General features: G+C 57.4%; 103 protein-coding genes and 2 pseudogenes (1 of these 105 running past the window's edge). 43 read left to right on the top strand and 62 right to left on the bottom strand.

Annotation, left to right across the window (positions count from 1 at the left end):
• The 4 genes in view from ACESQ2_RS10225 to narI are tightly spaced (each overlapping or abutting the next) and all read left to right on the top strand, a layout consistent with a single transcriptional unit that may run on beyond the window.
• Nucleotides 1-2,147, top strand: the 3' portion of a protein-coding gene (locus ACESQ2_RS10225; RefSeq protein ID WP_373170348.1) for a nitrate reductase subunit alpha. It extends 1,594 nt beyond the left edge of the window; only the last 2,147 of its 3,741 coding nucleotides appear in the window; the start codon falls outside the window, past its left edge; the stop codon is at nt 2,145-2,147.
• The gene (gene narH / locus ACESQ2_RS10220; RefSeq protein ID WP_004101903.1) at nt 2,144-3,688 is read left to right on the top strand and encodes a nitrate reductase subunit beta; all 1,545 of its coding nucleotides are present in this window, start codon (nt 2,144-2,146) and stop codon (nt 3,686-3,688) included. Before ACESQ2_RS10225 ends, narH begins: the two co-directional genes overlap by 4 nt.
• Nucleotides 3,688-4,383: a nitrate reductase molybdenum cofactor assembly chaperone gene (gene narW, locus ACESQ2_RS10215; protein ID WP_046878386.1), complete on the top strand. Its 696-nt coding sequence runs from the start codon at nt 3,688-3,690 to the stop codon at nt 4,381-4,383. The genes narH and narW overlap by 1 nt, the downstream gene beginning before the upstream one ends.
• On the top strand, nt 4,380-5,060 hold the full coding sequence (narI, locus tag ACESQ2_RS10210; protein ID WP_014838419.1) for a respiratory nitrate reductase subunit gamma: 681 nt from the start codon (nt 4,380-4,382) through the stop codon (nt 5,058-5,060). The genes narW and narI overlap by 4 nt, the downstream gene beginning before the upstream one ends.
• Nucleotides 5,061-5,208: 148 nt before the next feature.
• Here narI and nhoA read toward each other — a convergent pair whose 3' ends face one another.
• The 4 genes from nhoA to ACESQ2_RS10190 form a co-directional block, all read right to left on the bottom strand.
• Entirely contained in the window at nt 5,209-6,054 is an 846-nt protein-coding gene (gene nhoA, locus ACESQ2_RS10205) for an N-hydroxyarylamine O-acetyltransferase (protein WP_014229271.1), read from the bottom strand.
• 76 nt (nt 6,055-6,130) lie between these two features.
• Nucleotides 6,131-7,786: an ABC transporter permease gene (locus ACESQ2_RS10200; protein WP_373170346.1), complete on the bottom strand. Its 1,656-nt coding sequence runs from the start codon at nt 7,784-7,786 to the stop codon at nt 6,131-6,133.
• Nucleotides 7,787-8,068: 282 nt separating this feature from the next.
• The gene (locus ACESQ2_RS10195) at nt 8,069-9,037 is read right to left on the bottom strand and encodes an ABC transporter substrate-binding protein (protein WP_373170345.1); all 969 of its coding nucleotides are present in this window, start codon (nt 9,035-9,037) and stop codon (nt 8,069-8,071) included.
• The gene (locus ACESQ2_RS10190; RefSeq protein WP_373170408.1) at nt 9,034-9,738 is read right to left on the bottom strand and encodes an ABC transporter ATP-binding protein; all 705 of its coding nucleotides are present in this window, start codon (nt 9,736-9,738) and stop codon (nt 9,034-9,036) included. The genes ACESQ2_RS10195 and ACESQ2_RS10190 overlap by 4 nt, the downstream gene beginning before the upstream one ends.
• Before the next feature lie 210 nt (nt 9,739-9,948).
• On the opposite strand from ACESQ2_RS10190, the gene ACESQ2_RS10185 reads away from it, so the two are divergent.
• A complete protein-coding gene (locus tag ACESQ2_RS10185; protein WP_004850682.1) occupies nt 9,949-10,530 on the top strand; it encodes a flavin reductase family protein in 582 nt (193 codons plus the stop codon).
• Nucleotides 10,531-10,676: 146 nt separating this feature from the next.
• Here the strand turns inward: ACESQ2_RS10185 and ACESQ2_RS10180 are convergent, their stop codons facing one another.
• The gene (locus ACESQ2_RS10180; RefSeq protein WP_004850680.1) at nt 10,677-11,498 is read right to left on the bottom strand and encodes a helix-turn-helix domain-containing protein; all 822 of its coding nucleotides are present in this window, start codon (nt 11,496-11,498) and stop codon (nt 10,677-10,679) included.
• A 203-nt stretch (nt 11,499-11,701) separates the two neighbouring features.
• Between ACESQ2_RS10180 and ACESQ2_RS10175 the strand changes: the two genes are divergently transcribed.
• The 3 genes from ACESQ2_RS10175 to ACESQ2_RS10165 are packed head-to-tail and all read left to right on the top strand — an operon-like array spanning nt 11,702 to nt 16,331.
• Complete coding sequence (locus ACESQ2_RS10175; protein WP_373170343.1) at nt 11,702-13,273, top strand: sugar hydrolase; 1,572 nt, start codon at nt 11,702-11,704, stop codon at nt 13,271-13,273.
• A gap of 26 nt (nt 13,274-13,299) precedes the next feature.
• Nucleotides 13,300-14,682 (top strand): glycoside-pentoside-hexuronide (GPH):cation symporter, encoded by a 1,383-nt coding sequence (locus ACESQ2_RS10170; protein ID WP_046877309.1) that lies wholly within the window; start codon nt 13,300-13,302, stop codon nt 14,680-14,682.
• A gap of 44 nt (nt 14,683-14,726) precedes the next feature.
• Nucleotides 14,727-16,331 carry a carbohydrate porin gene (locus tag ACESQ2_RS10165; protein WP_049069860.1) on the top strand — a complete coding sequence of 535 codons (1,605 nt, stop codon included), beginning with the start codon at nt 14,727-14,729 and terminating at the stop codon, nt 16,329-16,331.
• Between the two features lie 248 nt (nt 16,332-16,579).
• Here the strand turns inward: ACESQ2_RS10165 and nadS are convergent, their stop codons facing one another.
• The 5 genes from nadS to ACESQ2_RS10140 all read right to left on the bottom strand — a co-directional run bounded on the left by nadS (nt 16,580) and on the right by ACESQ2_RS10140 (nt 19,563).
• Nucleotides 16,580-16,876, bottom strand: coding sequence for a NadS family protein (gene nadS, locus ACESQ2_RS10160; protein ID WP_004138143.1), 297 nt, complete (start codon nt 16,874-16,876; stop codon nt 16,580-16,582).
• Nucleotides 16,877-16,951: 75 nt separating this feature from the next.
• Nucleotides 16,952-17,269: a type II toxin-antitoxin system RelE/ParE family toxin gene (locus ACESQ2_RS10155; RefSeq protein ID WP_014229262.1), complete on the bottom strand. Its 318-nt coding sequence runs from the start codon at nt 17,267-17,269 to the stop codon at nt 16,952-16,954.
• A gap of 249 nt (nt 17,270-17,518) precedes the next feature.
• Nucleotides 17,519-17,746 carry a tautomerase PptA gene (pptA, locus tag ACESQ2_RS10150; protein ID WP_046877307.1) on the bottom strand — a complete coding sequence of 76 codons (228 nt, stop codon included), beginning with the start codon at nt 17,744-17,746 and terminating at the stop codon, nt 17,519-17,521.
• Nucleotides 17,747-17,815: 69 nt separating this feature from the next.
• Nucleotides 17,816-18,433 carry a glutathione S-transferase family protein gene (locus ACESQ2_RS10145; protein WP_373170342.1) on the bottom strand — a complete coding sequence of 206 codons (618 nt, stop codon included), beginning with the start codon at nt 18,431-18,433 and terminating at the stop codon, nt 17,816-17,818.
• A gap of 125 nt (nt 18,434-18,558) precedes the next feature.
• The gene (locus tag ACESQ2_RS10140) at nt 18,559-19,563 is read right to left on the bottom strand and encodes a LacI family DNA-binding transcriptional regulator (protein WP_014229260.1); all 1,005 of its coding nucleotides are present in this window, start codon (nt 19,561-19,563) and stop codon (nt 18,559-18,561) included.
• 304 nt (nt 19,564-19,867) lie between these two features.
• Here ACESQ2_RS10140 and ACESQ2_RS10135 point away from each other — a divergent pair, with 304 nt between their 5' ends.
• A complete protein-coding gene (locus ACESQ2_RS10135; RefSeq protein ID WP_373170341.1) occupies nt 19,868-21,064 on the top strand; it encodes an L-talarate/galactarate dehydratase in 1,197 nt (398 codons plus the stop codon).
• Nucleotides 21,065-21,189: 125 nt separating this feature from the next.
• Nucleotides 21,190-22,500, top strand: a complete 1,311-nt coding sequence (locus ACESQ2_RS10130) for an MFS transporter (RefSeq protein WP_373170340.1) — start codon at nt 21,190-21,192, stop codon at nt 22,498-22,500.
• Between the two features lie 65 nt (nt 22,501-22,565).
• Here the strand turns inward: ACESQ2_RS10130 and ACESQ2_RS10125 are convergent, their stop codons facing one another.
• The 8 genes and pseudogenes from ACESQ2_RS10125 to ACESQ2_RS10090 form a co-directional block, all read right to left on the bottom strand.
• Nucleotides 22,566-23,459, bottom strand: a complete 894-nt coding sequence (locus tag ACESQ2_RS10125; RefSeq protein WP_373170339.1) for an ABC transporter substrate-binding protein — start codon at nt 23,457-23,459, stop codon at nt 22,566-22,568.
• Nucleotides 23,456-24,235, bottom strand: a complete 780-nt coding sequence (locus ACESQ2_RS10120) for an amino acid ABC transporter ATP-binding protein (protein WP_049069861.1) — start codon at nt 24,233-24,235, stop codon at nt 23,456-23,458. The genes ACESQ2_RS10125 and ACESQ2_RS10120 overlap by 4 nt, the downstream gene beginning before the upstream one ends.
• The gene (locus ACESQ2_RS10115) at nt 24,219-25,145 is read right to left on the bottom strand and encodes an amino acid ABC transporter permease (RefSeq protein ID WP_014229255.1); all 927 of its coding nucleotides are present in this window, start codon (nt 25,143-25,145) and stop codon (nt 24,219-24,221) included. Before ACESQ2_RS10115 ends, ACESQ2_RS10120 begins: the two co-directional genes overlap by 17 nt.
• A 9-nt stretch (nt 25,146-25,154) precedes the next feature.
• Nucleotides 25,155-25,664 (bottom strand): GNAT family N-acetyltransferase, encoded by a 510-nt coding sequence (locus tag ACESQ2_RS10110; RefSeq protein WP_004120729.1) that lies wholly within the window; start codon nt 25,662-25,664, stop codon nt 25,155-25,157.
• An 11-nt stretch (nt 25,665-25,675) separates the two neighbouring features.
• Nucleotides 25,676-27,955 (bottom strand): annotated as a pseudogene (locus ACESQ2_RS10105) (NtaA/DmoA family FMN-dependent monooxygenase).
• Nucleotides 27,956-27,985: 30 nt separating this feature from the next.
• Nucleotides 27,986-29,107 (bottom strand): amidohydrolase, encoded by a 1,122-nt coding sequence (locus ACESQ2_RS10100; RefSeq protein ID WP_046877302.1) that lies wholly within the window; start codon nt 29,105-29,107, stop codon nt 27,986-27,988.
• On the bottom strand, nt 29,104-30,105 hold the full coding sequence (locus ACESQ2_RS10095; protein ID WP_046877301.1) for an MsnO8 family LLM class oxidoreductase: 1,002 nt from the start codon (nt 30,103-30,105) through the stop codon (nt 29,104-29,106). Before ACESQ2_RS10095 ends, ACESQ2_RS10100 begins: the two co-directional genes overlap by 4 nt.
• A 518-nt stretch (nt 30,106-30,623) precedes the next feature.
• A complete protein-coding gene (locus ACESQ2_RS10090; protein WP_046877300.1) occupies nt 30,624-31,163 on the bottom strand; it encodes an AAA family ATPase in 540 nt (179 codons plus the stop codon).
• Between the two features lie 268 nt (nt 31,164-31,431).
• Between ACESQ2_RS10090 and ansP the strand changes: the two genes are divergently transcribed.
• Nucleotides 31,432-32,892: an L-asparagine permease gene (ansP, locus tag ACESQ2_RS10085; RefSeq protein WP_025107878.1), complete on the top strand. Its 1,461-nt coding sequence runs from the start codon at nt 31,432-31,434 to the stop codon at nt 32,890-32,892.
• A 45-nt stretch (nt 32,893-32,937) separates the two neighbouring features.
• Here ansP and ACESQ2_RS10080 read toward each other — a convergent pair whose 3' ends face one another.
• Nucleotides 32,938-33,159, bottom strand: coding sequence for a YgdI/YgdR family lipoprotein (locus ACESQ2_RS10080; RefSeq protein ID WP_009652277.1), 222 nt, complete (start codon nt 33,157-33,159; stop codon nt 32,938-32,940).
• A gap of 232 nt (nt 33,160-33,391) precedes the next feature.
• Complete coding sequence (locus tag ACESQ2_RS10075) at nt 33,392-34,453, bottom strand: YncE family protein (RefSeq protein ID WP_014229249.1); 1,062 nt, start codon at nt 34,451-34,453, stop codon at nt 33,392-33,394.
• A 263-nt stretch (nt 34,454-34,716) separates the two neighbouring features.
• Here ACESQ2_RS10075 and pqqU point away from each other — a divergent pair, with 263 nt between their 5' ends.
• Nucleotides 34,717-36,828 carry a TonB-dependent receptor PqqU gene (gene pqqU / locus ACESQ2_RS10070; protein WP_046877299.1) on the top strand — a complete coding sequence of 704 codons (2,112 nt, stop codon included), beginning with the start codon at nt 34,717-34,719 and terminating at the stop codon, nt 36,826-36,828.
• Between the two features lie 73 nt (nt 36,829-36,901).
• On the opposite strand, the gene ACESQ2_RS10065 is transcribed toward pqqU, so the two are convergent.
• Nucleotides 36,902-37,201, bottom strand: coding sequence for a DUF406 domain-containing protein (locus ACESQ2_RS10065; RefSeq protein ID WP_025107880.1), 300 nt, complete (start codon nt 37,199-37,201; stop codon nt 36,902-36,904).
• A gap of 293 nt (nt 37,202-37,494) precedes the next feature.
• On the opposite strand from ACESQ2_RS10065, the gene rihA reads away from it, so the two are divergent.
• Nucleotides 37,495-38,430: a pyrimidine-specific ribonucleoside hydrolase RihA gene (rihA, locus tag ACESQ2_RS10060; RefSeq protein ID WP_025107881.1), complete on the top strand. Its 936-nt coding sequence runs from the start codon at nt 37,495-37,497 to the stop codon at nt 38,428-38,430.
• A 42-nt stretch (nt 38,431-38,472) separates the two neighbouring features.
• Here rihA and ACESQ2_RS10055 read toward each other — a convergent pair whose 3' ends face one another.
• The 3 genes from ACESQ2_RS10055 to ACESQ2_RS10045 form a co-directional block, all read right to left on the bottom strand.
• Nucleotides 38,473-39,510, bottom strand: coding sequence for an NADP-dependent oxidoreductase (locus ACESQ2_RS10055; RefSeq protein ID WP_049071393.1), 1,038 nt, complete (start codon nt 39,508-39,510; stop codon nt 38,473-38,475).
• Nucleotides 39,511-39,575: 65 nt separating this feature from the next.
• Complete coding sequence (locus tag ACESQ2_RS10050; protein ID WP_025107883.1) at nt 39,576-40,151, bottom strand: XRE family transcriptional regulator; 576 nt, start codon at nt 40,149-40,151, stop codon at nt 39,576-39,578.
• A 162-nt stretch (nt 40,152-40,313) separates the two neighbouring features.
• Entirely contained in the window at nt 40,314-41,609 is a 1,296-nt protein-coding gene (locus ACESQ2_RS10045) for a porin (RefSeq protein ID WP_350082081.1), read from the bottom strand.
• A 493-nt stretch (nt 41,610-42,102) separates the two neighbouring features.
• On the opposite strand from ACESQ2_RS10045, the gene ACESQ2_RS10040 reads away from it, so the two are divergent.
• Together ACESQ2_RS10040 and ACESQ2_RS10035 are read left to right on the top strand one after the other, a co-directional pair.
• Nucleotides 42,103-42,621 (top strand): GNAT family N-acetyltransferase, encoded by a 519-nt coding sequence (locus ACESQ2_RS10040; protein ID WP_014838395.1) that lies wholly within the window; start codon nt 42,103-42,105, stop codon nt 42,619-42,621.
• The gene (locus ACESQ2_RS10035) at nt 42,618-43,067 is read left to right on the top strand and encodes a DMT family transporter (protein ID WP_014229242.1); all 450 of its coding nucleotides are present in this window, start codon (nt 42,618-42,620) and stop codon (nt 43,065-43,067) included. The genes ACESQ2_RS10040 and ACESQ2_RS10035 overlap by 4 nt, the downstream gene beginning before the upstream one ends.
• Before the next feature lie 8 nt (nt 43,068-43,075).
• Here the strand turns inward: ACESQ2_RS10035 and ACESQ2_RS10030 are convergent, their stop codons facing one another.
• Both ACESQ2_RS10030 and ACESQ2_RS10025 read right to left on the bottom strand, forming a co-directional pair.
• Nucleotides 43,076-43,309: a DUF2526 family protein gene (locus ACESQ2_RS10030; protein WP_014229241.1), complete on the bottom strand. Its 234-nt coding sequence runs from the start codon at nt 43,307-43,309 to the stop codon at nt 43,076-43,078.
• A gap of 17 nt (nt 43,310-43,326) precedes the next feature.
• Complete coding sequence (locus tag ACESQ2_RS10025) at nt 43,327-44,925, bottom strand: ABC transporter substrate-binding protein (protein WP_046877296.1); 1,599 nt, start codon at nt 44,923-44,925, stop codon at nt 43,327-43,329.
• 268 nt (nt 44,926-45,193) lie between these two features.
• Between ACESQ2_RS10025 and ACESQ2_RS10020 the strand changes: the two genes are divergently transcribed.
• Nucleotides 45,194-46,627: an aldehyde dehydrogenase gene (locus ACESQ2_RS10020; RefSeq protein ID WP_046877295.1), complete on the top strand. Its 1,434-nt coding sequence runs from the start codon at nt 45,194-45,196 to the stop codon at nt 46,625-46,627.
• Between the two features lie 3 nt (nt 46,628-46,630).
• Here the strand turns inward: ACESQ2_RS10020 and ACESQ2_RS10015 are convergent, their stop codons facing one another.
• The 3 genes from ACESQ2_RS10015 to ACESQ2_RS10005 form a co-directional block, all read right to left on the bottom strand.
• Nucleotides 46,631-47,887: a putative acyl-CoA thioester hydrolase gene (locus ACESQ2_RS10015; RefSeq protein ID WP_046877294.1), complete on the bottom strand. Its 1,257-nt coding sequence runs from the start codon at nt 47,885-47,887 to the stop codon at nt 46,631-46,633.
• An 80-nt stretch (nt 47,888-47,967) separates the two neighbouring features.
• On the bottom strand, nt 47,968-48,738 hold the full coding sequence (locus ACESQ2_RS10010; protein ID WP_046877293.1) for an alpha/beta fold hydrolase: 771 nt from the start codon (nt 48,736-48,738) through the stop codon (nt 47,968-47,970).
• Nucleotides 48,739-48,809: 71 nt separating this feature from the next.
• The gene (locus tag ACESQ2_RS10005) at nt 48,810-48,983 is read right to left on the bottom strand and encodes a GhoT/OrtT family toxin (RefSeq protein ID WP_004850604.1); all 174 of its coding nucleotides are present in this window, start codon (nt 48,981-48,983) and stop codon (nt 48,810-48,812) included.
• A gap of 197 nt (nt 48,984-49,180) precedes the next feature.
• Between ACESQ2_RS10005 and yncL the strand changes: the two genes are divergently transcribed.
• Nucleotides 49,181-49,273: a stress response membrane protein YncL gene (gene yncL, locus ACESQ2_RS10000; protein WP_004101822.1), complete on the top strand. Its 93-nt coding sequence runs from the start codon at nt 49,181-49,183 to the stop codon at nt 49,271-49,273.
• A 52-nt stretch (nt 49,274-49,325) separates the two neighbouring features.
• Here yncL and ACESQ2_RS09995 read toward each other — a convergent pair whose 3' ends face one another.
• Nucleotides 49,326-49,610 (bottom strand): hypothetical protein, encoded by a 285-nt coding sequence (locus tag ACESQ2_RS09995; RefSeq protein ID WP_014229236.1) that lies wholly within the window; start codon nt 49,608-49,610, stop codon nt 49,326-49,328.
• 559 nt (nt 49,611-50,169) lie between these two features.
• On the opposite strand from ACESQ2_RS09995, the gene ACESQ2_RS09990 reads away from it, so the two are divergent.
• Complete coding sequence (locus ACESQ2_RS09990) at nt 50,170-50,292, top strand: small membrane protein (RefSeq protein ID WP_014229235.1); 123 nt, start codon at nt 50,170-50,172, stop codon at nt 50,290-50,292.
• A gap of 356 nt (nt 50,293-50,648) precedes the next feature.
• Here ACESQ2_RS09990 and patD read toward each other — a convergent pair whose 3' ends face one another.
• The 6 genes from patD to ACESQ2_RS09960 all read right to left on the bottom strand — a co-directional run bounded on the left by patD (nt 50,649) and on the right by ACESQ2_RS09960 (nt 57,854).
• Entirely contained in the window at nt 50,649-52,076 is a 1,428-nt protein-coding gene (gene patD / locus ACESQ2_RS09985; RefSeq protein ID WP_032693459.1) for an aminobutyraldehyde dehydrogenase, read from the bottom strand.
• Between the two features lie 22 nt (nt 52,077-52,098).
• The gene (locus ACESQ2_RS09980) at nt 52,099-52,905 is read right to left on the bottom strand and encodes an ABC transporter permease (RefSeq protein ID WP_014229233.1); all 807 of its coding nucleotides are present in this window, start codon (nt 52,903-52,905) and stop codon (nt 52,099-52,101) included.
• On the bottom strand, nt 52,895-53,824 hold the full coding sequence (locus ACESQ2_RS09975; protein WP_042945096.1) for an ABC transporter permease: 930 nt from the start codon (nt 53,822-53,824) through the stop codon (nt 52,895-52,897). The genes ACESQ2_RS09980 and ACESQ2_RS09975 overlap by 11 nt, the downstream gene beginning before the upstream one ends.
• A 1-nt stretch (nt 53,825) precedes the next feature.
• The gene (locus ACESQ2_RS09970) at nt 53,826-54,836 is read right to left on the bottom strand and encodes an ABC transporter ATP-binding protein (protein ID WP_046877292.1); all 1,011 of its coding nucleotides are present in this window, start codon (nt 54,834-54,836) and stop codon (nt 53,826-53,828) included.
• Between the two features lie 19 nt (nt 54,837-54,855).
• A complete protein-coding gene (ydcS, locus tag ACESQ2_RS09965; RefSeq protein ID WP_224260222.1) occupies nt 54,856-56,001 on the bottom strand; it encodes a putative ABC transporter substrate-binding protein YdcS in 1,146 nt (381 codons plus the stop codon).
• A gap of 440 nt (nt 56,002-56,441) precedes the next feature.
• On the bottom strand, nt 56,442-57,854 hold the full coding sequence (locus ACESQ2_RS09960) for a PLP-dependent aminotransferase family protein (protein ID WP_004850592.1): 1,413 nt from the start codon (nt 57,852-57,854) through the stop codon (nt 56,442-56,444).
• Nucleotides 57,855-58,638: 784 nt separating this feature from the next.
• Between ACESQ2_RS09960 and ACESQ2_RS09955 the strand changes: the two genes are divergently transcribed.
• From ACESQ2_RS09955 to ACESQ2_RS09940, 4 genes are all read left to right on the top strand, one after another.
• A complete protein-coding gene (locus ACESQ2_RS09955; protein WP_014229228.1) occupies nt 58,639-60,036 on the top strand; it encodes a cytochrome ubiquinol oxidase subunit I in 1,398 nt (465 codons plus the stop codon).
• A complete protein-coding gene (gene cydB / locus ACESQ2_RS09950) occupies nt 60,036-61,046 on the top strand; it encodes a cytochrome d ubiquinol oxidase subunit II (protein WP_032719024.1) in 1,011 nt (336 codons plus the stop codon). The genes ACESQ2_RS09955 and cydB overlap by 1 nt, the downstream gene beginning before the upstream one ends.
• Nucleotides 61,046-61,171, top strand: coding sequence for a DUF2474 domain-containing protein (locus ACESQ2_RS09945; protein WP_014229226.1), 126 nt, complete (start codon nt 61,046-61,048; stop codon nt 61,169-61,171). The genes cydB and ACESQ2_RS09945 overlap by 1 nt, the downstream gene beginning before the upstream one ends.
• Nucleotides 61,172-61,340: 169 nt before the next feature.
• Nucleotides 61,341-61,574, top strand: coding sequence for a DUF2554 family protein (locus tag ACESQ2_RS09940; protein ID WP_014229225.1), 234 nt, complete (start codon nt 61,341-61,343; stop codon nt 61,572-61,574).
• 11 nt (nt 61,575-61,585) lie between these two features.
• Here the strand turns inward: ACESQ2_RS09940 and ACESQ2_RS09935 are convergent, their stop codons facing one another.
• Together ACESQ2_RS09935 and ACESQ2_RS09930 are read right to left on the bottom strand one after the other, a co-directional pair.
• Complete coding sequence (locus ACESQ2_RS09935) at nt 61,586-63,550, bottom strand: U32 family peptidase (protein WP_032693487.1); 1,965 nt, start codon at nt 63,548-63,550, stop codon at nt 61,586-61,588.
• 166 nt (nt 63,551-63,716) lie between these two features.
• Nucleotides 63,717-64,329 (bottom strand): annotated as a pseudogene (locus ACESQ2_RS09930) (helix-turn-helix domain-containing protein).
• A 178-nt stretch (nt 64,330-64,507) separates the two neighbouring features.
• On the opposite strand from ACESQ2_RS09930, the gene ACESQ2_RS09925 reads away from it, so the two are divergent.
• Nucleotides 64,508-65,674: a benzoate/H(+) symporter BenE family transporter gene (locus ACESQ2_RS09925; protein ID WP_049071374.1), complete on the top strand. Its 1,167-nt coding sequence runs from the start codon at nt 64,508-64,510 to the stop codon at nt 65,672-65,674.
• Here ACESQ2_RS09925 and ACESQ2_RS09920 read toward each other — a convergent pair.
• The gene (locus ACESQ2_RS09920) at nt 65,654-66,520 is read right to left on the bottom strand and encodes an AraC family transcriptional regulator (protein WP_014229221.1); all 867 of its coding nucleotides are present in this window, start codon (nt 66,518-66,520) and stop codon (nt 65,654-65,656) included. The genes ACESQ2_RS09925 and ACESQ2_RS09920 overlap by 21 nt on opposite strands.
• Before the next feature lie 182 nt (nt 66,521-66,702).
• On the opposite strand from ACESQ2_RS09920, the gene ACESQ2_RS09915 reads away from it, so the two are divergent.
• Nucleotides 66,703-67,620, top strand: a complete 918-nt coding sequence (locus ACESQ2_RS09915; protein ID WP_014838374.1) for a DMT family transporter — start codon at nt 66,703-66,705, stop codon at nt 67,618-67,620.
• A gap of 75 nt (nt 67,621-67,695) precedes the next feature.
• Here ACESQ2_RS09915 and ACESQ2_RS09910 read toward each other — a convergent pair whose 3' ends face one another.
• Together ACESQ2_RS09910 and ACESQ2_RS09905 are read right to left on the bottom strand one after the other, a co-directional pair.
• On the bottom strand, nt 67,696-68,364 hold the full coding sequence (locus ACESQ2_RS09910) for a DUF3313 domain-containing protein (RefSeq protein WP_014229219.1): 669 nt from the start codon (nt 68,362-68,364) through the stop codon (nt 67,696-67,698).
• A 139-nt stretch (nt 68,365-68,503) separates the two neighbouring features.
• Nucleotides 68,504-70,096, bottom strand: coding sequence for an ABC transporter substrate-binding protein (locus ACESQ2_RS09905; RefSeq protein ID WP_014229218.1), 1,593 nt, complete (start codon nt 70,094-70,096; stop codon nt 68,504-68,506).
• A 113-nt stretch (nt 70,097-70,209) separates the two neighbouring features.
• On the opposite strand from ACESQ2_RS09905, the gene pepT reads away from it, so the two are divergent.
• Nucleotides 70,210-71,439: a peptidase T gene (gene pepT / locus ACESQ2_RS09900; RefSeq protein WP_046877286.1), complete on the top strand. Its 1,230-nt coding sequence runs from the start codon at nt 70,210-70,212 to the stop codon at nt 71,437-71,439.
• Here the strand turns inward: pepT and tehB are convergent.
• Both tehB and tehA read right to left on the bottom strand, forming a co-directional pair.
• Nucleotides 71,436-72,032, bottom strand: coding sequence for a tellurite resistance methyltransferase TehB (gene tehB, locus ACESQ2_RS09895; RefSeq protein WP_046877285.1), 597 nt, complete (start codon nt 72,030-72,032; stop codon nt 71,436-71,438). The genes pepT and tehB overlap by 4 nt on opposite strands.
• A gap of 2 nt (nt 72,033-72,034) precedes the next feature.
• Nucleotides 72,035-73,033, bottom strand: a complete 999-nt coding sequence (gene tehA / locus ACESQ2_RS09890) for a dicarboxylate transporter/tellurite-resistance protein TehA (protein WP_046877284.1) — start codon at nt 73,031-73,033, stop codon at nt 72,035-72,037.
• A gap of 110 nt (nt 73,034-73,143) precedes the next feature.
• On the opposite strand from tehA, the gene ydcK reads away from it, so the two are divergent.
• Entirely contained in the window at nt 73,144-74,124 is a 981-nt protein-coding gene (gene ydcK / locus ACESQ2_RS09885) for a YdcK family protein (protein ID WP_025107903.1), read from the top strand.
• A gap of 81 nt (nt 74,125-74,205) precedes the next feature.
• On the opposite strand, the gene rimL is transcribed toward ydcK, so the two are convergent.
• The 5 genes from rimL to ACESQ2_RS09860 all read right to left on the bottom strand — a co-directional run bounded on the left by rimL (nt 74,206) and on the right by ACESQ2_RS09860 (nt 80,463).
• On the bottom strand, nt 74,206-74,790 hold the full coding sequence (gene rimL / locus ACESQ2_RS09880; RefSeq protein WP_004850562.1) for a 50S ribosomal protein L7/L12-serine acetyltransferase: 585 nt from the start codon (nt 74,788-74,790) through the stop codon (nt 74,206-74,208).
• Between the two features lie 75 nt (nt 74,791-74,865).
• Nucleotides 74,866-76,521, bottom strand: a complete 1,656-nt coding sequence (locus ACESQ2_RS09875) for a glucan biosynthesis protein D (protein WP_004850560.1) — start codon at nt 76,519-76,521, stop codon at nt 74,866-74,868.
• A gap of 250 nt (nt 76,522-76,771) precedes the next feature.
• On the bottom strand, nt 76,772-77,395 hold the full coding sequence (gene ycaC / locus ACESQ2_RS09870) for an isochorismate family cysteine hydrolase YcaC (protein ID WP_004850558.1): 624 nt from the start codon (nt 77,393-77,395) through the stop codon (nt 76,772-76,774).
• Between the two features lie 173 nt (nt 77,396-77,568).
• On the bottom strand, nt 77,569-79,077 hold the full coding sequence (locus tag ACESQ2_RS09865; protein WP_046877283.1) for a carboxylesterase/lipase family protein: 1,509 nt from the start codon (nt 79,075-79,077) through the stop codon (nt 77,569-77,571).
• A 42-nt stretch (nt 79,078-79,119) separates the two neighbouring features.
• Complete coding sequence (locus ACESQ2_RS09860; RefSeq protein WP_004850554.1) at nt 79,120-80,463, bottom strand: VOC family protein; 1,344 nt, start codon at nt 80,461-80,463, stop codon at nt 79,120-79,122.
• Between the two features lie 239 nt (nt 80,464-80,702).
• Between ACESQ2_RS09860 and pcaH the strand changes: the two genes are divergently transcribed.
• The 5 genes from pcaH (at nt 80,703) to ACESQ2_RS09835 (ending at nt 86,261) form a co-directional block, all read left to right on the top strand.
• Complete coding sequence (gene pcaH / locus ACESQ2_RS09855; RefSeq protein ID WP_004850552.1) at nt 80,703-81,443, top strand: protocatechuate 3,4-dioxygenase subunit beta; 741 nt, start codon at nt 80,703-80,705, stop codon at nt 81,441-81,443.
• Complete coding sequence (gene pcaG / locus ACESQ2_RS09850) at nt 81,440-82,060, top strand: protocatechuate 3,4-dioxygenase subunit alpha (protein WP_004850549.1); 621 nt, start codon at nt 81,440-81,442, stop codon at nt 82,058-82,060. The genes pcaH and pcaG overlap by 4 nt, the downstream gene beginning before the upstream one ends.
• Nucleotides 82,061-82,232: 172 nt before the next feature.
• Nucleotides 82,233-83,156: a LysR substrate-binding domain-containing protein gene (locus ACESQ2_RS09845; protein WP_004850547.1), complete on the top strand. Its 924-nt coding sequence runs from the start codon at nt 82,233-82,235 to the stop codon at nt 83,154-83,156.
• Between the two features lie 292 nt (nt 83,157-83,448).
• Nucleotides 83,449-85,821 (top strand): membrane-bound PQQ-dependent dehydrogenase, glucose/quinate/shikimate family, encoded by a 2,373-nt coding sequence (locus ACESQ2_RS09840; protein ID WP_014229211.1) that lies wholly within the window; start codon nt 83,449-83,451, stop codon nt 85,819-85,821.
• A gap of 164 nt (nt 85,822-85,985) precedes the next feature.
• On the top strand, nt 85,986-86,261 hold the full coding sequence (locus ACESQ2_RS09835) for a hypothetical protein (RefSeq protein WP_014229210.1): 276 nt from the start codon (nt 85,986-85,988) through the stop codon (nt 86,259-86,261).
• 52 nt (nt 86,262-86,313) lie between these two features.
• Here the strand turns inward: ACESQ2_RS09835 and ACESQ2_RS09830 are convergent, their stop codons facing one another.
• The 3 genes from ACESQ2_RS09830 to cybB all read right to left on the bottom strand — a co-directional run bounded on the left by ACESQ2_RS09830 (nt 86,314) and on the right by cybB (nt 88,428).
• Complete coding sequence (locus ACESQ2_RS09830) at nt 86,314-87,432, bottom strand: S-(hydroxymethyl)glutathione dehydrogenase/class III alcohol dehydrogenase (RefSeq protein ID WP_014229209.1); 1,119 nt, start codon at nt 87,430-87,432, stop codon at nt 86,314-86,316.
• A 22-nt stretch (nt 87,433-87,454) separates the two neighbouring features.
• Nucleotides 87,455-87,730 carry a metal/formaldehyde-sensitive transcriptional repressor gene (locus ACESQ2_RS09825; RefSeq protein ID WP_004101746.1) on the bottom strand — a complete coding sequence of 92 codons (276 nt, stop codon included), beginning with the start codon at nt 87,728-87,730 and terminating at the stop codon, nt 87,455-87,457.
• A gap of 170 nt (nt 87,731-87,900) precedes the next feature.
• Nucleotides 87,901-88,428, bottom strand: coding sequence for a cytochrome b561 (gene cybB / locus ACESQ2_RS09820; RefSeq protein WP_025107908.1), 528 nt, complete (start codon nt 88,426-88,428; stop codon nt 87,901-87,903).
• 225 nt (nt 88,429-88,653) lie between these two features.
• Here cybB and ACESQ2_RS09815 point away from each other — a divergent pair, with 225 nt between their 5' ends.
• Together ACESQ2_RS09815 and ACESQ2_RS09810 are read left to right on the top strand one after the other, a co-directional pair.
• Nucleotides 88,654-88,896 (top strand): DinI family protein, encoded by a 243-nt coding sequence (locus ACESQ2_RS09815; protein WP_004101739.1) that lies wholly within the window; start codon nt 88,654-88,656, stop codon nt 88,894-88,896.
• Between the two features lie 21 nt (nt 88,897-88,917).
• Nucleotides 88,918-89,082, top strand: a complete 165-nt coding sequence (locus ACESQ2_RS09810; protein ID WP_004850538.1) for a hypothetical protein — start codon at nt 88,918-88,920, stop codon at nt 89,080-89,082.
• A 120-nt stretch (nt 89,083-89,202) separates the two neighbouring features.
• Here ACESQ2_RS09810 and ACESQ2_RS09805 read toward each other — a convergent pair whose 3' ends face one another.
• Complete coding sequence (locus ACESQ2_RS09805; RefSeq protein WP_014838364.1) at nt 89,203-89,400, bottom strand: hypothetical protein; 198 nt, start codon at nt 89,398-89,400, stop codon at nt 89,203-89,205.
• A 291-nt stretch (nt 89,401-89,691) separates the two neighbouring features.
• Between ACESQ2_RS09805 and ydfZ the strand changes: the two genes are divergently transcribed.
• Entirely contained in the window at nt 89,692-89,895 is a 204-nt protein-coding gene (gene ydfZ / locus ACESQ2_RS09800; RefSeq protein ID WP_004850536.1) for a putative selenium delivery protein YdfZ, read from the top strand.
• Nucleotides 89,896-89,960: 65 nt separating this feature from the next.
• Here the strand turns inward: ydfZ and ACESQ2_RS09795 are convergent, their stop codons facing one another.
• Both ACESQ2_RS09795 and ACESQ2_RS09790 read right to left on the bottom strand, forming a co-directional pair.
• On the bottom strand, nt 89,961-90,932 hold the full coding sequence (locus tag ACESQ2_RS09795) for a diguanylate cyclase (RefSeq protein WP_373170338.1): 972 nt from the start codon (nt 90,930-90,932) through the stop codon (nt 89,961-89,963).
• Nucleotides 90,933-91,064: 132 nt separating this feature from the next.
• Entirely contained in the window at nt 91,065-91,988 is a 924-nt protein-coding gene (locus ACESQ2_RS09790; RefSeq protein ID WP_162097194.1) for a LysR family transcriptional regulator, read from the bottom strand.
• An 89-nt stretch (nt 91,989-92,077) separates the two neighbouring features.
• On the opposite strand from ACESQ2_RS09790, the gene ACESQ2_RS09785 reads away from it, so the two are divergent.
• Both ACESQ2_RS09785 and gap read left to right on the top strand, forming a co-directional pair.
• The gene (locus ACESQ2_RS09785) at nt 92,078-92,572 is read left to right on the top strand and encodes a GNAT family N-acetyltransferase (RefSeq protein WP_088168182.1); all 495 of its coding nucleotides are present in this window, start codon (nt 92,078-92,080) and stop codon (nt 92,570-92,572) included.
• Nucleotides 92,573-92,827: 255 nt separating this feature from the next.
• A complete protein-coding gene (gap, locus tag ACESQ2_RS09780; protein WP_345911209.1) occupies nt 92,828-93,826 on the top strand; it encodes a type I glyceraldehyde-3-phosphate dehydrogenase in 999 nt (332 codons plus the stop codon).
• Between the two features lie 168 nt (nt 93,827-93,994).
• On the opposite strand, the gene aldA is transcribed toward gap, so the two are convergent.
• On the bottom strand, nt 93,995-95,434 hold the full coding sequence (aldA, locus tag ACESQ2_RS09775; protein WP_032693447.1) for an aldehyde dehydrogenase: 1,440 nt from the start codon (nt 95,432-95,434) through the stop codon (nt 93,995-93,997).
• 270 nt (nt 95,435-95,704) lie between these two features.
• Nucleotides 95,705-96,496: a YdcF family protein gene (locus tag ACESQ2_RS09770; RefSeq protein WP_373170337.1), complete on the bottom strand. Its 792-nt coding sequence runs from the start codon at nt 96,494-96,496 to the stop codon at nt 95,705-95,707.
• A 411-nt stretch (nt 96,497-96,907) separates the two neighbouring features.
• On the opposite strand from ACESQ2_RS09770, the gene ACESQ2_RS09765 reads away from it, so the two are divergent.
• The 6 genes from ACESQ2_RS09765 (at nt 96,908) to ACESQ2_RS09740 (ending at nt 103,601) form a co-directional block, all read left to right on the top strand.
• Entirely contained in the window at nt 96,908-98,182 is a 1,275-nt protein-coding gene (locus ACESQ2_RS09765) for a Glu/Leu/Phe/Val dehydrogenase (protein WP_014229200.1), read from the top strand.
• Between the two features lie 176 nt (nt 98,183-98,358).
• On the top strand, nt 98,359-98,790 hold the full coding sequence (locus ACESQ2_RS09760) for a MarR family winged helix-turn-helix transcriptional regulator (protein ID WP_014229199.1): 432 nt from the start codon (nt 98,359-98,361) through the stop codon (nt 98,788-98,790).
• A complete protein-coding gene (locus ACESQ2_RS09755; RefSeq protein WP_014229198.1) occupies nt 98,790-100,442 on the top strand; it encodes an MFS transporter in 1,653 nt (550 codons plus the stop codon). The genes ACESQ2_RS09760 and ACESQ2_RS09755 overlap by 1 nt, the downstream gene beginning before the upstream one ends.
• 22 nt (nt 100,443-100,464) lie before the next feature.
• Nucleotides 100,465-101,550 carry an HlyD family secretion protein gene (locus ACESQ2_RS09750; RefSeq protein ID WP_046877278.1) on the top strand — a complete coding sequence of 362 codons (1,086 nt, stop codon included), beginning with the start codon at nt 100,465-100,467 and terminating at the stop codon, nt 101,548-101,550.
• A complete protein-coding gene (locus tag ACESQ2_RS09745) occupies nt 101,547-102,926 on the top strand; it encodes an efflux transporter outer membrane subunit (RefSeq protein WP_046877277.1) in 1,380 nt (459 codons plus the stop codon). The genes ACESQ2_RS09750 and ACESQ2_RS09745 overlap by 4 nt, the downstream gene beginning before the upstream one ends.
• Nucleotides 102,927-102,941: 15 nt before the next feature.
• The gene (locus tag ACESQ2_RS09740) at nt 102,942-103,601 is read left to right on the top strand and encodes an O-methyltransferase (RefSeq protein ID WP_373170336.1); all 660 of its coding nucleotides are present in this window, start codon (nt 102,942-102,944) and stop codon (nt 103,599-103,601) included.
• Nucleotides 103,602-103,646: 45 nt separating this feature from the next.
• Here ACESQ2_RS09740 and ACESQ2_RS09735 read toward each other — a convergent pair whose 3' ends face one another.
• From ACESQ2_RS09735 to hrpA, 3 genes are read right to left on the bottom strand one after another with little or no spacing between them, the layout of a single operon-like run.
• Nucleotides 103,647-104,624, bottom strand: coding sequence for a hypothetical protein (locus ACESQ2_RS09735; protein WP_373170335.1), 978 nt, complete (start codon nt 104,622-104,624; stop codon nt 103,647-103,649).
• A gap of 2 nt (nt 104,625-104,626) precedes the next feature.
• Nucleotides 104,627-106,030 (bottom strand): AAA family ATPase, encoded by a 1,404-nt coding sequence (locus tag ACESQ2_RS09730; RefSeq protein WP_373170334.1) that lies wholly within the window; start codon nt 106,028-106,030, stop codon nt 104,627-104,629.
• A complete protein-coding gene (gene hrpA / locus ACESQ2_RS09725; protein ID WP_373170333.1) occupies nt 106,015-109,956 on the bottom strand; it encodes an ATP-dependent RNA helicase HrpA in 3,942 nt (1,313 codons plus the stop codon). The genes ACESQ2_RS09730 and hrpA overlap by 16 nt, the downstream gene beginning before the upstream one ends.
• Nucleotides 109,957-110,160: 204 nt before the next feature.
• On the opposite strand from hrpA, the gene azoR reads away from it, so the two are divergent.
• Complete coding sequence (azoR, locus tag ACESQ2_RS09720; RefSeq protein WP_014229193.1) at nt 110,161-110,766, top strand: FMN-dependent NADH-azoreductase; 606 nt, start codon at nt 110,161-110,163, stop codon at nt 110,764-110,766.
• Between the two features lie 37 nt (nt 110,767-110,803).
• Here azoR and ACESQ2_RS09715 read toward each other — a convergent pair whose 3' ends face one another.
• From ACESQ2_RS09715 to paaX, 3 genes are read right to left on the bottom strand one after another with little or no spacing between them, the layout of a single operon-like run.
• The gene (locus ACESQ2_RS09715; protein WP_086074107.1) at nt 110,804-111,214 is read right to left on the bottom strand and encodes a GFA family protein; all 411 of its coding nucleotides are present in this window, start codon (nt 111,212-111,214) and stop codon (nt 110,804-110,806) included.
• A 7-nt stretch (nt 111,215-111,221) separates the two neighbouring features.
• On the bottom strand, nt 111,222-111,818 hold the full coding sequence (gene paaY / locus ACESQ2_RS09710; RefSeq protein WP_014838356.1) for a phenylacetic acid degradation protein PaaY: 597 nt from the start codon (nt 111,816-111,818) through the stop codon (nt 111,222-111,224).
• 9 nt (nt 111,819-111,827) lie between these two features.
• On the bottom strand, nt 111,828-112,754 hold the full coding sequence (gene paaX / locus ACESQ2_RS09705) for a phenylacetic acid degradation operon negative regulatory protein PaaX (RefSeq protein ID WP_014229190.1): 927 nt from the start codon (nt 112,752-112,754) through the stop codon (nt 111,828-111,830).
• Between the last annotated feature and the right edge of the window lie 138 nt (nt 112,755-112,892).

The raw sequence follows: 112,892 nt of genomic DNA, 5'->3' as shown, positions 1-112,892 counted from the left end.
CCCACGGACGGTCGATGATTATCCTCGGCGCCGGCGTCAACCACTGGTACCACATGGATATGAACTACCGGGGGATGATCAATATGCTGGTGTTCTGCGGCTGCGTCGGCCAGAGCGGCGGCGGCTGGTCGCACTATGTCGGCCAGGAGAAGCTGCGTCCGCAAACCGGCTGGCTGCCGCTGGCGTTCGCCCTTGACTGGAATCGTCCGCCGCGCCAGATGAACAGCACCTCCTTTTTTTACAATCACGCCAGCCAGTGGCGCTATGAAAAGCTGACCGCCCGGGAGCTGCTGTCGCCGCTGGCCGATGCCAGCCAATTCAGCGGCCATCTGATCGACTTTAACGTTCGCGCCGAGCGCATGGGCTGGCTGCCCTCCGCGCCGCAGCTGGGCGTCAATCCGCTGACCATCAAGGCGCAGGCCGCCGCGGCCGGACTGACTCCCGCCGACTACACCGCCCGGGCGCTGAAGTCCGGCGAGATCCGCTTCGCCTGCGAACAGCCGGATAACGGCAAAAATCATCCGCGTAATCTGTTTATCTGGCGCTCCAACCTGCTGGGCTCTTCCGGCAAGGGCCACGAGTATATGCTCAAATATCTGCTGGGCACCGACAGCGGTATTCAGGGCGATGAGCTGGGCGCCAGCGATGACGTGAAGCCCGAAGAGGTGGAGTGGCAGACCGCGGCCATCGAAGGCAAGCTCGACCTGCTGGTGACGCTCGATTTCCGCATGTCCAGTACCTGCCTGTTCTCCGATATCGTTCTGCCGACCGCCACGTGGTATGAAAAAGACGATATGAACACCTCGGATATGCATCCGTTTATCCACCCGCTCTCCGCCGCCGTTGACCCGGCCTGGGAGGCGAAAAGCGACTGGGAAATTTACAAAGATATCGCCAAAACCTTCTCCGAGGTCTGCGTCGGCCACCTCGATAAAGAGACCGACGTTGTGCTGGTGCCGCTGCAGCACGACTCCCCGGCGGAGCTGTCGCAGCCCTTCGACGTGCTGGACTGGCGGAAAGGGGAATGCGAGCTGACGCCGGGTAAAACCGCGCCGTCGATTGCCGTCGTTGAGCGCGATTATCCGGCGACGTATGAGCGCTTTACCTCCCTCGGGCCGCTGCTCGACAAACTGGGCAACGGCGGTAAAGGCATCACCTGGAACACCCAGAACGAGGTCGACTTCCTCGGCAAGCTTAACTACGTCAAGCTGGACGGCCCGGCCAAAGGTCGCCCGCGCATCGACAGCGCCATTGACGCCTCGGAAGTGATCCTCGCCCTCGCCCCGGAAACCAATGGCCAGGTGGCGGTCAAAGCCTGGCAAGCGCTCGGCGAGTTTACCGGCCGCGAGCATACGCACCTGGCGCTGAATAAAGAGGATGAAAAAATTCGCTTCCGCGATATTCAGGCCCAGCCGCGCAAAATTATCTCCAGCCCGACCTGGTCCGGCCTCGAGAGCGAGCATGTTTCCTACAACGCCGGCTATACCAACGTCCACGAGCTGATCCCCTGGCGCACCCTCTCCGGCCGCCAGCAGCTATATCAGGATCACCCCTGGATGCGCGCCTTTGGCGAAAGCCTGGTGGTTTATCGTCCGCCCATTGACACCCGCAGCGTCAGCCAGATGAAAGCGATTCCGCCTAACGGCTTCCCGGAAAAAGCGCTCAACTTTCTGACGCCGCACCAGAAATGGGGCATCCACTCCACCTACAGCGAAAACCTGCTGATGCTGACCCTGTCGCGCGGCGGGCCGATCGTGTGGATCAGCGAAACCGACGCTCGCGAGCTGGGTATTGAAGATAACGACTGGATCGAGGCCTTCAACGCCAACGGCGCGCTCACCGCCCGCGCGGTGGTCAGCCAGCGCGTACCGCCGGGGATGACCATGATGTACCACGCGCAGGAGCGCCTGATGAATATTCCGGGCTCGGAAGTCACCGGACGGCGCGGCGGGATCCATAACTCGGTCACCCGCGTGTGCCCGAAACCGACCCATATGATTGGCGGCTACGCCCAGCTGGCTTACGGTTTCAACTACTACGGCACCGTCGGCTCCAACCGCGACGAGTTCATCATGATCCGCAAAATGAAAAATATTGACTGGCTGGATGACGAAGGTCGTGATGGGGTACAGGAGGCGAAAAAATGAAAATACGTTCACAGGTCGGTATGGTTCTCAATCTCGATAAATGCATCGGCTGCCACACCTGTTCCGTCACCTGTAAAAACGTCTGGACCGGACGCGAAGGGATGGAGTACGCCTGGTTTAACAACGTCGAAACCAAACCGGGCATCGGCTATCCGAAAAACTGGGAAGATCAGGAGGTGTGGGAAGGCGGCTGGGTGCGCGATGTTAATGGCAAAATACGCCCGCGTCTGGGCGGCAAAATGGGCGTCATCACCAAAATTTTCGCCAATCCGGTGATACCGCAGATCGACGACTACTATGAACCCTTTACCTTTGATTACCAGCATCTGCACAACGCGCCGGAGGGAAAACACCTGCCCACCGCCCGTCCGCGTTCGCTTATCGACGGCAAGCGGATGGATAAAATCATCTGGGGCCCCAACTGGGAAGAGCTGCTCGGCGGCGAGTTTGAAAAGCGCGCCCGCGACCGTAACTTCGACAAGATTCAGAAGGAGATGTACGGCCAGTTTGAAAATACCTTCATGATGTATCTGCCGCGCCTGTGCGAGCACTGCCTGAACCCGAGCTGCGTCGCCACCTGCCCCAGCGGCGCCATCTACAAGCGTGAAGAAGACGGCATCGTACTGATCGACCAGGACAAATGCCGCGGCTGGCGTCTGTGCATCAGCGGCTGCCCGTACAAGAAAATCTACTTCAACTGGAAAAGCGGCAAATCGGAGAAGTGCATCTTCTGCTACCCGCGTATCGAGTCCGGACAGCCCACCGTCTGCTCAGAAACCTGCGTGGGACGTATCCGCTACCTCGGCGTGCTGTTGTACGACGCCGACCGCATTGAAGAGGCCGCCAGCACCGAGCGCGAAACCGACCTCTACGAGCGGCAGTGCGAGGTGTTCCTCAACCCCCACGACCCGGCGGTGATTGAAGAAGCGCTGAAACAGGGGATTCCACAAAACGTGATTGATGCCGCCCAACGCTCGCCGGTGTACAAAATGGCGATGGACTGGAAGCTGGCGCTGCCGCTGCATCCGGAATACCGCACCCTGCCAATGGTCTGGTACGTGCCGCCGCTGTCGCCGATTCAGTCCTACGCCGACGCCGGCGGTCTGCCGAAAAGCGACGGCGTGCTTCCGGCCATCGAAAGCCTGCGTATTCCGGTGCAGTATCTCGCCAATATGCTCAGCGCGGGCGATACCGGCCCGGTACTGCGCGCGCTGAAGCGCATGATGGCGATGCGTCACTACATGCGCTCGCAAACGGTGGAAGGCGTCACCGATACTCGCGCCATCGAGGAGGTGGGCCTGAGCGTTGAGCAGGTCGAGGAGATGTACCGTTATCTGGCGATCGCCAACTACGAGGACCGCTTCGTGATCCCGACCAGCCACCGCGAAATGGCGCGCGACGCCTTCCCCGAGCGCAACGGCTGCGGCTTTACCTTCGGCGACGGCTGCCACGGCTCCGACACCAAATTCAACCTGTTCAACAGTAGCCGCATTGACGCCATCAACATCACCGAAGTACGCGATAAAGCGGAGGGGGAATAATGCAAATCCTCAAAGCGATCGGCCTGCTGATGGAGTATCCGGATGAGTTTCTTTGGCAGTGCAAGGACGAGGTGCTGAGCATGGTGCATCACGACGCCCCTGTGCTCAACGACTTCGCCGCGGAGGTGCTGAATGCCCCGCTGCTGGACAAGCAGGCCGAATGGTGCGAAGTGTTCGACCGGGGTCGCGCCACGTCGCTGCTGCTGTTTGAACATGTGCACGCCGAGTCCCGCGACCGCGGTCAGGCGATGGTCGACCTGCTCGCTCAGTATGAAAAGGCGGGCCTGGTGCTCAACTGTCGCGAACTTCCCGACCACCTGCCGCTGTATCTGGAATACCTCAGCATCCTGCCGGAAAACGAAGCGCGCGAAGGTCTGCAAAACGTCGCGCCGATTCTGGCGCTGCTGGGCGGGCGGCTGAAGCAGCGCGGTGTCCCCTGGTATCAGCTGTTTGACGCCCTGCTCAGCCTCGGCGGGATCCCGCTATCAAGTGACAGTGTCACGCAGCAGGTCAACAACGAGTCCCGCGATGACACCCGGCAGGCGCTGGATGCGGTCTGGGAAGAAGAACAGGTGAAATTTATCGAAGACAACGCCACGGCCTGTGACAGCTCACCGTTACAGCAATATCAACGACGCTTTAGCCAGGACGTGGCGCCGCAGTACGTCGACGTCAGCGCGGGAGGCCCGAAATGATACAGTATCTGAACGTCTTTTTTTACGACATCTACCCCTACATCTGCGCGACGGTCTTTTTTCTCGGCAGCTGGCTGCGCTATGACTACGGCCAGTACACCTGGCGCGCCTCCTCCAGCCAGATGCTGGATAAACGCGGGATGGTGATCTGGTCGAATCTGTTCCATATCGGCATACTCGGCATTTTCTTTGGTCATCTGTTCGGCATGTTAACGCCGCACTGGATGTATGCCTGGTTTTTACCCATTGCGGTCAAGCAGCAGATGGCGATGGTGCTCGGCGGCGTCTGCGGCGTCCTGACGCTGATTGGCGGCGCCGGTTTGCTCTGGCGTCGTCTGACCAACCAGCGCGTTCGCGCCACCTCGACCGCGCCGGATATCATCATCATGAGCATTCTGTTGATTCAGTGCCTGCTCGGGCTGAGCACCATCCCTTTCTCGGCGCAGTATCCGGACGGCAGTGAAATGATGAAGCTGGTGGGCTGGGCGCAGGGCATCGTCACCTTCCGCGGTGGCTCGTCAGAAATGCTCAGCGGCGTGGCCTTTGTTTTCCGCGTGCATCTGGTGCTGGGGATGACGATTTTCTTGCTGTTCCCGTTCACCCGGCTGGTTCACGTCTGGAGCGCGCCGTTTGAATATTTCACCCGCCGCTACCAGGTGGTACGTTCAAGACGCTGAGCAAAATCCGCAATCATCCCGGGTCGCGGCAAAAACGCCTAACCCGGGCGACAGGCTCGCCCCGTAGCCCGGCTAAGCGTAGCGCAAGCCGGGTAACATCCCCGTTTGACCGTCATCCCCTATCCAGCCAACGGTTCCTGTACGATATTTATTTTCCGGCCTCGGGATGGGTATCAAACGCCGCCATCACCGCCGCCAGCTCCGCTTCGCTAAAGCCGTATTTGGCATCATCCACGCCAAGGCCAAAACGCGTTTGCAGCGCCTCATACAGCGCCGGAACGTCCGCTAAATCGAGCTTTTCGACGACGTGGTTTTTATCCCAATGGGTAAAGTGGAAATTGGTCAGCGTCATTTTGCCGCCGTCCGGCAAGTGGCGGCACATCAGCAGATGATGGCGGAAGTGCGACTGCGGCCAGTGCGCCGACCAGAAGTTGCCCATCACATAGTCGGAAGCGTACTGGCGACCTAAATCAAAATGGTACATCGACTGCCAGTGACCGTGATGGCTGAACTGCAACGCCCACTCTTCTCCTTCGTAAATCAGGCGATATTCGCCGTGCGGGGTGGATTGTTCTATATCCGCCAGCAGCTTAATCGGCGCGGTCAGCGTCTGGCCGCCGAAACCAACGTCGGCAATCCAGCGTTCCCCCTCCACCTCCACCAGCAGCAGCCGATGGGTACGCGGCGGCATATGCGGCGGATTGGCCAGCACCACACGCCCCAGAAGGCTGCGCACGGTAAAGCCGATCTCGCGCAGCGCTCTTTCCAGCAGGCCGTTTTGCTCGAAGCAGTAGCCGCCGCGACGACCGTGAATCAGCTTCTCTTCGAGGGTGCGATCGTCGAGATGTATCTCTCTGGGCAGCAGCACATCCAGATTTTCAAAGGGGATCGCGCCGTTATGGTGAATATGCAGTTCGCGCAGGGTGTGAAGTGAAACGTCCGGGGTGCCCGTCCAGCCCAGACGAGAAAAATAGGCGCTTAAAAAGGGACTCATCAATGCCTCCAGCAATCGGTGTCCGACATTTATAGCCTGTTTTTCCCGCCTGACCAGCTATTTTGTGCGATCGTATTTATCCGCGCGTGCCCCGCTGCATCAGCGCCAGCGCGCAGAGCATCAGCCCCAGACCGGTAAAGAGCGTCAGCGATGCCATTGCCATTCCCTCTCCCGCCGAGCCCTGCTCAAACTGGCGCCAGATAAACACCGAGACGGTTTGCGTCCCGGCCGGCGCAAGCAGCAACGAGGTCACCAGCTCGCGGGAGGCAACGGCGAACACCATCAGCATCGCCGCCAGCAGCGCCGGAAAGACCAGCGGCAGAACGATCAGACGCAGCGCCTGCAGGGCCGTTGCGCCGTGCACCCGCGCCGCGGGTTCGAGATTATTGCCAAGCTGACGCAGCGCGCTGCTGACGTAGCGCACCGGCCAGGGCAGCAGCAGACAGCAGTAGGAAAGCAGCAGCATAAACCAGGTGTTGTAGGGGGACACCGGCCAGAACGGCTGGTTCCACAGCAGAATCAGCCCGACGCCCACCACCACGCCCGGCAGCGCCGCCGGCAGCAGCGATAGCGCATCAACAAAGGCGCTCCCCTTCATTTTTTGCACCACAACCAGCCAGGCGGCGAGCAGCCCCACCAGGCCGACAACCCCTGCCGAAGCCAGCGCCAGCGAAAGACTGGTTGCCAGTGCCGACAGCGCGTCGCCCTGCTGAGCAAACAGCGCGGCAAAATGGCGAAGGGTAACGTTGTCAGCGTGGATACCGCCCGACAGCGTGCTCATCAGGCTGGTCAGCACCATCGACGCGCCCGGCATCACCACCGCCAGCCCCCCGACACCCGCCATCACTAGCACCGCCGGAAGCGTCAGCCAGCCCAACTCCGCCCCGCTATTCTCTCCCGGCTTGCCGGTGACGCTGGTGACCTCTTTATCGCCGGTCAGCCGTTTTTGCAGCCACCAGGCCAGCAGCGCCACCGCGATCAGCAGCAGCGAAAGCAGCGACGCGCCGGGCAGATCGACAGGCCAGTCGGCGAGCTTTCTCTCAATGCCTACGGTCAGCATGACCAGCCCCGCCCGCGCCCCCAGGGCCGCCGGAACGCCGTACTCTTCAATGGCCAGGGTAAACGCCAGCAGCATCCCCGCCGCCAGAGCCGGAGAAAGCATAGGCAGCGTGATGTGCCAGAACGCTCGCCAGGCGCTGGCGCCGTGCACCCGGGCGACAATCGCCAGCCGCTGACCGCTGGCCAACAGGCTGCGCGAGACGGCGAAGTAGACCACCGGAAAGATATTGAGAGTCATCACCAGCACGATCCCGATGCGGCTAAAAAGCAGATCGTTGAGATCCCAGCCGGTCAGTTGCTGGAGATAGCCATGACTTTGCAGCATCAGGATCCACGACAGCGCGGCAATATAGGGCGGCGTCAGAAAGGGGATCAGAAAGAGCAGATCCCACAGCCGCGGCAGCGGGATAGTAAACAATCCCCGCAAGACGCCCAGCGGTAGACCGATGACCACGCTCATCAGCGCCACGCCGCAGGCCACCCACAGGGTACCGCCGAGCATCGTCGGCAGCTGCGGGTCGGCAATCAGCGTTGATACGCCGCTAAATGCGCCGCCCAGCGAACCGGCGCTAAACCGGGGAAAAATTGCCTGGAGGACAATAAACAGCAGCGGCAACGCCACCAGCACCAGCAGCGCCGCCAGCGTGCCCGCTGAAATAAGTCTCTGTTTCACGGTATATTCCTGGATACGATCTTACCCGGCTCGCGCTGCGCTTAGCCGGGCTACGGGGTCACAGCCGTCTGCGGTCCGGTAGCCAGAACAGGCGCGCCAGCGCCGCCTCCGGGGAATGTGCCCGGGCTGATGCCCAGGCGTTGCCTCTTCCCGGCTCGCGCTGCGCTTAGCCGGGCTACGAGGTCACAGCCGTCTGCGGTCCGGTAGCCCCGACAGGCGCGCCAGCGCCGCCTCCGGGGAATGTGCCCGAGCCAACTTTCGAAGCCCGGGGGAAAAGTCGGTTTACTGGGCGAAAAGCGTATTAAAGCGGGAAAGCACCGCGCTACGTTCGCTATTGCCATCGCTGGTGGTCGGCAGAATTTTCAGCTCGTTGAGCAGCGGGCGCTTCGCCGGAACATCGCTGCGGGCGGGCATAAGCCAGGCGTCGGCGACCAGCGCCTGGCCTTCCGGCGACAGCACATAATCAACGAAGGCTTTTGCGTCGTCAGCATGCTGGCTGGTTTTGAGGATCATCATCGGCCGCGGTGCAATGACCGTGCCGCTGGCCGGGAAAATCACCTTTAGCGATTCGCCCTGATGGATATTGCCGTAAGAGACATAATCAACCGCGCCGAATACCGCCGCTTTCGCCCCCTGCATCACCGGCGTTACCGCCTGGGCGTTCGGCCCGCTGACCACCATGCCATTCTTCTTTAACGCATCAAACAGCGCCCAGGCTTTATCGCCCATGCCATTCTGTAACCCGATCAGCAAATCCAGCGACGCGCCGGAAAGTGCCGGGTCCGGCGTCGTCACTTTGTCTTTGAACGCCGCTTCGGTCAGGTCGCGCCACTCTTTCGGCTCCGGAGTGCCGCTTTTGGTATTCCAGACGATCCCCAGGGCCGAAATACCCTGAGCAACGTAATCGGCGGATTTCAGGTTCGCCGGGACCTTATCGGCATTGGCACTCTGATACGGCAGCAGCCAGCCGCGGTGATGCAAATCTTCCGCCGTATCCCACGAGGCGGAAATCAGCACATCCGCCTGCGGGTTAGCCTGCTCGGCCTCGAGACGCGCCATCACCTTACCGGTGGTGGCCTGGAAAATATTTACCTTAACGCCGGTTTTCTTCTCATAGCCGCTGGCAAGGCTTTTCGCCAGCGAGCCCGGCCCGGCGGTGTAGACGGTGAGCGCCTGGGCGCTGGAGATCGTGGTGGCGGACAACATCATCGCGAGCGCGGCTCCTTTGGTAACGGTGATAACGGTTTTCATACGGATTCCCCTGAGGTTGAAGTCACGTCGCGGACGGCGGCAATGCAGCCCGCAGATAAATGAATAATTTTGTCGGCCAGCAGTTCGGCTTCGCGACGGTCGTGGGTGACGTAGACGGCAGTGATGCCCAGTTGGCGCCGCAGGCGGCTCATTTCGAGGCACAGCGACTCGCGCAGCTCGCTGTCGAGATTGGAGAGCGGCTCATCGAACAGCAGCACGCGCGGTTCTGCGACGATGGCGCGGGCCAGCGCAACGCGCTGCTGCTGACCGCCGGAAAGGCCCGACGGTTTGCGGTCGGCGAACCCGCTGAGACCGACCATCGCCAGCGCCTCCTCGACCCGTTGCTGTCGCTGCTGACGCCCGACGCCGCGCATACGCAGCGGGAAAGCCACGTTCTGCGCCGCCGTCATGTGCGGCCACAGGGCGTAATCCTGAAAGACCATGCCGAGATCGCGCTGCTCCGGCGGCAAGCCCCAGCCGGTTTTCGCCACCAGGCGATCGCCAAAGTGAATGCTGCCGCTGGCGGGTACGGTTAATCCGGCGAGCAGGCGCAGCAGCGTGCTTTTACCGCAGCCAGAAGGCCCCAGCAGCGCAACAATGCTGCCCGCATCGATATGCAGATCGATCTGATTAAGCACGGTGTGAGCGCCGAAGGCGAAAGAAACGCCGTCGAGTTTAATGCTGGTAAGCGCGCGCATTATCGCCCTCCCGTTGGGAAAGCGAGACTCTGCCCGCGGTCAACATCCGCCGGCGCGCGCTCACCTGAGACAAATTCAGGGGAGCTAACATATTGTTATCCTCTTTGGGACTTAGTGACGCCGACTATAGGGACCCTCGATGACGTATTGATTACATTTTCATTGCGGATTAACGTGTTGTCTGGCATCAGACCCATTTACCAAGGAACGCATATGAGCCGTTTTCGCCACGTGGAACTTCAGTACGCCAGTCGCCTGCTCAACCATGGCCCAACAATTTTGATAACCAGCTATGACGCCCACTCTCAACGCCGTAACGTCATGGCCGCCGCTTGGTCGATGCCAGTGGAGTTCGCTCCGCCGAGGCTGGCCATCGTGGTAGATAAAAGCGCCTGGACGCGGGAAATTATTGAGCGCAACGGCGCATTTGGCATCGTCGTTCCCGGCGTCGAGGCCGCCAGTTGGACCTACGCGGTCGGCAGCATCAGCGGACGCGATGAGGATAAATTTAACGCTTACGGCATCCCGGTCGTGCAAGGTCCGGAGCTGGGCTTGCCGCTGATTGAAGAGAAGTGTCTTGCATGGATGGAGTGCCGACTGCTGCCGGCAACGGCGGCTCAGGAGCAGTACGATACGCTGTTTGGCGAAGTGGTTTCCGCCGCCGCCGATGAGCGCGCGTTCGTCAGCGGACGCTGGCAGTTCGACGACGATAAGATCAATACCCTCCATCATCTCGGCACCGGCAACTTTGTTGCCAGCGGCCGCCACGTCCGCGCCAATACCCCGGAAGAATAGCCCCCGCTCGCCTCCGGGGCAATTCTTCACCACCCTGCGCGTCTCTCCCGGGGGCGGCGCACAGCGCCTTGCCCGGGCTACCGGACCGCAGACCGCTGAGGACGCGTAGCCCGGACAGATGCGCAGCATCGCCTCCGGGAGGTGAACTAGCGCAGCAAACGCCGCCGATCTTCGCTGGGCGTCAGGCCAAAGACCTTTTTATATAAGGTGGTAAAGTGGTTGCTGTTGGCAAAACCGCATAAATAAGCCACTTCGGTAATCGTCATATCGGTCTCGCGTAATTTGACGCGCGCCGAAACTAAGCGCAGACGCTTTAAATAATTATCCGGCGTCAATCCCGTCGCCTCTTTAATATGGCGAAAAGCGGTCCGCGTGGTCAGGTGGAATTTCTCCGCCAGCTGCGGCCAGTTATGTTCTTCAAAACAGTGCTCCTGTAGCCAGGTCAGCAATTTATGCAGCTTATATTTGGTGGTGCTATATTCGGCTTCGGTTTCCGCATGCAGAATCGTCGTCACCAGCTGGAAAAAGGCGGCTTCGCGCAGGGCAATATTTTGCCCTCGCCGCAGCTCGGCAGAAAATATTTTATCTACCAGTTCCTTGCAGATCTGGCGGGTATCCGGCGCCAGCCAGCCGTAGCAGGAAGCCTTTCGTGCGGAGAACGTCTGCAATAAGGTGTCGAGAGGCTGTAAATAATGAAATTCTACCAGTGGGTTAATTAATACGTTAATTAACTTAAGCGTTCCCAGCTCATCATAATAGTGAACATCGCCCGGCTGAACGTAAAAAACGTCGCCCTGCTGAATATATAATGGCCGGCCATTAATAACGTGTAAGCCGTGCCCTTCTTCAACGATCACCAGTTCAGCAAACTCGTGACTATGTTCATGGCTATTATCTTCCGGATCGCTGGCGTACATTCCCAGCTTATCCTGCGGATGGGTGAAATAATACTCAACGGTTAGCATCATCGATCGGGTCCAAAACGGCATACGGCGCAGGGGCAAGATAATGCATTTAACCGGCCGCCACGAGCAAGATTTATGGAATTGTGATCGGCGACCCGCTCATCTCATTATCAGTGCCATTTTGCCAGATGCATTGGCATTGCCAGAGTGGTTGCCGCGGGCGGCGGCGTCTTATGCTGCGGACAAATCAACACAGAGGACGCAGTATGTCACAGGCAATTCAGCATAATTCTCAGGTCATGATGACCCGCCACCCGAATTTTTTACGTACCGCCGAGGCGCTCCGGCCCGCGCTGAGTCGTCAGGCACACCCGCCGATCGCGGTAGTCGAAGCCCACGCCGACGCCGCGGCGCTCTTCGGCTGGCGCGCCGAGCCGGTGAGCACCCTGGCCGCGCTTTACCAGCGCGAGCTGAGTAGCGGCGATAGCGTCATTATTGATTTTGGCAGCCACTACGTTGGCTACCTGCATTTTCTCTGCCAGAGCGCCGGGAGTCCGCCGGACGCTCCGGCCCATCTGCAGTTGACCTTCGGCGAAACGCTGAGCGAAGTGTGCGAACCGTTCAGCGACTATCAGGGCTGGCTCAGCAGCAGCTGGCTGCAGCAGCAGGATCTGTGGCTTGATGTCCTGCCCGCCGAAATTGACCTGCCGCGCCGCTACTGCTTCCGCTATCTGAAGGTGGAGGTCAAAGCCGTTTCGCGCAAGTTTCGCCTGCAGTTCACGCAGATTGAGGTTAACGCGGTCACCTCGGCCAGCGGCGCATGCCCGGCGGCGACAACCTCCGACCCGCAGCTCCGGGCCATCGATAACGTTGCCGTGCTGACCCTGCAAAACTGCATGCAGGAAGTGTTTGAAGACGGCCCCAAACGCGACCGCCGCCTGTGGCTCGGCGATTTACGTCTGCAGGCGCTGGTCAACGATGTCACCTTCGCACGCCACGATCTGGTGCGCCGCTGCCTGTACCTTTTTGCCGGGCATACTCGCGAGGACGGCATGGTATCGGCCAACGTGTTCGTGCAGCCGGATGTCATTGCGGACGATACCTTTCTTTTTGATTATTCATTGTTTTTTGTCGACGTCCTCTACAACTATCTGCAAAGCGCGGAGGATATGGCCACGGCCCGCGAGCTGTGGCCCACGGCGCGTCGTCAGGTAGAACTGGCGCTGACCCGCTGCGACGCCTCCGGCGTTGTGCGCGATAGCGACGACTGGTGGGTGTTTATCGACTGGCAGGCGTCGCTGAATAAACAGGCGGCGGCGCAGGGGGTACTGATTTACTGCCTGCAGCGCGCTATCTGGCTGGCGGAGCGTTTCGAACCTGAGCTGGCCGCAAGCTATCGCCAGCGTTTACAGCAGCTCAAAGCGGCGGCCCTCGATGCGTTATGGGACCCGCAGCAGGGCTTTTACGTCAGCGGCGCCCGGCGGCAGGTCTCCTGGGCATCGCAAATCTGGCTGGTGCTGGCGGAAGTCGGCACGCCGCAGCAGCGCCGGGAGATCATGCGCAACCTGGAGAAAAATCCCCCCGCGGTCGCCATGAACACACCCTACCTGCGTCATCACTATATCGCAGCCCTTCTGCAGTGCGGGCTGCGCGACGAGGCAGTTGCGCAGATCAAAGCCTACTGGGGAGCCATGGTCGACTACGGCGCCGATACCTTCTGGGAAATCTTCGACCCGGCGCATCCTGATTTTTCCCCTTATGGTAGCAAACTGATAAACAGTTATTGCCATGCGTGGAGCTGCACCCCGGCCTGGTTTATTCGCCAGTACGGACTTTAACAACAACGATAAGCGAGTGTATTTTTATGGCAGAAACAACCTTTACCCTGTGGCGGCAGCGCCTTGGCTATGGCATCGCCGACCTCTCCTGCAATCTCGTGTGGCAGATGATCTCTCTTTATCTGATGTTCTTTTACACCGACGTGATGGGCCTGCCCGCCTATTACGTTGGCCTGATGTTTCTCGTGACGCGTCTGGTGGATGGCGTTGCCGACGTGCTGATGGGGCTGGTTATCGACAATACCGCCACCCGCTGGGGACGCTGTCGTCCGTATCTGCTTATTGGCGCGATCCCCTTCGGATTGCTGTGTATTCTGGCCTTCTACGTGCCGGATTTCGGCACCACCGGTAAGCTGATCTACGCTTTTGTCACCTATCTGTGCCTGTCGTTTCTCTATACCATCGTCAACATTCCGTTCTGCGCCATGCTGCCGTTTCTGACGAACGACTCGCGGGAACGCACCACGCTGTCGGCGGTGCGTATTCTGCTCGGTTCGCTCGGCGCGACCATCGTCGCGGTCGCCACTCTGCCGCTGGTTGGCGCGCTGGGGAAAGGCAATCAGCAGCACGGTTTCTTCTACACGGCGGTGGTTTTCGGCGTTATTGCCACCTTCTTCCTGCTGGTGAGCTTCCGGAACGTTAAGGAAAATATCAGCATTACGCAGGAGCGCATGACCTTAAAACGCGCCTGGGTCAGCCTGCGCGCCAACCGGCCGTGGTTCGTCTTCGCCATCAATATTTTCCTGATGTGGGGCGCGTTTTTCTTCCAGACCGGGGCGCTGGTCTACTTTTTCCATTATTACGTCGGCAATAACGATCTCACGGCGATCGTCGCCGGGATCTCCACCTTCGTGCCTCTGCTGGGTACCCTCACCGTGCCGCTGCTCGCCAGCCGGATGAAAAAGCGCCACGTTTATCTGGTCGCCAGCGCGATCAACCTGGTCGGCATGGGCATGATGATGGCGGCTGGCGTTAACAGCTGGGGCCTGGTTGCCGGTGCGGTGGTGCTATCGCTTGGCGCCGGACAGCGCACGGCAATTTACTTCTCCATGCAGGCCGATCCGGTGGATTACGGGGTGTGGAAAACCGGCATCAATACCGCCGGCATTTTGACCTCTATCAACGGCTTTCTTGGCAAGGTGGCTATGGCGGGCGCGGGCGCTATTACCGGGGTACTGCTCTCATCCGGCGGCTATATCGCCAACCAGGCCCAAAGCGACGGCGCGATGCTGGCGATAAAAGCCTGCTACCTCTATATCCCGGCGCTGCTGATTGTCGCCTCAATGCTGTGGATTGGCCGCTTCTATCGCCTCGACGACCAGTATGAACAGATCCGCGCCGACCTTGATGCCGGACGCCGCGCGCCGCCGGACACGTCGTCAGTCGCCGGAGAAAACCACGCCCTGTAAGGCGCAGCACACCCTTCATACCTCTGAAAAAAATAAGGATTAATATGCGTATCTCTTTGATTAGCATGGCGGTTTGCTGCGCCCTTTTTTCGGCTTACGGCGCAAATGCGGCCCCGCTCACCGTCGAACAACGGCTGGCGCTGCTGGAGGCCCGGCTTAATCATGCGGAGCAGGAGGCCGGAGAGGCTAAACGTCGGGCGCAGCAGGCGGAGCTGCGCACCAGCGCGGCAGAACAGCGTGCGGCGGCGGCGGAAAAACAGGTGCAGACGTTAAGCCAGCGCACCGATGCCACGGAGCAAAAGCAGCAGGCTGCCGACAAACAGCTGGCGAAAACCCGCCTTACCGACGGCTTTGAATTTAACGCCTACGCCCGCTCCGGAATGCTGGTCAACAGCCACGGCAAAGGCGCGCGCGGCGGCCCGGGGATCTCGCCGGCCAGTTCGCTCAACGGTGACGCCCACGTTGGCCGTCTCGGCAATGAGAAAGATAACTACGTGGAGCTTAGCTTCGGCAAAAAAATGACCTTCAGCGACGGGTCGTGGGCGCACTTTAAAACCATGCTTGCCGACGGCGCGACCAACCCGGATCCGTGGGTGCAGGATAACGACAGCCACCATCTGAACGTGCGCCAGCTGTACGTTGAGATGGGTAATTTCGCCGATTTTTCCGGGCCGTTCAGGAGCGCTTCCATCTGGGCGGGCAAGCGTTTCGACCGCGATAACTTCGATATCCACTTTACCGATAGCGATATTATGTTCCTCGGCGGTACCGGCGGCGGGATCAATGACGTCAACTGGAACAGCACGCTGCGCGGCGATTACTCGGTCTATGCGCGCAGCTTTGGCGATCTGGGCAGCGATAACTATCAGGATAACGATATACAAAACCTGATGTTTACCGCCAACCACTTCTGGAACAACTGGCAGCTGATGACCACGGCGATGACCGCCCAGGGTAACGATGACCTGAAAGATACAACGTCGACGACCGGCAGCTACGCCCTGCGCAGCGATAATACGGCGAAAAACGGCTACTACGCGATGCTGGCGTATCACGACAAGCAGCGGTTTTATGGCCTGGCGCCGGGCGTTTCGGAGAGCGCCCTGCAGTACGGCGGCGGGCTGGGCGCCGAAGCGCGGCAGCCGGGCAGCGACGGCGATCTTACCGAAAACGCCAAATCTCTGCGCTTTGCGTCATACGGTATTTTGCCGCTGGGGAAAAACTGGCAGCTTGCGCCATCGGTTATCGCCCAGCATAGCGAAGACCGCTATCGCGACGGGGACCGCTACGATTGGGCAACCTTCAACCTGCGGGTTTCCCAGGGGATCACCCGCAACTTCGCCCTGCTGTACGAGGCGTCCTGGCAATATATGGACCTGAATCCCAACGGCCGAACCTATCGCTACGACAGCGGCGTGCATCAATACCAGGCGGTGAGCGGCGATTTTTACAAGCTGACCTTCGCCCCGACCTTTAAAGTGGGCGATGTATTGGATATTAAAGCGCGGCCGGAGATACGTTTCTTTGTTACGTGGATGAACTGGGATAAAGATCTGGATCGCTACGCGATCAACGATGATTTCGGCAGTAAAGGCTTTACCGCCGGGGGGAACTGGAACTTCGGCGTGCAGACGGAGATTTGGTTTTAATAAAATAGCCCGTCCGGGGTAAACGCCTGGACGGGTTTATTTAAACACTCGCGGTTACTTTGTCACTATGCCAGTACAGTATGAAGTACATTAAACTAATAAAATAAAAACCATAAAATATGAGCGCTGTATTTCTCGACTTCTGTCAAAATAGAATCATTGGTTTCCATACGTAATACTCTCCTTTTTAAAGGCCCTGGTTACGAAATGGGGCAAACTCTGTCATTTTCCTTGCGAAGAATAACGTTTCAAATAACCTTCAACAAGTTGATAATCAATGGATTGCCCTGAAGCAATAAAAGCAGCTTTCTGGATGCACCGGTTGGATGACGTCGTTTCGTTTCCCAGCTTTTAACCAGCTCATAGCTAACGCCAACGGCGGCGGCGAAGTCCTGCTGTTTTAAACCTGTGGCTTCGCGTATCGCTTTCACATCAACTTCGCTGAAGGTATGAACGTGGTGCACCTTCGGCGTTTGTTCACCCTTCTCAATCCTGACCATTTCTTCTGCACTAGCCAGCAGATCGGCAAACAATTCGTCTTTCATACACACCTCAGTTGGCTCTCTGGCGCTATCAATGTATCGATCATTAATAGCTCAGCCTCACTTCATGTTTATTGGCTAGTTTAATAACTCAGCAACCTGCCTTAACATCTTTTTCTGCTCCTGGCTTAACTCATCCTGTTCATTTTTAGGATAGATGAGCGCCAGGTAGATTCTTCCCTTTATCGTTACATTATAGTAAATCACCCGCACGCCGCCGCGCTTTCCCGTTCCGGGACGACTCCAGCGGATTTTACGAAAACCTCCAGTTCCCGAAATGGTGTCACCTGCCTCAGGATCATTGATCAGGATTTCCTGGAAGGCCCGAAATTCATCATCCGGTAACAGCGCCTGGCGTCGTTTACTGAAACCTTGTAGTTCAATAAAAGTAAACATCTCATTCCCTGATGTCCTTACGACTTACCAGACAAAATACATGTACAGGGTACATTAATCAAGGAGTTTTATGTACCCTGTACATGGTGACGCGTTTACCCATGACAAGATGTATCGCTCATGACTTCGCTTCAGTGCCCCTCTCCCGGGGGCGGCGCAGAGCGCCTTGCCCGGGCTACCGGACCGCAGATCACCGGGAACGCGTAGCCCGGACAGATGCGCAGCATCGCCTCCGGGGAAGAAACCGGGTTACATGTTATAGCCCGGTTTCTTAATCAACTGTTCCATCTGCGGGGCGATTTCGCTGTCCCACACCTGCTGCCAGTCGCTCGGCTCAACCTGCTTCAGGGCCACGCTCACTGAACTCTCTTTGCTGTTGAGATGGCGAATCAACACCTCGGTAATATCGGCGGCCAGCGCCGCTTTTTGTTCATCATTCAGGTCGCGGGGAAAACATTTAATATCAACGTGCGGCATAGCAGGCTCCTTTATTGTCTGGACGATAAAACTAGCATAACCCGCGTCATCCGGATCGCTTTTTGTGCTTTAAATCAGCTCGTTGCGGCGCAGAACGGCTTCGAGTTTGGGATGTCGATACACCGCATCCGCCACGGCGACGAATTTTGGCGTCTGCGCCGCAAACCACTCCCGGCGCGGGCCCCAGGCGCACATCGCCGCAATATAGCAGTCCAGCAGGGTTATCTCCGCCCCCAGCGCATACGGCGCGGCGGCAAGCTGCTCCTCCAGCCACAGATAGAGCGATTTGCGATAGCTGATGCAGCTTTCCCGCAGCTGGTTTGGCGCATCGGCGGCCCAGCGCTCCGGGTAATCCGCAAAGGTAAAGGTGGGATAGACGTTCGCCACCAGCCAGATGAGCAGACGCTGAAAGGCATGCCGCTGCGGCGATCCCGGCGCCGGAGCCAGATCCGGTCGAACGTCGAGGATCATCAGGGCAATCGCCGCGGATTCGGTCATCACGCTGCCGTCTGCAAGCGTCAGGGTCGGCACCTGACACAGCGGGTTTATCTTTTTGAGGCGGTCGCGCTGCGGGCCCGGCTGGTCAAAGCCCTCAACGTTAACAAAATGGTACGGGATATCGGCCAGCGTCAGCATCAGTTCGCTAATTGTTGAGCCCCAGCCGGGTACGCCATAGACGGTGATCATATTCTGCGCCCTCGATGAATTTGCCGCTCAGGAACAGAGCGGCGACGGGTTTAGCAATTTTGCAGTATAGATTTGATTACGCCATGCCGCTATTGAGGCCCCCTCGCACATGCGAAACGGCAGAGCTACGCCGACTCGCGCGCCACCAGGTGAAAGCCGATATCAATAATCGCTTCCCGTTCTTCTCCACCTTCTATGCGGTCGGCAAGCAGCGTGGCCGCCTGCTCGCCGATGGCATGCCGGTCGACGCTGACGGTGGTGATGGCCGGACGGTTGCTGGCGGCGAAGTCCAGATCGCCAAAACCGATCACCGCCAGATCCTGCGGCACGCGCAGCCCCCGGCTTTCGGCTTCCATAATCGCCCCCTGGGCAAGGGTATCGGAGCTGCAGACGATAACGTCAAACTCGCCGCCGGCGAGCAGCTCGGCCAGCCCGCGACGCCCCAGCGCCAGCGATGCCGGAAGCGGCACCTCGACCTGCGGCGCATCGTCAATGCCGTTTTTGGCCAGCCGGGCGCGGAGCCCCTGCTTTCGCAACGTCGCGCGCGCATCGCCAGCCCACAGCAGACCCGGGCGGCGGTAGCCTTTTTCCAGTAGGTACTCGCCAATGGTTTCGCCGACTTTTTCATGCGAAAAACCGACCAGCATATCCAGCGGCGTCGGGGTGAGATCCCAGATTTCCACCACCGGCGTGGCGGCGTTGAGGATCGTCTTCTTCAACGCCGGGGCGTGCTGAATGCCGGTCAATACCACGCCATCCGGACGCCGGGAGAGTAAGGTTGCTACCAGCTCGGCTTCGGTCTGTCGGCTGTAGCCCGCCACGCACAGCAGCATATGGTAGCCGCGCGCCGCCAGGGTATCGCTCAGCGCCTGGATGGTATCGACAAACATATTGTTATTGATTTGCGGCACCACCACGGCCACCAGCTTGCTGCGCCTGGAGGCCAGGCCGCCGGCCAGCGCGTTAGGGATATAGCCCGTTGCCTGCACCGCCTGCATCACTTTCTCGACCGTTTTTGGCCTCACCAGCTGCGGCGTATTCAGCGCCCGGCTGACCGTCATCGACGACAATCCGGCGCTACGGGCTACGTCATCCAGCGTCGGCGCGCGCGTCGGTTTTCTGCTTTTCACGACTAAGCCCCTGTGTTGAGTCGTTTTCTGTGGGCATTATTGATGATGGCCCGCGCAATTGCCAGCGCTCACCTCGACATCCTCAATAGAATCAAATACCTGAAACACAAAATGTTATCGCTATCATTTTGATTTGTGATTTTTCACAAACCTTTTTGGATCGTGACCTGAGCTGCATAATTTTACCCTTTATAACCGCTAATTGTGATCGTTTGTACAAATTAAAATCACTGTCGTAGCGCCAGGACAATTTCAGGATTAAAAATGTTAGCGCAAACATTTTACCAATAAAAAGGAACTAACTATGACCTCGAGCGCTAATTCCAAGTCCGTGACCTACGCCAAAGCTTCCGGCGTCAAAACCGCCGCTGAAACCGGCGACCGCATTGAACACGTCAAACTGTCGCTGGCCTTTCTGCCGCTGGCGACCCCCGTTAGCGATGCAAAGGTTCTGACCGGTCGGCAAAAACCGCTTACCGAAGTAGCGATCGTTATCGCGGAAATCCGCTCCCGGGACGGCTTTGAAGGCGTTGGCTTCAGCTATTCCAAGCGTGCGGGCGGCCAGGGCATTTACGCCCACGCCAAAGAGATCGCCGATAATCTGCTCGGCGAAGACCCGAACGATATCGACAAGATCTACACCAAACTGCTGTGGGCCGGCGCATCCGTTGGCCGCAGCGGTATGGCGGTACAGGCCATCTCCCCTCTTGATATTGCGCTGTGGGATATGAAAGCCAAACGCGCCGGACTACCGCTGGCGAAACTGCTCGGCGCGCACCGCGATTCCGTTCAGTGCTACAACACCTCCGGCGGCTTTCTGCATACGCCGCTGGATCAGGTGTTAAAAAACGTGGCTATCTCCCGTGAGAACGGGATTGGCGGGATTAAGCTGAAGGTCGGTCAGCCGAATACCGCCGAAGATATTCGTCGCCTGACGGCGGTGCGTGAGGTGCTGGGCGATGACTTCCCGCTGATGGTGGACGCCAACCAGCAGTGGGATCGCGAAACCGCTATCCGCATGGGGCGCAAAATGGAGCAGTTCAATCTGATCTGGATTGAAGAGCCCCTTGACGCCTACGATGTTGAAGGCCACGCGCAGCTCGCCGCCGCGCTGGATACGCCGATTGCCACCGGCGAGATGCTGACCAGCTTCCGCGAACATGAGCAGCTTATCCTCGGCAACGCCAGCGACTTTGTCCAGCCGGATGCGCCGCGCGTCGGCGGGATCTCCCCGTTCCTGAAGATTATGGATCTGGCGGCGAAGCACGGTCGCAAGCTGGCCCCGCACTTTGCGATGGAGGTACACCTGCATCTCGCCGCCGCCTATCCGCTCGAGCCGTGGCTGGAGCACTTCGAGTGGCTGAACCCGCTGTTTAACGAACAGCTGGAGCTGCGCGACGGACGGATGTGGGTTTCCGAACGCCACGGTCTGGGCTTTACCCTGAGCGAACAGGCCCGCCGCTGGACCCAGCAAAGCTGCGAGTTTGGTAAACGCCCTTAACCGAATTCCCCGGATGGCGGCGTAAGGGCTACCGGTCCGCAGATGACTGAAAACCCGTAGCCCTGCCGGGGAAATACCTCTTATTGACTGTACCCACAATAAACAACCCTGCAAAGGAGTTGAAGATGACTACCCCCTTAAAACGCAGCAACGTGCGTTACGGCATATTACTGTTTTTATTTCTGGCTACCGTATTTAATTATGCCGACCGGGCAACGCTGTCCGTCGTCGCGCCTATTATGAGCAAAGAGTTAGGCTTTGATCCCGAGGCGATGGGGCTGGCCTTTTCAGTTTTTGGTATCTCCTACGTCATTATGCAAATACCCGGCGGCTGGCTGCTGGATAAATATGGTTCGCGGCTGGTCTACGGCTGCGCGCTGATTGGCTGGTCAGTCGTCACCATGTTTCAGGGAACGATCTATCTGTTCGCCAGCCCATTGATCGTACTGGTGATTCTGCGTCTGATGATGGGCGCGATAGAAGCCCCCGCCTTTCCCGCTAACAGTCGTCTGAGCGTACAGTGGTTTCCCAATAAAGAGCGCGGGTTCGTCACCTCGGTCTATCAGGCCGCGCAGTATATTTCCCTGGGAATTATTACGCCGCTAATGACGATTATTCTGCATAATTTAAGCTGGCACTACGTATTTTATTATATTGGCGCTATCGGCGTGGTGCTGGGGATATTCTGGCTGGTAAAAGTAAGAGATCCCTCTTACCATCCAAAAATTAACCAACAGGAGCTCGACTATATTCGCGAAGGCGGCGGCGAGCCGGAATTAGGTACGAAAAAAACGCAGCAGAAATTAACCCTCGCGCAGATTAAAAGCGTCTGCGTTAATCGCATGATGATCGGCGTGTATATCGGCCAGTTCTGCGTAACGTCCATTACCTGGTTCTTCCTGACGTGGTTTCCCACCTATCTCTACCAGGCCAAAGGTATGTCGATCCTCAAGGTCGGTTTTGTCGCCAGTATCCCGGCCATTGCCGGATTTATCGGCGGACTGCTCGGTGGGGTATTCTCAGACTGGCTGCTCAAACGCGGCTACAGCCTGACGACCGCCCGCAAGCTGCCGGTGATCTGCGGCATGCTGCTCTCCTGCGTGATTGTCGTCGCCAACTACACCACCTCGGAAGTGGTGGCGATCGCCGCCATGAGCCTGGCCTTCTTTGCTAAAGGCTTCGGTAACCTCGGCTGGTGCGTGCTGAGCGACACCTCGCCGAAGGAAATGCTGGGAATTGCCGGCGGGGTGTTCAACATGTGCGGCAACCTGGCGAGTATTATCACGCCGCTGGTTATCGGCGTGATCCTCGCTAATACCCACTCCTTTGATTACGCCATCCTGTACGTCGGTTCCATGGGCGTGCTGGGCCTGTTCTCCTATCTGTTTATCGTCGGGCCGCTGGATCGTTTGACGCTGACCCCGCGCGCCGCCTGATTTAAAACCCTGGCGAGCATTCGCCTCCGCTGTTTCGCATCACACTCCTGCGAAACAGCGGTTTTTTAGTAGGTTATCCCCGGCGGATTCACCTCCGATTGCGTCACCTCTTCGCCCTGCTCTCCCCAGCGCGCCAGCACTTTCTGATACTCGCCGCGAGCAATCGCGCCGTTCAGCGCCGCCTGCAGCGCCGGAGCCAGGCCGTTGCCCTTTTTGGTCGTGGTGGCAACGTACGCTTTTTTCGGCCCCAGGCCGACGACTTTGGTTTTGCCGCTGAGCGCCGCTTTATAGGCCGCCACCGACTGCGGCCCAAAGAACACGTCCGCGCGACCGGACTGAATATAGAGGTTACCCGAGGCGTCATCGGTCAGGTAGACCGGCAGCGCGGGTTGCCGCCCGGCGGCTTCGTTTTCGGCGTTCCAGCCGAGCAAAATCCGCTCCTGGTTAGTCCCGGACCCGACGATCACTTTTTTACCCGCGAGATCCGCCGGACCGCTCACGCGGGCGATATCGCTGGTTGATTTCACGGAAAAGGCCAGAGAGTCAACGCGATAGGTTGCAAAATCAAACTTCTCTTTCCGCTGCTCGGTCACCGCAATATTGACCAGCGCGACGTCGTAGCGTCCGGAAGTAATCCCCAGCGGCCAGACCTCCCAGGCGGTGGGCACCAGCTTTAGCTTCAGCCCGAGGCTGCCGGCCAGCAGCCGGGCAATATCCGGGTCGCTGCCGATACGCGTGCGGTTATCGCTGGCCAACAGCGCCAGCGGCGGCGAATTGAGCGCCGAAATCGCCACCGTTAAGGTACCCGGCTCGACGAAGGCGTAATTTGCCGGGATCTTCGCGATCGCCTGCTCATCGCGGGTCACCGGCAGCGGCTGCTCGTTGGCGCGCAGGTCGATAGCCGCCTGCGATGCCGCAGATAAAGAGAGTAGTGTCAGGGCCAAAAGTCCGTTTCTCATGCCGCTAATACCCTCGATAAGAACTGCCGCGTACGCGGATGCTGCGGTTGGTTCAGCACGGCGTCGCTGCTGCCCTGCTCGACTATCTTGCCGTCGACCATAAACACCACCCGGTCCGCCACCTCTTTCGCAAAACCGATTTCATGGGTGACCACCACCAGTGTGGTGCCGGAGCGCGCCAGCTTTTTAATCACGTCCAGCACTTCCCCCACCAGCTCAGGGTCGAGCGCGGAGGTCGGTTCATCGAACAGCATTACCCGCGGGTTAAGCGCCAGCGCCCGGGCAATAGCGATGCGCTGCTGCTGGCCGCCGGACAGGTGCCGCGACCAGGCGTCGGCTTTATTGCGCAGTCCGACCACGTCCAGCAGTTCATACGCCCGCGCGATCGCCTCTTTGCGGGTCGCCTGCTTATGGGCGATGGGGGCCTCAATCAGATTTTCCAGCACCGTCAGATGCGGGAACAGGTTGAAGTTCTGAAATACGTAGCCGACGTTAACCCGCTGGCGGAGGATCTCTCTCTCTTTCAGCTCGTAGAGCTTGTCGCCTTTACGGCGATAGCCGATATAGTCGCCATCGATCTGAATAAAGCCTTCATCCACGCGCTCCAGATGATTAATCGCCCGCAGCAGCGTCGATTTTCCCGAACCGGACGGCCCGAGTATCACCGTCACCGTGCCGGGTTCGATTTCCAGCGAAACGTCATCAAGCGCTTTATGGCGGCCAAAATATTTGCTGACGCCGGTGATGGAGATATGGCCGTTACGAGAGTTGGGCATGGGCGGACTCCTGGGGTTGTGGGCGACGAATGGACTCAACGCGACGGCTGCTGCGGGCGCTATTGACCGCCGAGCGGCGTTCGCTGCGGGCCAGTCCGCGCTCGACCAGATACTGGATCAGCGACAGCACGCTGGTGATCGCCAGATACCAGGCGGCGCCGACCATCAGCAGCGGGATCACTTCCTGGGTGCGGTTATAGATCATCTGGATGGTGTAAAACAGCTCCGGCATCGCCAGCACGTAAACCATCGCCGTCCCCTTGGCGAGGCTGATAATTTCGTTAAAGCCCGCCGGTAAAATGGTGCGCAGCGCCTGCGGCAGAATAATGCGCAGGGTCCGACGGCTGGCCGGAAGCCCCAGCGCCGCCGCCGCTTCATACTGCCCGTGATCGACCCCGAGAAAGCCGCCGCGGATAATTTCGGCGGTGTAGGCGCTTTGCACCAGGGTCAGCCCGACAACGGCGGTAGAAAACTGCCCCAGCACGTTGATGGTCTCAAAGCTGGCCCAGCGAATCGCGGTGAACGGAATGCCTATCGCTAGCGTGTCGTAAAGATAGGAGAAGTTGTAGAGAATAATCAGCACTACGATCAGCGGCAGCGAGCGGAACAGCCAGATATAGCCCCAGGCCAGGCTGCTCAGCAGCCATGAACTGGAGAGCCGTGCCAGCGCCAGCAGGCCGCCGAGAATAACGCTCAGCGCCGTTGCCAGCAGGGTCAGCAGCAGCGTCTGCCCGAGACCTTCAAGGATCACCGGGTCAAAGAACCAGCGGGCAAAGACGCGCCACTCCCAGCGCGGGTTAAAGGCGACCGATTGAATCACCACCGCCAGCACCAGCAGCGCCAGCAGCGCGCCTACCGCCCGCAGCGGATAGCGCGCGGGGACAACCTTAATCGTTTCCTGGGTATGCATATTGGCTCCTTAAGCGCTCTGGCTCAGCGCGCTGACCGCCAGCGCTTTCGTAAAGCGCAGTCGACCATCGAACGGCGGCAGGCTGTACTCTTCCGGATCGCGGCTGAGGTCAAACTGCGCCTCGTAGCCCTGGCTCAGGTAGAGCCGCACCGCTTCCGGCTGCCGAAAACCGGTGGTCAGATAGATATGGCTGTAGCCTGCGAGCAGCGCCCGTCGCTCCAGCTCCTGCACCACTTTCGCCGCCAGCCCCTGCTGGCGCAGACGACGATGGGTCCAGATACGTTTGATTTCTGCCGTATGGGCATCTTTCGGTTTGTACGCGCCGGTGGCGATAATTTCCCCTTCGCGCTCCAGCACGATAAATAGCCCCTGCGGCGCCAGATACCATTCAGTCAGCTCGACTTCGGCATCGCGGGAGAAATAGTCGCCGTAGCGCGCGGCGTACTCGCCGAACAGGCCCTCAATAATCGGCTGCAGCTCCGGCGCTTCCGGGGAGACATCGCGGAATAGATCGCTCATCATGCCTCCTGTTAGTCGCCGAGTCCGGCCGGGTTGATTTCCGATTGCGGAATGCTCTCCACGCCTTCCCCCCAGCGGTTCAGCACCTTCGCGTAGTCGCCGCTGCGGATTGCGCCGTTCAGCGCCGTCTGTACCGGTTCAACCAGACCGCTGCCTTTTTTCACCGTCACGGCAATATGCGCCGCCTTCGGCCAGCCGCCGTCAACGCTGCCTACCAGCTTGGTTTTGCCGGTCAGCGCCGCTTTCCACGCGCCGATCACGTTGGGGCCGAAGAAGGCGTCGGCGCGCCCGGACTGCAGCGCCAGGGTCTGGGCGGCGTCGTCTTTGGTGTAGACCGGCGTAAACGGCTTCAGCCCCTTCTTGAGATTCTCGGCGTTCCACGCCAGCAAAATGGCTTCCTGATTGGTGCCGGAGCCGACGATAATCCGCAGCCCGGCAATATCTTCCGCTTTTTCAATTTTGCTCAGCGGACTGGTGCTCTTGACGTAAAAACCCAGCGAATCTTTGCGGTAGGTGGCGAAATCAAACTTCTCTTTGCGCTCTTTGGTCACGGTGATATTGCTGACCGCCGCATCATATTTGCCGGAAGCGACGCCGAGCGGCCAGTCCTCCCACGAGGTGGGTACCACATTCAGCTCCAGCCCGAGGCTGTCGGCCACCAGGCGGGCGATATCCACCTCGCTGCCGAGCAGGGTTTTGTTATCGTCAGAAAACACGGTCAGCGGCGGTGAGTTCAGCGCGGCGACCGCGACCGTCAGCTTACCCGGCACCGCCAGGTGGAGACCTTTCGGCAGCTGCGCGATAGCCTGCGGGTTTTTCGCCGTATGAATCGGCGTTTTGTTGGCTTCGAGGCTCACGCCGGTGCCGTTGATCGTGACGTTCTGCGCCCAGGATGACGCGCTAACGGCCAGCGCCAGCGCCAGCGCCAGTAATAGCGATTTTTTCTGCGTTTTCTGCATAGCGGGTGTTCTCTATTATTGTTTTTGGAATTGATTCACGGGCTCTGCCAGCCCTAAGCTTTCGCGCAGCGTGGTGCCGGGATATTCCCGGCGGAATAGTCCGCGCTGCTGAAGAATCGGTACCACCTGATCCACAAAGCGCGGGAAGGTATCCGGCGTACCGCCCTGGATAATAAAACCGTCCGTCGCGCGCTGTTCAAACCACTGCTGCAGACCATCCGCCACCTCTTCGGCGGTTCCGGCAAAGCGCGGTCGCGGGCTGGCCGCCTCCAGCGCCACCTGGCGCAGTGTCAGGCCGCGTTCGCGGGCATTGCGTTTTATCTCGTCGGTGGTGCTGCGAAAGCTGTTCTGCCCGAGGTCGCCGATATCCGGAAACGCCTCATCCAGCGGATACTGGGCAAAGTCGTGATGTTCAAAATAGCGGCCGAGATAATTCAGCGCGTCTTCAATCGATACCAGCGCAGCGGTGGTCTGGTATTGCTGCTCCACATCGTCGGCGCTGTCGCCAACGATGACGCTGACGCCCTGGAAGATATGTAGTTCGCTCTCCCGGCGGCCGTGCGCTGCAAGCTGGCTTTTGACGTCGCGATAAAAGGCCTGCGCCTCCGCCAGCGACTCCTGATGGGTAAAAATAGCGTCAGCGTGGCTGGCGGCTAACTTTTTACCGTCATCGGAGGCGCCCGCCTGAAAGATAATGGGTCGGCCCTGCGGCGTGCGGGCAATATTTAGCGGACCGGCTACTTTAAAGAAATCGCCGTGATGATTAAGCGTGTGCAGCTTATTTTTATCAAAGAACTGGCCGCTCTCTTTATTACGAATAAACGCGTCCTGCTCCCAGGAGTCCCACAGGCCTTTGACAACCTGCAGATATTCATCGGCAATACGGTAGCGCAGCGCATGATCGGGATGCTGGGCGCGGGAGAAGTTTTTTGCTGAGCCTTCCAGCGGCGAGGTGACCACGTTCCAGCCCGCGCGGCCGCCGCTCAGATGATCGAGGCTGGCGAACTGGCGGGCGGTGGTAAAGGGTTCGCTGTAGGAGGTCGACAGGGTACCGACCAGGCCTAAACGCGAAGTTACCGCCGCAAGGGTGGATAATACGGTGAGCGGTTCAAAACGATTTAAAAAATGCGGGATCGATTTTTCATTAATATATAAGCCATCGGCAACAAAAATAAAATCGAGCTTGCCCTCTTCCGCTTTTAACGCCGTCTGCTTGACGAACTCAAAGTTAATACTGGCGTCGGCCACCGCGGCCGGATGACGCCAGGCCGACATATTTCCCGATGCGCCGTGTAATATAGTACCAATGCGCAGCTGCCGTTGTTCAGACATCGTTAATCCTTAGTCAATGACCCTGAATAATTAAAGTGCTTTTAATGCCTGCTCTGCCAGATCGGCAAAGTAGTGCGCCGCCGGGGCGATTAAACGCTCATCCGGGTTAAACGCCGGATGGTGAAGACCAAATTCGCTGGCGCTGCCGATGCTGACGAACGCGCCGGGAATATGCTGAAGATAAACGGCAAAATCCTCCCCGCCGAGATGGAGATCCGCATGGTGCGTGCGGTAGCCAGACTTATCGGCCACGTCGCTGGCGAAAGCGGCCCAGCGCTCATCATTAACCAGCGCGGTCGGTCCGGCGTACCAGAAGACATCGATCTGCGCGCCGAAGGCGCTGGCGAAGCCGGCGGCAATCTCGCTTACCCGCGCTTTCACCCGCTGCTGGACTGCGCTGCTGTGGGTGCGCAGCGTACCTTCCAGCTCGACGCTTTCCGGCAGGACGTTCCAGGTATTGCCGCCCTGAATCCGCGTGACGCTAAGCACCACGGAATCAAGGGTATTCACTTCGCGGCTGGCGACGCTTTGCAGCAGGGTCACCAGCTGGCTGGCCAGCAGAATGGCGTCCTTCCCTTCATGAGGCCGGGCGGCGTGAGCGCCTTTGCCGGTCACCTTAAACACAAAGCGATCGACGTTGGCGTAAAACGCGCCGCCTCGGGTGGCGAATTCGCCCACCGGCAGACCCGGTTCATTATGCATACCGAAAATGGCGGAAACGCCCTCCAGCACGCCGGCGCGAATCAGGGTTTTCGCGCCGCCGAAGCTCTCCTCCGCCGGCTGGAACAGAATACGGACGCGTCCCGCCAGCTGCGCTTCGCGTTGTTTCAGCAGTAAGGCCGCGCCAAGGATCACGCTGGTATGAATATCATGCCCGCAAGCGTGCATTACGCCGGCATTCAACGAGCGAAACGGCACGCTGGCCGCCTCTTCGATAGGCAGCGCATCGATATCGGCACGCAGGGCTATCACCTTATCGCCGCTGCCCACTTCGGCAACCGCGCCGGTTTTCAGTTCATAAGGCAGCAGGCTGATGCCGCCGCTCTGCAGCCAGTCGCGAATACGTGCGGTGGTGTCGACCTCCTGCAGCGAGAGCTCGGGGTACTGGTGCAGTTCGCGCCGCCAGCGAATTAACTGTTCGGAAAGGCTCATGGCTGCACCTCCGCGCTCAAATGCGCCCGGGCCAGCAGGCGCAGGGAGTTAAGGCGCGCCGCGCCATCGTTAATGGGCGTGTCGATAATAAATTCGTCGATGTTCCAGGCCGACTGCAGGGCATCCAGCTGCGCTTTCACCTGTTCCGGGGTGCCGAACAGCACCGCCGATTCCCGCCGGGCGATGCGCGTCGGCCTGCTGCCCGCCTGACGGGCAAAGGCGGCCGCCTGCGCTTCGCTGCCGACGGTGACCCGCTGGCCGTTTTCCAGCTCAACGCCCCACGTTTCGACGGATTTTGCCAGCTCCGCCGCCGTCGCGGCCTCTTCGGCCACGATGACCTGGACGGCAATAATCGCGTCTCGACGGCTCAGTTCGCGCCAGCGGATTAACACCTCGCGCAGCAGCTGCTTATCGCCGTTGAGATGGGCGGCGAAGACGAAGTTCCAGTCCAGCTGCGCCGCAAGCTGCGCGCTCTCCAGGCTGGCGCCGAGCAGAAAGCCGTCGGCGCGACGCGGCGGGATCGGCGTTGCGCGGACGCTCTCCTCACCGTCGGTTTCGGTCAGCGACAGCCAGTTGTCGAGCTGCGCCAGCTGGTCGGCAAAACGCCCCTTTTGCTGTGGGTTAAGCCCCTGCTGCAACGCGCGAGTGGAGAGCGGCAGTCCGCCAGGGGCTTTGCCCACGCCCAGATCCACGCGGCCCGGAGCGAGGGAAGCCAGCATATTGAAGTTTTCCGCCACTTTATACGGGCTGTAGTGCTGCAGCATGACGCCGCCGGAGCCAACGCGAATCCTGCGGGTCTGGCCAAGGATCCAGGCAATGGCCAGCTCTGGCGACGGACTGGCGAGCTGGCCAGTATTGTGGTGTTCGGCTATCCAGAAGCGATGATAGCCCCAGGCTTCCGCCTGTTGCGCAAGCGTTAATGTACGCGCCAACGCCTGGGCAGCCGTTTCTCCGGCTGCCAGCGGGCTTTTATCCAGGATACTGATTCGATAAGACATTTCGCAGGCTCATGTGGATTAACATGACTGCATTATTAGAAGCGCCCGCGGCTGGTGAGAAACAATTTATTTACATGTGCTCTGCCGGAAATTAGATATGCGGTGAGGTAACTGCCCCGGAGGCGATGCTGCGCTTAGCCGGGAAGAAGCCGCAGCAATGCCACGTGACGACACATTCCCCGGGTTGCGGCGTAAACGCCTTACCCGGGCTACGGGTTCCCGGCAATCCGCAGCCCGGTAGCCCGGCTAAGCGCAGCGCGAGCCGGGAAGAAGCCGCAGCTATGCCACGTCGCGGCATATTCCCCGGGTTGCGACGTAAACGCCTTACCCGGGCTACGGGTTACCAGCAATCTGCGGTTCGGTAGCCCGGCTAAGCGCAGCGCAAGCCGGGAAGAAGCCGCAGCAATGCCACGTCACGGCATATTCCCCGGGTTGCGGCGTAAACGCCTTACCCGGGCTACGGGTTACCGACAATCTGCGGTCCGGTAGCCCGGCTACGCGCAGCGCGAGCCGGGGGATTATCGGCTATTCTGCCGAAGCTCGCGCACCAGCGCCTCGGTCTGCTGCTGGTCGCGTAAACGAACAAAGCGAATGTGTTGATACTGCGGGTCCTGCATATCCGCCAGGTAACGCCGGCGATTGTTGCGCCAGGTTTTCAGCGTCCAGAGAATAATAGAGTCCCGGCTAAAGAAAGAGCGGCGGAAGGTTTCGCAATTGCCGGTGCCGGGCCACAGCTCCTGCCGTCGGCTTGCGCGTGAAGCCGCGCGACGGACCGCCTGGCGGATCGTGCGCCAGAAGCTGTAGTCCACCCACACCACCAGCTCCACATCGCGCCATTTTACCGGGCGGCTGCGGTTATAGTTGCCGTCCAGCACCCAGCCGGGCGTGGCGAGCGCGGCGGTGAGTTTGGCGTAGAACTCATCGTCCGGCGTCCCTTGCCACTCGGGCAGCCAGTAGAGCACATCCATTTCAATATAAGGCAGTGACAGTTCCTGAGCCAGCCGACGCGCGAGGGTGGATTTGCCGACGCCGCTGGTCCCTACTACGTTGATTTTCATCGTGGTCTCTCGGGCAAAACGCGGGCGGAGAATAATAGCGCAATAACGTTAAAACGATGAGCAAAATTTCCCCATCATGCGCGAACGCCGAAAAGCTTCCGATCTCATTGATATTTAAGCAAGTGCTGTCCGCAAATCTTTTGCGTGCGTCCATTTTCCGATACGTGTAGGATTCTCCGCCATGCTCGCTTATCTCATTCCTCAGAATGATGAGAGAGCCAGCAGCACGAACCACTTCATGGACATTGACAGGAAAATAGCGACATCAATGAATACAAAACACTCTAGCGTGGCGGAGCAGCACGCTGCCAAACGCCACTGGCTGAACTCGCAGGAGTCGGGCTACCACAAGGCGATGGGCAACCGTCAGGTGCAGATGATTGCCATCGGCGGCGCGATTGGTACCGGCCTGTTCCTCGGCGCGGGCGCGCGCCTGCAGATGGCCGGACCGGCCCTGGCGCTGGTTTATCTGGTCTGCGGCCTCTTCTCGTTCTTTATCTTACGCGCGCTTGGCGAGCTGGTGCTTCATCGCCCCTCCAGCGGCAGCTTCGTCTCCTACGCCCGCGAGTTCCTCGGCGAAAAAGCGGCTTACGTTGCGGGCTGGATGTACTTTATCAACTGGGCGATGACCGGGATCGTCGATATCACCGCCGTCGCGCTGTATATGCACTACTGGGGCGCGTTTGGCGACGTTCCGCAGTGGGTCTTCGCCCTCGGCGCGCTGGCGATTGTCGGCACCATGAACATGATCGGCGTGAAATGGTTCGCCGAGATGGAGTTCTGGTTCGCGCTGGTGAAAGTTCTGGCGATCGTCGCGTTTCTGGTGGTCGGGACTATTTTTCTTGGCAGCGGAAAGCCGCTGGATGGCAATGCCACCGGTTTCCACCTGATTACCGATAACGGCGGCCTGTTCCCGCACGGCCTGCTGCCGGCGCTGGTGCTGGTACAGGGGGTGGTGTTCGCCTTCGCCTCTATCGAACTGGTGGGTACCGCCGCTGGCGAGTGTAAAGATCCGCAGACCATGGTGCCGCGCGCCATTAACAGCGTTATCTGGCGTATTGGTCTGTTCTACGTTGGCTCCGTGCTGCTGCTGGTGCTGCTGCTGCCGTGGAATGCCTATCAGGCCGGGCAGAGCCCGTTCGTCACCTTCTTCTCGAAGCTGGGCGTGCCGTATATCGGCAGCGTGATGAATATCGTGGTGTTAACCGCCGCGCTCTCCAGCCTCAATTCCGGCCTCTACTGCACCGGGCGTATTCTGCGCTCCATGTCGATGGGCGGTTCGGCGCCGAAGTTTATGTCGAAAATGAGCCGCCACCACGTGCCCTACGCCGGGATTCTGGCGACGCTGGCGGTGTATGTCGTTGGGGTATTCCTCAACTACCTGGTGCCTTCGCAGGTGTTTGAAATTGTCCTTAACGTCGCGTCGCTGGGGATTATCGCTTCATGGGGCTTTATTGTGGTGTGCCAGATGCGCCTGCGTAAGGCGATCAAGGAAGGCAAAGCGGCGGACGTTAGCTTCAAGATGCCGGGGGCGCCTTTTACCTCCTGGCTGACCCTGCTGTTCCTGCTTAGCGTGCTGGTATTAATGGCTTTCGATTATCCGAATGGGACTTATACCATCGGTTCGCTTCCGCTGATTGCCGTTTTGCTGGTCGCCGGCTGGTTTGGCGTGCGCAAGCGCGTGCATGACATTCATAGCACCGCGCCGAATATTGAAAAACAGCAATAAATCACTTTGCGGTTTGCCTCACCGGGCAAACCGCAACCGCACAACTTAATTATCTTCCACCAGCTGGGCCACATCGCTGCTGTTAATCTGGCGCTTATTGCCCGACTCATCAGTATAGCTGGTCATTCCGGTATCTTTATCCAGCTTCGGCTTGCCCTGCGTTACGATAGTCTGCCCGCTTTTTGTCGTCATGACATAGTTTGAGCTACAGCCCGCCAGAAGAGCCAGCATCGCGCCGGCGCAAACAACCATTAATGATTTTTTCATCTTTTCTCCAGGATTAATGCCACCGTCCCGCTTGCGCAGGAAAGCCGTAAGTTTATAGCCATTACATTTATCAGGCTAATAAGTGTTTGTAACAGAGGGTGATATCTGGATGGGTGCGGTTTTCGGTCAGACAGCAAACAGTGCATTTTGTAGGCCGGGTGAGGCGTAATCCGCCACCCGGCTGCAGTGCGAACACACTGATGGCGGGAGAGGTTGCCCCCTCCCGTCAGGATCACAGCGCGATGCGGATAACGTCATCCGGCTGGGTCGCCTCTTTCTGACGCGTCGACTCCTGCTTCACGCTGACGTACAGCGTTTTACCATCGGCGGAGAGCGTCAGGCTGTTCGGATGAGTCGGCGTTTTGAAGGTCTTGACCACTTTGTAGGTCTTACCATCGATCACGCTCACTTCGCCGGCTTTACGGTGCGTCACGTAGGCTTCATTGCGGGTCGGGTTAAACAGCACGGCCAGGGACTCCGGCGCGGCGATCTTCTCCAGCACTTTGCCATCGCGAATATCGACCACCAGCACTTCCGGCTGTTTACCGTCGGTGATAAAGGCGCGATGTCCGGCGGTATCCAGGCTCAGGTTGAGATAGAAGTGCTCTTTGCCATCATCCTGCAGCTTTTTACGCGACAGGATTTTGTTGCTGGTGCTGTCGATAGTCACCAGTTCCCCGTCGGCATTGGTGGTATAGATACGGTTCGCTTCCGCGTCCAGCGCCAGGCCGGTCGCCATTGCGCCAGTATTGGCGATGGTGTCTTTCAGCGTTAGCTTGTCGCCATCCACCACCCAAATCACGCTCTCTTTACCCAGCCCGGTGATGTAGACGGTGTTGGTTTTCTCGTTGACCGCCAGCTCGCGCGGGGCCAGCGGACGTACGGTTTCGCTGCGCTGGCGGGCGTCAAGCACCAGACGCCCTTTCACTTTCCCGGTTTTAGCATCAATGGCGGTGACGGTGCTGTCGGTGGTGTTGCCAAACCACAGGGTCTGAGTGGCGTTATCGATCGTCGCGCCGAAGGGTTTCAGATCGTTATGAATAATCTGCGTGACTTCGAGAGTCGTCGGATCGAGACGGTAAACGATACCGCCTTTATCCAGCGAACGGCTTTGCGAGGTGGCCACCCACAGCGCATTCTCCTGCTGGCTATAGGCCATTTCGTATGCGCCCTTGCCGACGGCTTTGCGCAGCATTTCTTCCGCCGCGTGGGCGCTAAAGCTCCCCGCCAGCAGTAACGAAGTTAACAACAGTGAACGGCGCAGACGCGGCGCGGACAGATGACGTAATGACATGACGACTCCCTTTGATAAAACAAATATATGCCTGCTCGACAGTGCTTCCGGGGCGCAAAATCATCGCTTTGCGCTCTTCTTTGGAATGCGAATAGTAATCATTATTTATCGCAATGTGGAGCGTTAATTACCCGTAGCGCTCTCGGCATCACGCAATTCTTGCTATTTGTTAACTCAAATTCCGTTAAGTCTTTTCAAAAAATTTACAAAAGAGCTAACATATATACATATGTTCCGTTTGGTTCGTTTTGTGAGTAACTTTGATGAAAATCCTTTCCGTGCGCGCCGCCGCGCTCCCCGCTCTGATTTTGCCGCTGGTCTCCGCAGGGCCAACCGCTCTCGCCGCTGAACAGACTATGGTGGTTACCGCCGCGCCGTCGGCGGTTTCTGAACTCGATACCCCCGCCGCCGTTAGCGTGGTTAACGGCGATGAGATGCGTCAGGCCGCGCCGCGGGTAAACCTCTCCGAGTCGCTGGGCGCGGTACCGGGACTGCAGGTGCAAAACCGCCAGAACTACGCGCAGGATCTGCAGCTTTCGATTCGCGGCTTCGGGTCCCGCTCCACCTACGGCGTGCGCGGGCTGCGTATTTACGTCGACGGTATCCCGGCTACCATGCCCGATGGCCAGGGGCAAACCTCGAATATTGATATTGGCAGCCTCGATTCGCTCGAGGTGCTGCGCGGGCCTTTTTCCGCCCTGTACGGTAACTCCTCCGGCGGGGTGATCAACGCCACCAGCCAGACCGGAAGCCAGCCGCCCACTATCGAAGCCAGCAGCTACTACGGCAGCTTTGGCACCTGGCATTATGGTATGAAAGCGACCGGCGCGGTGGGCGACGGCAGCCACGCGGGCGACGTCGACTACGTGGTTTCCACCAACCGCTTCACCACCCACGGCTCCCGCGACCATAGCGGCGCGCGTAAGAATCTTGCCAACGCGAAGCTCGGCGTGCGCATCAACGACGTCAGTAAGCTGACCCTGCTGTTTAACAGCGTGGATATTAAAGCTAATGACGCGGGCGGCCTGAGCTACGACGAATGGCAAAATAATCCGCGCCAGTCGCCAAGAGGCGATGAGTACAATACCCGCAAAACCATCAAACAGACCCAGGCCGGTTTACGCTACGAGCGACAGCTGAGCGAGCAGGACGATCTGAGCGTGATGATGTACGCCGGCGAACGTGAGACCACCCAGTATCAATCGATTCCTCGCGCGCCGCAGCTCAAACCCACCCATGCTGGCGGCGTTATCGACCTGACGCGTCACTACCAGGGGATTGATACCCGCTGGACCCACCGCGGCGAGCTGCTGGTGCCGGTCACCTTTACCACCGGTCTTGATTACGAAACCATGAGCGAGCGCCGCAAAGGTTACGAAAACTTTGTTATGAGCGACGGCGCGCCGCAGTACGGTGAAAAGGGAGACCTGCGCCGCAACGAGCGTAACCTGATGTGGAACGTCGATCCCTATCTGCAAACCCAGTGGCAGCTCACCGAGAAACTCTCTCTGGACGCGGGCGTGCGCTACAGCTCGGTTTGGTTCGATTCCAACGATTATTACATTACGCCGGGCAACGGCGATGACAGCGGCGAGGCCAGCTATCATAAATGGCTGCCGGCAGGATCGCTGAAATATGCGGTAACCGACGCGTGGAACGTCTACGTCTCCGCCGGCCGCGGTTTCGAAACGCCGACCATCAATGAGCTTTCCTATCGCTCCGGCGACCAGGGCGGGCTGAACTTTGGCCTGCAGCCGTCCACCAACGAAACCGTTGAAATTGGCAGCAAGGCGCGTATCGGCAACGGCCTGTTGACCGCCGCGCTGTTCCAGACCGACACCGACAATGAGATTGTCGTCGACGCCAGCAGCGGCGGGCGTACAAGCTACAAAAACGCCGGGAAAACCCGTCGCCAGGGGATGGAGCTGGGGCTGGATCAGCAGTTCGGCGAGAGCTGGCGTTTAAAAGCGGCCTGGACCTGGCTGGATGCGACCTATCGTACCAACGTCTGTGATGATGCCAGCTGTAAAGGCAATCGCATTCCGGGGATCGCCCGCAACATGGGCTATGCCTCCTTTGGCTACCAGCCCGAAAAAGGCTGGTACGCGGGCAGCGATATTCGCTATATGAGCGATATTATGGCTAACGATGAGAATACCGCCAAAGCCCCATCCTGGACGGTGGTCGGCCTGACGACCGGCTATAAATGGAGCTACGGCAAAATGGATATGGATCTGTTTGGCCGCGTCGATAACCTGTTCGACCGCAGCTACGCGGGCTCGGTTATCGTTAACGAATCCAACGGCCGCTACTACGAACCGGCGCCGGGCCGTAATTACGGTATCGGTCTAAATCTGGCATGGCGGTTTGAGTAACGCTTAATTGCGGGACCTCAACGGGATCGCCCGCAGGATCCTGTTGAGGGTTAGCCGTGGATGCTCGATGGCGTTAAATCACGTTTCTTAACGACAATTCGAAAATGATCTTTTCCGCCTGGCAGGAGAAGGCAATCGAAGCCTCAAGCTTTGCCTCATCGCCGGCGGCCACGATGGTATAGTCGACCTGCGGCGGCTCGCTGGCGGGCGCGGCGGCCAGGGCACGTTCGCGGACGGCCGCGATGGTGGACTCGGCCTCTTCGCGGCTGGCGAAGTTTTTCTCTACCCGCCAGACGCAGTCCTCATTATCAATAATCGAGCCCACGTCAATGGCGCAGCCTTTGGTACTGCATTTATCTACAACATCTTTCATTGCGGTTACCTCTTGAAGTTTTCTTTAGAATAAGAATCCGTTGGCGGAAAGCAAACCATGAATATTTGTATGGTTGAGTCGTTTTATCATTATAGGCCTCCGCGAGAAGCGACTTTTTGCGCCACCGCATGGCTACCCCCTGATTGCGCAAGGATCAGGCAGATAGATTGGCAAGGCGTCGCGCGATATCGGCGCTCAATCGTGCACGTCATCACACTATCCTGCGCTAAGCCTCGTCTATACCGCTTTACGGCGTTACCCTTGTCACAAAATAACGCCAACAAGGAGCTGCTATGGCACTGCCAGTGATTATCGATTGCGATCCGGGTCATGATGACGCGATTGCCCTCGTTCTTGCCCTCGCCTCACCCGAACTCAATGTTAAAGCCGTCACCTCTTCCGCGGGAAATCAGACCCCGGACAAAACCCTGCGCAACGTCCTGCGGATGCTCACCCTGCTTAAGCGCCCGGATATTCCGGTAGCCGGCGGCGCGCTCAAGCCGTTGATGCGGGAGCTGATTATCGCCGATAACGTGCATGGCGAGAGCGGTCTTGACGGTCCGGCGCTGCCGGAACCGGGCTTTGCCGCCCAGACGTGCACCGCCGTCGAGCTGATGGCCAAAACCCTGCGCGACAGCGCCGAGCCGGTCACCATCGTCGCAACCGGCCCGCAAACCAACGTCGCCCTGCTGCTCAACAGCCACCCTGAACTGCATGCCAAAATTGCCCGCATCGTGATAATGGGCGGTGCGATGGTGCTGGGTAACTGGCAGCCGGCGGTCGAGTTTAATATCTACGTCGACCCGGAAGCGGCGGAGATCGTTTTCCAGTCCGGCATTCCGGTGGTGATGGCCGGGTTAGACGTCACCCATAAAGCGCAAATTCACGTTGAGGATATTGAGCGCTTCCGCCGCATTGGCAACCCGATATCCACCATCGTCGCCGAACTGCTCGACTTCTTCCTTGAGTACCATAAGGATGAGAAATGGGGCTTTGTCGGCGCGCCGCTGCACGACCCGTGCACCATTGCCTGGCTGCTGAAGCCGGAGATGTTTACCACCGTTGAACGCTGGGTCGGCGTGGAAACGCAGGGGAAATATACCCAGGGAATGACCGTGGTCGATTTCTACAATCTGACCGGCAGGAAGCCGAACGCAACGGTGATGCTCGATGTCGATCGCCAGGCGTTTGTTGACCTGCTGGCGGAGCGGCTGGCGTTTTACGCGTAAATCATCATAAAACCGGCAGGCGCGATGCCTGCCGGGAAAAAGCTACTCGTCAGGAGAGACGCGAACCACCACTTTACCGAAGTTCTCGCCCTTCAGCAGACCGATAAGCGCCTGCGGCGCGTTCTCCAGGCCGTCAACCACCTGCTCGCGGTATTTGATTTTCCCTGCCTGCACCCAGCGCCCCATCTCCTGCTGGAACTCGGCAATCCGGTGCCCGTAATCCTGGCCGATAATAAAGCCCTGCATACGGATGCGTTTTTTGAGGATTGTCGCCATCAGCAGCGGTAAACGATCCGGGCCGTCGGGCAGCGAGGTGGCATTGTAGCCGCTGACCAGGCCGCAAACCGGCACGCGGGCCGAGGTGTTCAGCAGCGGCAGTACTTCATCAAACACTTTCCCACCGACGTTCTCATAGTAGATATCGATCCCCTGCGGGCAGGCTTCAAGCAGTTTGACGGCGAAATCGGGCGCGCGGTGATCGATGCAGGCGTCGAAGCCGAGGGTTTCTACCGCATAGCGGCACTTCTCGCTGCCGCCCGCGATGCCCACCGTACGGCAGCCTTTCAGCTTCGCAATCTGTCCGACCGTTGCGCCAACCGGCCCGGTGGCGGCGGCGACCACCAGCGTTTCGCCCGCTTTCGGCTGACCAATATCCAGCAGCCCCATATAGGCCGTAAAGCCCGGCATGCCGAGGATCCCCAACGCCCAGGAAGGGTGTTCCGGGCTCTCGCCTAACTTCACCAGCCCGCTGCCGTCGGAGAGTTCATAATCCTGCCAGCCGCCGTAGCCCAGCACCCAGTCGCCGGGCTGATAATCATCATGGTTCGATGTCACGACGCGGCTCACGGTGCCGCCCACCATCACCGCGCCAACGGCGACCGGCGGCGAATAGGAAGGAGCGTCGCTCATCCGCCCGCGCATATAGGGATCTAAAGACAGAAAGACGGTGCGCAGCAGTAGCTGTCCCGGCCCGGGAGAAGCGACCTCACCCTCTTCCAGGCGGAAGTTTTCCCCGGTCGGCTCGCCGTGCGGACGGGATGCCAGCAGCCAGCGGCGGTGGCGTTGCGGATTGAAAGCCATAACAAACTCCTCTTTTGACAAGTCTGTATTGAGGCTAGCTGCTTTCCCGGCAACGCGCATTGACATTATGAGGCAGATTGATTGAGCCGGACCACCAGATAGATGCAGGGCTGCGTGGTTTCATTAATAAAGCGGCAGTCGTTCGGCGGCCCGAGCTCCAGGCAATCCCCCGCCTGCATTTCGTGGCGCGCGTTGCCTTCGAGAAAGACCAGTTCGCCCTGCTGTAGCCAGATGAGCTGCCGGGCCAGCGCATAGGATGACGCGGGCATAGGAACGTCGCTGCCAGCCGGAAGTTCCACCTGCACCAGATCGATAGGCAGGTCGCTACGCGGGGAAACGTGACGCCGAAGATAGTGGCTCTGCGGATCGTGCCACACCGGCTGATGAGCAAAACGCAGCAGCTTGCCTTCCTGCATCTCCGCCCTGGCGATCAGCGTCGACATGCTAATGCCGAAGGCGCCGGAAAGTCGTCCAAGCATCGACGCCGTCGGGCTGCTTTCGCCGCGCTCGATCTTGTGGATCATCGCCCGCGACGCCCCAGCCCGCTCGGCGAGTTCGCTGAGCGACCAGCCGCGGGATTCCCGCTCGATTCGGATGCGTGCGCTGATGCGCTGGTTGAGGTTGTCTTCTATAGTATTCATAACGTGACACTATAGTGTAGCCCTACTGTTTCTACAACCAGACGCCGATAGCGGCGATTATCGTGAAAAGGCCCGACGTAATACACCGCCGGGCAAGGCAGAAAAGGATGCAATCCGTTAACTAAAGCACCCTCAAGACCATAAATGAAAAGAAAATGCCCGTCAGATAAAGACGCGCAGCCCCACTGCGCCGAGATTGTCGTCAATATTCCACGCTTCATTATCGTTGCCCCAGGCTTTTTCGTAGCCGTATTCAAGATAAGTCACCGCGTTTTTCCCCAGCCAGTAATCGGTGCCTAATACCGTCGACTGGAAGTGCTGTCCCTCCATCGCATCGCCGCCCTGCGACCAGTTAAAATCAACGTACACGCCCCAGGCCGGGGTGATTTTAAATTGCGAGTCATATTCCAGACCGAGAACCGTTTCCTGGTCATCCCCCTGCTGGTTATTATGTTCGTAATGGCCGCTGGTCGCCGCTGTAACATCATTCACTTTATTGAGGTAATAAGTCACTTCCGCGCCGTTATACCAGGCATGATCGCCAACGCTTGTCGTATATTTCGCGTTCATGCCCATGCTATAAGTATTGCCGTCATAGGCATCGCCGTTATTATCGGTGTAATTAAAACAGTGGCCATTCGGGCCAAAATTCTGGCAGCCGCTGACTGACCCGCTATTTACCGTGTAATTGTTATACGCCACCGCGCTGGAGACGGAGAAGCCGTTATCCCACCGGTACTGCGCGGCAACCGCGGCGCCGCCGTGAACGGTGGCTGAACCATCGCGGTAAGCATCATGCAGGTTCGGCCCATCGCCGTAGGCCGCAAAGCCGATGCTGTCGACGTTGTCATTGCCTTGCCCCATGACGCCAATCGTCATATTTTTATCATTGTAATAATAGATTGCCGCGGAATTAATAATATCCGTCGACATTCCGGCGGTATCATGTTTCGCTTTACCGCCCCAGGCATAAGTCGTATCAATACCCAGCCCCCAGTCCGTGGGAGCATACTGTTTACCGAAGGTCACCACGCCATAGCGGTCATTGCCAATACCGGCATAAGCCTGCCGCGTATAAACATCATTGCCCTGGTCATCGGTGGCGGAATCTAAACCATGAACGCCGGTCTCATAATAACCGACGGCATAATTACTCAGGCCGTTCAGGTCAAAATTATGCCGCACGGCAACCCCCAGCCGCGAGTCATTATTCTGTATATTATGTTCCTGAGTATGATTAGAGTCCGTTTTGGCCATTAAACGTACGGATCCTAAAATACCAATTGCCGTATCGTCATTGCTCCACAGCGTCTCCCCTTTAGTCTGCGTCGCGGTATAAGCCGGTGCCGCCTGTAGCATATTGGTTTCAGCCGCCATGGTGGTATTGACTAATACGTCACCAATAATAATTGCCAGTATCGAAGGCACTACTACTCTCATATTTTTCCTACGCGCCATTGCTTCGCCCTTATTAGCAAAATGAATCCCTGCGTACAAATACGCATAATGGTATGAATGGAATATCGTTATAAAACCCACAAGAGTTATGCCGTATATTTTTCCATACGCACTCTGATTAATGACAATATATCCGCCGGGGTTAAGCTATTTCTATTGCGTAAAAATCAAAAAGGGAATGCTATCACAATGATTTGTATCATCTTCAATACAATCATGAAGTTATCGTGGCCACAACTTCATTGCTAAATGTCATCAAAATATAAAACCGGTAAATAAAAATTGAAAATATGACTGCCGGGTAATAGTGATACGTTTAATCAATTGTAAAACAGGAAGTATTGATTTGAACGATGAGACAGGAGAGCCCTGGACAGACAACTGACGGATTCGGCAAGCCTGAGGAAAAATTTATGCCTAAACCAGGTGACAGCCTTGCGTACATTATTGTAATAATACTGTACTACTATAGTGTACAAGCTTTGAGGACACCATGAGCATCCGCCATGCCAGCAAAGACGATTGCGCGGCAATCGCTGAAATCTACAACCATGCGGTCGTCCATACCGCCGCCATCTGGAATGACAAAACCGTCGATACCGACAACCGTATTGCCTGGTTCGAAGCCCGGCAGATAGCCGGTTATCCCGTGCTGGTGAGTGAAGAAAACGGCGTGATTACCGGTTACTCCTCCTTCGGCGACTGGCGCGCCTTTGACGGCTTTCGCCACACCGTCGAACATTCCGTCTATGTCCACCCCGATCATCAGGGGAAAGGGCTGGGCCGCAGCCTGCTCGTCGCCCTCATCGCCGAGGCGAAACGGCTGAATAAGCACGTCATGGTCGCCGGCATTGAAGCGCAAAATGAGGCTTCATTGCATCTGCATGAAACGCTGGGCTTTATCACCACCGGGCAGATGCCGCAGGTCGGCACGAAATTTGGCCGCTGGCTGGATCTGACCTTTATGCAGCTGCAGCTTGACGATCGCCGCGATCCGGACGGCAGCGCATGAATCAAACGCTGACCCTGGCCTGTTTAATCGCCGCTGGCGTCGGGCTGGTGCTGCAAAACACGCTGATGGTGCGCATTACCCAGTCCGCATCGACTATCCTGATCGCCATGCTGCTTAACTCGCTGGTCGGCATCGTGATTTTCGTGACAATACTGCTGCTTAAGCACGGCGCGGCGGGGTTTCAGGAGCTGGCGGTCAGCGTAAAGTGGTGGACGCTTATTCCCGGTCTGCTGGGCTCGTTCTTTGTCTTTGCCAGCATCAGCGGCTATCAGAACGTCGGGGCGGCAACCACGATTGCGGTATTGATTGCCAGCCAGCTGGTTGGGGGCTTAGTGCTAGATCTGATTCGCGCGCACCACGTCCCGCTACGCGCGCTGGTTGGCCCGCTCTGCGGGGCGGTGATGCTGGTTATCGGCGCCTGGCTGGTGGCCAGACGCCAGTTCTAGCGGCGTAACTAGTGAATCTCGCCGCCGCGGGTCAGCTGCTCCCGGCGAGCTTCCTGCTCCTCGTGCTGCTGGCGGCCGTGGTGGGCGATGGCGTTACGCAAACGCTGCTGCTGAACGTAGCGCTCTTCCCGCCCCAGCCCCGCGTCATCGCTCAGCGCGATCAGCAGTTCATTCATATGGCTAATAACGCTTTCGGCAATCGCGGCGTCCACGCGCGCGACGACCTCATCCAGATGCGACATGCTTCTCTCCTTCCGGCTTAATTGAGTTTAACTTTGGAAAAATCGCTGCCCATCAGGCTCACGCTGTAGCCGCTCACGTTGCTGCGCGTCGCGTAGAAGGTGTTACCGGTCGCCAGGGTGATCCAGGGGGCCTGCTGCTGAAAAATCTCCTGCGCCTGGGCGTAGAGTCCGGCGCGCGCCTGCGGGTCGCTGACCAGGATAGCCTTTTTCACCAGCGCATCGTAGGACTTATCGCACCAGCGGGCAACGTTAGAGCCGGTTTTAATGTTATCGCAGCTTAACAGGGTGCCGGCGAAGTTATCCGGATCGCCATTATCAGACATCCAGCCAAACAGCGCGCTGTCGTGCTCGCCTTTGCGCATGCCGGCGAGGTACTCACCCCATTCATAAGTAACGATTTTGGCTTTGATCCCAACCTTGCTCCAGTCATTTTGAATCATCTCGGCAATACGTCGGGAATTGGGGTTATACGGCCGCTGCACCGGCATCGACCACAGGGTGACTTCGGCTCCTTTTTCCAGCCCAGCCTGCTTGAGGAGATCTTTTGCTTTTTGCGGATCGTAGTCGTAATCAGGCAGATCTTTCTTATAGCCCAGCATATTGGCGGGGATCGGCGATTTAGCGACGCTGCCGGAGTCCAGGAAGACCGCTTTCACGATTGCCTGCTTGTCGGTAGCGTAGTTCAGCGCCTGGCGCACCAGTACGCTATCAAACGGCTTTTTCTCGGTATTAAAGGCCAGATAGCCAACGTTGAGTGCCTCAACCGCATACAGCGCCAGATCTTTATTGCCCTTAATCACCGGGAACTGTACCGGCGACGGCGCGGGAATAATCTGGCATTCATTGGTTTGCAGCTTCGCCAGCCGCGTCTCAACGTTCGGTGTGATCGAGAAAATCAGGTGTTTGGTCGGCACGTCACCGTCCCAGTAGTGCGGGTTGGCGACATAGCGGATCAGCGAATCCGCTTTATATTGCTGCAGCGCGTAGGGGCCGGTGCCAATAGGCCAGGTATCGACATACTCCGGGGTGCCTTTTTTCAGCATCGCATCTGCATATTCGGCAGACAGAATCGACGCAAAATCCATTCCCCAGTCGGCGAGGAACGCCGCGTTCGGCTCGTTCAGCACAAACTGCACGTGATAATCATCGATTTTTTTGACGTCTTTAATCAGCTTATCCAGCCCAACGTCGTGGAAGTATTCGTAATGTCCCTGGGAAACATTATGGTACGGATGGCTGGCATCTTTCTGCCGCAGCACCGAGAACAGCACGTCATCGGCGTTGAAATCACGGGTCGGCTTGAAGTATTTGTTGCTGTTGAACTGCACGCCCTTACGCAGGGTGAAAGTCCAGGTTTTACCGTCCGGGGAGACGCGCCATTCGGTGGCCAGCGAGGGAATCGGCGTATTTTTGACCGGGTCAAAGTTTATCAGGCGGTTATAAAGCACCTGAGAACTGGCGACAAAAGACGGGCCCGAGCTGGCAATCTGCGGGTTGAAAGATTCCGGCGAAGCTTCCGAACAATAGACCAGCGTATCGTTGCCCGCCGCCCAGGCGCCTGCCGCCGGCAGTAGCGCGCTCAACGCCAGCGCAAGAAACGTTTTCCCTGTAGACATGGTTATAAGCCTTATGAATTTGTTATAAGTCCTTTAATAACAGCACAGGAGAATTCAACCGGCAAATAATCAATTGCTATCAGGTTATGCTAAAAACCGCGTTTTCGCCGATAAATTCAACATCCTCTCAATTGGCGTCAACGAACTTCTTCATAAATGTGAACCCTGCGCAAAGTTACGAAAAAAGCGGGCGATAACCGCCCGACCGCCACCGCGCGGCGGCGCAACCCGATACACTCGGCAAATCGTAACGCCAGGAGAAGCCATAATGACAATAACCTGCAATCTGTACACCAACGGCCAGTGGCATGATGCTGAAGGTCATGCCACCTTTAACCGCGATAATCCGCTCACGCGCGAACGCGCCTCCGTTGCCAGCGCCGCCAGCCTGGCGGACGCCCGCCGCTGCGCCGCTGCCGCCGGCGCGGCGTTCCCGCAGTGGCGCGATACCGTACCCGCCGAGCGCCGACGCCTCCTGCTGGAGGCCGCGGAAGAGATGCTGCGCCGTGAGGCGAAATTTATCGCCGCGATGGCGGCGGAAACGGGAGCCACCGCGCACTGGGCCGGTTTTAACGTTCATCTGGCCGCCGATATCCTGCGCGAAGCCGCTGCCCTGACCACGCAAATTGAGGGCCAGGTGATCCCTTCCAACGTGCCGGGAAACCTGGCGTTAGGTATCCGCCAGGGCGCAGGCGTGGTGCTTGGCATGGCGCCGTGGAACGCGCCATTAATCCTCGCGACCCGCGCTATCGCCACGCCGCTGGCCTGTGGAAATACGGTTATCCTCAAAGGCGCGGAGCTTTCACCGGCGACGCAGGGGCTGATTATCGATGCCCTGGCGGCGGCAGGCTTTCCCGCGGGCGTGGTCAATTATCTGACCTGCGCCCCCGCCGACGCGCCTGCGCTGGTGGAGTTACTGATTGCCCACCCCGCCGTACGCCGCATCAATTTCACCGGCTCCACGCCGGTGGGACGGATAATCGCCCGCACCTGCGGCGAACATCTGAAACCCGCGGTGCTGGAGCTCGGCGGCAAAGCGCCGCTGCTGGTGCTGGATGACGCCGATCTCGAACAGGCCGCCGCAGGCGCAATTTTTGGCGCATTCGCCAACGCCGGACAAATCTGTATGTCCACCGAGCGCATCATCGTTGACGCGACCGTCGCGGAAGCGTTTGTGGCGCAGCTGGCCAGACGCGCCGCCGCCCTGCCCGCCAGCCTGCTCGGCCCGGTGGTGGACATGAAGACCGTCACCCGCTGCAATGCCTTGATAGAGGACGCGCTGGCGAAGGGCGCGCGCCTGCTGGCCGGCGGCCTATCCGATTCGACGCAAATGCGCGCCACCCTGCTTGATGGCGTTACCCGGGAAATGCGCATCTGGCATGAGGAATCGTTCGGTCCGGTGAAATCGATTATTCGCGTTAAGGACGAAGCCGAAGCGCTGGCCGTCGCCAATGAAAGCGAATATGGCCTCTCGTCGGCGATATACAGCCGGGACAGCGCCAGGGCGTGGAACCTGGCGCAAAATCTGCAAACCGGCATTTGCCACATCAACGGCCCCACCGTACATGACGAAGCGCAAATGCCGTTTGGAGGCTGCAAATCGTCTGGCTACGGCCGCTTTGGCGGACGCGCGGGAATTGCCGAGTTTACCGAGCTACGCTGGATAACGCTGCAAACGGCCCCGCGCGAGCTCCCGTTTTAAGCCTCAGGGCTGCCAGCGGTTATTGAATTCCCACAGGCGATTGAAGGCAACATCATCAAGCTGCCGTTCTGCGGCGGTATTACCGCGGAACGGCCGGGCGGTGGTGGCCGCAGCGCCCCAGGGGGAAAGCCGATCGTAGCTTTGATCGATAGTACTGTTGGCAATAAGCACCTGCCCGTTAGCGGTTTTACCCGCTAAATAACCGGTCTTCCCCGCCCCCTGATCCCAGGCGCGGCCCAGCTTCGCCTTGAAGCTGCCCTGATAGCCGCCGTCGCCGGTAAAGCGGCTATTCTTCACCAGAAAGCCGTATGGATTATCCGGCAACGTATTTGGCGCAAGCACGTACGCCTCGGGCGAGCGGCGCGTTGAGACGGTGTGAAAATGGACGTTATCAAAAACGGCGTTCGCCCGGCCAAATACATAGTCTACATCCCCTTCGACGTAGCTGTCTTTCACGTATACCCGGCTGATACGGTCGGTTACCGCCTCATTGCGCCGATTGCTGGTATTTACGTAGAGCGTGTCCTGACGTCCGAGCAGGCGGACGTTCTCCAGCTGCACGCGATCGCCGTCCGTCCGCAGCGCCACGCCCTGATGCGTCCCACCGTCGACGGTATCCAGCAGGCTATTGGCTACGCTGAGATTCAGCAGCTGAAAATCCGCGCTTTGCGACCAGACCACCGCCGCGCAGTTGGTGCCTATCGTCTTGCTGGTTCGCCCGGCGCACAGCGCATACTGATACCATGCCGGATCGCCTTCGCGGTATTGCTGTTGGCTATTTACCCGCTGGCGATAGCGCGCTACCGAGAACTGCGAGTCTATTGCCAGCTCAATTCTCACCTCTTCAGGACTATCTCCGGCGCCGTAGAGGGTTATCGGCGGTGCGCCTTCGGGGATATAGACCGTCTCCCGATAGATGCCCGGTTCGATGCGGATATAGATGCGCGCCTCCTGCGCCCCATGCTGATCTATTGCCGCGTTAACCGCCTGCTGAATGCGGGTGAACGGCGCTCCCGAGGGTGCCACGCGCCACGCTCTCTCGGTTTGCGGGAGGTGAACTGGCGATGGCGACCAGGGGCCATCGGGGGCACTTAACGCGCCGCCTTGCGCAAAATAGCGCTCAATGGTGAAGGTTGCCGCTTCTGCCGCCGTAAGCTGCGGACGGGAGGTCGTCCCGCGCGGAGTTTGCGTCGCGCACCCTTGCAGAAGCAGCGGTGTAAAGAGTAAAGCCGAGATACCCAGGATAGTGATTTTTCGCATTTCACGCTCGTCATGAATAAAAGAAACTACATATCAAAATAAATGAAATATGGTTTCTTTTTATATGCGGCGATCACGAATCAGGCTTCTGCCTCCATGGTGGAGTAAAAATCGGCCAGCGTACGGGCCAGCGCCGATGGGTTTTCCCACGCCATTGAGTGCCCGGCCTGGGGTATCACCAGCAGCGGGATCCCGGCGGCTTCGCTATCCGTCGCTTCCTGGGCCGGTAGCGAATCTTCACCGTAAATCAGGGCTTTAGGACAGGATAAGTGGATAAAGCGGCTAAACCAGGAGGGATTAACGCCCTTCACCAGGCTGGTCGCGCCGCGCCACACCGCCCAGGGGGCGCTGTTTTGCAGACAGCCGGCCCAGGGCGAAGCGTCGGCGGACAGCATGTCGGCGTAGCCGCGAGCAATAAAGCGTTCTTCAGTTTGTTCGGCGATACGTCTGCTGTACATGCCGCCCCCGGGATAGAGATTAGGCTCGGCCACCAGCAGCGCCCGCACCCGTCCGGCGAGCCGCTCGGCCGCTTCAATCACGACGCTGCCCCCCATGCTGTGGCCATATAGATAGCAGCGCTCAAGCCCTAAGCGGTCCAGCAGCTCAACCACCACCCCGGCCTGATCGCCAATACGGTAGCCGAAGGATTCGGGTTTATCGCTGTAGCCGAAACCGGGTAAATCGACAAGAATCATTCGCCGCCCGGCCAGCGCCGGGTCGGCGGCAACTCGCGGATAGTCATAGGTAGAAGCGCAGCCCAGGCCGTGGATAAAAACAACAGGGTCGCCGCGACCGGGCAGGTCGAGCCAGCGCACTATAGCGCCAGCCTGTGAAGAGTAAAAACTAAGCATCGAAAAGGCTCCGTGAGTGATGACTGTTTTTTTATACAGTCATAACCAAGAGTGAGCCATCAATTTTTCCTTCAAAACAGGGAGACCAGCAGCGCCATGGGAAAACTGAACGGCCATGTCGCACCAATCAACAGCGCCGCCAGCAGGCGGATCCAGCGGCTCTCTTTCGTTAAGAACCAGCTGATTACCGCGCAGATGAAGCCCATAACTCCGTAAAAAATCAGCATTTTCTGGTATAACGTCATTTTTCTTCTTCCTTCCCTGACAAGCATTTTCGCCGATCGCGATGCCTTTTCGCACCCCCAGAGTGCGTCAGAGATTATGGTATTTTAAAACAGGTAACAGGGTTAATTTCAGAAAAACGCCCGATTCGTCTTTGTCCGATAGCGCAAACTTTGAGCTCGTACTATAAATGTAGAGGCTTATTTATAAAGGTGGCGTTATGGATGTTTCCAGCAAAACCGTTCTTCTGATAAATGTCGGCGCGGCACTTGCGCTTATCGGCCTGTTATCCGTTCGTTTTGGTTGGTTTTAGCGATTTTACTCAGCAATGAAACCTAAAAAAGCAGCCCATGAAGGCTGCTTTTTTACGATTTGAAAGACCCCGGCTCCGCAGCAGACAGGGTCTTTTGCGCGGTAATCAGCTTCTGGACGTCGGGATTCCAGGCCGGCAAAAGATCGACTTTTTCACTATCCCATGCGGCCGCCATGCAGACCGGTTCCGCGACGCCCTGCTCTTCACAGCCCATAATCTGTTTGGCCGGAAAATTCCCGTAAAGCATCGCCGTGGCGCAGGCCACAAAAAGGAAACACGCTATTTTTTTCAAAACAATATCAACTTCGAAGCAACAAATTGCGCCGAATGTTCGCATGAGCGGCTATAGAAAGTCAAACCTGCGTCCTTTCTCTTATCAACGTCCTGGATATGCGTAATATTTAACATAAATATTACAATTACGCAGAATCTAAAGATTATCGCGCGCGAATAAATATCACCGGATTTATATTACCGATCGCAGGCATAATAATTTCATCTGCCGCGTCCAATAACATGATTATTAATAGGGTTAATGCCGGGCCTCAATATCATCCCGGCACGACCACCAGCGCTTAACGGTAGAGTTAAAAACAAAGGCGCTTTTCATACCGGTGGGGAATTGTTTACTGTTCTTTATACTCGCCTGGACGCGATGCCGGTATGCGATCATCATTATTAGCAGGTTCCAGGGCAGCCAGGATTGCAGTAGAATGACCCCATAATTAGAAATTATTTATACAACAATAGATTACAACGGCAGCAGACAACCAGACATCCCCGCCAGGTTTTAAATGATAAGAAATATCATTTGCGTTATTTAGCACAAAATCATACATTCATAATCACAAGTTATGCGAAGCTTGTTTTTTACTCATTTATTTTTGAGGTGGTACATGTCAGGAATCGCCCTTCTCATTGTGGCGCTTATTTTACTCATTGCTGCAATTTATAATCTTTTTTCCTATGTTCGCGAACGTCGCCAGGCGAATTTACCGAGCAAAAAAACAAAACGTTAGTCTGATAATCGTTTTCGAAAAACCAGATGACCTGATACGTAATAAATTGATGACGCTATGATATCAGGCGCACTAGCAGTAACAAACCCGCAGCGACCGTACAACAAAAAGCCCCTGCATATCATGCAGGGGCTTACGAATCATTATCAATCGTTGCAGTGTCCCGTTAAGGGTGCATCCTGCACCCTGAGGGGTACCAGCCCCATCCGGCGCTTATCTCCGGCACTCATCATGGCTTAGCTCTTGAAGGGGCATGAGAATATTCTCATAAAGCAGCGCTTCCGTTTTAGCTTTTTTTGCTATAACTAACTATTAGCAGGGTAATCAGTCCGATTCGCGATTATCACGAACGCGTCCTATCCGTGCTTAATCATGACGTGCCGGATCGTGGTGTAATCCTCCAGACCGTACATCGACATATCCTTGCCGTAGCCCGAAAGCTTCTGCCCGCCGTGCGGCATTTCGCTCACCAGCATGAAATGGGTGTTAACCCAGGTGCAGCCATACTGCAGACGCGCGCTCAGGCGATGCGCCCTGCCGACGTCCCTGGTCCAGACCGACGAAGCCAGACCATACTGCGAATCGTTGGCCCAGCTCAGCGCCTGCTCTTCGTCATGAAATGAGGTAATACTGACAACCGGGCCGAAGACCTCGCGCTGGACAATCGCATCTTCCTGCTTCGCTCCCGCCAGCAGCGTCGGCTGATAGTAGTAACCGTTGCCTGGCGCTTTGCTGCCGCCGGTGACCACCTGAATATGCGGTAGCGCGCGGGCGGCATCGACGGCGGCGCAGACTCTGTCCAGATGCGCCTGCGAGCTCAGCGGCCCCAGCTCGGTCGTTTCGTCTTCCGGCGGGCCCATCTTCAGGCTGGCGACCGCGGCGCCGAGTTTTTCCACCAGCTGGTCATAAACTCCGGCCTGGGCGTAAATCCGGCAGGCGGCGGTACAGTCCTGGCCTGCGTTATAGAATCCAAAGGTCCGTACGCCCTCCACCACCGCGTCGATATCCGCGTCATCAAAGACGATAACCGGCGCTTTCCCGCCCAGTTCCATATGCGTACGTTTAATCGACGATGCGGTATGGCCGATGATATGCGCGCCGGTGGCGATCGAACCGGTCAACGACACCATGCGGACCTTCGCGTGAGCGGTCAGCGGATCGCCGACCGTTGCGCCGCGGCCAAACAGCACGTTAAGCACCCCGGCCGGGAAAACGTCTTTTGCCAGCTCACCCAGTTTGAGTGCCGTTAAAGGGGTGATCTCCGAGGGTTTGATCACCACGCAGTTGCCTGCCGCCAGCGCCGGGGCCAGCTTCCATGCCGCCATCATCAGCGGGTAGTTCCAGGGCGCGATGGAGGCCACCACGCCAACCGGGTCGCGGCGAATCATGGAGGTGTGGCCTTCGAGATACTCACCCGCCGCCATGCCCGGCAGACAGCGGGCCGCGCCGGCAAAGAAGCGGAAGACATCGGCGACCGCCGGTAGCTCATCGTTGACCACGCAGTGCAGCGGCTTACCGCAGTTGAGCGATTCAAGCTCAGCCAGCGCCTGCGCATGTTCAGTAATCACGTCCGCCAGCGACAACAGACATTCGGCGCGGAACTTCGGCGTGGTCTGACTCCAGCTAACAAAGGCCCGATCCGCGGCCTCAACCGCAGCGTCTACCTGCGCCGCCGTGGCCTCAGCAATCGACAGGATCTCGTCACCGGTGGCGGGATTAAACACCGGCACGGTCTCGCCTTCTCCAGCCACTAACTTACCGTTAATTAAAAGGTTATTTTGCATAGCATTATCCTGTATCGATATTTTATTTTCCGTTTTCAGCGCTGACGTCGCCGTCACGGGTGAGCCACCAGGCCCCCAGAATCGGCATCATCGTCACCAGCATCACCAGCAGCGCAACCACGTTGGTCACCGGAACATCGCGCGGGCGTCCGAGCTGATTGAGCAGCCAGAGCGGCAGCGTGCGCTCGTGCCCGGCGGTGAACGTGGTGACGATAATTTCGTCAAACGACAGGGCAAACGCCAGCATGCCTCCCGCCAGCAGCGCCGACCCCAAATTGGGCAACACCACATAGCGAAAGGTTTGCCAGCCCGTAGCGCCTAAGTCCATCGACGCCTCTACCAGGCTCCAGGAGGTCCGGCGAAAGCGGGCAATGACGTTGTTAAACACCACAACGACGCAGAACGTCGCATGCCCCACGACGATCGTCAGCAACCCGGGTTCCAGATTGACGGCCTTGAAGGCAGTGAGCAGCGCCAGTCCGGTGATAATACCGGGTAGTGCTATCGGCAACAGCAGCAGTAGCGAGACGGCGTTCTTGCCAAAAAACGTGCTGCGCCATAGCGCACCTGCAGCCAGCGTGCCAAGTAGCAGAGCGATAGCGGTGGAGAGCGCGGCGATTTTAAGTGACAACGTCACGGAATCGATAATATCCCCGCGCCCCGCTGCTTCGCTAAACCAGCGTAGCGTCAGGCCCTGTGGCGGAAAGCTGAAGGCGGCATCTTCTGTATTAAACGCATAGAGCGCGATAATCAGCAGCGGGAAATGGAGAAAGATCACCCCTCCCCAGGTTGCCACTTTCAGGAGCAGCGGTGCGCGTTCAGAGTGCATCAAACGCTCCCAGACGTTTCACAAACGCCAGATAAAGGGCAATCAGCACGATGGGCACCAGGGTAAACGCCGCCGCCATGGGCATATTGCCAATCGCCCCCTGCTGGGAATAGACCATATTGCCGATAAAGAACCCCGGCGGCCCCACCAGCTGCGGAACGATAAAATCGCCGAGCGTCAGGGAGAAGGTAAAAATCGAACCTGCGGCAATGCCGGGAATCGCCAGCGGCAGCACCACGTAGCGGAAGGTCTGGCGCGGACGAGCGCCCAGATCGGCGGAGGCCTGAAGCAATGATGGCGGCAGGCGTTCCAGCGCGGCCTGCACCGGCAGGATCATAAACGGCAGCCAGATATAGACGAACACCAGGAAGCGCCCCAGTCCGGACGTCGATAACGTATTGCCGCCGACCGCCGGGATCGTCAGCACCATGCTCAGTACGCTTTCCAGGCCAAGATGGCGCAGAAACCACTGCGCAACGCCATCTTTCGCCAACAGCAGCGTCCATGCATAGGCTTTGACGATATAGCTTGCCCACATCGGCAGCATCACGGCGATGTAGAAAAACGCCTTCATCTTGCCCCGGGTATAGCGGGCCATGTACCAGGCCATAGGCAAGGCCAGAATCGCGCTGGCGACGGTCACCGACAGCGCCATCGTCAGGGTACGGATAATGATGTCGTAGTTCGCCGGGTTAAACAGCGCCTGCAGATTGGCCAGCGTCAGGTCGTGAGTGACCGACATGGTGAAATCGTCGAAGGTGTAGAAGCTTTGCCATAGCAGGGTCAGCAACGATCCCAGATAGACAATGCCAAACCACATGAGCGGGCCAAGCAGAAGCAAAAACAGGGCCAGCGAGGGTTTACGCCAGAACAGCGCGGATACGCGCCCGGTGGTGGCGGACGGAATCGCCATCGTCATATCAGCCTCCGCTCTCCAGCGGCACCATCGCCGCTCGCGACCACGAAGCCAGCACCGTTTGCCCTACCGGCGGCGCGTTTAGCGCGGCATGACCATCACTATTCGCCTGGCTCACCAAGAGCTTCTCGCCGTTCGCCAGCTTGAGTTCGACGCGGGTCGCGGCCCCCTGATACTGCACCGCCTGCACAACGCCCTCCGTCTGGATCTCCCCGGCAACGTTCAGCCGGATATGTTCCGGGCGCAGCGACCACGTTCCCGCCATCGCGCACAGCTTGTGCGCCTGCTCGCTGCTGAATACGTTGGCGGTGCCGACAAAGCCGGCCACAAACGCCGTTTTAGGCCGCAAATAGAGGTCCTGGGGCGCATCAACCTGTTCGATTCGCCCATTATTAAACACCGCCACGCGATCGGACATCGACAGGGCTTCGCCCTGATCGTGGGTCACAAAAATAAAGGTAATGCCCAGCGCCTGCTGCAGTTTCTTTAGCTCCAGCTGCATCTGTTCACGCAGTTTTAAATCCAGCGCCCCGAGCGGCTCATCCAGCAGCAGGACGCGCGGCTGATTCACCAGCGCGCGGGCGATCGCCACCCGCTGGCGCTGGCCGCCGGAAAGCTGCGATGGCCTGCGCGTGTGGACAAACGCGAGCGCGACCTTCTCCAGCGCCTCCAGCGCGCGGGCATGCCGCGCTTTCTTACCGACGCCTTTGACCATCAGCCCGTAGGCGACGTTATCGAGGACCGACATATGAGGAAACAGCGCGTAATCCTGGAACACCGTATTCACGTCGCGCTGCCACGGCGGCAGTTCGCTGGCCGCTTTACCAAAAATGCGAATGGCGCCGCCCGAAAGCTGTTCAAACCCGGCAATCAGGCGCAGGCAGGTGGTTTTGCCGGAGCCGGAGGGCCCCAGCATGGAGAAAAATTCGCCATCGCGAATGGCGATGCTGACGCCGTCCACCGCCCGCACGTCGCCGTACAGCCGCGAAACATTATCGAACTCTACCGCGTGCATGTTCTTCGCCTCCGGCGACTTAACGACCGCCCATAATCGCAATGTAATCCTGGGTCCAGCGGCTATAGGGAACAAATTTCCCGCCTTCCGCTACCGGCGTTTTCCAGAACGCGATTTTGGCAAATTCGTTGTAACCATTGGTCTCGCAGCCTTTGTCCCCCAGCAGCGCACTGGCTTTGCACCCCTCAGGTACCACCGGTAGCGAACCAAACCAGGCCGCGACATCCCCCTGCACTTTCGGCGTCAGCGACCAGTTCATCCATTTATAGGCGCAGACCGGGTGTTTCGCGTCGCTATGCAGCATGGTGGTATCCGCCCAGCCGGTGACGCCCTCTTTCGGGAAAACGGTCGCAATCGGCTGACCTTCCGCCTTCAGACCGTTGGCCTGATAGGGCCAGGCGCTGGAGGCCACGACGCCTTCGTTTTTAAAATCGCTCATCTGTACGGTGGTATCGTGCCAGTAGCGATGAATCAGGGCGTGCTGATCGCGCAGCACCTTGAGTACCGCCTGATATTGCGCTTCGGTAAGCTGATAGGGATCACTGATGCCCAGCTGCGGCTGGGTGGCTTTGACGAACAGCGCGGCATCGGCAATATAAATCGGCCCGTCATAGGCCTGCACGCGGCCCAGGTTGGTTTTACCATCCGGCAGGTTTTGTTTGACGAACACCACGCTCCAGCTGTCCGGCGGCGTCGGGAAGGTTTTCGTGTTGTACATTAGCAGGTTCGGCCCCCACTGGTAGGGAGTGCCGTAAACCTTACCGTTGACGTTGAACCACGCGCCATTTTCCACGCGCGGGTCGAGGGATTTCCAGTTAGCGATCAGTGCGGTGTCAATCGGCTGCACGCGCTTGCCCATAATCAGGCGCAGCGAGGCGTCGCCGGACGCGGTGACCAGGTCATAACCGCCTTTCGCCATCAGGCTGACCATCTCGTCGGACGTGGCGGCGGTTTTGACGTTGACCTGACAGCCGGATTCTTTTTCAAACTGAGTTACCCAGTCGTAGCTTTTATCGGTCTGTCCCCGTTCGATATATCCCGGCCAGGCGATAATATCGAGACGGCCTTCGCCTTTATCGAGAGATGTCGGCGACTCGGCGGCCTGCGCCGTCAGGCATACCATACCCAGCACGCAAAGGCTGCCACGGGCAATTTTTTTGCTCATCAGGTCTTACTCCTGTCACAAGAAAATGAGCGGCAGCCATGCCGTAAAAATATCTCCCTTAATAACAGTAGACGGCGCGCTATGGCCTCCCGGGGAAATTTATTCAGGTTGTGACAAGGGGCGCATTACGCACAAAACGTGCGACACGGGCTAACTTTGCGGATTATAGACAAGCGGTTAGCGAGTTAATATGACTATGCAAATTTCATATGGTTTACCGCGGAACAATAATAACGGGCATGATATTCAGCCTGCGTCAGCGGCATATTTTTAAGGAAAGGGATAACCGCTGGATATAAAAAAACCGGATAAATGAAAAAACCGTTTTCTCTGCCGCCGCGGTTTTTTGCCGGGTGGCGGCCGGACCGGTCAGGGATATTCTGCGCTTGCCCGGGCGCCAATAAACTTCCCCTGCCCGGGCACGCGGACCGCCATCCCAGCTACGCCAGCATCTCGCGAATCAGTTCGCCCAGCCGCTTAACCCCCTGCTCCTCTCTTTCGCCCCAGCCCCACGCGGTATTAAAGCGAAAAAATGCGGTCCAGCTGGCGGAGGTGGAGAACATTTTCCCCGGCGCAATGCTGATATTATACGCCAGCGCGCGGGCGCTCAGCTCCCCCGCGTCGCTCCCGGCGGGGAGCTCGAGCCAGAGAAAATAGCCGCTGTCGCTATGATGAATTTTCACCTCCGCGGGCAGATGGCGCAGCAGCGCCTGCCAGGCCAGCTGCTTGCGCTCGGCAAGCTGGCGGCGCAAACGCCGCAAATGGGCGTCATAGCGCTTGGTCGAAAGGTAATCCACCAGCGCCAGCTGCATGGGTGAACTGGTTGAGAGCGTGCTCATCAGCTGTAGCTGCTGAATGCGTCGGGCGTGCCTGCCCGCCGCCACCCAGCCAATGCGGAACCCGGGGACCAGGCACTTGGAAAAAGAGCTGCAGTGCAGCGTCATATCGTCGCGATCCCAGTACTTTGCCGGCAGCGGTTTCTCGCGGCCGAAATAGAGCTCGCTGTAAACATCATCTTCAATCAGCATCACCTTGTAGCGCGCCAGCAGCGCGACCAGCTGCGTTTTTTTCTCCGCGCTGAGGGTAAAGCCGAGCGGGTTTTGCCCGTTGGTCATCAGCCAGCAGGCTTTAACCGGGTAATTCTGCAACGCCTGCTCCAGCGCGTCGAGGTCAATGCCCTCTTTGACATCGGTCGCCACCGACAGCGCCTTCAGGCGCAGCCTCTCCAGCGCCTGCAGCGCCCCGTAGAAGCAGGGGTTTTCCACAACGACCCAATCGCCCGGTTCAGTAACGGCCTGCAGGCTAAGGTTCAACGCCTCCAGCGCTCCGGCGGTGATGACGATTTCATCCGGCGAGATATTCATTCCCTGCAGCGCGTAGCGGCGGGCAATGGCATGGCGGAGTTCATCATTCCCCGGCGGCAGGTTTTCAATCACGCTCATGGCGGTGGCGGTTTTGCTGACCTGCGCCAGAGAGCGGTTAAGCTGCGGCAGTGGAAACAGGCGCGGATCGGGAAAAGCGGAGGCAAAGGGCAGCATGGACGCCTGACGGCTGGCCTGCAGCACCTCGAAAATGTAGGTGTTGATATCAACGGACTCATCGCGCGTCACCTGGGCGGGCGGCTCAGGCTGGCGCTGTTTGATCGGCTGCGGCGCGACATAATAGCCGGACTGCGGGCGGGCAATGATCCGGCCCTGGCTTTCCAGCAGCTGGTAGGCGTGACTGACGGTCATGAAACTCATCCCGCTGCTGACCACCTGTTCCCGCAGTGAGGGCAGCCGGTCGCCGGGTAACCACACCCCAAGGCCAATCTGTTCGGTAATCTGCTGCGCCAGCTGCTGGTACTTTTTCATATAACAATCCGCAAGAAAATGTCAGCACAATTGTATATCAGTTTATAAAATAGGCCAGTATTTATATACTGACCTATTTACAAAGATTGGCATTGGCGATAGCACGAATTACTTACAGCTAAGCCATTCGTTTATTGCTCATATATCCACCTGATGCAGAATAAACTCAGGTGATTAAACGATAAGCTATTATTTAAAATAGCATAACCATCCCACTAACAACCAGTATCCAGAAAAAAGTCATAATTAACAAAACAGTACACAAGCTACGAAGTCCATTAGTCGACACAATCACATCCTCTGTAAAATATAATCAATAAATACACTATCCAATAACAACCCATAAGATTACGGGTATGTATTAAACATATCCTTAACTCAGCGCTCAAATCACGCTGAGTTAAAATCCCAGATTAAAATCCACAGCACACGAAACCAGCGTTAATGAAGGCGTACGTGCGCGCGGTAAAAACGGTCAATTATTTTATTATAGGATTGATACACAACTTATGAATTATTCAGGATATTTATACTTAAATTTAAAATATAAATATCGCTTACCCAAAGGAACGTTTAATTACTGGCTTGCAGCGCTAACGTCAAATTAAAATAACATACTATCTGCGGGTGTGAAATAGCTTGATTTTAGAAAAATAGGATTTATCACAAAAAACAGAAGCTCAAATCGACAACTGTTATAGATAAAAACAGGGTTTCTGTTCCTGCTATCCGCCATGGTGGAGGCCTAGAATTGCGCTGAATCAATTTTATTGCGGAGTTTTGCATGTTCGGTCTTGATGCATTCCACCTGGCGCGGATCCAGTTCGCCTTCACCGTGTCATTTCATATCATCTTCCCCGCCATCACCATCGGGTTAGCCAGCTACCTGGCGGTTCTCGAAGGCTTATGGTTAAAAACGAAAAACCCGACCTGGCGCTCGCTCTACCACTTCTGGTCGAAAATCTTCGCCGTCAACTTCGGCATGGGGGTGGTCTCAGGTCTGGTCATGGCCTACCAGTTTGGTACCAACTGGAGCGGATTCTCCGAGTTTGCCGGGAGCATAACCGGCCCGCTGCTGACCTACGAAGTTCTGACCGCCTTCTTCCTTGAAGCCGGATTCCTCGGCGTCATGCTGTTCGGCTGGAACCGCGTCGGGCCGGGCCTGCACTTCTTCGCCACCTGCATGGTGGCGCTGGGGACGATAATCTCCACCTTCTGGATCCTCGCGTCCAATAGCTGGATGCAAACGCCGCAGGGGTTTGAGATCGTCAATGGCCAGGTGGTGCCGGTGGACTGGTTCGCGGTTATCTTTAACCCGTCGTTTCCCTACCGTCTGCTGCATATGTCGGTGGCAGCCTTTCTCAGCAGCGCGCTGTTCGTCGGCGCATCGGCAGCCTGGCACCTGCTGCGCGGCAACAACACGCCCGCCGTTCGCGCGATGTTCTCCATGGCCCTGTGGATGACGCTGATTGTCGCCCCGGTTCAGGCCATGATTGGCGATATGCACGGTCTGAATACGCTCAAGCACCAGCCGGCGAAAATTGCCGCTATCGAGGGTCACTGGGAGAATATCCCCGGAGAACCCACCCCGCTGCTGCTGTTCGGCTGGCCGGATATGCAGCAGGAACGGACGCGCTATGGTCTGGAAATCCCGGCCCTCGGCAGCCTGATCCTCACCCACAGCCTGGATAAACAGGTTCCCGCGCTGAAAGAGTTCGCGGCGGAAGATCGCCCTAACGCCACCATCGTGTTCTGGTCCTTCCGTCTGATGGCCGGTCTCGGCATGCTGATGATCCTGCTCGGCGCGCTGGCCCTGTGGCTGCGCTATCGCGGTCGCCTCTATCACTCCCGACCCTTTTTACGCTTTGCGCTATGGATGGGGCCATCAGGGCTTATCGCTATCCTCGCGGGCTGGGTGACCACCGAGGTGGGCCGCCAGCCGTGGGTCGTCTACGGCGTACAGCGTACCGCAGATGCCGTCTCCGCTCACGGTGACCTGCATATGTCCATCAGTCTGCTGACGTTTATCGTCGTCTACGCTTCGGTATTCGGCGTCGGTTATAGCTATATGCTGCGTCTGATTCGCAAAGGGCCGCAGGACGCTCAGCCGCCTGGCGCCGGTACGCCTGCCCGCCCGCTTTCCGCCGCAACGGACCATGTACAGCAGAAGGAGTCCTGGTAATGGGTATCGATTTATCGGTTATTTGGTTTGTCATCATCGTCTTCGCCACCCTGATGTATATCGTGATGGACGGCTTCGACCTGGGCATTGGCATTTTATTCAGTACCACGCGGGACGCGGCGGATCGCGACGTCATGGTGAACAGCGTCGCGCCGGTCTGGGATGGCAATGAGACCTGGCTGGTACTCGGCGGCGCGGGCCTGTTTGGCGCTTTTCCGCTGGCCTATGCGGTAATTATCGACGCGCTGGCGATCCCCCTTACCCTGATGCTGATCGGGCTTATTTTCCGCGGCGTAGCTTTTGAATTCCGCTTTAACGCGACGCCATCGCACCGCCCGTTCTGGGATCGCGCCTTTATGGGCGGTTCGATTCTGGCCACCTTCACCCAGGGGATGGTCGTCGGCGCGGTGATCAACGGCTTCGCGGTCAGCGGCCGCAGCTTCAGCGGCGGGGTGTTTGACTGGTTTACGCCGTTTACCCTGTTCTGCGGCCTGGGACTGTGCATTGCGTATGCGCTGCTGGGCGCCAGCTGGCTGGTGATGAAGAGCGAGAATGCGCTCCACCGCAATATGCGCGTAACCGCGCGCGGTTTGCTGCTGGCGCTGCTGGCGGTAATTGTCGCCATCAGCATCTGGACCCCGCTGGCGCAGACGGCCATCGCCGAGCGCTGGTTTAGCTTGCCAAATCTCTTCTTCCTGCTGCCGGTACCGCTGCTGGTCGCGGCGATAAGCGCCTGGCTGTGGCGAGCGCTGCGCAACAGCGCCAGCCACCTGCTGCCGTTTGTCCTCACGCTGGGGCTGATCTTTCTCGGCTTTAGCGGGCTGGGAATCAGTATCTGGCCGTATATTATTCCACCGGGTATCACCCTCTGGCAGGCCGCCGCGCCGCCGCAAAGCCAGGGCTTTATGCTGGTTGGCGCGCTGCTTATTCTGCCGGTGATCCTCGGCTACACCTTCTGGAGCTACTACGTTTTTCGCGGCAAAGTTCAACACGGCGAGGGGTATCACTGATGCAACGAGTATGGCTTAAGCGCACGTTATGGATGATGGTCCTGTGGGGAGGCAGCGTGCTGGCGCTGGCGGCGGTAAGCATGGGATTTCGGCTGCTGATGACGGCCGCCGGGCTGAAGGCCTGATCCGCCCGTCACGTTATGTTATTCGGCCCGATGGCGACACCATCGGGCTTTTTTTCGCCATCCGTCAGGCGATGTTGACAAAGCCTTTTCTCTTCTTTGACAACCGACGTAATAAGCTCACCCAGCCCCTGGCATAGTAGCCTCATTCGCCGATAGCATGGAAAAAGAGATGTTCAGAAGAAGCATTTCAACATTACTGCTGGCGTGCGCCCTGTTTTCCGGGCACGTGCTGGCCCGCCAGCACGGACACGATTTCTTCCCGGTACAGAGTCTCGAACAGCAGTTACAGCACGAAGCCGATAGCGACGAGCTGCGCAGCCAGGCGGAAGACGCCGCCTCCGACCTGCGCGAGCAGCACCACTGGCAGAATGCGCGGAAACCAAAAATGCATCACTACCAGTAGCGATTTCGTTATCAGGCGCCCTTGCGTTTCGGCAGGGTTTTCATCAGCTCATCGGGACTCACGGACGCCACGATGCTGCCCGGCAGCGGCATTTTCAGGATATGGTTTTTTATCTTACCGACCACGTGCATTTCGCATGGGCGGCAGTCAAATTTCAGCGTCAGCACTTCATCGCCGTGGATCAGCTGCATTGGCGTCGCTTTCCAGCTTTTAATCGAACCTTTGGCCTGTTTCGGACACAGGTTGAAGGCAAAGCGCAGGCAGTGCTTGGTAATCATGACCGGCACGTCGCCCTTCTCTTCATGAGCTTCATAGGCGGCGTCGATCAGCTGCACGCCGTAGCGTTGATAAAACTCGCGCGCTTTGTGGTTGTAGACGTTAGCCAGAAACGACAGATGCGTTTCCGGATAGACCGGCGGCGGCACCGAAACCGGCTTGCGGCTGCCGCGCACCACGGCCTTCAGACGCGCATCATCAAGCATTTCCGCCGTTTCACGGCGCAGCTGGTTCAGCAGACTGTTTGGCACGAACAGCGCGCCGGGCAGGTTAATCTCAACGTTGCGCGAATAGTAAAGGGTCTGGCCGAGCTTCGCCACGCCATCGCGAAGGTTCGCCAGCGCTTTCTCCGCCTGGGTCGCCTCGGCAAACTCGCCGTCCAGCGTGTGGGTGACGCTCACGCCCTCTTCGCTGGTCATCGTCAGGACCAGCTGCTCCTGCCAGCCGCTCAGTTCGATATCGACGGCGATGCGGCGCTCGCTGGAGGTTTTCAGCAGCGCCTGCTGCCAGTTATGATCGAGGTTACGGTTTAACGGCTGGTGCGGACGCACTTTGTGTAAATCCGCGGGCATCTCGTTCGGCCATACGCGATAGCGGTTTTCGCCGGTTTTCTCCACCGTGTTGGCGCGAAAGCCGACGATTTCACGTTTGATCATCACGTTCAGGCCGTCGCCGTTGGTCAGCGTTTCGCTCACCTCAACGTCGAGAAAATCTTTACCGACTTTCAGGACTTCCCCCACCGGCAGACCAATAAACTTTGGCGAGTCAAACGCGCCAATATCGCCTTTGCGCGCGTTGACAAAATAGTCGGTGCTGCCGCGATGGAAGGTCTTATCCGTTGACGGAACAAAGAAGTGTTCGGTACGCCCCGCTGAGGCGCGGGCCAGGTCGCCGCGATCGTCAATAATGGCGTCGAGCATCTGGCGATAGTGCGCGGTGATGTTCTTCACATAGCTCATATCTTTGTAGCGGCCTTCAATCTTGAAGGAACGAACCCCGGCATCGATCAGCGCGGCCAGGTTGGCGGTCTGATCGTTGTCTTTCATCGACAGCAGGTGCTTTTCATACGCCACCACGCGGCCCTGGTCATCTTTCAGGGTATAGGGCAGACGGCAGGCCTGCGAGCAGTCGCCGCGGTTGGCGCTGCGCCCGGTCTGAGCATGGGAAATATTGCACTGGCCGGAATAGGCCACGCACAGCGCGCCGTGGATGAAGAACTCAATGGTCGCGTCGGTGTTATCGTAAATCGCTTTGATCTGCTGAAGATTCAGCTCGCGGGCGAGCACGATTTGGCTGAAGCCGACGTCGGAGAGAAATTTCGCTTTCTCAACGCTGCGGATATCGCACTGGGTGCTGGCGTGCAGCTCAATCGGCGGAATATCCAGCTCCATGACCCCCATATCCTGGACAATCAGCGCGTCGACGCCGGTTTCATACAGGTCGGTTATCAGGCGCTGCGCCGGTTCCAGCTCATCATCATGAAGAATGGTGTTCAGGGTCACGAACACTTTCGCGCCGTAGCGATGGGCAAACGGTACCAGACCGGCGATATCGCTCAGGCTGTTGCTGGCGTTGTGGCGCGCGCCAAAGCCCGGCCCGCCGATGTAGACCGCATCCGCGCCGTGTAAAATCGCTTCACGGGCGATCCCGGCATCGCGGGCAGGACTCAGTAGTTCAAGATGATGGTTTTGCAGGCGCATACGCTCGTCGTTATCCATTATAGGGGGTCGAAATGGCGGCTATTGTAGTCAGAACCTGGCGCAGACCAAAACATTTTCCATCGCCGCCGCGGAAGGAATTTGCAGTTTTTAGCAAAGCATTGAAGGAAAAGATATTTCCCAGAAAAAGTGCCTAAGGATAGAGTCATCACGTATTCCGGATTTTCCTCGTCACGTTGTGATTTGTTGTCTCAGTCATTTGCCTGGCCGCGAGTTTACTCGCGGCTTTTTTATTTCGGGTAGTGGATCAGCGAATGAAAATGGGCAGTCTGCCCACCGCTATTGCGATAGGCGTGCGCTAAATCGCCGGCGAAACGCCGCCCTTCCCCTGGCTGCAGCGATTGCCAGCTGTCCTGCAGGCAAAGATCCAGCACGCCGCTAATCACCACCACATGTTCGATAACCCCTTGCTCATGCGGCGTTGACTCACTCAGCGCGCCCGGGGCCAGGGTGATGGAGAAGTGATCGAAGCGCAGCACCGGGTCCCAAGGGAATAGCGGCGTGACCACCATGGCCTGCTGCTGGGGATCAAATGCCGTCGGTTCACCGGCCTCATCGGCAACGATAAAGGCGGAAAACGGCACGTTAAGCCCGGTGGCGATTTTCCATAACGTCGCTACCGTCGGGCTGGATTCGTTGCGTTCAATCTGGCCCAGCATGGCCTTCGACACGCCGGTCTCTTCCGCCAGGCGCGACAGGCTCCAGCCGCGCTGCTGGCGCAGCGTTTTTAACGTTGCCGACAGGTGTTGCGCAATATCCATTCAACCTCCCAATAATATCTGAAGGAATTATACGCACATTCACCTGATTCTACAGGGAATTGACGTATAGCGCTCGCCCGGGCTCCGCTATCCGCTCTGGCGTTGCCGAAAAGCCAATTGTGCGCTATAACGCACAATGCTACATTATACCGACCGTTATAACGCACAAGGCACTCACATGCGCTCTTTCACTCTCCCTTTTCCGACTCTGCTCGCCGGCTTCGTCGCCGTGCTGGTCGGCTATGCCAGCTCTGCCGCCATTATCTGGCAGGCAGCGGCGGCGGCAGGCGCCGATGCTGCGCAAATCGCCGGCTGGATGACCGCCTTAGGTCTGGGAATGGGCATCAGCACCCTGGCCCTCACCGTATGGCGAAAGGTGCCCATCCTGACGGCCTGGTCAACGCCCGGCGCGGCGCTGCTGGTCAGCGGCCTGCAGGGGGTCACGCTCTCCCAGGCGGTTGGCGTCTTTATTTTTGCCAATGCCTTAATCGTGCTTTGCGGCATCACTGGCATATTTGCCCGGCTGATGAAGATTATTCCCCATTCGCTGGCGGCGGCGATGCTGGCCGGCATATTGCTGCGCTTTGGCATGCAGGCTTTCGCCAGCCTGCAGGCTAATCTGCTGTTATGCGGCAGTATGTTAGCCGTATGGTTACTGTGCAAAGCCTGGCTTCCCCGCTTCGCGGTTGTCGCCGCCCTGCTGACAGGAAGCGCGGTGGCCGGATTGAGCGGAGAGGTGACAACGTCACAAATAAGCTTCAGCGTTGTCGCCCCTTCCTGGATCGCCCCTGAATTTACGCCAGCGCTGTTGATCAGCGTCGGTATACCGTTTTTCCTCGTCACCATGGCGTCGCAAAACGCCCCCGGCTTCGCCACCCTCCAGGCCTCGGGCTATCGGGTCCCCGCTTCAACGCTTATTGTCGCCACCGGCGGCCTGGCGCTGCTGCTGTCGCCTTTCGGGGTCTACTCGATCTGCATCGCCGCCATTACGGCCGCGATTTGCCAGAGCCCGGAAGCCCATCCGGACCCGCAAAAACGCTGGCTCGCGGCGGCGGCGGCGGGCGTGTTTTATCTGCTGGCGGGGATATTTGGCGGCTCAATCACCTCGTTGATGTCGGCGCTGCCGATAGCGTGGGTCCAGATGCTTGCCGGGCTGGCGCTGCTCGGTACCATCGGCGGCAGCCTGTTTCAGGCATTGAATCATGAGAGTGAGCGCGATGCGGCGGTAGTAACGTTTCTGGTCACCGCCAGCGGCGTGACGCTGGCCGGTATCGGCTCAGCGTTTTGGGGGCTGGTTCTCGGCGGCGTCAGCTACGTTTTGCTGTCAACGCTGCGCCGCGCGTAGCTGCGAGGGCGTCAGACCGGTGGCACTTTTCACCCGGTTGCTGAAGTGGCTGGCGCTGCTAAAACCGCAGGCCATGGCGATATCGGTTAACGGCAGCCGACTCTGGCTAATCAGCGCCTGCGCTTTAACCATCCGGCGCTGCATAACGTACTGATGCGGCGCCATCTTCATCGACTGGCGAAACATCCGCGCAAAATGGTATTCGCTTAACGCCGCTTCCTGCGCCAGATCGGCAAGAGTGAGCGGCTGGTCGAGGTTCTCCTCAATCCATGCCAGCAGATTGCGCAAGACGTGCGGCGCCAGCCCGCCGGTCACGGTCGGTAAACGCCACTGAACGTTCGAATAGTGCTGAATCAGGTGGGTGAGCAGCAGCGTGCTGGCCGAACTCAACGTCAGCTGATTCGCCTGCTGCTGCCAGTCGTTGTCGAGGAGAAACTGGCGGTAGACGGCGGTGATTTTGTCATCGCTGGAAAACGTTTTCTCCTGCAGCGTGAACGAGGCCGGGCTGCGGTCCCAAATCTGCTCGCCTACCCGGCGCAGGTGTTCATCGGTGCAGTAAAGATGCACAAAAGAGAGGTCGCCGCGGATATCCCAGGTGCTCTCATCGCCTTTCGGCATCAGGCAAAAACGATCCGGCCCGCCGCCGTTTTTCCAGCCGTGGGGGGTTTTTTGGTAGCTTTCGTAGCCATCGGCAATATAGAGGCTCAGGGTATGGTGGTCGCTTTGTACCGTGATGGTATCAAGATTGTTATACCACGCCGCCAGCTGAATACCGGAGTTGAGGTTCACCGTCCCCCGCAGCACGGCATTTTTTTGACGCAATGTTTCGAAAGTCCCGTAAGCCATAGCCTTCACAGTTCAGATTCCGCAGATCGCTAGTCTAAGAAGAGTCGCCGGCAGATACCAGCATTCCCCCGCCGCTAATGAAAAATAAGCGCAAGAATTTGCAAGTCGGCGACAAGCTGATGACAGCGCCGAATTCGCCCGGGCCGCAAAATGACCGGTACAACACTCACAGGAGAGACATTTTGAACGCATTACTCTACGGGTTGGTCGTGGTTATCTGGGGCACCACCTGGATTGCTATCTTTTTGCAGCAGGGGCCGGTTGCCGCGCCGGTGTCTATTTTCTGGCGCTTCGCCGTCGCCAGCGTCGCGATGTTGACCATTCTGCTGGTTACCCGCCGCCTGCGCCCGCTTGCCGCGCGCGACCATCTCTTTTGCCTGCTACAGGGCTGCTGCGTTTTCTGCTTTAATTTCTGGTGTTTCTATACCGCCGCCGCGTATATCAATACCGGGCTGGAGTCGGTGATCTTCTCCATGGCGGTGTTGTTTAACGCGATCAATAGCTTTCTCTTCTATCGCCAGCAGCCTCCGGGCCGTTTCTGGCTGGCCGCCGCGCTGGGGCTGGCGGGGATCGTGACGCTATTCTGGGATGATTTATGGGCCAGCGGCCTGAACGCCTCGCTCCTGCTGGGTATTGCCCTCAGCGCATTGGGCACCTATGGGTTTTCGCTCGGCAATATGCTCAGCATCCGCCACCAGCGCCGCGGTCTGGAGACGTTGACCACCAACAGCTGGGCCATGCTTTACGGCACCCTGGTCATGGGCGCGATCGCGCTGGTTCGCGGTGATAATTTCGCGCCGCAGTGGACCCTCAGCTATATGGGCGCGCTACTGTATCTCGCCGTGTTTGGCTCGGTGATTGCCTTTGGCGCCTATTTTACGCTGGTGGGGCGAATCGGCGCGGGTAAAGCGGCATACAGCACCCTGCTGTTTCCACTCGTCGCGCTGACCATTTCGACTTTTTATGAAGGTTACGTCTGGCACAGCAGCGCCGTGGCCGGACTGGCGCTGATCCTGGTCGGAAATCTGGTGATGTTCGCTCGCCCGGAGCAGTGGCTGCTGCGGCGCAGGCTGGCCTGGGTTCGCTCGGATCGCTGCTGACGCTCGCGCTACCGTCGAGGGGAAATGAAAAAGGCGCTATCAACCACTAGCGCCTTGATTAACAGATACGCCTGATTAACGGTTATTGGGGTCGAATTTCACCGCGTCAATCGCCATATCATCAATGACCTGCTTCAGGGTCTCGACGGTGAGCGGCGTATTTTCGTTGGACAGGTTTTTACCTTCGCCCTTACGGACCACTTTGATAACCGGCTTTTTGGTCGCCGCATCAATCAGCTCCCCTTCAAAAAACAGGTTTGTGTCCATGGTACGGTGGCCCGTTGCCGCCTGCGTACCGGCAATAATCATCGCGACCGGAATCACTTCGTAGAACTGCAGCCCTTCTTTGCTGGAATCCACGCCGGTGATGGCGCCGCGGAAGATCAGGCTGCGCTTGCCCGGGGTGGTTGCCAGCGGTTTACGCTCGGAAATAGCCTGTTTCATCTCTTTATTGGTGTAATTCAGGATATCCCTGAGCGCCTTCTCGCCCACCTGGGTGGTGGGTTTTGGTACCGGGTAATAGGTGATCGGGTTATAGACGATATTGTCATAGTTGCTCGGATTGTAATCCGGCGAAATCCAGCGCAGTTCCGGTTTGCCGGACGCCGAGGTGGTTTCTTTTAAGTTAGAGTAATCTTTTAAAAATCCCGAATATTGTTCCGGCTTAGCGATTTTGGATGAGCAACCGGCCAAAGCTAACAGGCCAGCAAGCGCAGCGACTTTAAAAAATAACGGAGTACGCATATAAGTTAATCCCTGTGAATACCATTTATCGGCAAGAGTTATAGCAAATAACAGGGGTAAGTTTTGTGGCAAAAGCGGTGCTACGTCAAGTAGCTGGAAAAAATAAACCCGCCGTTACCGGCGGGCCGTGATTGGCTGTTTATCTGATATCAACCTGATAAAAAATATGCTTGCCAAAAGGGTCTATTTCGTAGCCTGACACGTTTTTACGCACCGGTTCAAATATTGTCGAGTGGGCAATCATGACTGCCGGCATCTGGTCATGCATCATCTGCTGCGCCTGGCGATAGAGCGCTTCGCGTTTTTGGCGATCGGTTATCGATTTTGCCTCGGCGATAATTTTATCAAACGGCTGATAGCACCATTTTGCAGAGTTTGACCCGCCGTTCGCCGACTGGCAGGTAAAGAGTGGGCCGAAGAAGTTATCCGGGTCGCCGGTCGCGGTCGTCCAGCCCATCAGCGCCGCCTGATGTTCGCCATCCTTCACCCGCTTTAAGTATTCACCCCACTCATAGGTTGTGATTTTCGTTTGCACGCCAATTTTCGCCCAGTCGGCCTGGATCATTTCGGCCATGCGTTTGGCGTTCGGGTTATAGGGTCGCTGCACCGGCATCGCCCACAGATCGATGGTAATTGGCCCCGCAACGCCCGATTCCGCCAGCAGCGCTTTGGCTTTCTGAGGGTCGTAGTCATAATCCTTCAGCTGGCTATCCGCGCTCCATACGCCCGGCGGCAGCAGGTTTTTCGCCGCCGTACCGGTACCGTGGAACACCGCTTCAATGATCGCCGGTTTATTGATCGCCATCGCCAGGGCCTGACGCACCTTAACGTTGTCCAGCGGCGCTTTTTGGGTGTTAAACGCCAGGAAACCGGTGTTAAGGCCCGCTTTGCTCATCAGGTTGATCGCGTTGTTCTCTTTCATTCGCGGCAGGTCGGCCGGATTGGGGAACGGCATCACCTGACACTCGTTTTTCTCCAGCTTGGCGTAGCGCACCGAGGCGTCCGGCGTGATACTAAAAATGAGACGATCGATATGCGCCTTCCCCTGCCAGTATTCCGGGAACGCGGTGAAAAGAATTCGGGAATCTTTTTGATATTGCGCGAGTTTGAAAGGTCCGGTACCAATCGGGTCCATATCCACGCGCTCAGGCGTGCCGGCTTTTAGCATCGCATCGGCATATTCCGCCGATAAAATAGAAGCGAAATACCAGGCAAGATCGGCCACAAAGGGCGCTTCGGCATGGGCCAGCGTGAAACGCACCGTATATTCATCAGGCTTATCAATCGCGGTAATTAACTGGCCAAATTCCAGGCTTTCAAAATTGGAGTAATTGCCGCTGGAGATATTATGATAAGGATGGTGAGGATCTTTTTGCCGCATAAACGAAAAAATAACGTCGTCGGCATTAAAATCGCGGCTGGGTTTAAAATATTTATTACTCTGGAATTTAACGCCTTTGCGTAAATGAAAAGTATAAACTTTCCCATCTTCGCTGACTTCCCAGCTTTCGGCGAGGCTCGGCACCAGTTCTGTGGTGCCGGCTTTGAAATCGACCAGTCGGTTATAGACCGGCACCGCGCTGGCGTCCACGCTGGTCCCGGAGGTGTAGAGCTGCGGGTTAAAGTTTTCCGGCGATCCTTCTGAACAGTAGACCAGCGTTTTTGCGCTAATGGCCGAGCTGGCCGTCAGGGCCGCTAACGCCAGAGCAAGCGTCGTGAATCTGCGTTGCATAGGTTTTCCTTTTTAATTTGTCAGCTAATGAATAGCTTGTTGTTTTCCCTTCCATACATAACACTAAAGCCTGATTGCAAACACCTGAAAACTCGAATAAAGAAGGAATCACTATGTCATCAGCCCTGGCCAGTCAATTAACCCAACGCTTCTTTCGCTACCTGGCGATAACCAGCCAAAGCGACCCGCGAGCCACGACGCTGCCTACCACCGCCGGGCAACAGGCGATGGCGCAGGCCCTTGCGGATGAGCTACGCCAACTGGGGCTGGATGAGATTGTGATTGACGAGCGCGCCACCGTCACGGCGGTGAAAAAAGGCAACGTCGCAGGCGCGCCGCGGATTGGCTTTATTACCCACATCGATACCGTTGACGTCGGTTTGTCGCCGGATATTCATCCACAAATTCTGCGTTTTACTGGTGAAGATCTCTGTTTGAACAGGGATAAAGATATCTGGCTGCGCGTTGCGGAACATCCGGAAATCCTCGCTTATCCCAATGAAGAGATTATTTTCAGTGACGGCACCAGCGTGCTCGGGGCGGATAACAAGTCCGCCGTTACGGTGGTGATGACGGTGCTGGAAAACCTGACGGCGGAACACCGCCACGGCGACATCGTGGTCGCGTTTGTGCCGGATGAAGAAGTGGGCCTGCGCGGCGCGAAGGCGCTGGATCTCGCGCGCTTTGCCGTCGATTTTGCCTGGACCATCGACTGCTGCGAGCTCGGCGAAATCGTCTATGAAAACTTTAACGCCGCCGCGGCGGAGATTCGCTTTACCGGCGTGACCGCTCACCCTATGTCGTCAAAGGGCGTGCTGGTGAACCCGCTGCTGATGGCCAAGGATTACATGAGCCATTTCGATCGCCAGCAAACGCCGGAGCATACCGCCGGACGCGAGGGCTACGTTTGGTTCAACGGTATCCAGGGCGATCAGAACAGCACCCTGCTGCAGGCCAGCATTCGTGATTTCGACCTCGAAAGTTTTCATCGCCGTAAGCAGCAAATTAGCGAGGTAGCGCAGAAAATCGCCGCGCAGTATCCGACCGGTAAGGTGGAATTTCACATCAGCGATACCTATAGCAACATCAGCAATGCCATCGGCGAAGACCGCCGCGCCGTTGATCTGATGTTCGAAGCGATGGAAAGCTTAGGCATTACGCCGAAACCGACGCCGATGCGCGGCGGCACCGACGGCGCGGCCCTGTCGGCAAAAGGCGTATTAACGCCCAACTTCTTTACCGGCGCGCACAACTTCCACTCGAAATTTGAGTTTCTGCCGCTGCGCGCCTTTGAGGCCTCTTATCAGACCGCGTTACAGCTCTGCCTGTTAGCGGCGCGTTAAGCCGGTTTGCGCGCCAGCATCGTGGCGAAACGCAGCTTAATCCGGTTCCCGCTGGCGTCGGTGCGGTGGAGTTCACCGACGTCTTCGTTATATTTGAGTAACGTCCAGCCTTCATAATAATTGCGCAGCTCTCCCGGTTTAAACGCGAACGGGAAGCCGACGCTGCACGGATAATCGTCGGTATCCATAGCCGCAACAATCAGATTGTAGCCGCCGGGTCTGGTGCAGCGCTGCATGTTAGCAATCAGACCCGGGATGGTCTTCGCGTCGAGGAACATCATCACCACGGTCGAAAGAATAAAGTCATACTCGCCGTCAAAGCTGAGGGCGTTAAGGTCCTTAATCGCCGTCCGCAGATTCTCCAGCCCTTCCGCCTGACGAATGCGCTCAAGATTTCCGATGCTGGCCGGATTTTTATCCCACGCGGTGACATCAAACCCGTTGGCCGCCAGATAGAGGCTATTGCGCCCGTTGCCGCAGCCCAGATCCAGCGCCTTGCCCGGCGCGATCAGGGTGGCGGCGTGCAGCACCTCGGAGTGGGTGCGGGTCATCCCGTATTTATCGGTGAAGTAATTTTCGTCACGAAGCGTCATGGTTAATCCTTATTTTTTAATAATGTGTCGCGCTCAACGCGAATCAGCAGTTTACCGCGCATCAGCAGCAGAAAGGTACGAATCAGCAGCAGCCCGACGATCAGATTGGTGAAGAGAAACAGCGGGAGCGCGAGGGTATGGAAAAAGCCGTCCGGATGCTGATGACCGAGATGCAGGCCGGTGGTCGCCAGCGCGGAAATGCCGAACGAGAAGCTCCAGAACGAGGCGTTAAACGGCTGGCGCAGATACCACGGCATCAGGCGCAGCATAAACAGCAGTTGCAGCAGACCATAGCCGAACAGCAGCTTAGCGAAGGTATCCGCCTCGCCGCCGTTCACGCTCAGCCAGGCGCTGCACGCCACCAGCGCCGGCGCCAGCTGAATGCCGAGGGCGGTGCGCATGGCCATCGGCAGTTCGCCGTCGCTGCGCAGGCGCTGCAGAATCACCGGTTCAAGGCTAAGCCAGGAGAATAAGCCGGCGCCCAGAAACACCAGTCCGGCGTCGGTAAAGCCCAGCGCGCCGCAGGCCATGGCGCTGATAAAGTTATTCGCCACCGTCGGCAGATAGAGACCCGGGGTGGTCGCCTCATTGGGATGCTTCCCCCGCCATAGCCCGGCGCTCTGCCAGGCCGCATAGCTTAGCTGCAGTACTACGCCAATCGCGAATAACACCAGCGAGAGCGGCCGCAGCCATGGAACAAAGCCGATGGCCACCAGCATGGTCGTCGCCGGAAACAGGCTGACAAAACTGCTGGCCACCGGATGGCGCATCTCCTGCAGTACGCTGTGCGGGAAACGGACCGCCCGGCTGATAAACGCCAGCGCCAGCAGCGCCCAGATGACCGTCGCCGTGACCACCAGACCGTCGCCGACGATCCGGCTCACCGGCCAGATGGTGCTGGCGTAGCGCCAGGCGAAGCCCATGCCGATAATGCCCAGAACCATACCAAAATAGCCCGCCGGGAGATTCAGCACCCGGCTTGTGCCCAGTTTTTTATTCATTTTGTTTAAATTTTCAATTTATCTTAAGTTGCATTCTAAAGGAACCTTCAAAAACGCGCTACGGCGTTTTTTGCTATGTTTATGTTAACCATACGTAATGAGAAAGGCAGATGCGCAAATATTACCTCAGCGAGAAGGTTCGCCAGTTTCACTATGACGCCGACGGAAACAAACATAGCGTCAATCTGCGGCAAATTGTCGCCTTACGCGATTTCGCTGACGTGAAGCGCGGCGATGAAGGCGGCTGGCTGGACAATGAAGCAGCCCTGAGCCACGAAGGCGAGTGCTGGATTTATGACCCGAATAGCGCGGTGTTTGCCGGTGCGAAAATCGAGGGCAATGCCCGCTTAACCGGCGAGTGCATTATCAGCCATGGCGCCATCGTCAGCGATAACGCGCGACTGGACAGCGTGCAGGCAAGCCACTGCGCGCGAATAAGTGACAACGTCACTGTTTCGCATTCGCAGATTCGGGGTTATTGTCACCTGGCCGACAATGCGCAGATCCTCCCCCACTCGCTTATTATCGCCGCCCAGGGTCTGACCGCCGACAGCGACAAAATCCTGCGCATTTATCAGCGGGCAACGGTCAGCGCTTCGCGCATCGTTCACCAGGCGCAAGTTTACGGCGACGCGTTTGTCGAACACGCGTTTGTTGAGCATCGGGCGGAAATCTTCGATTGCGCGCGGCTGGAGGGTAACGACGAAAACGACGTCTGGGTCTGCGATAACGCGCGAGTTTATGGCCACGCGAGGATTATCGCCGGGCGGGAAGAGGACGCCATCCCCACCCTGCGCTACAGCTCGCAGGTGGCGGAGCACGCGGTGGTCGAAGGCAACTGCCTGCTGAAGCATCGGGTGATGGTCGGCGGGCATGCGCACCTGCGCGGCGGGCCGATTCTGCTGGACGATAGCGTGTTAATTGAAGGGCATGCGGTGATTTGCGGCGATGTGGTGATTGAACATCAGGTGACGATCGGCGACAGGGCGCGAATTGAAGCCAGCGCGGGCGACGCCATTTCTATCAGAGGGGAGAAAGTGATAAACGGCGACGAACTTTTTACCCGCACGCCCATTGTCGGCTTTCTATAACCTTTGCTCCCGACCGCGTGGTTTATCAGCTTCAGGCCCCTGCGCGCTGTTCCCCGGGCTACATCTCAGCGCGGCCCGTAGTCAGCCGCGAGCCGGGAATTGCCCGGTGTCACAATCAATAATGCGCCCGTAGATATTCTGGTCATCGTACGAACCGTTCAGATACTCGGCCTGCTTCAGGCACCCTTCGAGGGTGAAACCGTTACGCAGGGCGACCTGATTGCTTCTCTGGTTTGCTACCCGACATTTAATCACGAAGCGGCGAACCGTCCCGCTGCGGGCAAAAGCGTCCATCAGCGCCTGCAGCGCCTGAGAAAGCAGCCCCTGCCCCTGGTGGCTTTCATCAATCCAGTAGCCGATGTATGCGGTCTTATTGATCGGCTCAATCTGGTTAAACGACAGCACGCCGACGATCTCTTCGCGCAGAAAGAGCAAAAACATTTTGGCGTAACCACGCTGATGCAGCATCACGTTGCCCTGCACGTGGCGGCGAGTTTCGTCTTCGTGACTGACGTCAGCGGGCCAGCTCAGCGATTGCTGGAGCCAGCGCTGGTTCTTGATCACCAGCTGATGCAGCTCAGCGACGTGGCTTTCATCCACAGCGCGCAGAGAAAGCGACTCGGTGACGGGGATAGTTTCTCTCGCAGGCGCGTTTTCGTCAGTCATAATGGACTCTGATTAATAGTCTGATTAAAAAACAAACGCCCGCTAAGTTACCTTAACGGGCGGAATAAAGGGCAATTATTTCATTACCCGATCGTCAACATAGTTACGCTTGTCTGGCGCTGGCGGGAAGTACTGATAGAGCCAGGTTTCGCTGATCGCTTCCCCCTGGCAGCGCAGGAACATGCGCATTTCGACCGGGTCGGTCGAATCCGAGGTCGGGTACCAGTCAAACTGGATGCGATAGCCATCAAACGGTTCCACGTAGAGAATTTCTATCTGCTTCGCTTCGCCGCTCGACAGGGTAATCACCGGCTCAATGCCTCTTGGCGCCGCGGCCTTCAGGTCGCCGCCGACAAAATCGATAGCAAAACGACGGGTCCATTTATCCGGGTAGTGCTCACCCGGCGCCCAGCCTTCCGGGAAACCGCCCATTCCGGTACGCGTGGCCAATACCCGCGCCAGCGGCGAACGGACCGGCGGCTGCGCGCTCCAGTAGAGTCGATAGCGGAAGTCCAGCTCATCCCCGGCTTTCACCGGCTTCTCGGGCTGCCAGAAGCAAACGATATTGTCCAGCGTTTCACCGGTCGTCGGGATCTCCATCAGGTTGACGGCCCCTTTACCCCACTGGTTGCGTGGCTCCACCCACAGGCTCGGGCGCTTGTTGTACCAGCCCATGATGTCCTGATAGTGGGAGAAGTCGCGATCCAGCTGCAGCAGGCCAAAACCGCGCGGATTTTTATCCTGGAAAGCGTTGAACTGCAGCTTCTGCGGGTTGTTCAGCGGGCGGCACACCCACTCGCCGTTGCCCAGCCACATCGACAGGCGGTCGGAGTCGTGGATCTGCGGATGGATAGTGTCGCACATCCGCCGTTCGTTATTGCCGCAGCTGAACATACTGGTCATCGGCGCGATGCCCAGCTGTTTGATGTCTTTACGCGCGTAGATGTGGTTTTCCACATCCATAATCACCTGCGTCTCCTGACAGTTAACCACGAACTTATAGGCGCCGGTGACGCTTGGGCTGTCGAGCAGCGCATAGACGGTAAATACCGTAGCCCCCGGTTTCACGGTCTCAAACCAGAAAGAGGTGAAGTCCGGGAACTCTTCCGGCGTATCGGTAAAGGTATCGATCGCCAGGCCGCGGGCGGACAGTCCGTATTGATAAGTGCTGTCTACCGCGCGGAAGTAGCTCGCGCCGAGGAAGGCGACGATATCGCGGCGCGCCAGCTCCGGCGCCTTAAACACGCGGAACCCGGCAAAGCCGAGATCGCTCTGGCCTTCCAGCTGTTTGGTGTCGACGCCGGCGTCATTATATTTAAACAGCTCGGGACGGAAGTGAATTTCCCGCGCCTGCTGGGTTTGTGAATCCAGGGAGAACATCCGTACGCGGCGGCGGAACCCCATCCCGACGTGGAAGAACTGAATATCCAGCTTGCGCTCTTCGATATTACTCCACAGGGAGTGCGCAGCATCGTACTGAATGCTGTTGTAGGCCTGCGGGGTCAGGTTTGCCAGGGTTGGCGGCAGATCGCGCGGCGCGCCGCCCCAGGGCTGACGCGCAAGATCGTGGGCCATCGACTGAAGTACGGAATAGTCAAAGCGACGGGTCTGGCCGTCGGCAATTCCCGAGTCCTCGGCGAAGGCCGCTTTCGAGAATAGAGAGGCAACTCCTGACGTTCCGCATACGGCGGCAACAGCCATGGAAGATTTGAGAAAACGTCTGCGGTTCATGCCTGAGAGAGCATCCTTCTTCATATGTGAATTGAGACGCGACGTAACAAACCCATGCGTCGTGAATGTCGCTCACTCTAGACAAAAATGATTGATAATCCAATTGTTGACGGCAGAAATGCGTGAAAAAAATATGTCCACCGGACCAGACCGAATTACCGATATCCGGGGGGCGGCGATGATTTCGCCAACCGGCGGCGTTTCATGCTGAATCAGGAAGCGGCCAGACGAACGCTGGCCGCGCAGGCGATTATTTTTGCTGCAGAAGGTTAAAACTGGTCATCAGGTTGCGATAATCCGGAATATGGTTGGAGAACAGCGTTCCCAGCCCTTCGATATCATTACGCCAGTCGCGGTGTAGTTCGCAGGCAACGCCAAACCACGACATCAGCTGTACCCCGGCCTGCGACATACGATCCCAGGCGGCATCGCGGGTAATCGGGTTAAAGGTACCGGAAGCGTCGGTCACCACAAACACCTCAAACCCCTCTTCAATGGCGGAAAGCGCCGGAAAGGCCACGCAAACTTCCGTCACCACCCCGGCAATAATCAGCTGCTTTTTGCCCGTCGCTTTGACTGCCTTAACAAAATCTTCGTTATCCCAGGCGTTAATATTACCCGGGCGCGCGATATAGGGCGCATCGGGGAATTGCGCTTTCAGCTCCGGCACCAGCGGGCCATTGGGGCCGTTCTCAAAGCTGGTGGTTAAGATAGTCGGCAGACCGAAGTACTTCGCCAGGTCGCCAAGGGCAAGGACGTTGTTCTTGAATTTATCGGGATCGATATCGCGTACCAGAGAGAGTAATCCGGTCTGGTGATCGACCAGCAGCACGGCGGCATCACTTTTATCCAGACGAACATACGGTTTGGCCATGGTTTCTTCCTCATTTTAACGTCAGATCTTCCGTCAGAACGCAGGTTCTGCGGATGCAGGGTTAACAGAACCGATCTTAGTGTAATCGCTGACTGAGGATTAGCCGCCTAAAGTGGGACGCATTGTTCCATTTGCAGAACGTACCGCGGCAAACGGAGATCTTCCGGACAGCGTTAATCCAGCGTCACATGGTGCTTCATCACCCGCCGAAACAGCGCCAGACGCGCGCGCATAAAACGGTTTTCCACTTTAAAACCGGCCCGCTTGTGCAAACCGATGCGCAACAGACGGTCCCGTCCGCGCACGCTGGCGGGCCAGCGCACCGGCCCGGAGAGCTCGTGGCAGCCGTTACCCGCAACACGGGCAAAGCTAGCCCAATAGTCGGCAACCCGGGCGGCAAAGGTCCGGTCGCGCTCGTTCGCATACTGTCGTACCGGCTCGGCAAGGTCGAGGTTGTCAAAAACGTACGCCACTTCATTACCGTGCCACGCGCCGTGCGGATAGGTTTGGTGTTCCGCCTCGGCAACGTAGTCAAACCAGTAGCGCCAGCACGGTTGCCCTACCCGCTGCTGCGCCTGCATCACCACGTAACCCAGGGTGGTAAAGGCCATATCGCGGCAGACTTCACGCCCTAATGCCTCATCGCCCTTGACGCCGGGATAGAGCAGCTTAATCAAACCGAGACCAAAACGGCGTTCGCGGCGAAGCTTCTGGATCTGCCCGGCGATATCGACGCCAAACACCGCCATGACGCTGGCCTCATCGCTGTTCGAGCCGATCATCACCGGCAGCGGGTGCTGACGCCCGCTAAAAAAAGTCTCCAGCATCGGCTGCGGCAGTACAGCATCGCCAACAATGGGCGCCGGGCCGATGGTAAGCGGCGCGGTCAGCGACCAGAACGCGTCCGCCGGAATCGCCCGCAGCTGTTCGGCGCTGGCCTGCGGTAAAGAGAAGTGCTCCGCGATGAGCTGCCCTTTGGCCAGCGCCTTTTCCCGCGGCAGATCCGGCAAGGTATAGCCGCTCTGAATAATCGCCTTATGGAACAGCCCTCTGGATTTTGGCGAAACCATGAGCGACAGCACGCTGCGCGCCCCGGCGGACTCGCCGAACAGCGTCACGTTGGCCGCATCGCCGCCGAAGGCGTGAATGTTCTCCTGAACCCACTGCAGGGCGGCGATCTGATCGAGCAGCGCGAAATTATAGATGCGCTCCCCCTCTTCTTCCTCCAGCGCCGGATGGGCAAAAAAGCCCAGATGCCCCAGCCGGTAGTTAACCGTGACTACCACCACGTCACGGGACGCTAAGGCTTTACCGTCATAGGGCGGTAAGCTTCCCGCGCCGATGGTATAGCCGCCGCCGTGTAGCCAGACCATCACCGGCAGCGGCTGCGCGCGCGAAGCGGGTGACCAGACGTTAAGGTACAGGCAATCCTCGGAAAAGCGGCCGGGATCGCCGCCGCCGAGCTCACGACAGTACTCAATATCCTGCCAGCTGGAGGCCGAGAAATTCTCCGCCCTGCGCACGCCCTGCCAGCGGGCGGCAGGCTGCGGCGCGCGCCAGCGGAGATCGCCGACGGGCGGCGCGGCATAGGGTATACCGCGCCAGATATGCATGTTCTCTTCAGCGGTGCCGGATAGGGTGCCCTGCCGGGTTTTCACCAGCGGGGTAGACGGATTCTGCATGACCTGCTTCCTTTAACGACTCATGCCAGCAGAGTACTGATTTTACAGCAGACCGCAACGTCGTTTACTGCGCTCTTCCGCCTGTTGATAAAGGGCAAACTCATCATAGACCGGACAGCCCAGCGCCTCCTCAAAGGCCTGGCGGCTGGCGTTGCCGTGGCTGCGGGTCTGTATCTCGTTGCCCAGGTTAGACTGAAAAATCCCGGCGGCGCTGACCGGCAAAAAGTCTTCATAAATAATCGGTTGTGCGATGACCCAGCCGCGTTCAATCAGCGGCTGCGGATCGTCGCCCGGACGAAACGCCTGACGGTGCGCTTCGCCGGCGGGCGTCAGGCGATAGCGAAAGTACGCCAGCCCCTGCTGACGCAGCAGGAATTCGCTGTCCGGGAACGGGCTAAACACCTCCTGCAGATGACGCTGATGGGTGAGATTATCTTTGCCCACCCCCGCCTCGCCAAGCAGTCGGTCGTACAGGGCGCGGCCCTTCGGCGTTAAGGCGATACCGCGCTGCTCGATTTCGCCAAAGCGAGCCGTATGCGTGCCTCTATGCTCTCCGGCAAACATCACCGGTTCCTCAAGGGCCTTAAAGCTGGTCTGGCGCAGTAAAATGGGCACATCGCGGCGCGGCGGCCCTTCTATCAACGCTTTTGGCGCGATACCGCACTCGGGCATTAACGCCTGTACCCGGTCAATATCCAGGGTGCGCGGCGTCAGATGATTAATGTGGCAGCCGGGGAAACAGACCACATCGGCAATCAGCCGGTGCTCTTCATGCAGCGCGTGATAGGTTTCCTCATCGACGGTGGCGTGTCGATGCCAGCGAAAGGTTTCCAGCGCCTGTTGCACAAACTCGCGCGCCTCTGCGGCGGTAAACTCCCCTTTCTGTTCATGTAACGCGATCAGTTCACGACAGCGCGGCGTGAAGATATCGCGTCGGGAAAGGATATCCGCCGCCCGCTGACGCAAAGCTTCATTGGCGATAAGTTCAAGTCGCAGAAGCGAGGTAAAAACGCGAAACGGATTGCGCGCCAGCGCGGCGTCATCAATGGGGCGAAACGCGGTGGAGTGAACCGGTACGCCGGCCTGCGACAGATCGTAATAGCTGACGGGATACATTCCCATAATGGCAAACATGCGACGCAAGGTCGCCAGTTCCTCCGCCGTACCGACGCGGATCGCGCCGTGGCGTTCAACGTTCAGCCGCGCCAGTTCATCGGCGTTGGCCAGTTGTTCGTGCAGCGTCGGGTTATTCTCCAGTATGGCCAGGTTAACGTCGGCCACCAGCTCCAGTAGCGTCCCGTACTGCGGAACTTCCTGCTGGTACATCGCCGACATCGCCTGCGAAAAGCTTTCCCGAATCTCATCAGCCGTGATGGTGTTCGCCATGATGTCTTACCTCCAGTGAATTCTCCCTGGAGTGTAGGAAAGCTCTCTGCAGACGGCGGGAAGAATTTACAAACTGTGATGCCGGTAGCTGGCCGGTTTATTTTCACCCGCTCACTTCATAACCGCCGGTTATGTTAAACACCCTTTAATTTCACTTTAAATTAACAAAACATTTACACACACTGCGAGTGGCGACATTACAACAACATGCCTCTCTACCGATAATATGGAGTACCCTCATGAACGACAAATGGTCACCGCGCGAGGTCCTGCACCGCGACTACAGCAGCCATCCTCCCGCTTACGCCCCGGGCTATAAAACCAGCGTGCTGCGCTCGCCGCGCAATGCGCTCATTTCCCTACAGAATTCCCTTTCTGAAATCACCGGACCGGTGTTCAGCAGCGACGATCTCGGCGCGCTCGATAACGACCTGATCCTCAACTACGCCAAAGACGGCCTGCCGATTGGCGAAAGGATAATCGTCCACGGCTACGTTCGCGATGGATTTGGCCGACCAATGAAAAATACGCTGGTCGAAGTCTGGCAGGCCAACGCGGGCGGACGCTACCGGCATAAGAAAGATCAATACCTGGCGCCTATCGACCCGAACTTTGGCGGCTGCGGACGGGTGCTGACCGACGAAAACGGCTACTATTGTTTCCGCACCATCAAGCCCGGCCCCTATCCGTGGCGCAACCAGGTAAGCGACTGGCGTCCGGCGCATATTCACTTTTCGCTCTCCGGCGACGCCTGGGCACAGCGTCTGATCACGCAGATGTATTTCGAAGGCGATCCGCTGATTAAACAGTGTCCTATTGTCAAAACCATCAATAACGATGATGCCATCAGGACATTAATCGCCGAGCTGGATACCCATGCCGCCGTACCGCTGGACTCTCTGGCTTACCGTTTTGATCTCGTATTGCGCGGCCATCGCGCAACGCTGTTTGAAAACCGCACGCAGGGGGCCGCCCGATGAAAGATTATTTACCTGAAACCGCGTCACAAACCGCCGGCCCTTATGTGCATATCGGCCTCGCGCCGGACGCCGCCGGTTTCCATATCTTTGAGAAAAATTTTGGCCCGACGCTGACCACGGCAGACACCGAGGGCGAACGCATTACTATCGAAGGCAGAGTCATCGATGGCTCCGGCACGCCGGTGCGCGATGTGCTGCTGGAAATCTGGCAGGCCAACGCCGCCGGGCGCTATAACCATCCCGACGACCGACAGCAGGGCAAGAAGCTGGATGCGGCGTTTCGCGGCTGGGGACGCAGCTGCTCGGACTTCACCAGCGGCGTCTGGCGCTTCGAAACCATTAAACCCGGGGCCGTGGTAGGTCGCGATGGGCGCACCATGGCGCCGCACGTTAATCTGTGGGTGGTCGCCCGCGGGATTAATATTGGCCTCAACACCCGGATGTACTTTTCCGACGAGCAGGATGCCAACCAGGTCGACCCGGTGCTGAATCTGATTGAGTGGGAAGTGCGTCGCCAGACCCTCATCGCGCAGCGCGAGGTCCGCGGCGCGGAGATCGTATATCGCTTCGATATTCACCTGCAGGGCGAAAACGAAACCGTCTTCTTCGATATCTGAGTTTTTTCTTCCTTTTTCCGCCCCTGCCGGTCAGGGGCGACGCTATATGGCAAACTCAATAAAATCAACTTGTAAAATAATAATATAAAATGTTAATAATATTTTGCTATGAAGTTAACAATTTTAATCGCCCTTACTTGTCACTGGGACGCCTCTGTTTTTAACATTGATTATGCAAAAAAATGGTCTTTTCAGTCAGCGCATTCGCTTGCGCCATCTACATACTTTCGTGGCCGTCGCTCAACAGGGAACTCTTGGGCGTGCGGCTGAAACCTTAAATCTGAGTCAACCGGCTTTATCTAAAACGCTAAACGAACTGGAGCAGCTGACCGGTACCCGGCTGTTTGAGCGTGGACGCCTCGGCGCGCAGCTCACGCTGGTCGGCGAACAGTTTCTCACCCACGCGGTTAAAGTGCTCGACGCGCTCAATACCGCGGGACAGGCGCTAAACCGTAAAGAAGGCCTCAACAGCGATATCGTGCGCATCGGGGCGCTCCCCACCGCCGCGCTGGGGATCCTGCCCTCGGTGATCGGCCAGTTCCATCAGCAGCAAAAAGATATCACCCTGCAGGTGGCGACCATGAATAACACCATGCTGCTGGCCGGACTCAAATCGGGAGAAATCGATATCGGTATCGGACGGATGTCCGATCCGGAGTTGATGAGCGGGTTGAACTATGAACTGCTGTTTCTCGAATCCCTGAAGCTGGTGGTTCGTCCGGGGCATCCGCTGCTGCAGGAAACGGTTACGCTGAGTCGGGTCATGGAGTGGCCGGTGGTGGTTTCGCCCAAAGGTACGCTGCCGCGACAGAACGCCGAAACCCTGCTGCAAAGCCAGGGCTGCAAAATTCCGTCTGGCTGCATCGAGACGCTGTCGGCTTCCCTGTCGCGCCAGCTCACCGTCGATTACGACTACGTCTGGTTTGTCCCCTCCGGCGCGGTCAAAGACGACCTGCGCCGTGGGCTGCTGGCCGCGCTGCCGGTGCCCACCCAGGGCGCGGGCGAACCGATAGGTATTCTCACCCGAGTGGACGCCACGCTCACCGCGGGAACACAAACCCTGCTGAGCGCCATTCGTAAATCGATGCCCGTCTGATCGCCCTCTCCCCGACAGTTACCCGCGTCGGGGAGATCTGACCGCCTGATTTCCTTTTCGCACCCACCATATTCACCACAATAATCAATTAGTGCGAAATCATTCATTAACAATTGCGTAAATTTCTTTAACAGATCTATCATAGCCACGATTTCACCAAATGGTTCACTCGAAATCAATAACAGTAAAAAACCTGCTTTTATGAAGGTCAACATCGCTTCATTCAAAAGCCTTTACTTGAGAAATTGATTCATCTGGTTCACGCCTGTTCAGGGGTGGTTAAGGAGAAAAAATGGCAACTGGCAACGCGCCGCGAGGATTCCCCCGGGTCCTGCAGTGGCTTCTCGCCGGGCTGATGCTGATCATCGGCCTGGCTATCGGTATTCTTGGTGCAAAGCTCGCCTCCGTTGGCGGGACCTTCTATTTTGCGATTATGGGCCTGGTGATGGTTATCGCCGCGGTGCTCATTTTCCGCAGCCGTCGCGGCGGTATCATACTGTACGCGATAGCGTTTATCGCCTCGATCGTCTGGGCCATTAGCGATGCCGGCTGGACCTACTGGCCGCTGTTCTCGCGCCTGTTCGCGCTCGGCGTACTGGCCTTCCTTGCCGCGCTGGTCTGGCCGTTTCTGTCCCGGGAGCCGGCGAAAAAAGGGCCGGCGTTTGGCCTGGCAGCGGTGCTGGCGGTGGTACTGTTGGTCAGTTTCGGCTGGATGTTTAAATCCCAGCCGCTGGTCAGCGCCAGCGAGGCGGTGCCGGTTAAACCGGTCGCCGCGGGCGAGCAGCAGAAAAACTGGGCGCACTGGGGCAACACCACCCACGGCGACCGTTTCGCCGCCCTCGACCAGATTAACAAACAGAACGTTGACCAGCTGCAGGTTGCCTGGGTCGCCCACACCGGGGATATCCCGCAGAGCAACGGCTCCGGCGCGGAAGACCAGAATACGCCGCTGCAAATTGGCGATACGCTTTACGTCTGTACGCCCTACAGCAAGGTGCTGGCGCTGGATGTCGATAGCGGTAAAGAGAAATGGCGCTATGATTCAAAAGCCACCGCGCCGAACTGGCAGCGCTGCCGCGGCTTAGGCTATTACGAAGAGAGCCAGGCCCAGGCTTCCCCTGCCGCCGACGCGCAGCCGGCCGCCTGCTCCCGCCGCCTGTTCCTGCCAACCACCGACGCCCGTCTGATCGCTATTGATGCAGATAACGGTAAACTGTGCGACGCCTTCGGCGACCACGGTATTGTGGACCTGAGCGTTGGCATGGGGGAAATCAAAGCGGGTTACTACCAGCAGACCTCCACGCCGCTGGTGGCGGGTAACGTGGTCGTGGTTGGCGGTCGCGTGGCGGATAACTTCTCCACCGGCGAGCCCCCGGGCGTCGTTCGCGCCTATGATGTTCATACCGGCAAACTGGCGTGGGCATGGGATCCGGGCAACCCGAACCTGACCGGCGAACCGCCGGCCGGACAGACCTACACCCGCGGTACGCCGAACGTCTGGTCGGCCATGTCCTATGACGCGAAGCTGAATCTGATTTATCTGCCGACCGGTAACGCAACGCCGGACTTCTTTGGCGGCGAACGTACCGCGCTGGACGATAAATACAGTTCCTCCATCGTGGCCGTTGACGCCACGACCGGCCAGGTACGCTGGCATTATCAGACCACCCATCACGATCTCTGGGATTTCGACCTGCCTTCCCAGCCGCTGCTGTACGATCTGCCTGACGGTAAAGGCGGCACCACGCCGGTGCTGGTGCAAACCAGCAAGCAGGGCATGATCTTTATGCTGAACCGCGCCACCGGTGAACCGGTCGCCAAGGTTGAGGAACGTCCAGTCCCGGCGGGCAACGTCAAGGGCGAGCGCTACTCGCCGACCCAGCCCTACTCCGTCGGCATGCCAATGATCGGCAACGAGACGCTGACCGAGTCGGATATGTGGGGCGCGACGCCTGTCGACCTGCTGCTGTGCCGCATCCAGTTTAAAGAGATGCGTCACCAGGGCGTCTTCACCCCGCCGGGCGAGGATCGTTCGCTGCAGTATCCCGGCTCGCTGGGCGGGATGAACTGGGGCAGCGTGTCGGTTGACCCGAACAACAGCCTGATGTTCGTCAATGATATGCGCCTTGGCCTCGCCAACTATATGGTGCCGCGCGCCAAAGTGGCGAAGGACGCCAGCGGTATCGAAATGGGGATTGTGCCGATGGAGGGCACGCCGTTCGGCGCCATGCGCGAACGTTTCCTGTCGCCGCTGGGCATTCCGTGCCAGAAACCACCGTTCGGCACTATGTCAGCGGTTGATTTGAAAACCGGCAAACTGGTGTGGCAGGTTCCGGTGGGCACCGTTGAGGACACCGGCCCGCTGGGGATCCGCATGCATATGCCAATCCCTATCGGTATGCCGACGCTGGGCGCCTCGTTATCAACCCAGTCCGGCCTGCTGTTCTTCGCGGGCACCCAGGACTTCTACCTGCGCGCGTTTGATACCGCCAACGGGAAAGAGATCTGGAAATCGCGTCTGCCGGTCGGCAGTCAGTCCGGCCCGATGACCTACGTATCGCCGAAAACCGGCAAGCAGTACATCATCATCAACGCGGGCGGCGCTCGCCAGTCGCCGGACCGCGGCGATTATATTATCGCCTACGCGCTTCCGCAGCAGAAGTAACCGCCAGGGCCCCAAACGGGGCCCTTTTTGCGGCCCGGGAACCGCCCGGTGGCGGCTGGCGCGAAAGCAAAATCATCTTCAGCCCCCCTAAGCAATCCATTTTCATTCAGCTATGTTACTATTGCGAATGGTTATCAATAATAACAACTGAACAAGGATAATGGATGAAAAGTTCACCCTGCCGCCTGCTCGCAGGCACCTTTATGTTAGCCGCCGCCTCGGCTCAGGCGTTAAAAGCCCCGGAAGTGGACCTGCGCGATCCGACGATTTGGGAAGAGAAAGCGGCGTCTCCGCTCACCGCCAACCCACAGCCCTGCGAGGTGTTCAGCGGGCCGCACTGCGCGGTGTGGGAAGATGAGAAATCGGATATTCAACGTGAACGGGAGCGGCGGGAACAGCGGCGATGGCAGAATGGTTATGAAAACCTGCGGCGGGAGTAATCCCTCTTAAATGATAACCCGGGCATGCCCGGGTTATTTTTCACCAGGAAAATCAATTCTCGCCGAAATGAATGACGGTACGAATGGATTTACCTTCATGCATCAGATCAAACGCTTCGTTGATTTGATCCAGCGGCATACGGTGGGTAATAAACGGATCGAGGCGAATTTTCCCCGCCATCGCCTCTTCAACCATTCCCGGCAACTGGGTACGCCCTTTCACGCCGCCGAACGCGGAGCCGCGCCAGACGCGCCCGGTGACCAGCTGGAATGGGCGGGTTTTAATCTCCTGGCCCGCGCCGGCAACGCCGATGATGACGCTTTCGCCCCAGCCTTTGTGGCAGCACTCCAGCGCCGCGCGCATCACGTTGACGTTACCGATACACTCGAAGCTAAAGTCGACGCCGCCGTCGGTGAGTTCAACAATCACATCCTGAACCGGCTTATCGTAATCATTCGGGTTGATAAAGTCGGTCGCGCCCATCTCTTTCGCGAGAGTGAATTTTTCCGGGTTGGTATCCACCGCCAGAATGCGCCCGGCTTTCGCCTGTACCGCGCCCTGGATCACCGCCAGGCCGATCCCGCCGAGGCCGAAGACGGCGACGGTATCGCCCTCTTTTACTTTCGCCGTATTGTGCACCGCGCCGATACCGGTAGTGACGCCGCAGCCCAGCAGGCAGACTTTATCCAGCGGCGCCTGCGGGTTAACTTTTGCCAGCGAAATTTCGGCCACTACGGTGTATTCGCTGAAGGTGCTGGTCCCCATATAGTGATAAATCGGTTCACCGTTGTAGGAGAAACGGGTGGTGCCGTCCGGCATCAGGCCTTTACCCTGAGTGGCGCGCACCGCCTGGCAGAGGTTAGTTTTGCCGGATTTACAGAACTTACACTCGCGGCATTCGGCGGTATATAGAGGAATAACGTGGTCGCCCGGCTGCAGGCTGGTCACGCCTTCCCCCACTTCGACGACAATCCCGCCGCCTTCATGGCCCAGTACCGCCGGGAAAACGCCTTCCGGATCGTCGCCTGAGAGGGTAAAGGCATCGGTGTGGCATACGCCGGTATGGGTGATTTTGACCAGCACTTCGCCTTTTTTCGGCGGCGCGACGTCAATCTCAACGATTGAAAGCGGCTGGCCTGGGCCAAACGCGACGGCTGCACGTGATTTCATATCTCTCTTCCTCGTGGTGATTTTATTTTAAATAGGACCGTAGCAGATGCCCGACTTCCGCCATTCTGGCGGCGCGCTGGTCTGGCGTCGTTTCGCCGCTGACCAGTTCATCCTGCAGATGAATTTCAACCATCTCTCCCATCAGGCCGTTGGCGGCGCCGCGAATTGAGGCGATTTGTTGCAGAATGGTCATACAGGGTTCGCCGGATTCCAGCGCCCGCTCGAGCGCTTCAACCTGGCCACGGATGCGCCTTACCCGACTGAGGGCACGCTTTTTATCTTCAGGTGAATGTGGCATGGTGACGCCCTCCATATCATATAGGGGGGTATACTATATTTATTGTTGCCATGAGGCAAATGGCTTCGCTGCTTTAACCGTAGCATAGCGGCGAGAATTTGCGCTTAGCGGAAGTTGAGGCCCCCCGAAGAATGAGACAAAAAAACCCGCCGAAGCGGGTTTATCGAGGTTTAGCGCCTGCGCGGCATCATCCTCAGCAGCGTGTTATCTTTCCAGAAGTAGTGGTGCAACAGCGCCGCCAGCGCGTGCAGGCCAATGATAAAGTAGCCGGTATTGGCCAGCAGCTCGTGCCACGCTTTCAGGGTATCCACCAGCTCAAAATTGCTTTCCGCCGCGTGCGGCATGGTCAGGCCAAACGCGAACCACGGGTTACCGCGGTAGTACATCATGACCATGCCGATGGCCGGCAGCGCGATAAACAGCAGATAGATAACCAGATGCCCCAGATGCGCGAAGCCGGTCATCATCGGCGACGGCTTAGGCACAATTGGCGGCGCCGGGGATTTGAGACGCACCAACAGGCGCACCACCATCAGAACAAAAATAGAAATCCCGCAGGAGACGTGAATCATATTGATGACGGGCCGCGCGCTGCGGGGAAAAAAGCCCCGCAGCTCCATCGCCGCGTAAGCGCCTATCACTAAAAGAAACACCAGCCAGTGGATACCAATTTGCAGGCCAGAATATTTATCGCGCATGAGAAACCCTTAATAAAACGGTGATATCGCCAACATAAACACCTTTTATTAAAAATTCATTAACTTTTACGTACTTATAAAAAAACAATTGTCGGTTTCACGCATTTAATGCAAAAGCGGCGAGTTATCCCCGGCGCAGGAATACGGGGAACGTATACCTCGGCCTTGACGCTGTATATAATCACAGTACAATACTTCCTGCTATTATCATCAACGGGATAAAAAATGTTCGTAGAGCTGATTTATGACAAGAGAAATTTCGAAGGATTGGCCGGCGCTAAAGAGATCATTCTTAATGAACTGACGAAGCGAGTGCATCGCATTTTTCCCGATGCCGACGTCCGCGTTAAGCCGATGATGACCCTGGCTTCCATCAATACTGACGCCAGCAAGCACGAGAAGGAGCAGATCAGCCGCGCCGTGCAGGAGATGTTCGAAGAAGCCGATATGTGGATGCAGGAAGATTAACGGGCGAGTGTTGAGGAAACGATGAACACTTTCAGCATAATAGCCATCCCCCTCTTTGCCGCAGCGGTGGTAATGTTGACGTTGGGGGCGACCCGGAAAAACCGTGCGTGCGCTATCGTCGGCGGCGTTTTGATGGCCGCGACCGTGGTTAACGCGGTGACCGGCATGGCGCTACAGGGCGGGTAACAGAATGAGCTTTGTCTGGTACATGGCGCTGATATGCATTGTGATAGCGTATCTTATGATGACCTTCCTCCCCGTTTAATCCCGGGTTTTCGCCTACCCGGGCTTCTTCAACCGGCGGGATCATACCCCCTTGCGCACCAGCGTTGCCGCCTGCATAAAAATCTCGTCCTCGATGCCATCCCCCTTCTGTCTACCCAGTCTCACCAGTTCTTCAACAATGCTTTCCCGGTTAATTGGCTTCTGGCCAGAGACCAGGCCAATAACCGCCGCGCCAATGGCAAGACCAATCAGCCCCGTTTGCTCTTCTTTGTTCTTCATCGTTCCGCTCCGTTATGCCCGAAAAAAGTTTAGCAGCCGCATCAGCGACTGCAACCCGGGCCTCCACGGGGGTTGATACCCGCGGAATCGTCTTCAAAAGCAGTACGGATTCCGGGTCAGGCAAAGCCTGTCCCCGGCTCGTTTGCCCGTTGAGGAACGCTAAAAAGTGTGAAGTTGATCAAAAACAACAAAATGACGGGCCGAGAGGCGTATTGGTATTACGTCCGCGCCGGGGGCAGCCCGGCGCGAGAAGCGATTGTTACCACCCGATGATTAAAAGGAGAAATCAGCATGATCACTTACGATCGTAACCGCAATCCTATTACTAACGGCAGCCAGGTGATGATTAACGGGACGGGTAAAACCGGTAAAATTATCGCTATCCACGCGACGGGCTTAACGCCAGCCCAGCTGCGCCGTAATAAGACAGTCGAAGTGGAAGGGACGGAAGGTAAGTTCGAGCCCGTTGAACTGATCCGCCTTGGTCTCCACTAAGGAAGCGCAAGCCGCCGCGGCATCAGCCAGACGCCGAATATCGGCTGGCGACGCCGGGCGGTTCCCTACCGGCGCTCGGCGCCATGGCTGGTCTTCGCCTGATACATGCGCCGGTCCGCCACCGCAACGATCTCATTGAGGCTATGATGCGTTGCAGGGGCGTATTCAACGCAGCCCCAGGAAAAGGCCAGCTGCCACGGATTGCCCGCCTGTTGATTATACTCAGCAACGTTATTGCTTAGCTGCGCCATCGCGATGCCCGCCGCCTGCTGGGCAGTATTAGCAAGCAGGATAATAAACTCATCTCCGCCCTGCCTGGCAATGATATCCGACTCCCGGAAGGTGGCTTTCATCAAATCAGCCATCGCCGTCAGGGCTTTATCCCCCTGTTCATGACCCCAGGTATCGTTAATCAGCTTAAAGCGATCGAGATCGATAAATACGAGGCTCGCCGGTTCATTGCGCCGCCTGGCCGTCAGCAGCGCGTACTCCGCTAACGACATAAAACCCCGGCGGTTGAACAGCCCCGTCAGCTCATCGGCGGTCGCCGCGTCGAGCACCTTGAATTCATCTTCAACGATGGCGGCCAGGTCGCTTAATATTTGTATCTCATGCACGGAAAAGGCGCGCGGCTTGTGGTCCATCAGGCAGAACGCGCCGACCGTCGCGCCGTCAGGCAGCTGTACCGGGTATCCGGCATAAAAGCGGATAAAAGGCGCTTCCGTGACCAGCGGGTTATCGTGAAAGCGCAGATCCTGCTGCAGGTCATTAACGATTAAAGGGTCGGTCTGCAGAATAGTATGCGCGCAGAACGTGATATCCCTCGGCAGGGTATCGACTTCAAGTCCGGCGCAGGATTTAACATGCAGGGTATTTTCTCCCACGAGGCTAACCGACGCCACCGGCAGATCGTAGAGCGTACGCGCAAGCCGGGTCAGGCGATCGAAACGCTCTTCTTTTCCGCTATTAAGTAATCCGGATGCCCGCAGCGATTGCAGGCGACGCAGTTCATCGGGATGGAGTCCGGCTAATTTCAATTTTTCTCTCTTACGTTATCAGGATAGATGACGCTGCGCTTACCATTGAAGCGCACATCAGGCTGTTAACAGACGATTCACATTTGTTGTCTCATGAGTTAAGCATATATCGCTGACTCGTCAAACGAGACATCAGGTTCGTTCCGTCGCGGCCCACTCCCTCAGCCTCTCTTTCAGCCACTGGCTCGCGCCGCGCTGCCCGCTCCGCTTGTGGGAATAGATTTTCACTTCAAACGGCGGAACCTCAAACGGTAATTCAAAGACCTTCAGCGTCGCCGCGTCAGTCATTTTTGCCGCGGCAGAGCGCGGTATCGCCATAAGCAGTTCACTTTGCGCAATAATAGCTGGCGCGCTCAGCATAGAGGGGGTTTTGATGGTGATATGCCGCGAGAAGCCCATTTTCGCAAGCTGCACGTCGAGAACGCCCTGGCTTTCATTCCACGGGGTGACTACCAGATGCCGTGCTGCCAGGTAGTCCGCCAGCGTGAGCCGGGATCGCCTGGCGCTGCTTATCGCAACATAATCATCTTTCAGCCAGCAAATCTCATCCAGCTCCGGATGCTCTGCTTCATCCAGCGCGCTAAATCCCAGCGCTAAATCCACCTCGCCGGCCAGCAGTTCCGTCAGCGCCGGGCTGTGCGGCAGATAGCGCAGTTCGAAACGCAGGCCTGGCGCCTGCTGCTGTAGCCTGGGCATCAGCGTCGGGAAAACGCACTGCGCGGTGAAGTCCGTGATCGCTATCTGTAGGCAGTCGGTACTGGCTGAGGCCACAAACTTCGGCTGCGGAGTAAGCTCCTGATCTAAAAACTTGAGCGCCGAAGCGATGGAAGGCGCGAGCTGGGTGGCGTAAACGCTGGGGCACATACGATGACCTTCGCGATAGAAAAGCGGGTCGTTGAGCGCGGCGCGCAGTCTGGATAGCGCGTGGCTTAACGCTGATGTGCTCATCGCCAGCTCTTCCGCCGCCAGGCGGACCGAACGATAGCGGTAGACCGCCTCAAATACCGGCAGCAGATTCAAATCAAGACGGCGAAGCGCAGGATGCATAATATTCATCATTGGGTGATTTCATTGCACTTAATTCTTCTAACCTTAACGTTTATGCTTGGCGGTATCAAACTCACGATGGCACAACAGGTACTCCAATGAATATGACCATTCGTCAGGCCCGCCCGGCGGACGCAAAAGCAATTTATGACATGATTTACGAGCTTGCGGTTTATGAAAAAGCGCCGGAGCAGGTGGTCACCACGGTAGATGAAATCCAGGCATCGCTTTTCGCCCGCGACAGCAAAACGGAAGCGCTAATCTGCGAGATTGACAATAAGGTTGCCGGGTACGCGGTGTTCTTCACCAGCTATTCCACCTGGCTCGGTCGAAACGGCATCTATATGGAAGATCTGTACGTCACTCCCGAATTTCGCGGCCGCGGCGCTGGAAAAGCGCTATTGCGAACCATCGCTCAGCTGGCGGTAAAAAGAGAGTGCGGTCGCCTGGAGTGGAGCGTGCTCGACTGGAACCAGCCGGCCATTGATTTTTATCTGAGCATTGGCGCCGTTGCGCAAAGTGAGTGGGTTCGCTATCGCCTTGACGGCGCCGCGCTTGCCGCTTTTGCTGAACGGGGCGGGAACGCCGAATAATCGGCCACCCGGCGGGCCCTTCCAGGGCCCACCTTTTCAATCCCTTGCCAATATGCCCGCGGCGTATAAAGCTGAAACAAAAAATTATTAACCCTTAACGCCCCGCCCACAACCCGCCGAATTTATTCACTTTTCCGTACGCGTTTTTATCAGCATTTAACGGTGCCGGAAAAATCGTTGGTTGCCCTATTCCGCCAGCTGAACTAAGCCTGGAGAAGTTTTCACCTGACAGTTCAACTGACCTGGAGATTCTTCATGAGTAAACTCGGGATTAATGGATTTGGGCGTATTGGACGTTTAGTACTGCGCCGATTACTGGAGGTTAATAGTCCTTTAGAGGTCGTCGCCATCAACGACCTCACCTCCCCTAAGGTACTGGCCTACCTGCTTAAGCATGATTCTAACTACGGACCTTTCCCGTGGAGCGTCGATTTTACTGAAGATGCGCTTATCGTTGACGGCAAAAAAATTACCGTTTATGCCGAAAAAGAGGCTCAGCATATTCCGTGGAAAGCAGTCGGTGCCGAGCTGATTGTCGAGTGTACGGGTTTTTATACCTCCGCGGAAAAAGCGCAAGCTCATCTGATCGCCGGCGCTAAAAAAGTGCTTATCTCCGCGCCCGCTGGCGATATGAAAACCATTGTCTATAACGTTAACGACGACACGCTGGAGGCAAGCGATACGATTATTTCCGTGGCCTCCTGCACCACCAACTGCCTGGCGCCGATGGCGAAAGTGCTGAATGACGCCTTTGGTATTAAGGTGGGGACCATGACCACGATTCACGCCTATACCGGTACGCAATCGCTGGTTGACGGCCCCCGCGGCAAAGATCTACGCGCTTCCCGCGCGGCGGCGGAAAATATCATTCCGCATACAACCGGGGCGGCGAAAGCCATCGGGCTGGTTATTCCAGCGCTTAGCGGCAAGCTGAAGGGCCACGCCCAGCGCGTACCGACGAAAACCGGGTCGGTGACTGAGCTGGTGTCGGTGCTGGAGAAAAAGGTCTCCGCTGAAGAAGTCAATCAGGCGATGAAAAACGCGGCGACGAACAACGAATCATTCGGTTACACCGAAGAGGAGATCGTCTCGTCGGACGTGATTGGCAGCCATTTCGGTTCCATTTATGACGCCACGCAGCTGGAGATTGCCGAGGTTGGCGATCTCCAGCTGGTGAAAACCGTCTCCTGGTACGATAACGAGTATGGCTTCGTTACCCAGCTTATCCGCGTGCTGGATAAGTTCGCCAAATAAACCCCGGGGGCGGCGCAACGCGCCTTGCCCGGGCTACAGGTACGTGCGGCCTGCGTTTGGGTAGCCCGGGTAAGGCGTCAGCCGCGACCCGGGAGGCGGTCTGCGGGCTGGGTAGCCCGGACAGATGCGCAGCATCGCCTCCGGGAAGCCCACCGGTTCTCTGCTGACTCAGGCCTGCAGATAGACCACCTGGGTTTGCAGATACTCATTCAGACCATGACGCCCGTCGGCGCCGCCGATGCCCGATTTACGCCATCCGGCATGGAAACCCTGCATCGCTTCGAAATTCTCGCGGTTAATATAGGTTTCACCAAACTTCAACCCTTTGATCGCCTTCATCGCGACGTTCAAATCGCGGGTATAGATTGACGACGTCAGCCCGTAATCGCTGTCGTTGGCCATCGCCAGCGCTTCTTCAAGGGTATCAAACGCCACCACCGGCAGCACCGGGCCGAACGTCTCTTCATGCACGATATCCATCTCCTGGCGCACGTCCAGCAGCAGCGTCGGCGGATAGAAATAGCCCTTACCCGTCACCGCTTTCCCACCCAGGACGACGCGCGCGCCCTGGGCCACCGCTTTCGCCACCTTCTGCTCCACGCGCTCCAGCGCGGCGGCGTTAATCAACGGTCCCATTGCGATATCGTCGCGAGACGCCGGATCGCCAAACTGCACCGCCTTCAGCGCTTCACCCAGACGGTTAACGAAGCGATCGTAAATGCCCTTTTGCACATAGACGCGCTCAACGCAGTTACACACCTGCCCGCTATTAATGACGCGAGAATCCACCACTGCCTTAACCGCCAGCTCAAGATCCGCATCGTCCATCACGATAGCGGGCGCTTTACCGCCCAGCTCCAGACACACTTTGGTGATGTTTTTCGCCGCCGCGGCCATAATCTTCTCGCCCGCGGCGACGCTGCCGGTCATGCTGACCATCGCCACTTTCGGATTGCTCGCCAGCTCCTGGCCCACGGTTTCGCCGCGCCCCAGCACCAGGTTAAAGACCCCTTTCGGCAGGCCGATATCATGGACGATTTGCGCAAAAGCGATGGCGTTATTCGGCGTAAATTCACTCGGTTTAATCACGATGGTATTACCGGTAATGAGCGCCGGCGCCAGCTTGCGGGCAATCAGGAAGAACGGAAAATTCCACGGCAGAATGCCGGTGGTCACGCCCAGCGCGCGCTTGAATACCAGAATATTTTCCCCCGGCCGGTCGCTCTGTACAATTTCACCTTCATAACGGCGCGCCCATTCGGCCATATAATCCAGATAATCGGCGGTAAAGGAGACCTCCACCGCGGCCAGCTGCTGTATTTTTCCGCCCTCGGCGACGATCAGCGCGGCGATCTCCTCGGCCCGCTCGCGGATACCGGCAGCGATTTTGCGCAGCCACCCCGCTCGCTCAATCGCCGGCAGGGCTTCCCAGCCCGGCTGCGCGCGCTCAGCGGCCAGAATCGCGCGCCGGGCATCTTCCGCGCTGCCGTCGGGAATACGCGAAAGCAGCGCTTCCGTCGCCGGATTGATCACATCAATCCATGCATCACCGCGGCCGGGTTCAAACTGGCCGTCAATATACATAGGGTGTTGAACGGGTGCTGTCATGGTCTGCTCCTCAGGATTATTGTTTTTAACAGGTGAACTAGATGTTAAAAATTATCGTCCATCAGGCAAAGGGACAGCATGAGCGCTTGTTTTTGTGAGATATTTCATAAAAACAGAGCAACCCGGGGCGTAAAAATCACAATTCAATAACAGATGATGCCCGTTTGCGATATCGCCAACGCAAACGGGCAAGATGAGAGTTACCGGCTAATAGGTCCTGCGTTCGAAGGGGAAACGCGGGCTGGCTATCATGGCATGCCGCGCCATCTTCTAAGCCAGCTGACGCGCGCTTAGCGCATCGGAGAGCAGGCGGTCGTCGCGCAGCGTCTGCCACGCCTGAGCGATGTACGGCGGAATATCCACATGAGCGATAAATCCCTTACCCTGGGGGCCGTAGCCCTGCGGGTTATCCGCCAGCCGCGGCAGTTCACCGAGGATCAGCGCCAGATAGCGCCCCACCGGCCACAGACCCGCCTCTTTCCCGCTGAACGTGACGCCGTCACGCCCGTTACACAACACCGGTGAACAGCCCGGCGCGCTGTACCACGTCGGCGCACGCGGGTCGTCTTGCCAGACGCGGGCAAATGTCGCCATCGTTCGCCGCTGCATGGTCGGATCCTGAACCACCACCCCCGCACGGTGCGCAATGCCGTTGTGCTCCAGCATCTGCCGGGTAAAGCGCGCGTTCTCGCCGCAGTTGGTGGAGCGGTCTTCCACCACGATTCGTTGGCGCGGAATCGCCCAGAACTGATGGGCAATGTCGGCCAGAATATGCGCCTCGGCGCGATCGTCTACCGGAATGGTGCGATAGCGCGGGTCATTCAGCACCGACTGGTATAAAAACGAGGTGGAGTGGCCGATACCGCCGCTGATCAGCAGAGGAACGGCGTGATGCGCCGCCAGCCGGCAGGCGAAATCAATGGTCGGGATCACCGCATTGCCTGCCAGCACCACCAGCTCTATTTGCGGATCCTGCGGTAAATCATCCTGCGCCAGCCAGGCCCCCAGCTGGTTCGCCGCGGCCAGTACCGCCTCCGGCAGCGATGGAAAATGCTCTGACATGTTCTCTCCTTTTAGCGTTCTTAGCCTGACATTACCGGCCACCATCTTAGACGGTACAGCGTACTTTGGGGTAATAAAGTGCGAACAGAACACCCACGCCTGTTAAGCAACAAAGTCAACACATATACATAGCGTTTTATTCACTTTTTGAAGAGGGTCAAGATTCTGATAAATAGAGATAAAGGGTCACAACTACGGCTTTAATGCACAAAGATGCATATTCATCCATTGATGACCTTGTTTTCCGTTTTTTTATTCATAAAAAGCCGAACCCCAGCCGCAACGACAGCATATTCTGCATTTTTGCCAAATACCGTCCCATTAAATTGGTGATAACATTCTCGTTACAGAGTTTATAGCTGTACCTTTCCACGGTTAACAAAATAATTATCACTGCGAAACAGGACTCTTATGGAAAAGTTATCTTACGCTTCTGAAAGTAGTACATCTCCATGGACCACCTACCTGCGTCAAATCGATCGCGTTGCGCCCTATCTCGGCGATCTCGCCTACTGGATCGAAACCCTGCGCCATCCGAAACGCGCGCTGATCGTTGATATTCCGGTACAAATGGATGATGGCACTATCCGCCACTTCGAAGGCTACCGCGTCCAGCACAACCTCTCGCGTGGACCGGGTAAAGGCGGCGTGCGCTACCATCCGGATGTCGATTTGAATGAAGTGATGGCGCTTTCAGCCTGGATGACCATCAAGTGTGCGGCAGTCAATATTCCCTACGGCGGCGCCAAGGGCGGTATCCGCGTCGACCCGTTCTCACTATCAGAGGGTGAACTGGAACGTTTGACCCGTCGTTATACCAGCGAGATCGGCATTATCATCGGGCCGCAAAAAGATATTCCGGCGCCGGACGTTGGTACCAACGGTAAAGTGATGGCCTGGATGATGGATACTTACTCCATGAACCACGGCACCACCATCACCGGCGTGGTTACCGGCAAGCCTATTCACCTCGGCGGTTCGCTGGGCCGTGAAAAAGCCACCGGCCGCGGCGTATTCGTCACCGGTCGCGAAGTGGCTCGCCGCAGCGGTATCGAAATCGAGGGTGCCAAAGTCGCGCTGCAGGGTTTTGGTAACGTGGGCAGCGAAGCGGCCCGCCTGTTCGCAGGCGTCGGCGCGCGGATTGTGGTGATTCAGGACCACACCGCCACGCTGTATAACGAGGGCGGCATTGATATGGCCGCGCTGACCGCATGGCAGGCGGAGAACAAGCAAATTGCCGGCTTCCCGGGCGCCCGCGAAATTGACAAAGAAGCGTTCTGGACGACGCCGATGGATATTCTGATCCCGGCGGCGCTGGAAGGTCAGATTACGCGCGAGCGCGCGGAAACCCTCAGCTGCAAACTGGTGCTTGAAGGCGCTAACGGCCCGACCTATCCGGAAGCGGACGACGTGCTGGCCGAGCGCGGCATCGTGGTGGTGCCGGACGTTATTTGTAATGCCGGCGGCGTCACCGTGAGCTACTTCGAATGGGTGCAGGATATGGCCAGCTTCTTCTGGAGCGAAGAAGAGATCAACGCCAAAATGGACCGTATCATGACCGATGCGATCGTTCACGTTTACGAAAAAGCGGTGGAAAAAGCGTGCTCTTTGCGTACCGCCGCCTATATCGTGGCCTGTGAGCGAATTCTGATGGCGCGTAAAGATCGCGGTATTTATCCGGGATAAAATCCCCCTTCTCAGCCCGGTTAATGCCGGGCTGAGACCAGAACTCTCTTCCCCCTCCCAAAGCTTCTTCCACAATAAACGCACATACCGTTAACCTGTTTTTATCAATCAGGCTTGAATTCTCGTTCTGGTCAGGCAAAAATCATTAGAGCTCTAACGATATTGCAGACTGACCTATGGATAACCGACAGCTTAACTTTTCCCATCTTTTATATCTGACCGCCCACCACTGGCGCCTGGCGGTCAACCGTCGGCTCAAGGACCTTGGCATGAGCCAGGCCAGCTGGGTCGCCGTTTCCGCCATCGCGCGTAACGAAAAGCCGCTATCGCAAAGCGAGCTGGCCCAGGAGCTCGGCGTCGAAAGCGCAACCCTCGTACCGCTGCTCAACCGGCTGGTCGATCTCGGTCTGGTCGAGCGGGTGAAAACCGAACGCGACAAGCGTAAACGACTGCTGATCGCTACCGCCAAAGGCCTTGAGGTGTATCAGCAGGTGAAAACGGTGGCCGATGATTTGCGGGAGGAGATCCTTACCGCCATTACCCCCGAAGAGCAGCGGCAGACGCAGCGGGTACTGGAGAAGCTGCTGCGCGAGGTTGAGAAAAAATAATGCCGCGTCGTCACGCTAATCCCTATGTTCCTCACGACTGGGCCCCGCACGAAAAACCGGCGATCCTCGGCTCGCCGTCGACCCCCATCCACAGTACGCCAAAACGTATTGCCTACGGGATCGTCGGGCTGCTGGTCTGCCTGACGGGCGCGCTCGGCAACGCGGTGGTGACCGCCAATCTTCAGCTGTTGCAGGGTACCTTTGCCGCCTGGTCAACCGAGATTGCCTGGCTCCCGGCGGTCTACGTGATGACCAACGTCTCCATCAACCTGCTGCTGGTGAAGTTTCGCCAGCAGTTCGGCCTGCGCGCTTTTACCGAGGGTTTTCTCGTTCTCTACGTGCTGGTGACCTTTTTCCACCTGTTCGTCAACGACCTCAGTTCAGCGCTGATGGTGCGCGCCGCCCACGGCATGGTAGCCGCAGCGCTAAGCTCGCTGGGGATTTATTATCAGGTACAGGCCTGGCCCGCCCGCCATCGGCTCAAAGCGCTGACCATCGGCATCACCGGTTCATCTCTGGCGATCCCGCTGGCGCGCCTGTTCTCAACCGAGCTGCTGCAAATCGACGAGTGGCGCGGGCTGTACTTCTTTGAGCTGGGGCTGGCGCTGGTGTCGCTGGCCTGCGTGATCGCCCTCAAGCTGCCGCCAAGCGATCGTAAAAAGGTGTTTGAGAAGAAAGACTTCATCACCTTCTTCCTGCTGGCGCCGGGGATGGCGCTGGTCACCGCGGTGCTGTCGCTGGGACGGCTGGACTGGTGGTTTGAAGCGCCGTGGATCGGCTGGGCGCTGGCGGGCGCGGTGGTGCTGATTGTCTCCGCGATTGCCTTTGAGCATAACCGCAGCAACCCGCTGCTCAATATCAAATGGCTCTCCAGCGGCAGTATTCTGCGCCTCGGGCTGATTATGCTGCTGATCCGCATCGTGCTGGCGGAGCAGAATACCGGCGTTATCGGCTGGCTGCAGTACGTGGGTTTGCAGAATGAACAGATGACCAACCTGGCATGGTCGATTTTCGCCGGGATCGTCTGCGGCATCGTCGCCAGCTGCCTGACGCTCAACCCGCAGCGCCTCTACTGGCCCACCGCCACGGCGCTGGCGTTGATTATGGTTGCCTCGCTGCTCGACAGCCAGTCGACGATCCTCACGCGACCGGAGCAGCTGATGTTCAGCCAGTTTCTGCTGGGCTTCGGCAGCGCCTTTTTCCTCGCCCCGGCGATGCTGGCGGGGATTGGCGGCGTCATTGCCGACCAGCGCAACCTGGTGAGCTTCTCGGTGCTGTTCGGCATGAGCCAGAATATCGGCGGCCTGCTGGGTTCCGCTATTCTCGGCACCTTTCAGACCTGGCGGGAGAAGTTTCACTCCAGCCAGCTCGCCGACCAGCTTACCACGCTCAATCCGCTGATTACCGAGCGTTTGCAGCAGTACAGCCAGATGTATCAAAGCCAGATTGGCGACAGCACGTTGCTCAACGTTCAGGCCACCACGCTGCTGCAAAACGCCGCCACCCTGCAGGCCAATATTCTCGCTTACAATGATACCTATCTGCTGACGGCGGCGATTTCAGCCGCCACGCTGGTATGGGTTTTCTGGCGCTTAATAAGATTACGTATTACCGCTCGTATCGCGCTGAAGCGCGCGACGGGAAGCAAATAAAAATTTTCACTCTGGAGTTATTATGAGTCAGCAGGATGCGGCCAAACAGCAGGCCAATACCCGAAATAATATTCGCATCGTCTCTATTTTTACCGCCGCCGCCATTGGCATCGTTGGCGTACTGGTTATTCTCTACGCCTGGCAGCTGCCGCCGTTTACCCGAGAAAGCCAGTTTACCGATAACGCCTACGTTCGCGGGCAAACCACGTTTATCAGCCCGCAGGTCAACGGTTATATCACCGAGGTTAAGGTCCAGGATTTTAATCAGGTAAAAGCCGGCGACGTGCTGTTTCAAATCGACGACCGCATCTATAAGCAGCGCGTCCATCAGGCGGAAGCTCAGCTGGCGATGAAAGAGGCGGCGCTGAAAAACAATCAGCAGCAGCGTAAAAGCGCCGAAGCGGTCATCACGCGTAACGAAGCGGCGCTGCAAAACGCCCGCGCGCAGAATCTGAAAACTCAGGCGGATTTAAAACGCGTTCAGGAGCTGACCGCCGACGGCTCGCTATCGATTCGCGAACGCGATTCCGCCCGCGCCAGCGCGGCGCAGGGCACCGCGGATATCGAGCAGGCCAAAGCAACGCTGGAGATGTCGCGCCAGGATTTGCAATCAACCATCGTTAATCGTGACTCGCTGCTCGCCGACGTCGCCAATGCGAAAGCCGCGCTGGAGCTGGCGCAGATAGACCTGCAAAACACCCGTATTATCGCGCCGACGGACGGTCAGCTTGGGCAAATCTCCGTTCGCCTTGGCGCATACGTGACCGCCGGGACGCATTTGACCTCGCTGGTGCCGCCGCAGCACTGGCTGATCGCTAACCTGAAAGAGACCCAGCTGGCCCAGGTGCGCGTCGGACAGCCGGTGACCTTTACCGTGGATGCGCTGAACAGCGAGAAATTCACCGGTACGGTGCAGAGCATCTCCCCGGCGACCGGCGTGGAGTTCAGCGCTATTTCGCCGGATAACGCCACCGGTAACTTTGTCAAAATCGCCCAGCGCATTCCGGTACGCATCGCCGTTGATGAGGGGCAGCAAAACGGCCAGCGCCTGCGGCCGGGCATGTCGGTGCAGGTTACCATCGATACCCGCGCGGAGGAGCAGCAATGATCCGTCCGCTCGCTCTCGCCGTTATGCTTGCGCTGGCCGGCTGCCAGTCCGCCGACGTTCAACGGGCCGCGCCCGGGCTGCAGATCCCCGCCGCCTGGCGGGCGGATGTCGGCCCCTCCAGCCCGGTTGAGGGCGTGTGGTGGCGCAACTTCCACGACAGTACGCTCAATCTCTACGTTGACCAGGCGCTGCGCTACAACAGCGACGTGCTGATAGCCCGCGAACGGGTCAACGAGTACCAGGCGCGGGCTTACGCCGCCGATAGCAGCCTGTTTCCCTCCCTTGACGCCGGATTGACCGGCACCCGCGCGCGGTCCCAGTCGGCCGCTACCGGCCTGCCTGTCCACAGTACGGTGTATAAAGGCGCGCTAACCGCCAGCTACGATGTTGATCTCTGGGGCGCAAACCGCAGCGCCGCCAGCGCGGCGCAAGCCAGCCTGGAGGCGCAAAAGGCGGCTGCCGCAGCGGCGAATCTGACCGTCGCCTCTTCGGTGGCGGCCGGCTATATCACCCTGCTCTCGCTGGATGAACAGCTGCGGGTGACGCAGCAAACGTTAAAATCGCGCGAAGATGCCTTCAAACTGGCGAAGCGCCAGTTTGAGACGGGCTATACCTCACGCCTGGAGCTGATGCAGGCGGACTCCGAACTGCGCTCCACGCGCGCGCAAATTCCGCCGCTGCGCCACCAAATCGCCCAGCAGGAAAATGCGCTCAGCCTTCTGCTCGGCGCCAATCCGGACGCCGTTAAGCGCAACGCGTTCGCGCAGCTGTCGCCGCTATCGCTACCTTCCCAGCTACCGTCAACCCTGCTCAACCGCCGACCGGATATCGTTCAGGCCCAGCGTCAGCTGGTGGCCGCCGACGCCACCCTGGCCTCATCACAGGCGCAGCTGCTGCCGTCCATTAACCTTACCGCCACCGGCAGCCTGCAGGATCGCACCCTGCCCGACCTGCTGGATAATCCGCTACGCTTATGGAGCCTCGGCGGCAGCATTCTGGCGCCGCTGCTCAACCGCCAGGCGCTGAATGCCCAGGTGGACGTTTCGATGGCCCAGCGCAATCAGGCGCTGTTTAGCTATGAGAAAACGGTACGCGGCGCGTTTAAAGAGGTGAATGACAGTCTCGATGCCATCGGCCGCTACGGCGAGCAGCTGGCGGAGCTGCAGGCGCAGGAGAAGGTGGCCCAGGAGACGCTGCGCATCGCGCAAAACCGCTATCGCAACGGCTACTCCTCCTATCTGGACGTGCTGGACGCCCAGCGCACGCTGTTTTCCACCCAGCTCAGCGTAGTACAGGTGAAAAACAACCTGCTGCTGGCGCAAGTTGATTTGTACCGGTCGCTGGGAGGCGGCTGGTCTGATTCATCAGGGATGTAATACGGGAAATCTGACATGCAACAACAGTGGTCGGCAGTAGATAATTATCTCGTGACAGCGTTAATCCCCACCGATCCGCTACTCAGCCAGGTTCTGGAGAATAACCAGCGCGCCGGGCTTCCGGCTATCGACGTTGCCGCTAATCAGGGGCAGTTTCTGGCCCTGCTGGTGCGCATGACGGGCGCCAGACGCATCCTCGAGATTGGCACGCTCGGCGGCTACAGCACCATCTGGATGGCCCGAGAATTGCCCGCCGATGGCGAATTACTTACCCTGGAGGCCGACGCACACCATGCCGCCGTCGCCCGCGAGAACCTGCGCCTGGCGGGCGTGGACGATCGCGTTGCGGTGCTGGAAGGCCCGGCGCTGACCAGCCTCGAAACGCTGGGAGAGCACCCGCCGTTCGATCTCATTTTTATCGATGCGGATAAGCCCAATAATCCCCACTATCTGCGCTGGGCGTTACGCTATTCCCGTCCGGGGACAGTGATTGTGGGCGATAACGTGGTGCGCGATGGCGAAGTGACGAATCCGGAGAGCGCAGATGATCGGGTGCAGGGTGTCAGAGCGTTTATCGACATGATGGGCAGCGACCCGCGACTGACGGTCACGGCCCTGCAAACCGTGGGCAGCAAAGGCTGGGATGGGTTCACCCTCGCGTGGGTGAACATATAATAGTTATACAATGATAGATGCAATTCCCTTTGCATCTATCAAAGATTAAAACACCCACAAACGTTTTTTCATTAATGCTTGCAACGCATGATTGAAGGTGGAGCCTGCAACATTTCTGCTCATAGTAATTGAGGTTGCTACTTGCGGATAAGGTGAAAATATTTTCATACCTCTATCAACCTTATATACAAAAGACTCAAAACATATATATCTTTCATGGGAGTTATCTCTAAATACCGCGTCATCACAAGATGATATACTTAATGATGCCACTATTTTTTTAATAGCTGCCTTTTGTAATAAACGTCTTGAATAATTCTCTATTTCCAGATGCATTTGCGAGTCCTTAACATCCCCAGCAGTAATAATATTAATATTGAATTTTTTATTTGCAATAGACAAAAGGTCAATGAATTTGTGTAAGCAAGTTAATTTTGACGCATTTTGATTTTGTATATCCTCGCATAAATTCTTACCGAAATACCTATCTATTATCGTTATTTTTTTTGAGTGTTTTGCGACTTTTAAAAATTGATCTCTCCATACATCTTCAATATTTTCACCGGGAAGAATCCCTTTATTAAGTAGGGATTTATTACGTTGAACAATTGGAGTTGATAAAAATGAGCTCACCTTTGCAATATCAATTACATTACTAATAAAGTCGACGCTTGCATTGATTCCAAATTTACCAAAACCGTTTGAAACAAGAACCAAATCAATTCCATTATCCAAGCATGATTTTTTTAATGCGGAAAACTCATCATGTTCATTAATTATCTTATAACCAGTTAACATATCACTAGTTAAATTTACCGTGAACGCTGCCTGCCATTTCTGAATATATTTCGGATGAATATACTGAATCCACTCTTTGTAATTCACAAGATTGGAATAAGGATAAACAAAACATCCTCTTTCAAACCAAAACTCTAAAAATGATATATTCAGAGCATGTGATACTTCGGATGTTATTTCATCACTTGATAAAAGCTCTTCATCAAAATGGAACTCAGTCAACATTTTTAAGCTCCAAAAATATCATTAAGCCTTTCATCAAAAAAGCCTTCTGGCCAATGGACGGTAAAATCTCCATCACTGTCTAGAGGCAACTCCATTATCTGAGAACCATCGCAATCCGGAATTACATAAAATACCTTAACCATACGATAATCAATCTTTTTTTCACGAATTCTTTTTTGTATTCTGAGCATTAAAGATTCACTATGGGTCTCTATAATCCACTGATTATTTTTACCATTAGGGTTCACTGAGTCGATAAATAAATCCGCAAGATGGGCTTGCAATCTTGGGTGCAAATGTATTTCAGGTTGTTCAACACATATTGTTGTATTTTTAGATGCAATAGCTTCTGTTATAATAGGCATAACCTGACCAATGCCAAATCCGACATCAGCAGGAGTTACCAAAGTATTTGATCTTTTGTCATTTAAAATGACAGAGATTACATCTCCTGTTGTTTCATTACCAAGGTTTTCAACATTTATATCATATGATATTTCAAAAGAATCTAACCACTTATTAATTTCAGTAATTACCTCTTCACCCGCTTCAAACAACTCCCCCCCTAAATTGGTTTCACCTTTAGTCTTAGAAACAATATCTTTTCCTGCTTGATAAAATCTTTTAGGATGCGTTCGCAAAGGGCCTAAGTATTTAACTTGATTAAATTCATATTTTATTTCCTCTGAAATGCGCTGAAGATAGCCATTAGGGATATTAACCATTACATTGCCACTTAGCATCAATGGAATAGCTATATCCTTCCTTACCTTATATACACCAGTCTCTAATGCCTCATATATAACTCTATTAATTGGCTCCAAATCCTTTCCAATGGCCTTATTATTCACCCTTGTAATAAACGAATAGAAAGACTTAAAAGTTTCATGATCGCCATAATATGTCTCATCTAGTGTTTTTGTGTAACCTGAAACTCCTTTTTTGATATTTAACTCTATTTTTTTATGCCTAGTCCCCGGGGTCTGCACAAAATAAGAAAATTTATTAAGGAAACTATCTCTAGTGCCAAAATCTTTAGAATAGCTATAACTCAGACCTACATTGCGTATATCTGTAACAGCAAAAACAGGATATTCTAAAAATTCATCATTATATTCTTTTGACGGCAGATTATTAACAAAAGAGAACTCTAATTGAATCTCTTTTGCTGGATCGTGCGAGTTAACAGCTGATAAATACCCCCCCAAATCTATGCAAGTACCACATGTAATGAGGCTAGCATTACTAGTAGAATTCAATAAAGTTTGTTTTAAAGCCAGAATTGATTGAATAATAGAACTTTTACCTGATGAATTCTGCCCAAATATCAAAGTTATTGGAGCAAACTCTATTTCTTGCTTACATGAGAATGCTTTAAAATTTTCAATCTTCAATTGTGTGAACATATTTGAATCCTTATTTTACTAATATAATCATTAATCTGCTCCATTGCCTGCAGTACCCGCTTGTCGGAAATCGGATACGGCGTGCCGAGCTGCTGGGCGAACAGGCTGACGCGCAGCTCTTCAATCATCCAGCGGATCTCCTGCACGTCGTCATCCTGACGGCGCTGAGGCGGCAGCTTATTCAGCCACTGCTGCCACGCCTGCTGGATGCTCTCCACTTTAAGCATCTGCGCGCGGTCGCGGTGCGGATCGATGGCCATTTTCTCCAGCCGTTTTTCAATCGCCTGCAGATAGCGCAGCGTGTCTCCAAGGCGGCGGAAGCCGTTACCGGTGACGAAACCGCGATACACCAGCCCGCTCATCTGCGATTTGATATCCGACAGCCCCAGCGCCATGGTCATATCCACGCGCCCTTTCAGGCGTTTGTTGACGTTAAAGACCGCGGTCAGGATCTGCTCGACCTGTTTGGCAATGTCCACTACCGTCTCGTTCAGCTCGGCGCGCACCTTTTCATGCAGCGCGGCAAAGCCCTCTTCGCTCCATACCGGGCCGCCCGCTTCGTCAATCAGCTTATCCACGCCGCAGGCGATGCAGTCATCGATCAGATCCAGCACTTTACCGTAGGGGTTGAAATAGAGCCCCAGCTTGGCTTTATTCGGCAGCTTTTCGTGCAGATACTTTATCGGCGACGGGATATTCAGCAGCAGCAGGCGGCGCAGGCCGCGCCACATCTCCTGCTGCTGCTCCAGCGGATTATCAAACAGCTTGATGGCCACGCTGTCGCGTTCGTCCACCAGCGCCGGCCAGGCCTTAACTTTGTAGTTGCCGCGCTTCTGCTCGTAGCTCTCCGGAAGCTGGCCAAAGCTCCAGATATGCAGCCCGCTCTGCTCGATACCGTCATCGGCGACCGCGGACAGCGTCTCCTGCACCTTACCTTTCAGCGCATCTTTCAGATCCTGCAGCGAACGCCCTTCCTGCAGCTTCTTGTTTTTCTCGTCCACCACCCGGAAAGTGATTTTCAGGTGATCGGGCACCTGATCCCATTGCCAGGCCTCGCGGTCGATAGTCACGCCGGTCATCCGCCGCAGCTCGCGCTCCAGTGAATCCAGCAGCGGCAGCTCCAGCGGCGTCGCGCGGCCGAGAAACGCTTCCGCGTAGTTTGGCGCCGGGACAAAATTGCGGCGCACCGGCTTCGGCAGCGATTTAATCAGGGCGATAACCAGCTCCCGGCGCAGCCCCGGGATCTGCCACTCAAACCCGGCCTCTTCCACCTGGTTGAGCAGCGGCAGCGGAATATGCACCGTCACGCCGTCGGCGTCGGCGCCCGGCTCGAACTGATAGGTCAGACGCAGCTTGAGGTTGCCCTGATGCCAGAAGTTCGGATAGTCGAGCTTGCTGACCTGCTCCGCGCCTTCCTTAATCAGCATGCTCTTTTCAAAGTTGAGCAGATCCGGCGTCTCGCGGCTGGCCTGCTTCCACCATTTATCAAAGTGGCGCGCGGAGATGACGTCATGGCTGATGCGCTGGTCGTAGAACTCAAACAGCGTTTCGTCATCGACGAGAATGTCGCGACGGCGCGATTTATGCTCCAGCTCTTCAATTTCGTTGCGCAGCTTCAGGTTTTCGCGGAAGAAAGCGTGGCGAGTCTGCCAGTCGCCCTCCACCAGCGCGTGACGAATAAACAGCTCGCGGCATAGCGCCGGGTCAATCTGGCTGTAGTTGACCTTGCGGGCAGCGACAATCGGCAGACCGTAAACGGTCACCTTCTCCGTCGCCATCACCGCGCCCTGCCCACGCTCCCAGTGGGGTTCGCTGTACGAGCGTTTGATCAGATGCTGCGCCACCGGCTCGACCCACTCCGGCTCAATGCGCGCGGCGATGCGCCCCCACAGGCGGCTGGTTTCCACCAGTTCGGCGACCATCGTCCATTTCGGCGGCTTTTTAAACAGCCCCGATCCGGGGAAGATGGAGAAGCGGGCGTTGCGCGCGCCGGTAAACTCCTGCTTGTCGGCGTCTTTCATACCGATGTGCGACAGCAGACCGGTCAGCAGCGCGGTATGAATTTCGCGATACTCCGCCGGCTCGCTATTGACCGGCAGGCCGAGCTCTTTGACCACCTGACGCAGCTGGGTGTAGATATCCTGCCACTCGCGCACGCGCAGGTAGTTGAGAAAATCAACCCGGCACTGGCGGCGGAACTGATTCGAGGAGAGCGCTTTTTGCTGCTCGCCCAGGTAGTTCCACAGGTTGACGAACGCCAGGAAGTCGGACTCTTTGTCGTGGAAGCGGCGGTGTTTCTCGTCGGACGCCTGCTGCTTGTCCATTGGCCGCTCGCGCGGATCCTGAATAGAGAGCGCCGAGGTGATAATCATCGCCTCGCGCACGCAGCCGTGTTTTTGCGCTTCCAGTACCATGCGCGCCAGACGCGGGTCCACCGGTAGCTGGCTCAGCTGGCGGCCCATCGGCGTCAGCTTATAGGCGGTCTGCTGTTCGTCAGTAGTAATCGCTCCCAGCTCTTCCAGCAGGCGCACGCCGTCCTGAATATTGCGTTTGTCCGGCGCTTCAACGAACGGGAACGCGGCAATATCGCCGAGCCCGAGCGCGGTCATTTGCAGAATAACCGACGCCAGGTTGGTGCGCAGAATCTCCGGGTCGGTAAACTCCGGACGCGACAGGAAGTCGTCTTCAGAATAAAGACGAATACAGATCCCTTCGGAGACGCGGCCGCAGCGGCCCTTACGCTGGTTAGCCGACGCCTGGGAAACCGGCTCAATCGGCAGGCGCTGTACTTTGGTCCGGAAGCTGTAGCGGCTGATACGCGCGGTACCTGGATCGATAACGTACTTGATGCCCGGCACGGTCAGCGAGGTTTCCGCGACGTTGGTGGCCAGCACGATCCGCCGCCCGCTGTGGGCCTGGAACACGCGATTCTGTTCGCTGTTGGACAGTCGCGCATACAGCGGCAGCACTTCGGTATGGCGCAGATTCAGCTTATTGAGCGCATCGGCGGTATCGCGAATTTCGCGCTCGCCGCTCATAAAAATGAGGATATCGCCGGGGCTTTCACGCCCGAGCTCATCAACGGCGTCGAAAATCGCCTGCAGCTGATCGCGCTCGGTGTCGTCGGCGTCTTCAACGATGGGTCGATAGCGCACTTCTACCGGGTAGGTGCGCCCGGACACTTCGATAATCGGCGCGTTGTTAAAGTGGCGCGAGAAGCGTTCCGGATCGATGGTCGCCGAGGTGATAATAATTTTCAGATCCGGGCGACGGGGCAGCAGTTCCCGCAAATAACCCAGCAGGAAGTCGATATTGAGGCTGCGTTCGTGCGCTTCATCGATGATGATGGTGTCATACTGCATCAGCAGCCGGTCCTGCTGGATTTCCGCCAGCAGAATACCGTCGGTCATCAGCTTAACCATGGTGTTATCGCTGACGTGGTCGCTAAAGCGAACTTTATAGCCGATGCAGCCGCCCGGCTCCGTTTGCAGCTCTTCGGCGATGCGGTTGGCGACGGTACGCGCGGCCAGGCGACGCGGCTGCGTATGGCCAATTAAGCCTTTAACGCCGCGCCCCAGCTCCATACAAATTTTTGGCAGCTGGGTGGTTTTCCCCGACCCGGTTTCCCCCGCCACAATCACCACCTGGTGATCGCGAACGGCTTCGAGAATCTCCTGTTTTTTCTGGCTAACCGGCAGGTTTTCCGGATAGGAAATCGCTGGCCGCGCGGCATCGCGCAGCAGGACTCTCCCTGCCGCCTGTTCAATTTCTTGCGCCATCTCCTGAAGAATGGCCTGTTGGGCATCAGGATTTTTAACCTTCTTCACGCCGTGCAGGCGACGGGCGAAGCGCGACCTATCGCGCAGCATCAGGCCATCAAGCCGTTCAAAGAGCGATGAGAAGGTTATTTTTTGTTGTTCTGTCATAGCGTTATCGGGCAGCGCACTGCCGGGAAAAATCTCTTTTGAAGTATTGCGTTAGAGTACCACATCCGCGCATTTCGTGCCTTGTTCAAAAAAACTGAATACAGAGTTCGATTTATTGCGCTTTCTCTGTGGCATGATTGTGAATAGAGTGTCAACAAGCACCAGGGCATCGGCCCGTCAATCACATTAAAAAAGGAAACACCCATGAGCAAAGTATTAGTTCTGAAATCCAGTATTCTGGCAGGGTACTCGCAATCTGGTCAGCTGTCCGACTATTTTGTTGAACAATGGCGTGAAAAGCACGCGGAAGACGTTATCACCGTGCGCGACCTGGCTGCAAACCCAATTCCGGTACTGGACGGCGAGCTGGTTGGCGCTCTGCGTCCGAGCGACGCGCCGCTGACGCCGCGTCAGCAGGAAGCGCTGGCGCTTTCTGACGAACTGATCGCTGAACTGCAGGCGAACGATGTGATTGTTATCGCGGCGCCGATGTACAACTTCAACATCCCGACCCAGCTGAAAAACTACTTCGACCTGGTGGCGCGCGCTGGCGTGACCTTCCGCTACACCGAGAAAGGGCCGGAAGGTCTGGTGAAAGGTAAACGTGCGGTTGTCGTCACCAGCCGCGGCGGTATCCATAAAGATACCCCGACCGATCTGGTGACCCCTTACCTCTCCACCTTCCTCGGCTTTATCGGCATTACCGATGTGAACTTCGTGTTTGCTGAAGGCATCGCCTACGGCCCGGAAGTCGCAGCGAAAGCGCAGTCTGATGCGAAAGCCGCTATCGACAGCGTTGTAGCCGCATAAGAGTTGACTCCTCCCGCTTCCCGGCGGGAGGAGAGTTTCACTTTTTCTCGTAGCGCAAATACCCCACCACGCCACCACCGCCATCTTTCGGATGATTCACGCCGTCGTTGACCTCCACGCAGGGAAAATCGAAGGGCGACACGCCGTCAATGCAGGCCACATTCACGCCGTACTGCTGCGGGTTTGAACGCCGCTGATGAAAAGTGTAAATCCCGCATACCGAGCAGAAAAAGTGCACGGCTTGACCGGTATTAAAACGATACTCCGTGAGCTTATCCCGTCCGCGCACCACCTCTATTCCTGAAAGCGGCGCGGAGACCGCAACCGCCCCACGCATCCGGCAATATGAACAGTTACAGCGGCGAACGGTGTTGAAGCCATCGCTAAGCTCAACGGTAAACGCCACCGCGCCGCAGTGGCACTGAGCGGATAATTTCTCTGCCATGATTTTCCCCTCAGGATGATGATTTCGGCCGCAAATTCTCGTCAAAGATCAGCCGCTTTCTGTCCGACTCTGCTTCTTTGAGCGGTTCCACCTGATGCAGCGTCTGTTTGCAGCGCTCCACCAGCACCTGATACTCCCGCGTCCCCTGCTTCTTCCAGGCCAGCTCCTGTTCACTTAATGTACGAATGGCTTTTGCCGGACTGCCGACAATCAGATGGTTGGCGGGCATTTCAGCGTTGGCTTTCACAAAGGCCGAAGCGCCGACGATGCTGTTTTCCCCAATCCTGGCCCCGTCAATAATCACCGCGCTCATCCCCACCAGCGCGTTGCGGCCGATGGTGCAGCCGTGCAGAATCGCGCCGTGGCCGATATGTCCCTCTTCTTCCACCACCGTGTCCTGGCCGGGAAAGCCGTGCATCACGCAGTTATCCTGGATGTTAGCGCCATCTTTCACCACGATACGGCCAAAATCGCCGCGCAGGCTGGCGTTAGGGCCGACGTAGACCCCTTTGCCGAGGATCACGTCGCCAATCAGCACTGCGGTGGGATGAACATAGCTTTCGTCCGGTACAACCGGCGTCATACCGTCAATCTGATAAATGGGCATGGTGCCTCCTTATACGCCCGACAGCCCGCCGAAGCGCTGGAAATAGAGCGGCCCCGGCGCGGGAAGTTCCCCCACCGAGCTTTCGCCCTTCTCGCCGACAAACGCCAGCGCGCCGGGCGCAACGCGTTGATAAATATTGATGCACAGCTGGCGCGCGGTTTGTCCGGCCCAGTGCGCGGGGAGCAGTTCTTCGGGCAGCAGCGGATCTTTCAGCACCACCCGGCGATAGAAGTGAATCAGCAGGAGCTGAATTTGAAAGCAGCGTTCAGGCGTCAGCTCCGCGGGCTCGCAGTCGCGAAGCAGCGGCAGCAGCGGTCGAAACAGGGAGATAAACGCGTCATACATCGCGTTCTGCTCGGTGAGATGCCAACACTCTTCAACGCGAGCGCGCAGCGCCGCCCGGGAGAGCGCCAGCGGGGAATGCGCTTCGAAGCAGATAACATTCTCCGCTACGCCCGCTTCGTGCAGCAGAGATTGCACGTCCGCCAGCTTCTGCGATGGCGAAGCCAGCAGACTCGGCGCCAGCGCGCCAAATCCCTGCCACAGCAGCTGTTTTTTGACTTCCGCCAGAGTGCTCTTCTCCAGCCCTTCCGACAGCAGCAGCAGCCAGGTACCGTCCCACTCCGGGGCGCTGGCGCGATAGATTTTATGCTCCGCCCGGCGGGTCAGGCGCAGGCCTTTGTCGCTGAGGCGGTAGAAGCTGCGGCGGCCAATGCGCACCACATCGAGCCACTCTTCTTTATTCAGGCGGAACAGCGCGGTACGCACGAATCGTTCGCCGAATCCCAGCCCTTCCAGCAGCGCCGCCACGCTGCCGAGCCAGACCTCTCCGCCGCGCTGGAGCAAGGCGTCGCCGTATAAAGAAGCAATAAGCGAGGTCCCGCTGATGGGCATCGCGGCGACGGCCTGTTGAATAAAGGTGTCGAGTTTACTCATCTGATTCATTCTGTTGTGATTTTTGTCCTTTTTGAATCATAGCACAGGAAATCCCGGAGGCGGTGCTGCGCACCTGTCCGGGCTACCGGCCCGCAGACGATGGAGAATACGTAGCCCGGCTAAGCGCAGCGCGAGCCG

This window comes from Klebsiella sp. Q11 (genome assembly GCF_964241505.1).
GTDB classification, from domain to species: Bacteria; Pseudomonadota; Gammaproteobacteria; order Enterobacterales; family Enterobacteriaceae; genus Klebsiella; species Klebsiella michiganensis.
Note: the sequence above shows the minus strand (reverse complement) of the source record. Positions and strands in the feature narration are given on the sequence as shown.

Excerpts from the sequence above, each read along its gene's own strand:
- tehA (WP_046877284.1), bottom strand. The coding sequence starts at position 73,033 with ATGAATAAAAAACTGGGCACAAGCCGGGTGCTGAATCTCCCGGCGGGC.
- pptA (WP_046877307.1), bottom strand. The coding sequence starts at position 17,746 with ATGCCGCACGTTGATATTAAATGTTTTCCCCGCGACCTGAATGATGAA.
- ACESQ2_RS09835 (WP_014229210.1), top strand. The coding sequence starts at position 85,986 with ATGAAAAGTTCACCCTGCCGCCTGCTCGCAGGCACCTTTATGTTAGCC.
- ACESQ2_RS10110 (WP_004120729.1), bottom strand. The coding sequence starts at position 25,664 with ATGAGCGATCTATTCCGCGATGTCTCCCCGGAAGCGCCGGAGCTGCAG.
- ACESQ2_RS09940 (WP_014229225.1), top strand. The coding sequence starts at position 61,341 with ATGTTCAGAAGAAGCATTTCAACATTACTGCTGGCGTGCGCCCTGTTT.
- cydB (WP_032719024.1), top strand. The coding sequence starts at position 60,036 with ATGGGTATCGATTTATCGGTTATTTGGTTTGTCATCATCGTCTTCGCC.
- ACESQ2_RS09910 (WP_014229219.1), bottom strand. The coding sequence starts at position 68,364 with ATGCGTACTCCGTTATTTTTTAAAGTCGCTGCGCTTGCTGGCCTGTTA.
- ACESQ2_RS10115 (WP_014229255.1), bottom strand. The coding sequence starts at position 25,145 with ATGCATACCCAGGAAACGATTAAGGTTGTCCCCGCGCGCTATCCGCTG.
- nhoA (WP_014229271.1), bottom strand. The coding sequence starts at position 6,054 with ATGAGTCCCTTTTTAAGCGCCTATTTTTCTCGTCTGGGCTGGACGGGC.
- ACESQ2_RS09945 (WP_014229226.1), top strand. The coding sequence starts at position 61,046 with ATGCAACGAGTATGGCTTAAGCGCACGTTATGGATGATGGTCCTGTGG.
- ACESQ2_RS10050 (WP_025107883.1), bottom strand. The coding sequence starts at position 40,151 with ATGAATACTATAGAAGACAACCTCAACCAGCGCATCAGCGCACGCATC.
- pepT (WP_046877286.1), top strand. The coding sequence starts at position 70,210 with ATGTCATCAGCCCTGGCCAGTCAATTAACCCAACGCTTCTTTCGCTAC.
- ACESQ2_RS10045 (WP_350082081.1), bottom strand. The coding sequence starts at position 41,609 with ATGGCGCGTAGGAAAAATATGAGAGTAGTAGTGCCTTCGATACTGGCA.
- ACESQ2_RS09970 (WP_046877292.1), bottom strand. The coding sequence starts at position 54,836 with ATGCACGCGGTAGAGTTCGATAATGTTTCGCGGCTGTACGGCGACGTG.
- ACESQ2_RS09975 (WP_042945096.1), bottom strand. The coding sequence starts at position 53,824 with ATGACGATGGCGATTCCGTCCGCCACCACCGGGCGCGTATCCGCGCTG.
- ACESQ2_RS10015 (WP_046877294.1), bottom strand. The coding sequence starts at position 47,887 with ATGCGAAAAATCACTATCCTGGGTATCTCGGCTTTACTCTTTACACCG.
- ACESQ2_RS09840 (WP_014229211.1), top strand. The coding sequence starts at position 83,449 with ATGGCAACTGGCAACGCGCCGCGAGGATTCCCCCGGGTCCTGCAGTGG.
- ACESQ2_RS09925 (WP_049071374.1), top strand. The coding sequence starts at position 64,508 with ATGCGCTCTTTCACTCTCCCTTTTCCGACTCTGCTCGCCGGCTTCGTC.
- ACESQ2_RS09995 (WP_014229236.1), bottom strand. The coding sequence starts at position 49,610 with ATGCGAACATTCGGCGCAATTTGTTGCTTCGAAGTTGATATTGTTTTG.
- ACESQ2_RS10010 (WP_046877293.1), bottom strand. The coding sequence starts at position 48,738 with ATGCTTAGTTTTTACTCTTCACAGGCTGGCGCTATAGTGCGCTGGCTC.
- hrpA (WP_373170333.1), bottom strand. The coding sequence starts at position 109,956 with ATGACAGAACAACAAAAAATAACCTTCTCATCGCTCTTTGAACGGCTT.
- ACESQ2_RS09785 (WP_088168182.1), top strand. The coding sequence starts at position 92,078 with ATGAATATGACCATTCGTCAGGCCCGCCCGGCGGACGCAAAAGCAATT.
- ACESQ2_RS10155 (WP_014229262.1), bottom strand. The coding sequence starts at position 17,269 with ATGTTTACTTTTATTGAACTACAAGGTTTCAGTAAACGACGCCAGGCG.
- cybB (WP_025107908.1), bottom strand. The coding sequence starts at position 88,428 with ATGCGCGATAAATATTCTGGCCTGCAAATTGGTATCCACTGGCTGGTG.
- ACESQ2_RS10065 (WP_025107880.1), bottom strand. The coding sequence starts at position 37,201 with ATGAAAGATGTTGTAGATAAATGCAGTACCAAAGGCTGCGCCATTGAC.
- ACESQ2_RS09750 (WP_046877278.1), top strand. The coding sequence starts at position 100,465 with ATGAGTCAGCAGGATGCGGCCAAACAGCAGGCCAATACCCGAAATAAT.
- ACESQ2_RS10120 (WP_049069861.1), bottom strand. The coding sequence starts at position 24,235 with ATGCCCAACTCTCGTAACGGCCATATCTCCATCACCGGCGTCAGCAAA.
- ACESQ2_RS09875 (WP_004850560.1), bottom strand. The coding sequence starts at position 76,521 with ATGAACCGCAGACGTTTTCTCAAATCTTCCATGGCTGTTGCCGCCGTA.
- ACESQ2_RS10005 (WP_004850604.1), bottom strand. The coding sequence starts at position 48,983 with ATGACGTTATACCAGAAAATGCTGATTTTTTACGGAGTTATGGGCTTC.
- ACESQ2_RS09955 (WP_014229228.1), top strand. The coding sequence starts at position 58,639 with ATGTTCGGTCTTGATGCATTCCACCTGGCGCGGATCCAGTTCGCCTTC.
- ACESQ2_RS10075 (WP_014229249.1), bottom strand. The coding sequence starts at position 34,453 with ATGTCATTACGTCATCTGTCCGCGCCGCGTCTGCGCCGTTCACTGTTG.
- ACESQ2_RS09810 (WP_004850538.1), top strand. The coding sequence starts at position 88,918 with ATGAACACTTTCAGCATAATAGCCATCCCCCTCTTTGCCGCAGCGGTG.
- aldA (WP_032693447.1), bottom strand. The coding sequence starts at position 95,434 with ATGACAGCACCCGTTCAACACCCTATGTATATTGACGGCCAGTTTGAA.
- pcaH (WP_004850552.1), top strand. The coding sequence starts at position 80,703 with ATGAACGACAAATGGTCACCGCGCGAGGTCCTGCACCGCGACTACAGC.
- gap (WP_345911209.1), top strand. The coding sequence starts at position 92,828 with ATGAGTAAACTCGGGATTAATGGATTTGGGCGTATTGGACGTTTAGTA.
- ACESQ2_RS10095 (WP_046877301.1), bottom strand. The coding sequence starts at position 30,105 with ATGTCTTATCGAATCAGTATCCTGGATAAAAGCCCGCTGGCAGCCGGA.
- ACESQ2_RS10165 (WP_049069860.1), top strand. The coding sequence starts at position 14,727 with ATGCGTATCTCTTTGATTAGCATGGCGGTTTGCTGCGCCCTTTTTTCG.
- ACESQ2_RS09770 (WP_373170337.1), bottom strand. The coding sequence starts at position 96,496 with ATGTCAGAGCATTTTCCATCGCTGCCGGAGGCGGTACTGGCCGCGGCG.
- nadS (WP_004138143.1), bottom strand. The coding sequence starts at position 16,876 with ATGAAAGACGAATTGTTTGCCGATCTGCTGGCTAGTGCAGAAGAAATG.
- rimL (WP_004850562.1), bottom strand. The coding sequence starts at position 74,790 with ATGACTGACGAAAACGCGCCTGCGAGAGAAACTATCCCCGTCACCGAG.
- ACESQ2_RS10195 (WP_373170345.1), bottom strand. The coding sequence starts at position 9,037 with ATGAAAACCGTTATCACCGTTACCAAAGGAGCCGCGCTCGCGATGATG.
- ACESQ2_RS09990 (WP_014229235.1), top strand. The coding sequence starts at position 50,170 with ATGTCAGGAATCGCCCTTCTCATTGTGGCGCTTATTTTACTCATTGCT.
- ACESQ2_RS09760 (WP_014229199.1), top strand. The coding sequence starts at position 98,359 with ATGGATAACCGACAGCTTAACTTTTCCCATCTTTTATATCTGACCGCC.
- ACESQ2_RS09740 (WP_373170336.1), top strand. The coding sequence starts at position 102,942 with ATGCAACAACAGTGGTCGGCAGTAGATAATTATCTCGTGACAGCGTTA.
- narI (WP_014838419.1), top strand. The coding sequence starts at position 4,380 with ATGATACAGTATCTGAACGTCTTTTTTTACGACATCTACCCCTACATC.
- ydfZ (WP_004850536.1), top strand. The coding sequence starts at position 89,692 with ATGATCACTTACGATCGTAACCGCAATCCTATTACTAACGGCAGCCAG.
- ACESQ2_RS09745 (WP_046877277.1), top strand. The coding sequence starts at position 101,547 with ATGATCCGTCCGCTCGCTCTCGCCGTTATGCTTGCGCTGGCCGGCTGC.
- ACESQ2_RS10125 (WP_373170339.1), bottom strand. The coding sequence starts at position 23,459 with ATGAGAAACGGACTTTTGGCCCTGACACTACTCTCTTTATCTGCGGCA.
- ACESQ2_RS10100 (WP_046877302.1), bottom strand. The coding sequence starts at position 29,107 with ATGAGCCTTTCCGAACAGTTAATTCGCTGGCGGCGCGAACTGCACCAG.
- ACESQ2_RS09860 (WP_004850554.1), bottom strand. The coding sequence starts at position 80,463 with ATGGCGAACACCATCACGGCTGATGAGATTCGGGAAAGCTTTTCGCAG.
- ACESQ2_RS10080 (WP_009652277.1), bottom strand. The coding sequence starts at position 33,159 with ATGAAAAAATCATTAATGGTTGTTTGCGCCGGCGCGATGCTGGCTCTT.
- ACESQ2_RS10090 (WP_046877300.1), bottom strand. The coding sequence starts at position 31,163 with ATGAAAATCAACGTAGTAGGGACCAGCGGCGTCGGCAAATCCACCCTC.
- paaY (WP_014838356.1), bottom strand. The coding sequence starts at position 111,818 with ATGCCCATTTATCAGATTGACGGTATGACGCCGGTTGTACCGGACGAA.
- narW (WP_046878386.1), top strand. The coding sequence starts at position 3,688 with ATGCAAATCCTCAAAGCGATCGGCCTGCTGATGGAGTATCCGGATGAG.
- ACESQ2_RS09935 (WP_032693487.1), bottom strand. The coding sequence starts at position 63,550 with ATGCGCCTGCAAAACCATCATCTTGAACTACTGAGTCCTGCCCGCGAT.
- ACESQ2_RS10145 (WP_373170342.1), bottom strand. The coding sequence starts at position 18,433 with ATGATCACCGTCTATGGCGTACCCGGCTGGGGCTCAACAATTAGCGAA.
- ACESQ2_RS09790 (WP_162097194.1), bottom strand. The coding sequence starts at position 91,988 with ATGAATATTATGCATCCTGCGCTTCGCCGTCTTGATTTGAATCTGCTG.
- ACESQ2_RS10040 (WP_014838395.1), top strand. The coding sequence starts at position 42,103 with ATGAGCATCCGCCATGCCAGCAAAGACGATTGCGCGGCAATCGCTGAA.
- ACESQ2_RS09805 (WP_014838364.1), bottom strand. The coding sequence starts at position 89,400 with ATGAAGAACAAAGAAGAGCAAACGGGGCTGATTGGTCTTGCCATTGGC.
- ACESQ2_RS09980 (WP_014229233.1), bottom strand. The coding sequence starts at position 52,905 with ATGCACTCTGAACGCGCACCGCTGCTCCTGAAAGTGGCAACCTGGGGA.
- ACESQ2_RS10025 (WP_046877296.1), bottom strand. The coding sequence starts at position 44,925 with ATGTCTACAGGGAAAACGTTTCTTGCGCTGGCGTTGAGCGCGCTACTG.
- yncL (WP_004101822.1), top strand. The coding sequence starts at position 49,181 with ATGGATGTTTCCAGCAAAACCGTTCTTCTGATAAATGTCGGCGCGGCA.
- ACESQ2_RS09920 (WP_014229221.1), bottom strand. The coding sequence starts at position 66,520 with ATGGCTTACGGGACTTTCGAAACATTGCGTCAAAAAAATGCCGTGCTG.
- ACESQ2_RS10055 (WP_049071393.1), bottom strand. The coding sequence starts at position 39,510 with ATGGCTTTCAATCCGCAACGCCACCGCCGCTGGCTGCTGGCATCCCGT.
- ACESQ2_RS10175 (WP_373170343.1), top strand. The coding sequence starts at position 11,702 with ATGTCACAGGCAATTCAGCATAATTCTCAGGTCATGATGACCCGCCAC.
- ACESQ2_RS09825 (WP_004101746.1), bottom strand. The coding sequence starts at position 87,730 with ATGCCACATTCACCTGAAGATAAAAAGCGTGCCCTCAGTCGGGTAAGG.
- ACESQ2_RS09905 (WP_014229218.1), bottom strand. The coding sequence starts at position 70,096 with ATGCAACGCAGATTCACGACGCTTGCTCTGGCGTTAGCGGCCCTGACG.
- ACESQ2_RS09815 (WP_004101739.1), top strand. The coding sequence starts at position 88,654 with ATGTTCGTAGAGCTGATTTATGACAAGAGAAATTTCGAAGGATTGGCC.
- tehB (WP_046877285.1), bottom strand. The coding sequence starts at position 72,032 with ATGACGCTTCGTGACGAAAATTACTTCACCGATAAATACGGGATGACC.
- ACESQ2_RS09960 (WP_004850592.1), bottom strand. The coding sequence starts at position 57,854 with ATGAAAAAGTACCAGCAGCTGGCGCAGCAGATTACCGAACAGATTGGC.
- azoR (WP_014229193.1), top strand. The coding sequence starts at position 110,161 with ATGAGCAAAGTATTAGTTCTGAAATCCAGTATTCTGGCAGGGTACTCG.
- ACESQ2_RS10020 (WP_046877295.1), top strand. The coding sequence starts at position 45,194 with ATGACAATAACCTGCAATCTGTACACCAACGGCCAGTGGCATGATGCT.
- patD (WP_032693459.1), bottom strand. The coding sequence starts at position 52,076 with ATGCAAAATAACCTTTTAATTAACGGTAAGTTAGTGGCTGGAGAAGGC.
- paaX (WP_014229190.1), bottom strand. The coding sequence starts at position 112,754 with ATGAGTAAACTCGACACCTTTATTCAACAGGCCGTCGCCGCGATGCCC.
- ACESQ2_RS10130 (WP_373170340.1), top strand. The coding sequence starts at position 21,190 with ATGACTACCCCCTTAAAACGCAGCAACGTGCGTTACGGCATATTACTG.
- ACESQ2_RS10035 (WP_014229242.1), top strand. The coding sequence starts at position 42,618 with ATGAATCAAACGCTGACCCTGGCCTGTTTAATCGCCGCTGGCGTCGGG.
- pcaG (WP_004850549.1), top strand. The coding sequence starts at position 81,440 with ATGAAAGATTATTTACCTGAAACCGCGTCACAAACCGCCGGCCCTTAT.
- ACESQ2_RS10185 (WP_004850682.1), top strand. The coding sequence starts at position 9,949 with ATGAGCCGTTTTCGCCACGTGGAACTTCAGTACGCCAGTCGCCTGCTC.
- ACESQ2_RS09830 (WP_014229209.1), bottom strand. The coding sequence starts at position 87,432 with ATGAAATCACGTGCAGCCGTCGCGTTTGGCCCAGGCCAGCCGCTTTCA.
- ACESQ2_RS10030 (WP_014229241.1), bottom strand. The coding sequence starts at position 43,309 with ATGTCGCATCTGGATGAGGTCGTCGCGCGCGTGGACGCCGCGATTGCC.
- ydcK (WP_025107903.1), top strand. The coding sequence starts at position 73,144 with ATGCGCAAATATTACCTCAGCGAGAAGGTTCGCCAGTTTCACTATGAC.
- ACESQ2_RS09730 (WP_373170334.1), bottom strand. The coding sequence starts at position 106,030 with ATGTTCACACAATTGAAGATTGAAAATTTTAAAGCATTCTCATGTAAG.
- narH (WP_004101903.1), top strand. The coding sequence starts at position 2,144 with ATGAAAATACGTTCACAGGTCGGTATGGTTCTCAATCTCGATAAATGC.
- ACESQ2_RS10170 (WP_046877309.1), top strand. The coding sequence starts at position 13,300 with ATGGCAGAAACAACCTTTACCCTGTGGCGGCAGCGCCTTGGCTATGGC.
- ACESQ2_RS09765 (WP_014229200.1), top strand. The coding sequence starts at position 96,908 with ATGGAAAAGTTATCTTACGCTTCTGAAAGTAGTACATCTCCATGGACC.
- ACESQ2_RS10135 (WP_373170341.1), top strand. The coding sequence starts at position 19,868 with ATGACCTCGAGCGCTAATTCCAAGTCCGTGACCTACGCCAAAGCTTCC.
- ycaC (WP_004850558.1), bottom strand. The coding sequence starts at position 77,395 with ATGGCCAAACCGTATGTTCGTCTGGATAAAAGTGATGCCGCCGTGCTG.
- ansP (WP_025107878.1), top strand. The coding sequence starts at position 31,432 with ATGAATACAAAACACTCTAGCGTGGCGGAGCAGCACGCTGCCAAACGC.
- ACESQ2_RS09845 (WP_004850547.1), top strand. The coding sequence starts at position 82,233 with ATGCAAAAAAATGGTCTTTTCAGTCAGCGCATTCGCTTGCGCCATCTA.
- ydcS (WP_224260222.1), bottom strand. The coding sequence starts at position 56,001 with ATGAGCAAAAAAATTGCCCGTGGCAGCCTTTGCGTGCTGGGTATGGTA.
- rihA (WP_025107881.1), top strand. The coding sequence starts at position 37,495 with ATGGCACTGCCAGTGATTATCGATTGCGATCCGGGTCATGATGACGCG.
- ACESQ2_RS09755 (WP_014229198.1), top strand. The coding sequence starts at position 98,790 with ATGCCGCGTCGTCACGCTAATCCCTATGTTCCTCACGACTGGGCCCCG.
- ACESQ2_RS09865 (WP_046877283.1), bottom strand. The coding sequence starts at position 79,077 with ATGCAGAATCCGTCTACCCCGCTGGTGAAAACCCGGCAGGGCACCCTA.
- ACESQ2_RS09735 (WP_373170335.1), bottom strand. The coding sequence starts at position 104,624 with ATGTTGACTGAGTTCCATTTTGATGAAGAGCTTTTATCAAGTGATGAA.
- pqqU (WP_046877299.1), top strand. The coding sequence starts at position 34,717 with ATGAAAATCCTTTCCGTGCGCGCCGCCGCGCTCCCCGCTCTGATTTTG.
- ACESQ2_RS10180 (WP_004850680.1), bottom strand. The coding sequence starts at position 11,498 with ATGATGCTAACCGTTGAGTATTATTTCACCCATCCGCAGGATAAGCTG.